Raw genomic sequence first — 94,930 nt, 5'->3', positions numbered from 1 at the left:
TACAAAACGAAGCCGCTCGTCCATGATGCCAGTCTCTCGCCAAACCATCGCCGGGTCCTCCGGCGAGGGAGAAAACTGTCACCTATGCAATCGGTCCATTCTGTTACCTATCTATCCGGTTCGGACACCAGGCATTTCTCCCCGTATAGTGACGGGGAGAAAGGGCTGGCCGCAGCGCCGGCCCCTACTCGCCGACCACGCCGGCAATGTTCTGGTCGTAGTCGACCAGCGAGCCGGTCATCACACCGGCCTGCGGGCTGAGCATATAGGTGATCAGCCGGGCAAGCTGCGCCGGCTTGACCAGCTGGCCCATCGGCTGCGTGGCCTCGGCCTTTTCCAGCCAGTCGTCCGGGGCGTCGTGCCACTTCTTCTGCACGATCGCCTCGCCCTCGGTGTCCATCCAGCCCGGCAGCACCGCGTTGCAGCGGATGCGGTTCCTCCGATAGGAGCTGGCGACATTCTTGGTCAGCGTCATCAGCGCGCCCTTGCTGGTCGAATAGGGCGTCAGGAAGGACTGGCCGGCATGCGCCGACATCGACAGCACGTTGACGATCGAGCCCGGCGCCTTGCGGGCCAGAAGATGTGCGACCAGGCCCTGCATCAGGAAGAAGGGGCCGCGCACATTGGTGTCGAAGATCTGGTCGAAGACGTCCTCTGTCGTTTCGATCAGCGAGCCGCGGGCCGAGGTGGCGGCGGCGTTGACCAGCGCGTTCAGCGTGCCGAAATGCGCGATCGCCGTGTCGACGGCGCGCTTGCAGTCGGCGACCTTGGCGACGTCGGCGCTGATGAAGATGGCGTCGACGCCGCCCTTCTTCAGCGCCGCGACCGCCTTGTCGCCCTTCTCCTGCGAGCGGCCGACCAGCGCCAGCGCGCGGCAGCCCTCGTCGGCCAGCGCCTCGGCGACGGCGAAGCCGATGCCTTGCGCGCCGCCGGTGACGATGGCGCGCGTTTCCGAATTGCGACCGGCCAAACCGCTCATCGCTGTTCTCCTGTGTTCGAACTCAAAAAGCTCAGTCGACGCGAACAGTCTTGCCGGTCTTCGCCGATTTGAGCGCCGCGTCCGCAAGCTTCAGCGCCACAAGGCCGTCCGTTCCGCTTGGCGCCGCCTTCTTGCCTTTGGTTGCCGCGCCGATGAAGGCTGCGATCTCGTTGGCGTAGGCGTCGAGGTAGCGGGTCATGAAGAAGTCGTGCAGCGGCGGGCGCGTATAGCCCTTGTCGTTGGCGAGCTCGATCGACACCGGCCGCTGGTTCTCGGCGGCGACCATGCCCTTCGAGCCGTGCACCTCGATGCGCTGGTCGTAGCCATAGGTGGCGCGGCGCGAGTTGGAGATGACAGCCTGCTTGCCGGACGCGGTCTCGAGGATGACGCTGACCGAGTCGAAATCGCCGGCCTCGCCGATTTTTTTGTCCACAAGCACCGAAGCGTGTGCGCTCACCGCCACCGGCTCCTCGCCGAGCAGGAAGCGCGCCATGTCGAAATCGTGGATGGTCATGTCGCGGAAGATGCCGCCGGAGCGGGCGATGTAGTCGAGCGGCGGCGCGCCCGGATCGCGCGAGGTGATGGTGACCATCTCCACCGCGCCGATGGCGCCGTCGTCGATGGCCTTGCGCACGGCGGCGAAATGCGGGTCGAAGCGGCGGTTGAAGCCGACCATCAGCGTGGCGCCGGCCTTCTCGACCACGGCCAGGCACTTCTCGACGCGCTTGACGTCGAGATCGATCGGCTTCTCGCAGAAGATCGCCTTGCCGGCCTTGGCAAAGCGCTCGATGAGGTCGGCATGGGTGTCGGTCGGCGTGCAGATGATGACGGCGTCGATGTCCTTGGCCTTCTCGATGGCCTCGATGCTGCGCACTTCGGCACCATAGGCCGAGGCCAGGTCGCTCGCCGCCTTCTCGAAGGCGTCCGCCACGGCAACAAGTTTTGCATCGGGATTGGAGCCGACGGCGCGGGCGTGGACCTTGCCGATGCGGCCGGCGCCGAGAAGTGCGAAGCGGATAGTCATGAATTGTCCTTTGAGGGTGGTTCTAAAACATGTCCGCGCCTGTCTGGCGCGGACGATTGGTTGATCCCGTCGTGACGGCCGTCAGGCGGCCTGGAGCTCCGCCTGTCCGGTCTTGGCGCCGGTGATATAGGCGACAATGTCGTTGCCGTCAGTGTCCTGCTTGCGCAAATTGGCGACGATCTTGCCGCGCCGGAAGACGACGATACGGTCGACCAGATCGAACACCTGGCGCATGTTGTGGCTGATCAGGATCAGCGGCTCGCCATTTTCCTTCAGCGTGCGGATGATGTTTTCGACCTGTGCCGTCTCCTGCACGCCGAGCGCCGCCGTCGGCTCGTCCATGATGATCAGCTTGGAGGCGAAGGTCGCCGTGCGGGCGATCGCCACGCACTGGCGCTGGCCGCCCGACATGTGGCGAATGGTGCTGGAGAGGTTCGGGATCTTCACCGCGGTGCGGACCAGTGCGGCCTCGGTCGCCTTGCGCATGTACTTGCGATCCAGAATCGAGAACGGGCCGAGATTGAACAGCACCTTCTCGCGGCCGAGGAACAGGTTGGACGGCACGTCGAGATCGTCGGCAAGCGCGAGGTTCTGGAACACGGTTTCGATGCCCGCCTCGCGCGCCTCGATCGGCCCGGCGAAGCTCACCTCCTTGCCGTCGAACCAGACCTTGCCGTCGGTCCGCTGCTCGACGCCGGTGATCTGGCGCACGAAGGTCGACTTGCCGGCGCCGTTGTCGCCCATGATGGCGACATGCTCGCCCTTGCGCAGTTCGAAGTTGGCGCCTTCGAGAGCATGCACGCCGCCGTAGCGCTTGGTCAGGTTTTCGGTCTTGAGAACGATGTCCGACATGGTCAAGCTCCTATCGCGCGGCGACGCTGGCGCCATTGATCGAGAACCACCGCGCCGACGATGATCACGCCCTTGACCATCTCCTGGTAGTAGGCGTCGAGGCGCAGGAAGGTGAAGCCGGAGATGATGACGCCGAAGATCAGCGAGCCGATGACGGTGCCGATGATCGAGCCGCGGCCGCCCGACAGCGAGACACCCCCGATGACCGCCATGGCGATGGCGTCGAGCTCGTACATGACGCCCATGCCGGCCTGGGCGGTGAGGTTCTTGGAGCAGAGCACCACGGCGGCGAGCGAAGCGAGGATGCTGGCGATGACATAGACCAGCACCTTGTGGTTGGCGATCTTGATGCCCGACATGCGCGCGGCGTCCTCATTGGAGCCGATGGCGTAGCAGTGCTTGCCATACTTGGTGTAGGTCAGGATCAGCTGGAACAGGATCGCCAGCGAGATGAAGATGATGACCGGCATCAGGCCCTTGCCTATCGCCGCGAAGCTGTCGGTCGGAAACGAGATCGGCTGGCCCTTGGACCACCATTTGGCGATGCCGCGCGCGGTGACCATCATGCCGAGCGTGGCGATGAAGGGCGGGATGCGCGTGTAGGCGATCAGAAGGCCGTTGACCAGGCCGGCGATCAAGCCGCAGCCGATGGCGACCAGCACCGGCACGATGACCGGAAGGTCGGTCAAGCCATAGTCGATGAACATCGCCTTGGGGTTGGGATTGCCGTTGACGGTCGCCACCTGGGCGAAGCTCATGGCGATCATCGCGGTGGCGCCGACGACCGAGCCCGAGGACAGGTCGATGCCGCCGCAAATGATCACCTGCGTCACGCCGATGGCGATGATGCCGACGATCGACACCTGCAGGATGATGATCTGCAGGCGCTGCTCGTTGAAGATGGCATCGACATTGTCGCGGGTGTTGAACAGGAAGCTGTCACCGAGAAAGACCCGGCCGATCAGCTCGAAAGCGCCGACGAGGATGACGAGCGCCAGGAAAACGTTGAACTCGGCAGGCCATGCACGCTTCTTCGCATCGTAGGTCAGCCCGCCGACGCCATGGGATGTCTGTGCCACGTCTCTATCCTCCGTCGGCCGCATTCGCCCTCCCGCCCGCACGGGCGGGAGGAAACGAGGTGCGGCGCCGTTGCTCTGATCTGATGCGCCGCCCTATTTCTCTGTCGCAATTCCGGACGGAAAACCGTTTCACGCTTTTCCTGGAACTGCGCTAGTGAACGGCCTGCCTCAGTTCTTCTTCAGGAACTTGTCGATGTTGGCCGGCGTGACGAGCTGGAACGGCACATAGACCTTGTGCTCGACCTTCTCGCCCTTGGACAGCTTGAGCGCGGCATCGAGCGCGCCGGCGCCCTGGCCGGCGGCGTCCTGGAACACCGTCACGTCGAGATCGCCGGCCTGCATCGCGGCAAGCGCGTCCTGGGTGGCATCGACGCCGCCGACGACGACCGTCTTCATGTCGATGTTGGCCGCCTTCATCGCCTGGATGGCGCCGATGGCGCTTTCGTCGTTGTTGGCGATGACGCCGTCGAACGGCTTGCCGGTCGACAGCCAGTTGGTCATCAGGTTCTGCGCCTGGTCACGGTCCCAGTTCGAGGTCTGCTTGTCGATGATCTTGATGAAGCTGCACTCCGGCGTGGCGATCACTTCCTCGATGTCCTTGGTGCGCTGCACCGCGGCCTGGTTGGAAAGCTCGCCCATGATCACGTAGACGTTGGCCTCCTTCTTGCCGGCTTCGGTGAACAGGCGGCAGGCTTCCTTGGTTTCGAGCGTGCCGGAATCGGCTTCGTTCGAGGCGACGAAGGCCTGGTTTTCGGGCAGCGAGTCGACGTTGACCGGTTCGCGGTTGACGTAGACGAGCGGGATCTTGGCGGCGGCCGCCGCGTCGGACATCGCCTGCGTGGCCGAGGTGTCGACCGGGTTGACGATGATGGCGTCGACGCCCGAGGCGGCGAAGTTCTTGATCTGGTCGAGCTGCTTGGCGACGTCGTTCTGCGCGTCTTCGACCTGCAGCTCGACACCGTCCATGCCCTTGGCCTGCTCGATCATGCCGTTGCGCAGCACGGTGAGGAAGTTGTCGTCGAACTTGGCCATCGACACGCCAACCTTGGCGGCAAAGGCGGACGAACTCATCAGCGCCGCGAAAGCGACGCCCAAAAGCAGTTTCTTCATTGTATTTCTCCTCCACATGGTGTCCGGCTGCACCGATTTTTGCCCGGAATCCCCGATCTCCCGAGGAATCTCTCCCGCTTGCCATCTCGATTCCGGAGGGCGCCTCCCGCGTGATGGAACGCCAAGTCCTGTGTTTGAAACAGATGTTCCGGAACGAAAGAACCAAAATGCCTAGTTCATGAAATATTTATTCCATTTCTGGCGAAGGCGTCAAGGGCGAATCGAAAGCCGAGCGCCGGATTTTCGGTCCCGTCTGATAGATTCTATCATTTGCCGCGGCTGCCCGCGCCGGCGGGCGGATAGCCGGCCCCGGCTAGATGTTTTCCGGCAAATAGATGTCGAAGGGCAGGAAGGTCTGGCCCGGCGCGTTGGCGGCGCCGGCCTCGATGGCATGCGCCATCAGGTCGACAAGTTCGCGGCAGAGCGCGGCGAGCGGAGTGGAGATCACCATGGTCAATATGTTGTCGGCAAGCGCGGCGCGCGACACGGGCGTGATCTCATTGCAGACGACCGCCGGCATCTGCTTCGGCCGCGCTTCCCGCAGGCCCGAGACCGCGCCTTCCATGCCGCCGCCGGCGACATAGCAGCCGGCGAGATCGGGATGCCGCGCCAGGAGGTCGATCATCGCGTCGTGAGTGACCTGGTTTGCCTCGAGATTGACCAGCGTCTCCAGCACGGTGAACTCCGGCGCATGCTCGCGGAAGAAGGAGCGGAAGCCGATCTCGCGCAGTTCATGACCGTGGAAGCGGTGGCTGCCGACGAAAAGGGCGACCTTGCCGGGCTTCCTCGCCGCCTTGGCGATCATCCAGGCGGCGGTGCGGCCGACCTTGCGGTTGTCGAGCCCGACATAGCCCTCGCGGATGCCGGAGGCAAAATCGGAGAGCAGCGAAAAGACCGGCAGGCCCCTCGCCTTCAGCGCCTCGACGGCGGCGGTCAATGTCGGGTGATCGGGCCCGACCAGGGCGACGGCCCTCGATCTGGTCGCCAGCCTGCGCATCTCCGCGGCGATCTCGTCCGGCACCAGCGAACTGGTGAAGTCTACCGCCGCGGTGCCGCGAAAACGCTGCGACTGCGCGACCGCCAGTTCGAGCTCGCGGGCGAACTCGCCGTAGAAAAAGTCCTCGCGCCTGAGCAACAGGAAGCCGAGGCGATATTCCGGCAATTCCTGGCGCATGCGCTGCCGGATCAGCCCAGCCGCGTGGTAGCCGATATCGGTCGCCGCTTCGTAGACGCGGCGCGCGGTCTCCTCGCGAACCGGCAAGCGGTTGTTGAGCACGCGGTCGACGGTGGCGACGCTGACCCCGGAAATGCGCGCCAGATCGGTGATGGTCGGCCGTTTCGCCATGATGGTCCTCCGATAGCCTCCCTTCCTACACCAGCCTGATGGAAAATGATAGAAACTATCTTCATGATGTTGATCCTATCATTTGTTGCCGCTATTTTGAATTTCGACGCCTGCGATCCCAGGCTCGGCATTGGCCGGCAGGAGATCCGTGAGGCGTGGTGGAGGACCCCGGAATGGCGGAAGCATTGTCCGCGACGCCGTCGCGACGCGATTACAGCCTGGTGGGCCGCGACACGCAGCTGGCCGTCGACAACGGGCTGGCGGCGGCCGAGTGGTACCACACCGAAGTTCCCCGCAAGCAGATGAAGGAGCTGATGCAGCGTTCCGACGGACCGGCGCTGCGCGATACCATCATCTGGCTCGGCGCCCTGGTCGTCAGCGGCGCCGGCGGCGCCTGGTTCTGGGGCACGTGGTGGTGCGTGCCGTTCTTCTTCGTCTACGGCACGCTCTACGGCTCGTCGACCGACTCGCGCTGGCACGAATGCGGCCATGGCACCGCTTTCCGCACCCAGTGGATGAACGACGCGGTCTATCAGCTCGCCTGCTTCATGATCATGCGCAATCCGGTGACCTGGCGCTGGAGCCATACGCGCCACCACACCGACACCATCATCGTCGGCCGCGACCCGGAAATCGCCATCATGCGGCCGCCGGACCTCATCCGCGTCGTCCTCGCCTTCGTCGGCGTCCTCGACGGCTGGCATGCGATGAAGGACATGGTCCGTCATTCAGCCGGCATCATCAACGCCGAGGAAAGGACCTATGTTCCCGAGCAGGAGGTGCCAAGGGCGATCCTGATCGCGCGCATCTGGCTGGCGATCTACGCGGCGACGATCGCGCTGGCGCTCTACACGGGCTCGTTCCTGCCGCTGATGCTGGTCGGCCTGCCCCGTCTCTATGGCGCCTGGCACCATGTGCTGACCGGCATCCTGCAGCATGGCGGGCTGGCCGACAACGTCATCGACTACCGGCTGAACAGCCGCACCGTCTACATGAACCCGATCAGCCGGTTCATCTACTGGAACATGAACTACCATGTGGAGCACCACATGTTCCCGATGGTGCCCTATCACGCGCTGCCCAGGCTGCACGAGCTGATCAAGCACGACCTGCCGGCGCCGACGCCGTCGATCCTGGCCGGCTACCGCGAAGTGATCCCGGCCTTCCTGCGCCAGCTGCGCAACGAGGACTATTTCCTCAAGCGCGAGCTGCCGCCGACCGCCCGGCCCTATCGCGAGGAATTGCACAACGACAAGGCCGCCGCCGCGGCCGAGTGAGATCGCCCTAAAGCGCCAAGCCGCAGACAAGTGGGCGCCATGCAATGGCGGGCGCCAGGCAGAGTATCGGAGAGATCGATGAGCGACTGGATCGAGGCCTGCAAGGCCGATGACATCGACGAGGAAGACGTGAAGCGGTTCGACCATGGCGGCCGCACCTTCGCCATCTACCGCAGCCCCGACGACGAGTATTTCGCCACCGATGGGCTCTGCTCGCATGAGAAGGTGCACCTGGCCGACGGCCTGGTCATGGACGACATCATCGAATGCCCGAAGCACAATGGCCGCTTCAACTACAAGACCGGGGCGGCCAAGGGCGCGCCGGTCTGCGTCAACCTCAGGACCTATCCGGTCAAGGTCGACGCCGGCAAAGTCCTCATTCAGATCGGGTGAGGGAAATGCACGCGGGAATGGTGATCATCGGCGCCGGCGAATGCGGCGGACGGGCGGCGCTGACGCTGCGCGACCTGGGTTACGAGGGCCCGGTGACGCTGGTTGGCGACGAACCGCATCTGCCCTATGAGCGGCCGCCGCTGTCGAAAGAGGCGATGACCGGCCCGGCGCCGGCGATCAAATCGATCACCAGCGACGCGGTGCTGGCCGAACGCTCGATCCGGCATATCCATTCGGTCCGCGCCGTGGCGATCGACCGCGCAGAGCGTCTCGTGCGCCTGTCGGACGGTTCCTCGCTGCGCTACGACAAGCTTTTGCTGGCGACCGGCTCGCTGCCGCGCAAGCTGCCGATGCCGGGGCTGGGCGAACGCTGCGTCTATTTGAGGACCTTCAACGATGCGCTCGCCATTCGCGCGCATCTCAATCCGAAGAACCGCGTAGCCATCATCGGCGGCGGTTTCATCGGCCTCGAACTCGCCGCTTCGTCGCGCAAGCTCGGCGCCACCGTCACCGTCATCGAGGCGCAGCCGCGCATCCTGATGCGCGGCGTGCCGGCCGAGATCGCAGCGGTGATCCACAAGGCGCATGAGGCCGAAAGCGTGACCATCCTCGCCGGCCAGGGCATCGAAGCGGTCGCCGATGACGGCAAAGAGGTGCGCATCAGCCTTACCGGCGGACAGCAAATCGTCGCCGACCTGGCGGTGATCGGCATCGGCGCCGTGCCGGTGACCGGGCTTGCCGCGGAAGCCGGGCTGGCGGTCGACAATGGCATCGCTGTCGACGCCGAGCTGCGGACCGCCGACCCCGACATCTTCGCCGCCGGCGACTGCTGCTCGTTCCCGCTTGCCGCCTATGGCGGCCGCCGCGTGCGGCTGGAAGCCTGGCGCAACGCGCAGGAGCAGGGCGCGCTGGCGGCGAAAAACATGCTCGGCGCCGGCGAGGCGCATGCGGCGGTGCCGTGGTTCTGGTCGGATCAGTATGGACTAACGCTGCAGATCGCCGGGCTTTCCGACGAGGGCAGGAGCATGGTGCGGCGCGATCTCGACGACGGCGCGTTCATCCTGTTCCACCTGGCCGAGGACGGACGGCTGGTCGCCGCCAGCGGCATCGGTCCGGGCAATGCGGTGGCGCGCGACATCCGCCTGGCGGAGATGCTGATCGCCAAGCGCGCGGCGCCGGGATCCGAGGCGCTCGGCTCGCAAACGGTCAAGCTGAAATCGCTGCTGGCGGCGTGAGGCCTAGGGAAACTGCAAGCATCTCGCCGGCATGAGGGAGACCAAAAGGATGGCACGCAGCAGACCGACGGTCGCCGACCTGCAAGCGCTGAAGGGCAAGCGGCAGCTCTCCAAGCTGCGAGTATTCTCGCTGGACGAGGCGGAAGCCGCCGAACGCGCCGGCATCGACATGATCTCGGTCACCTATGAGCTGATCTTCGATCCGCGCTTTCGCGACGCCGCGCCGACCTGCTTTGCCATTCCTGGCGACGAGCAGGCGAAGATGGGCGCCACCACCGACGAGATCCTGCGCATGGCTGTGAAGCTGCGCGCCGCAAGCGCCGACGCCATGTACTGCTCGGCCAGCCTGCAGACGATCCGCCGCCTGCGCGACGAGCACATCCCGGTCTGCGGCCATGTCGGCCTGATCCCGGCGCATGCGACCTGGACCGGCGGCTTCAAGGCGGTCGGCAAGACCGCCGAAAGCGCCGCCTTCGTCTGGAAACAGGTCAAGGACCTCGAGGCGGCCGGCGCCTTCGCCGCCGAAATCGAGGTGGTGCCGGCCGAGGTCGCCAGCGCGATCTCGCGGCGCACGCCGCTGATCATGATCTCGATGGGCGCCGGCGCCGGCTGCGATGCGCAATACCTGTTCTCGGAAGACGTGCTCGGCACCAATCGCGGCCGCTATCCGCGCCACGCCAAGCGTTACCGCGACCTCGCGGCGGAGTTCGACCGCATCCAGAACGAGCGCATCGCCGCGTTTAGCGAATATGCCGACGACATCCGGTCGGGCGCCTATCCGGAACCGCGCCACATGGTCGAGGCGGACGCCGGGGAATTGCGCAAATTCGAGGCGTTTCTCGACGCGGAAGGCTAAAGGGCGCTAGAACAGCGCCTTCAGCTCGTCCAGCTTGTCGTTGACCAGCCAGCCGTAATAGTTTTCTTCGGGCAGCTTTTCCGGCTCGCCCGCAGCGCGGCGCTTGTCGTTCTCGGCCTTCAAGGCAGAGGCGCGCTGCTCGGGATTGCCGACATTGTAGAGCGTTGCGGTGAGCCCGGGATTGTCGGAGATGTCGAAGCCGGCAATGTTCTTATAAGCATCGATCGACGTCCTGATCGTCGCCGCGACATAGGCCAGCGTCAGGTCCGGATCCATGATGGTCTTGTAGACCGTGTTCGGATCGCCGACGTCGAGCTTCGGCAGTCCGGAAACCTTGTGCACGAGATCGCTCATCTGCAGCGCGGTCAGCGGATTGAGCTGGCCGAGGCCGAAGGTCTGGCCGGCATAGTAGGGCTGGAAGAAGGTGGCGCCGAACCGGTCGTTGGGGAAGCTTGTGCCGCCAACGCTTTTGCCGCGGAAAGAATGGTTCCAGACCTGCTCGCGGCACTCCCACAGATCGTAGCTGTCGGTCATGCCGGCGCATTTCTTGAATTCGGGGCGCTGGACGAAATCGCTGATGTCCTCGCCGTCATAGGCGAAGGAGAGCTTGCTCGACAGGTAGGAGATCGCCTTGACGTAATAGGTCTGCAGCCGGTCGTAGGCGTCGACATTGTAGGTATGCTCGCCGACGATGGCGCCGACGATGTGCATCGGGTCGATGCCGTAGGCGGCGGCCTCCTTGCTGATCTTGGCGCGCAGATCGGCGTCGCTCTTCAGCAGCGCGTAGACCTTGCGGTACTTGGCCTGGAAGGTGGTGTTGGTGGCTTGTGTGCGCCGGCTGGAGGCGCCCGGTATGTCGGGCTGGACCGCGTTGCGGTTTCCCGGCGGCACCAGGGTCCGCGCGTCGGCAATAGAAACAGCCGCCGCCATAGCCAGGCCGAGAAGGAGAAGAAGCCGTTTTTTCATACGCCGCCGCCCGTCAAGGCGCACGGCCGGAGCGATCCGGCAACGCGCCTTAAGTGTTGTCTTCCATGCGCCTCCCAAACCGCTCGCCAGTCTGGGGCACGCCCGAGTCGCCGGGCAAACTAGGTAAAGCAGGAGGGAGAGTCGAGAGAAGCCCGCCTGCCGCCGGGGCGAAAGCCGGCCGGTTGCTTCCATTTGGCCACACCCCGCCCGCCGCACCGGGCAAGCCTTACCGGCCCGCCCGAAGCCGGAACCCTGCCCAGCATCGGGTTCCTTGCTGATGCATATCGTTGTCCCAAAACCGCTGCGCACTTTTGGGCGACATGCATTTACAGGATGAATCTGGACAAATCCGTGTTCCTCGAGAGGTCGCCGACATGCTTTTGCACATAGGCGGCGTCGATGGTGACGGTTGTGCCGTTGCGGTCCGGCGCGTCGTAGGAGATCTCGTCGAGCACCCGCTCCATCACCGTCTGCAGGCGGCGTGCGCCGATATTCTCGACGCTGGCGTTGAGATCGACGGCAATGCCGGCCAGCGAATCGATGGCATCGTCGGTGAAGGTCAGCTCGACCCCTTCCGTCTTCATCAGCGCGACATACTGCTTGATCAGGCTCGCCTCGGTCTCGGTGAGGATGCGGACGAAGTCCTCCTTCTCCAGCGCGCGCAGCTCGACGCGGATCGGCAGGCGGCCCTGCAGTTCCGGCAAAAGGTCGGACGGCTTCGACACATGGAAGGCGCCGGAGGCGATGAACAGGATATGGTCGGTCTTTACCGGGCCGTACTTCGTCGCGACCGTCGTGCCTTCGACCAGCGGCAGCAGGTCGCGCTGCACGCCTTCGCGCGACGGGCCGCCCGAAATGTCTGACCTGGCGGCGATCTTGTCGATCTCGTCGAGGAAGACGATGCCGTCATTTTCCGTCGCGTCGAGCGCCCGGCGGATCACCTCGTCCTGGTCGAGCAGCTTGTCGGACTCGTCGTTGACCAGCAGCGCGTAGGAATCGCGCACCGTGGTCTTGCGGCTCTTGGTCTTGCGGCCGCCCATCGCCTTCGACAGCATATCGTTGATGTTGAGCACGCCGATATTGCCGCCCGGCATGCCGGGTATCTCGAAGCCGGGCATGCCGCCGGTGCCGGTGTCGGCGACTTCGATCTCGATCTCCTTGTCGTCGAGCTCGCCCTCGCGCAGCTTCTTGCGGAAACTATCGCGCGTGGCCGGGCTCGCCGTCTTGCCGACCAGGGCCTCCAGCACGCGTTCCTCGGCATTGATCTGGGCGCGCGCCGCGACGTCCTCGCGCATCTTCTCGCGCGCCAGGCCGATGGCGACCTCGACCAGGTCGCGCACGATCTGCTCGACGTCGCGGCCGACATAGCCGACCTCGGTGAACTTGGTCGCCTCGACCTTGACGAAGGGCGCGCCGGCGAGGCGAGCCAGGCGGCGCGAGATCTCGGTCTTGCCGACGCCGGTCGGGCCGATCATCAGGATGTTCTTCGGCATCACCTCCTCGCGCATCTGGCCTTGCAACTGCTGGCGGCGCCAGCGGTTGCGCAGCGCAATGGCCACGGCGCGCTTGGCGTCCTTCTGGCCGATGATGAAGCGGTCGAGTTCCGAAACGATTTCGCGGGGGGAGAATGTGCTCATGTCACTAAATTCCACTTTGCCACTGCTTGATGGACTCGAACGGATGCAGCAGCATGATCACGTTGAGCGTCAGATTGTCCCGGATGATGTAGCCCGTGCCGAGCTCGAAGATGAGGGCGAGGGCGACGACCACCCATATAGGAAGCTTTCGCGCCATCACAAATCCCAGAACCATGGCCAGCGTGTCGGACACCGAATTGATGATCGAGTCGCCGTAATAATCGAGCGAGATCGTGCCGGCGCGGTAGCGCTCGATGATGAAAGGGCTGTTCTCGAGCAGTTCCCAGCCGCCTTCGATGAGGACGGCGAAGGCGAGCCTGAGCCCGATCGGCGAGCGCGGAAAGAGAAAGCGCGCCAGCGCGTAGAACAGGAAGCCATGGATGATGTGCGAGGGCGTGTACCAGTCGGAAATGTGCTGCGAGTTTTCCGAGCTCAGCACCACGCCGTGCCAGAGTTTCACGTAGCCGCAGGTGCAGATCGGAGGATGGCCCATGCCGTAAAGCGCGCCGGCCTGGAAGATGAGCAAAGCCAGCACGAGCAGCAGCCCCATGCGCCAGCTGTCCTCATAGGCCGAATAGCTGTTGTCGTCGCCCGTCGCGTTCATTTGGTCAGCCCCCCTCTTCCGTGCCGGCCGCATCGACGGCCATCAGCACGACGTCCCCATATTGCGATTGTCTGCGGCCGATGGCCCTGAAGCCGGCCTTCTCATAGGCGCGAATGGCGCGGCCATTGTCCGGATGCGGATCGATGATGACGCGCGGCGCCCCTTCCTCGAAAAGCTGCTCGACGAACTGCCGCACGATGGCCGAGCCGTGGCCGACGCCGACCAGCTCGGCCCGACCGATCGACAGGTCGATGCCCAGCGTGCCGAACGGCTGGTCGGCATAGGGATGATCGTCCTCCAGATGCGGATCGTAGCTCTGCAGATAGGCGATCGGGCTGCCGTCGAGCTCGACGATCAGCGGCTCGACCGAAACCGAGTCGATGTGCTCGCGGATCTCGGCGATCTCTTTTTGCGGATCGTCCCACCATTCGGCGACATGCGGCTCGGCCAGCCAGCCGGCGATCATCGGCAGGTCTTTTTCGGTCACCGGCCGAAAATCGTAGCTGTGCTCTTGATTGGCCATGATCTTATCCGAAAACCGGGTCCCACTTTTCGGGATCATGGTCGATTGCCTCAGGCGGCATCGAGCGTTTCGACGACAAAATTGCTGTTGGTGTAGACGCAGATGTCGGCCGCGATCTGCATCGCCTTGCGGGCGATCTCCTCGGCGTCCTTGTCGGTGTCCATCAGCGCGCGGGCGGCGGCCAGCGCGTAGTTGCCGCCGGAGCCGATGGCCATGACGCCATGTTCGGGCTCGAGCACGTCGCCGGTGCCGGTCAACGCCAGCGAGACCGATTTGTCGGCAACCAGCATCATGGCTTCCAGCCGGCGCAGGTAGCGGTCGGTGCGCCAGTCCTTGGCGAGTTCGACGCAGGCCCGCGTCAACTGATCGGGATATTGCTCGAGCTTGGCTTCGAGCCGCTCCAGAAGGGTGAAGGCATCGGCGGTGGCGCCGGCGAAACCGGCGATGACATTGCCACCCTTGCCGATGCGGCGCACCTTCTTGGCATTGCCCTTCATGATGGTCTGGCCGAGGCTGACCTGGCCGTCGCCGGCGATCACGACCTTGCTGCCCTTGCGCACGGTGACGATGGTCGTGGCGTGCATGGTCAGTTCATTCGACATTTTCTGCTCCGATTCGCGCGATCCCAATGAGGCGATTGGCGCGGTACGAGGGACTTTGATCGGCCATATGTATGCATGGGGTGGGCGATTGCAAACGACATGCCGGCCAGCCCGATACCCTATGGGAATGGCAACTGGCAATCGCCGGATCATGCTGCTAGAAGGCTCTCGATTTCAAGCATATGGGCGTTTGCGGCCTGTGCGCTCCCGCACGCCATGAACCTCCCGGACAAGGATAGATCATGCCGACGCGTTCCGCCGAAGCCAGCCGCAAGACCAAGGAAACCGACATCTCGGTGTCGGTCCATGTCGACGGCACCGGCAAGTCCGACATTGCGACGGGCGTCGGCTTCTTCGACCATATGCTCGACCAGTTGTCGCGTCATTCGCTGATCGACATGACGGTGAAGGCAAAGGGCGACCTCCACATAGACGACCACCACACGGTCGAGGACACCGGCATCGCGCTCGGCCAGGCGCTGGCCAAGGCGCTCGGCGAGCGGCGCGGCATCATGCGCTATGCCTCGATCGACCTCGCCATGGACGAGACGCTGACCAGAGCGGCAATCGACGTCTCCGGCCGGCCGTTCCTGGTCTGGAACGTCTCCTTCTCGTCGCCCAAGATCGGCACGTTCGACACCGAGCTGGTGCGCGAGTTCTTCCAGGCGCTGGCGCAGAACGCCGGCATCACGCTGCATGTGACCAATCATTACGGCGCCAACAACCACCACATCGCCGAGACCTGCTTCAAGGCGGTGGCGCGGGCGCTGCGTTCCGCGCTCGAGCGCGATCCGCGCCAGCCGGACGCGGTTCCGTCCACCAAGGGATCTTTGAAGGGATAGGCGATGGCCATCTATGTCGTGATGGAGCCGCCGGGCCGCGGTGAACGATCCGATGGAACGGTCTTTGTCCGCGACGGTTTCGCCTGGCTGGGCTTCCTCGTGCCGCCGCTGTGGCTCGCCTGGAACCGGCTGTGGATCGAGGCGGCGCTGACCTTCGTCGTCATGGCCATCCTGTCGATGCTTGGCGAGAAGCTTGGACTTGCCTGGGCGGGCTCGGCCCTGTCGCTGCTGGTCTCGCTCTATGTCGGGCTGGAAGGGCAAGGGCTGCGCATCGCGGCGCTACGCCGCCGCGGCTGGCACGAATGGGGCGTCGTCGAGGCCGACAGGCTGGACGGCGCCGAGACGCGTCATGCGCTGGAGACCGACGTGCCGCCAGGCGAGCAGCCGCCCGTGCCGCGCATCGTGCCCGACGCCAATCTGGCACGGCCGGCGCAGACCGGTATGGCTCTGGGGCTCACCCACACGCCGGGAAGGCCCTGACATGCGGGTTGCGATCATCGATTACGGGTCGGGCAATCTGCGCTCGGCCACCAAGGCCTTCGAGCGCGCCGCGCGCGAGGCGGGCATTGCCGCGACAATCGAGCTCACCGCCGATGCCGAGCGGGTCCGCACCGCCGACCGCATCGTGCTGCCCGGCGTCGGCGCTTATGCCGACTGCGCGGCCGGCCTCAAGGCCGTCAGCGGCATGTGGGACGCGGTGGAAGAGGTGGCGATCGTCAAGGGCCGGCCGTTCCTCGGCATCTGCGTCGGCATGCAGCTGATGTCGGAACGCGGGCTGGAAAAGACCGTCACCAAGGGCTTCGGCTGGATCGCCGGCGACATCAAGGAGATCACGCCCGCCGATGCGGCGCTGAAGATCCCGCAGATCGGCTGGAACACGATCGAGCTCACGCGCAAGCATCCGGTATTCTCGGGCATCGAGACCGGGCCGAAGGGACTGCACGCCTATTTCGTCCATTCCTATCATCTGGAGGCCACGAAGCCGGACGAGGTGCTGGCGGTCGCCGACTATGGCGGGCCGGTGACGGCGGCTGTCGCGCGCGACAACCTGGTCGGCACGCAGTTCCATCCCGAAAAGAGCCAGGCCCTCGGCCTCGCCCTGATCACCAATTTCCTGCGCTGGAGGCCTTGATGAGCAAGAAGGGCTACTGGATCGCGCTGATCGACGTCCGCGATCCCGAGATCTACAAGCAATATATCGAGGCCAACGCTGTGGCATTCGCCAAATACGGTGCGAAATTCCCCGTGCGGGCCGGACGCTACACCAACCCGGAAGGGCCGACGGGCAATCGCCATGTCGTGGTCGAGTTCGAGTCCTACGAAACGGCGATCGCCTGCTACGAATCGCCGGAATACCAAGCGGCCTCGAAATATAGGCTTACCGCCTCGACCGGCCACTTTGTCATCGTCGAGGGCGCCTGACCGTGATCCTGTTTCCCGCGATCGATCTCAAGGACGGCAAATGCGTGCGCCTGAAGCACGGCGACATGGCCACGGCCACCATCTACAACGATGACCCGGCGGCCCAGGCCAAGGCCTTCGAGGAACAGGGCTTCGAGTGGCTGCACGTGGTCGACCTCAACGGCGCCTTCAAGGGCCAGAGCGTCAACAGCGCGGCTGTCGGCGCCATCCTCAAGGCAACCGCGAACCCGGTGCAGCTCGGCGGCGGCATCCGCACGCTGGAGCAGATCGAGGACTGGCTCGACCGTGGCCTGGCACGCGTCATCCTCGGCACCGTGGCGGTGCGCGACCCCGACCTCGTCAAGCAGGCCTGCAAGACCTTTCCGGGCAAGATCGCCGTCGGTATCGACGCCAAGGGCGGCAAGGTCGCGGTCGAGGGCTGGGCCGAAGCGTCCAGCCTCGGCGTCGTCGAGCTGGCGCAGAAATTCGAAGGCGCCGGCGTCGCCGCCATCATCTACACCGATATCGACCGCGACGGCGTGCTGACCGGGATCAACTGGGATTCGACGATCGACCTCGCCGAGGCGGTGTCGATTCCGGTGATCGCCTCGGGCGGCCTGGCCTCGATCGCCGACATCGTGCGCATGACCATGCCTGACGCGCAGAGGCTCGAAGGCGCCATTTCCGGCCGCGCGCTCTATGACGGGCGCATCGACCCGGCCGAGGCGCTGGCGATCCTGCGCGGCGAGGGCATGGAGGCAAGGCCGTGAAGGTCTCGATCATCCTGGCGTCCTACGACAGCGGCCACTATCACGGCGGCTGCGGCCAGGGTCCGGACGCGCTGATGGCCGGCGGCCTGGCCGACGCGCTCAAGCTTGCCGGCCACGACATCGACGTCCACGACATCGGCAGGGTGAGCGACGACGAGCAGGCGCGCGAGATCGCGACCGGCTTCGCCGTCTGCAACGCCGTCTCGGGCGAGGTGCGCATCGCCCTCGACAATGGACGGTTTCCCGTCGTGCTCGCCGGTAACTGCCTGAGCAGCGCAGGCGCCGTGGCCGGCCAAGGCTCCGACGCCATCATCTGGGCCGACCAGCATGGCGACATCAACACGCCGGACACTTCCACCTCGGGATTTCTCGACGGCATGGCGCTGGCGACGGTACTGGGCCTCTGCTGGCGGCCGATGACGGCGCAGATCCCCGGCTTCAAGCCGATCGATCCCGCCCGTGCGGTGCTCGTCAATGCGCGCGACCTCGACCCGGCGGAAAAAGACCGTCTGGAAAAGCTCCCCGTGATCCGGGCGGAATGTCCGGGCTGGGCCGGGGCGGCCGAAAAGCTGAAGGCCGCCGGCGCAAGCCGTGTCCACATGCATATCGACCTCGACGTGCACGATCCCGAAGAGCTGCAGGCGAACCGCTTCGCGACGCCCGGCGGTCCCGCTCCGGAGCAGGTGCGCCGCGCCATGTGCGGCATGGCCGGCCTGCTGCCCGTCGCCGGCCTCACCATCTCCGCCTATGATCCGGCCTTCGATGCCAAGGGCGAGGTGCCGCCGCTGGTCGGTGAACTGCTGGTCGACCTGCTGGCGACATTGGAGAAGAGCTGATGCTGAAGGCACGCGTCATTCCTTGCCTCGACGTCAAGAACGGCCGCGTCGTCAAGGGCGTCAACTTCGTCGACCTCATCGATGCCGGCGATCCGGTCGAGGCGGCCAAGGCCTATGACGCGGCCGGCGCCGACGAGCTCTGCTTCCTCGACATCACCGCCTCGTCGGACAACCGCGAGACCATCTTCGACGTCGTCGCCCGCACCGCCGAGCAATGCTTCATGCCGCTCACCGTCGGCGGCGGCGTGCGCCAGGTGGCCGACATAAGAAGGCTGCTTCTGGCCGGCGCCGACAAGGTGTCGATCAACACGGCAGCGGTGAAGAATCCCGATTTCGTCGCGGAAGCGGCCGACAAGTTCGGCAACCAGTGCATCGTGGTGGCCATCGACGCCAAGAAGGTCTCGGGCGCCGGCGAGGCCGACCGCTGGGAGATCTTCACCCATGGCGGGCGCGAGAAGACCGGCATCGACGCCGTCGAATTCGCCGGGCGGATGGTCGATCGCGGCGCCGGCGAGATCTTGCTTACCTCGATGGACCGCGACGGCACCAAGGCCGGCTACGACATCGCGCTGACGCGCGCGATCGCGGACGCGGTGCGCGCGCCGGTCATCGCCTCCGGCGGCGTCGGCACGCTCGACCATCTGGTGGAAGGCATCCGCGACGGCCATGCCGGTGCGGTGCTTGCCGCCTCGATCTTCCATTTCGGCACCTACACCATCGCCGAGGCCAAGGCGCATATGGCCGCTGCCGGGCTGCCGATGCGGCTGGACTCGCCGGTTCAACGGGCTTAAACGGCGAAAATGACTGAGTTTTCGCTGTCCGATCTGGAAAAGACCATCCGGGAACGCGCCCGCTCCGGCGATCCGGACTCGTGGACGGCAAAGCTGTTCGCCAAGGGCATCGACAAGGCGGCGCAGAAGCTCGGCGAGGAAGCCGTCGAGACGGTGATCGCCGCCGTGCGCGGCGACAGGCAGGGCCTCGTTTCGGAAAGTGCCGATCTTATGTATCATTGGCTGGTCGTCCTCGGCATCGCCGGCGTGCCGCTGGACGAGGTGCTGAAGGAGCTCGAGGGCCGCACCGGCCGCTCGGGGGTTGCCGAAAAAGCGTCGCGGCCCAAGGGCTGACCGTAGAGACGGATTGAGCATGATGTCGCCCGAGAACCGCTTCACACTTTTCGACATCATGCTCTAGGAGGGCAGGAAACTCGATGGATCAGCTTGCTCCTACCGAGAAATACTCCCCCTATCGTTTCTTCTCGGCCGAGCAATGGTCACAGTTCCGCGCCGACACGCCGCTGACGCTGACCGAGGACGAGATCGACCGCTTGCGGTCGTTGAACGACCCGGTCGACCTCGAGGAGGTCAAGCGCATCTATCTGTCGCTGTCGCGGCTGCTCTCGGCGCATGTCGAGGCAAGCCAGCTCCTGTTCCGGCAGCGCCAGGCCTTCTTCAACGCCCAGGACGTGGTCAAGACGCCGTTCATCATCGGCATCGCCGGCTCGGTCGCGGTCGGCAAATCGACCACGGCGCGCGTGCTCAAGGAGCTTCTGGCGCGCTGGCCGTCGAGCCCAAAGGTCGATCTGATCACCACCGACGGCTTTCTGCTGCCAAACGAGATCCTGCGCCGCGACGATCTGATGGAGCGCAAGGGCTTTCCCGACAGCTATGATGTCGGCGCGCTGCTCAGGTTCCTGTCCGGCATCAAGTCGGCGCAACGCAATGTCCGCGCGCCGGTCTATTCGCACCTGACCTACGATGTCATCCCCGGCGAGTTCGTCACCATCGATCGGCCGGACATTTTGATCTTCGAGGGCATCAACGTGCTGCAGCCGGGCAAATTGCCGAGGGACGGCAAGATCGTGCCCTTCCTGTCGGATTTCTTCGACTTCGCCATCTACATCGATGCCGACGAGAAGCTGATCCACCAGTGGTACATCCAGCGCTTCATGCGGCTGCGCGAAACCGCCTTCCGCAACCCGGACTCCTTCTTCCACCGCTATTCGCAGCTTTCGGAAGACGCCGCACGCGCCATCGCCGAGGGGCTGTGGACCAACATCAACCTGAAGAACCTGCGCGAGAACATCCTGCCGACGCGGGCGCGGGCCGACCTCATCCTGCGCAAGGGCGCCAATCACCTGGTCGAGGAGGTGGCGCTGAGGAAGCTTTGAAGCGCCGAGGCATTCCTTAAAGTCATCTTAACCGAGCTTTCCTATTGTCGGGCCCGATCCGCGGGCTGGGCAAGCAATGAACGCGCCATTCCTCCACATCGATCGACCGGCGTCGAGCGGCATCGCGCACCCGCGAACCGGGACGGCGACGGTCGCGCTGATCGTGCCGGTGCACAATGAGGAAAGCGCGATCGCGCCGTTTCTGGCGGCCGTGCGCGAACACACCGACCCGCTGAAGCAGGCCGGCGTCGCCTTCGACTTCATCTTCGTCAATGACGGCAGCAGCGACGCGACGCTCGATCGGCTGATCGAGGCGCAGCAAGCCGATCCGCGCATCCGGGTGATCGACCTGTCGCGCAATTTCGGCAAGGAAGCCGCCTTGACCGCCGGGCTCGATTGCTGCGATGCGGATGCCGCGATCCCGATGGATGCCGATCTCCAGGATCCGCCGCATGTCATTCCGCTGCTTGTCGAGAAATGGCGCGAGGGGTTCGAAGTCGTGCTCGCCAAGCGGACCAGCCGCGCCAACGACAGTTTCCTCAAGCAGCGCTCCGCGTCGATGTTCTACCGCGTTCACAACTGGATCGCGCAGCAGAAGATCCCGCAGGATGTCGGCGATTTCCGGCTCATCGACCGCCAGGTGATCGAGGCGCTGCGTTCGCTTCCCGAGCGGCGCAGGTTCATGAAAGGGCTGTTCGCCTGGGTGGGCTTCCGCTCCGCCACCGTCGAATACAGCCGCGACCAGCGCAGCGCCGGACAATCGAAGTTCTCTGGCTGGCGGCTGTGGAACTTCGCGCTGGAAGGCATCACCAGCTTCTCGAGCGCGCCGCTGGAGGTCTGGACCTATGTCGGCGCGACGATCTCGGCCTTCGCGTTCCTCTACGGCCTCCTGATCATCGCCAAGACGCTGGTTTTCGGCATCGACGTGCCCGGCTATGCTTCGCTGCTGGTCAGCGTGCTGTTCCTCGGCGGCATCCAGCTGCTCGGCATCGGCATCATCGGCCAGTATCTCGGCCGCGTCTATGCCGAGATCAAACAGCGCCCGATCTACATCGTGCGCCGCAAATACGACGGGACGCCCTGATGGAGCTCGATGCCTATCGGCGGATGGCGGCCACCGAGGACGAGCATTGGTGGTTCTGCGGGCGGCGCGCCATCGCCGAGGCGGTCATCCGCGGCCTCGGCCTGCCGCGCGAGGCCGACATCCTCGAGATCGGCGCCGGTACGGGCGGCAACATCAGGATGCTGGAGCAGTTCGGCACCGTCACGGCGGTGGAGATGAACGAGCTGGCGCGCCGGATCGCCCGCGAGAAGACGGGCCGCGACTTCCTTGCCGGCCATCTTCCCGATGGCATGCCCGCGACGCCGGCGAGCTTCGACCTCGTCTGCCTGTTCGACGTGCTGGAACATGTCGCGGAAGACGAAGCCTCGCTGGAGACGATAAGGCGAATGCTGAAGCCGGGCGGCAAGGTCGTGCTCACGGTTCCGGCGCACCAATGGCTGTGGAGCAAGCATGATGTCGGGCTGCACCACATGCGGCGCTATTCGCGCAATCTGTTGAAGACGCGCATCGAACAGGCCGGTTATCGCATCGAGAAGCTGAGCTACACCAATGCGGCGCTGTTTCCGGTGGCGGCGCTCGCCCGCCTTGCCGACCGCCTGCGGCGCTCGAACACCGCTTCCGGGCAGGCGATGCCGCCAAAGCCGATCAACAGCGCGATGAAGGCGCTGTTTTCGGCCGAAAGCCGGATCCTGCCGAACGCCGGGCTGCCGTTCGGCGTCTCGCTGCTTGCCGTGTTCGGCACGGACGCGGTCTTCGACAGGGCGCGACTGGACAGCCGGCTGGCGGCCTGACTCCGACCATGCTGAACATTCTGCGCTCCCACCGGATTTCGCGCTTCGCAGTGATCGGCGGCGCTTCGACGCTGGTCTATGCCGTTTGCGCCCTGGCGCTGTCGCGCGGCGGCACTGGAGCCGCGATGCTCCCGGCAACGGCGGCGTCCGTGGTCGCCTATGCCATTGCGGGCCTATTCTCCTATGCCGGGCACAAGTACTTCACCTTCATGTCGGCTGGCGCGCACGCCTTCGAACTGCCGCGCTTTGCTCTGCTCAACGCGATGGGCCTGGCGACAGCCATCGCCTTGCCGGTCGTCCTCACCGAGCGGCTGGGCATGCCCGCGGCCATCCCGATCGTGCTGACCTGCATCGTCGTGCCGCTGGTGAACTACATCGTGCTCAGGCGTTGGGTGTTCCGCGATGTCTAGAGCCGAGCCCTACGACAAGCCTTTGGCCGGATTTGCTCCCACGTCGCGACCCGTCTGGCGGATCGCGACGCCGCTTTTCCTGACATTCTTGGCTGCCGCCTATGCGGCGTGGCTGGCGATCGCCGTGGTGCCGACCAATGTCGATGTGTCGTGGCTGCTGGTGGTCTGCGAGCGGCTGTTGAACGGCGAACGGCTGAACACCGATATGCTAGAGACCAATCCGCCCTTCTCGATCTGGCTGTATATGCCGTTCGTGCTGCTGGAGAGGCTGACCGGCATAGCGGCCGAGTTCTGGCTGGCGCTCGGGATTGTCTGTCTCGGTCTGGCCAGCCTGGTGGTTTGCGCCCGGATCCTGACGCGCGCCGACCCGATCTACCGGCAGGCCGGCGCCTTCTGGGTGCTGGCGGCGGCGGCATTCATGGTTCTGTGTTTCCTGCCGGATCAGTTCGGCCAGCGCGAGCAGTTCGCGCTGATCGGCATCCTGCCCTGGCTGGCATTGCAGTGCGCGCGCCAGCGGCAGCCGGACTTCGTTGCCGGGTCGCTTGCCGAACGCATCGTGGCCGGCCTCGGCGCCGGCGTCATGGTGATGGTCAAGCCACCCCACTTCGCCCTGGCCTTCGTCGTGCCGTCGCTGTGCCTCGCCTGGCAACGGCGTTCGCCAAGGCCGATCCTCGTTACAGAAAACCTTATCGGGGCCGCGATGGCCGTTTTCTACGTGGCCAGCATCGCGATCTTCGACCGCGGCTACCTGACGGAAGTCCTGCCGCTCGTCAGGGAAGTCTACCTGCCGCTTCGCGCGCCGCTGCTCGACAATCTGGAGAACTGGCCGAAGATCGTGCTGCTGCTGTCGGCCGCGATCGTTGTCGGGACGGGAGGGTTGAGGCATGTGCATTGGGATACAAGGATCGCGCTGGCAAGCGCGCTCGGCCTGGTCCCCGCCTTCCTGCTGATGGGCAAGGGATGGCCGAACCACGCCCTGCCGATGGTCGCGATCACGGCAATCGCGTTCGGCCTGCAGCTTCTGCGGTTCGGCGATTTCCCCAAGGCAGGGATGGTTCGCAAAGCCGCGCTGATGTTCGGTTGCGTGCTGCTGCTGCAAGCGACGACCAGGGCGCAGTATGACGCGCTGACCAGGGACAGCGGACCGATCGAGCGATCCGTCGCGGCGATCCGCGGCAGCTTCGACCATCCGACGATCGTATCGATTGCCTCCCAGATGCAGGCCGCCTTCCCCCTGACCCGGTTGGTCGGCGGCAGGTTCGTGTCGCGCAACCCCGGCGCCTGGATGGTCTCCAGCGCCCAGAAACTGGTGGACAGGACCGATGACCCCGAACAGAAGCTGAGACTGGAGACAATCCGCGATCGGGCGATCGGCGACTTTGCCGCCGAGATAGCGGCAAAGCAGCCCGACATCGTGCTGGCAGGCCCGGCAGGCAATCCGTCCTGGGATGCGCTCATGCACGGCGACAAGCGGATCGCTTCTGCCTTGCGCAATTACCGTGTGCTGCATGCGGAGCCGGCAATCACCGTCTACCGGCGCATCCAAAGATGAAGGATACGGCGCTCAGAACGCCGCGATGGCCGCCTCGGGGCGATTGACGGTCGCTGTCTGCATGGCCGCCACCGGCCGGGAATCGGCCGGGATCAGCTTGCGAGCCACGACATAGACGATGAGGGTGACGATGGCGCTGACATAGCCGTCGATCGCATAATGCCAGGCGAGGTAAACCGAGCTGGCCGCGACGAAGGCGACATAGACGAACGCCAGCGCACCCAGATAGCGGTTGAACTCGCGCAGGAACAGCGCGTTCAGCATCGCCAACCCGACATGCACGCTCGGGAACGCCGAAATGCCCGAGCCAAAGCCGGTCTGCCTGGCCTCGTGCAGCGTCCACAGATACTGCTGATAGGAAACGGCGGAGTTGCGCGACGCGGCGCCATGGGCCAGGAACGCAAGCTGTTCGCCAAACCGGGCCACGTCTCCCGTGACCGAGCCATAGAACGCCGGGCCCGCCGACAGGAACAGCGCCGCCAGCACGTTGCCGACGACGATCCAGACGGCCATGAAGCAGGCCAGGTAGCGCGTGCGAACCGATGCCACCATGGGCGACGTCGCGACAAAGAACAGGGCGCCGAAATTGAGCAGGAACCAGAACACGTTGTAGTTCCACTCGATTGCCGCGCGGACCGAATCGTTTTCGGCCACGGCGTAAAGCCAGCGCCACGGATCGGTGCCAAAATGCAGGAAGGCGTCGATGTTGGCTTGCGCCACGTCGAACGGAAAACCGTCCTGCCAGACCGGCATGCCGTTCTTCACCGAGGTGAACGTGCCTTGGAAGATCATCAGCGCCATAAGCAGGCTCAGCCCGGAGAACGCGTAGGCCAACCGCGTCGTGGAAAAGATCCGTTTCGCGGCAAGACGGCGCCGGGGGCCGAAGCGGCGGACGATCAGGATGAGGTCGATAAGGATAGCAAAAGCCGGCAATATCAGACAGTTAAGCAGAGTCCATCTGCCGTAGTAAATCGAATAGGCGGTGCGGTCGTCAGCGCCTATCGCATGCAGGAAGACCAGTCCCGCCAACGTATAGATGACGATGCTCAGATAAAGGCCCGAATCCCTGCGAACGAGCTGAATTGCCCCGCAGACGATCGTCCACAGGTGACGGATAACCAAACCGCTCTCATTCATTGCCCGACCCCACATCGCAGCGCCTTGGCGTATTTATGAAAAAAGTCTGTAGATTCGGTTAGCGGGCGTGCATCGTCACCCGCCGCAACGTCAGATTGATACGGCCGCCATTCTTCAGCAGCGCCGAGGTCGACGGGTAGATGCGGTCGACGCCGTGGAAGCAAAGGCGGCCCTCGCCGCCGAGCACGACGACGTCGCCGCTTTTCAGCCGGAAGGATTTTGTGCCGCCTTCGCGCGTGGTCTGGCCGACCCTGAACAGGCAATCGTCGCCGAGCGACACGGAGACGACGGGCGCGGCGAAATCTTCCTCGTCGCGGTCCTGGTGCAGGCCCATCCTGGCGTCGCTCGAATAGAAATTGACGAGACAGGCCTGCGGCGGATGCGGATAGGCCGCAACCTCCTGCCATACTTTCAGCAAGGCCTCCGGGATCGGCGGCCAGGGCAGTCCTGAGACCGGATGCGTCGGCTGATAGCGGTAGCCACGCTCCTTGTCGGTGACCCAGCCGAGCGGGCCGCAATTGGTCATGCGCACGCTCATTTCCTTGCCGGTGCGCGGCATGGCCGGCACGAACAAGGGCGCAGCCTGCACCACCGCCCTGATCTCTTCGACCAGCGCTTCCTGCGCTGGGCGCGGCAGGTAGCCGGGCATGTGGCGGACACCCTTGGGCAAAACGAGCATGGGATTTCCGTTCGATCCGGTTAACGCGCCCGAGCATGCCACCGATGGGGAAAGTCGGCGACCCGAAAGCGGCCAGCGCGGTCTTCGCCGGCCCGTCTCAGTCGTTCTCGACCCGGCCGCGCAGCTTCTTCACCGTGGAGCGCCCGGCCTTGGTCTTGAGGCGGCGCTCGACGGCGCCTTTCGACGGCCTGGTCTTCTTGCGCGGCGGCGGCGGCGGCTCGGCCGCCTTGGCGACCAGCGCGGTCAGCCTCGCCCGCGCATCGGCCCGGTTCTGCTCCTGGGTGCGGAAGCGTCCGGCCTCGATGACGACGACGCCATCCTTGGTGGCGCGCTGGCCGGCAAGCTTGATGGTGCGCTCGCGCACCCGCTCCGGCAGGCCCTCGGCGTTGGCGGCATCGAAGCGCAGTTGCACGGCGGTGGCCACCTTGTTGACGTTCTGGCCGCCGGGACCCGAGGAACGGATGAAATCCTCGTGCAGATCGCCGGGATGGATCACCACATTGTCGGCAATGATGATTTTGTCGTCTGAAGCCATGCCGCAGTCATGACGCGGCGGCGTGAAAAAGAAAAGACCCGGCGGAAAGCCGGGTCTTGGACAGAAAGACTATAGCCGCAACGACTATTCGGCCGCTTCCTGCAGGCGCGGCGCGGCACCCATGATGGTCGCGTCGACATGCGGCTCGAACTTCTCGAAATTGGCGGCGAACATGCCGACCAGCCTCGCCGCCTGGCGGTCGTAGGCCGGCTTGTCGGCCCAGGTCGAGCGCGGATCGAGGATGGCGCGCTCGACGCCGGCGACCGCCACCGGCACCGCGAAGCCGAAATTGGCGTCGGTGCGGAAATCGGCCGTCTTCAGCGAGCCGTCGAGCGCGGCGGAGAGCAGCGCCCGCGTCACCTTGATCGGCATGCGGCGACCGGTGCCGTAAGCGCCGCCGGTCCAACCAGTATTGACCAGCCAGCAATCGGCGCCATGGCCGGCGATCAGCTCGCGCAGCAGATTGCCGTATTCCGACGGGTGGCGCGGCATGAACGGCGCGCCGAAACAGGTCGAGAAGGTCGCTTCCGGCTCGGTGACGCCCTTTTCGGTGCCGGCGACCTTGGCCGTATAGCCGGAGAGGAAATGGTACATCGCCTGCGCCGGGGTCAGTTTCGCGATCGGCGGCATCACGCCGAAGGCGTCGGCGGTCAGCATGATGATGTTTTTGGGATGACTGGCGCGGCCGGTCTTCGAGGCATTGGGGATGTAGTCGAGCGGATAGGCGCAGCGCGTGTTTTCGGTCAGGCTGCCGTTGTCGAAATCCGGCACGCGGTCGGCGCCGAGCACGACATTTTCCAGCACGGTGCCGAAGCGCTGCGTGGTGGCGAAGATCTCCGGCTCTGCCTCGGCCGAGAGCCTGATCGTCTTGGCGTAGCAGCCGCCCTCGAAGTTGAAGATGCCGTGCGGGCCCCAGCCGTGCTCGTCATCGCCGATCAGCGTGCGCGACGGATCGGCCGACAGCGTCGTCTTGCCGGTTCCGGAGAGGCCGAAGAACACCGCCGCGTCGCCCGCCGGGCCTTCATTGGCCGAGCAGTGCATCGGCATCACGCCCTTGGCCGGCAGCAGATAGTTGAGGGCGGTGAACACCGACTTCTTCATCTCGCCGGCATAGGAGGTGCCGCCGATCAGCACGATCATGCGCGTCAGATCGACGGCGATCACCGTTTCGGTGCGGGTGCCGTGGCGGGCCGGGTCGGCGCGGAACGAGGGCAGGTCGATGATCGTCATCCCCGGCACGAAATGCGCGAGCTCCGACGCCTCGGGGCGGATCAGGAGATTGCGGATGAACAGCGAATGCCAGGCGAATTCGGTGACGACCCGGGTCGGCAGCTTCAGATCCGAATCGGCGCCGCCGACCAGATCCTGAACATAGAGGTCCTTGTTCGCCGCATGGGCGTGGAAATCTGCCAGCAGCGCATCGAACTGCGCCGGCGAGATCGCCTTGTTGTTGTCCCACCAGACATGCGGTTCGGTGGCGCCGTCGCGCACGACGAATTTGTCCTTGGGCGAGCGTCCCGTATGCTGGCCGGTCTCGGCGACGAGGGCGCCATGGGCGGTGAGCCTGGCCTCGCCGCGGCGGATCGCTTCCTCGTACAGCGCGGCGGCGCCGAAGTTATAGCGTACCGTGCCCGTGGTCTTCAGATCGAGGGGGCATGCGGGATTGCGTTTGCCGGCTTCCGACATCAAGGGTTCCTTCTACGTTTGCCGCATCTGGCTTTGCTTTGCCGCGTCTGGCCGGCGGATGACCGGCGCCCCGATGCCGGGGCTGAGAGGGTCAGAACCAGAAAACCCGAATGATATCAAATCTTTAATCGATTTAAAAAATTTGAAAGTTGTTTAAATCGTTTATATGTGCAAAAAATCACAGTGGTTGCCCAAAGGATTGGCAAACCTTGTTCGTCCAATCCGCGTAGGGGTGCGAATGCGGCCGCCGGCACGCTGTGCGTGACACTGCGCGGAGCCTATGCCACATTTTGTACCTAATTTGTCCTGCAAAAGCCCCTTCTCGACGAAAGAAGGGACAGCTCATGAGGGAGCCGCTTGAAATGGCAACAATCGCGCTTGTCGACGACGACCGCAATATCCTGACGTCGGTGTCGATCGCCCTCGAATCCGAGGGCTATCGCGTCGAAACCTACACGGATGGTGCGTCGGCGCTGGAAGGCCTGGCGGCGCGGCCGCCGAATCTCGCCATCCTCGACATCAAGATGCCGCGCATGGACGGCATGGAACTCTTGCGCCGGATGCGTCAGAAATCCGACCTGCCGGTGATCTTCCTGACCTCCAAGGACGACGAGATCGACGAGCTCTTCGGCCTCAAGATGGGCGCCGACGACTTCATCCGCAAACCGTTCTCGCAGCGCCTGCTGGTCGAGCGGGTGCGCGCGGTGCTGCGCCGCACCAGCGCCCGCGAGGCCGCCGCCAAGCAGCCCAGCCAGCAGGCCCGCTCGCTGGAGCGCGGCCAGCTGGTGATGGACCAGGAGCGGCATACCTGCACCTGGAAGGGCGAGCCGGTGACGCTGACGGTCACCGAATTCCTCATCCTGCATTCGCTGGCGCAGCGTCCCGGGGTGGTAAAAAGCCGTGATGCGCTGATGGATTCGGCCTATGATGAACAGGTCTATGTCGACGATCGCACCATCGACAGCCACATCAAGCGGCTGCGCAAGAAGTTCAAGGCCGTCGACGACGACTTCGAAATGATCGAAACCCTTTACGGAGTCGGATACCGGTTCCGCGAAGCGTAAGTTGATGCATGCCGCTCGACGGTGTACGGCGGTTTGGGTCAACGACATGCGTAGGAACAGGCCGGGAGCTGCTATTCGATGGCAGTGGACGTAGAGCGGAACAGAAGGGCGGGCGCCGTCAGGCGGCCGTCCAGGATGCTGCCCGCATTCCTGTCGAAGATCACCGTGCCGATGCGCCGTTTCCTCGGCCATCACATCTTCTCCAGCCTGACCCGCCGCATCCTGTTCCTCAACCTTGCCGGCCTGGCGGTGCTGGTTACCGGCATCCTCTATCTCAACACCTTCCGCGACGGGCTGATCGATGCCCGCGTCGAAAGCCTGATGACGCAGGGCGAGATCATCGCCGGCGCGATCGCGGCGTCGGCGACGGTGGAGACCGATTCGATCAGCATCGATCCGGAAAAGCTGCTTGAGCTGCAGGCGGGCGAGAGCCTGGGCCCCGGTTCCGACCAGCTCGACAATCTCGACTTCCCGATCAACCCTGAGCGGGTCGCGCCGGTGCTGCGGCGGCTGATCTCGCCGACGCGCACGCGCGCCCGCATCTACGACCGCGACGCCAACCTGCTGCTCGATTCGCGCCATCTCTATTCGCGCGGCCAGATTCTGCGCTACGACCTGCCACCGGTCGACGACGAGCAGCCGGGCATCGTCGAGCGCGTCGAAAAGTTCGTCTTCGACTTCTTCCGCAACAAGGACCTGCCGGTCTATCACGAGCAGCCCGGCGGCAACGGCGCGGCGTTTCCGGAAGTGGTCAAGGCGCTGACCGGCAGCCCCTCGACCATCGTGCGCATCAGCGAGCAGGGCGAGCAGATCGTCTCCGTCGCCGTGCCGATCCAGCGCTTCCGTGCCGTGCTCGGCGTGCTGATGCTGTCGACCGAAGGCGGCGACATCGACAAGATCGTCTCCGCCGAGCGCAAGGCGATCCTGCGCGTCTTCGGCATTGCGGCACTTGTCACCGCCATCCTGTCGATGCTCCTCGCCTCGACCATCGCCAACCCGTTGCGCCGGCTTTCCGCCGCCGCGGTCAGGGTGCGGCGCGGCGTCAAGAACCGCGAGGAAATCCCCGACTTCTCCGACCGCCAGGACGAGATCGGCAATTTGTCGATCGCCGTCCGCGACATGACCAACGCGCTCTATGCCCGCATCGAGGCGATCGAGAGCTTCGCCGCCGACGTCTCGCACGAACTGAAGAACCCGCTGACGTCACTGCGCAGCGCCGTTGAGACGCTGCCCCTGGCGAAGAACGAGAATTCGCGCGGGCGGCTGATGGAGATCATCCAGCACGACGTGCGGCGGCTCGACCGGCTGATCACCGACATTTCCGACGCATCGCGCCTCGACGCCGAGCTGGCGCGCGAGGATGCGGGAACGGTCGACCTCAAGACCTTCATCACCGACCTCGTCGCCGTCTCGCGCGAGACGACGCGCAACAAGAAGGCGGTCGAGATCGAGCTCAAGGTGGCCAAGCTGCCGCAAGGCGTCAAAGGCTATGTCGTCGCCGGCCACGACCTGCGGATCGGCCAGGTGATCACCAATCTGATCGAGAATGCCCGCTCCTTCGTCCCCGAGGAGCATGGCCATATCACCATCTCGCTGGCGCGGGCCGGCAAGCTCAACATCGTCACCGTCGACGACAACGGGCCGGGCATCCGGGCCGACAACATCGACCGCATCTTCGAGCGTTTCTACACCGACCGTCCGGCCGGCGAGGCCTTCGGCCAGAATTCCGGCCTTGGCCTGTCGATCAGCCGGCAGATCGTCGAGGCGCATGGCGGCACGCTGACGGCCGAAAACATCCCCGGCACCAAGCCCGGCGAGATCAAGGGCGCGCGCTTCGTGGTGACGCTGCCGGCCGAAGGTTGACTTCCGACGCCATCATGTCCGATCCCGCCGCGAAGCCCGAAAACATCCACGGAACCGCTATCCTGATCGGCGAGCGCGGCGTCCTCATCACCGGAGCGTCCGGCGCCGGCAAGACGACGCTGGCGCTGACGCTGATCGACCATTGCCGCGCGCGCGGCCTGTTTTCACGGCTGGTCGGCGACGACAGGCTGCTGGCCATGGCGCATGGCGGGCGGCTGGTGTGCCGCGTGCCGGCGACCATCGCCGGCCTCGCCGAGGTGCCCGGCTTCATTCCGCGGCCGCTGCCATTCGAGCCGGGCGCGGTGATCGACCTCAATGTGCGGCTGGTGCCACAGGCGGAAATGGCGCGTTTCCAGGAGGAAATCCGCGAACCGGTCGCCGGCTGCCCGGTGCCGCGCGTCGACCTTGCCGAGCGCAATGCGGCCACCGCCCTGCCGGCCGTGATGGCGCGGCTCTCCATCGCGCCTTTTCTGTGATCCGCTTCGGCTTTTTTGCTGCAATGCGTCAAAATGGCCCGGGCCGGCGCAATTTTGGGCTTGTCAACGCGCCGCGCGTCGACAAGATAGCGCTCCCGCCGCCTGGAATGGCTGGCGAGCATAAAATACGCCTGTGAAGCGGCGATGACGGGAGCCACCAAAGAATGATCGGACTCGTGCTCGTGACGCACGGTCAGCTGGCCACGGAGTTCCGACATGCCGTGGAACATGTCGTCGGGCCGCAGGACAATTTCGAAACCGTGGCGATCGGCGCCGAAGACGATATGGAGCAGCGCCGCCGCGACATCGTCGACGCCGTGGCGCGCGTCGACACCGGCGCCGGCGTCATCGTCTTGACCGACATGTTCGGCGGCACGCCCTCGAACCTTGCCATCTCGGTGATGGAATCCGGCCGCATCGAGGTCATCGCCGGCATGAACCTGCCGATGCTGATCAAGCTTTCCTCGATCCGCAAGGGCGACAACATGGCCGCCGCGCTCGACGAGGCGCAGGCCGCGGGGCGCAAATACATCAACGTCGCCAGCCAGCTCCTGAGCAGCAAATGAACGCGCTGTCGCCGGAACAGGACCAGCTCGTGCGGGATTTTCCGATCATCAACCAGCGCGGCCTGCATGCGCGCGCCTCGGCGAAGTTCGTCCAGGTCGCCAGCAGCTTCGATGCCGCCATCCATGTCGAGAAGGACGGCGTCACGGTCGGCGGAACCTCGATCATGGGCCTGATGATGCTGGCGGCAAGCCCGGGCTATTCGATCCGCGTCACCGCCAGCGGCCCGCAAGCGCTGCAGGCCATCGACGCGCTGGAGCAGCTGGTCGCCGGGCGCTTCGGCGAGGAATGCTGACGACGAGCTTTTTGTCTTCATGCATGTCGTTACCCCAAAACCGCTGCACACTTTTGGGCGACATGCATCGGCGCAAAGACATGCACGAATAAAGATTTCTTTATATCCCATTGTCGTTTGGATGCCGATCTGCTAGTCAGGCCGGCAATCCGCGCCCTTCCACGCGCCGTCAGGCGCCGGCGCGTGTCACAGACAAATCACACCGGAGCACTGCCATGACGGGTAGCAAGGACTATGTGGTCGCCGACATTTCGCTTGCCGGCTGGGGCCGCAAGGAGATCGAGATCGCCGAAACCGAAATGCCGGGCCTGATGGCCTGCCGCGAGGAGTTCGGCGACAAGAAGCCGCTCAAGGGCGCGCGCATCACCGGCTCGCTGCACATGACGATCCAGACGGCGGTTCTGATCGAGACGCTGAAGGCGCTGGGCGCCGACATCCGCTGGGCCTCGTGCAACATCTTCTCGACCCAGGACCATGCCGCGGCGGCGATCGCCGAAGCCGGCATTCCGGTGTTCGCCATCAAGGGCGAGACGCTCGAGGACTATTGGGAATACACCGACAAGATCTTCCAGTGGGCCGATGGCGGCACCTCCAACATGATCCTCGACGATGGCGGCGACGCCACCATGTACATCCTGATCGGCGCCCGCGCCGAGGCCGGCGAGGATGTGCTGTCCAACCCGGGCAGCGAGGAGGAAGAGATCCTGTTCGCGCAGATCAAGAAGCGCCTGAAGGCCTCGCCCGGCTTCTTCACCAAGCAGAAGGAAGCGATCCGCGGCGTCACCGAGGAGACGACCACCGGCGTCAACCGCCTCTACCAGCTGCAGAAGAAGGGCCTGCTGCCGTTCCCGGCGATCAACGTCAACGATTCCGTCACCAAGTCGAAGTTCGACAACAAATACGGCTGCAAGGAATCGCTGGTCGACGGCATCCGCCGCGGCACCGACACGATGATGGCCGGCAAGGTCGCGGTCGTCTGCGGCTATGGCGATGTCGGCAAGGGCTCGTCGGCCTCGCTGAAGGGCGCCGGCGCCCGCGTCAAGGTCACCGAGGTCGATCCGATTTGCGCGCTGCAGGCGGCGATGGACGGTTTCGAGGTGGTCACGCTCGAGGACGCGGCGCCGACCGCGGACATCGTCATCACCACCACCGGCAACAAGGATGTCGTCACCCTCGACCACATGCGGTCGATGAAGGACATGGTGATCGTCGGCAACATCGGCCACTTCGACAACGAGATACAGGTGGCGTCGCTGCGCAACCTGAAATGGACCAATGTCAAGCCGCAGGTCGACATGATCACCTTCCCGGACGGCAAGCGCATGATCCTGTTGTCCGAAGGCCGGCTGCTCAATCTCGGCAACGCCACGGGCCATCCGAGCTTCGTCATGTCGGCGTCCTTCACCAACCAGGTGCTGGCGCAGATCGAGCTCTACTCGAAGCACGGCCAGTACCAGAACCAGGTCTATGTGCTGCCGAAACATCTCGACGAGAAGGTCGCGCGCCTGCATCTCGGCAAGCTCGGCGCCCGGCTGACCGAACTGTCAGGCGAGCAGGCCGCCTATATCGGCGTGACGCCGCAAGGTCCGTTCAAGCCGGAACACTACCGCTATTAACCAAAACGAAAATTACCACTAGATATTGAAGCCGGGCGATTGACTTTCGCCCGGCTTTATTTTTGCGCCGAATGATTCTTCACGCCGATTCCAGCAGGCGTTATTGTTGTGATTCGCGGTCCGGGGGACGAGGGCCGGGATACGCAATCTGGGCGGTCTTGCATTCAGGCGGCGAAGAGGACCAAGACATGCCGGGGGAAAACCCGCCTCGTGCGGGACAGGCCGTTTCCGGCGGCCAAAGCGATTCGGTGAGATCGGGCTCCGCCGTCAGGGGCGGGCGTTTGCTGCGGCGTGCCGGTGTCCGCATGGCGGCGCTGCTTGCCGGCTCGGCGCTTTGCAGCCCGTTACTTGGCCTTGCGGCGCATGCCGAAGGCGGCGTCGCGCAATCGGCCGGACTATCGGTCAGCACGGTCGAGGTCATGCAGCTCGCCATGTTCGCCGGGGTCATGGGGGCCGCCCTTGTCTCGGCCATCTTCCTGATCCGCGAAAGAGCCCGCACGTCGGCGCAGAACGCCGAGCTCAGGACCCGCATCGCCGACGTCAACGCGGCGCTGCAGCGCTCCGAGGCGCTGCTCAATCTGCGCGACCAGCGCGTCGTGGTGTGGGCTTCCGAGAACAAGAAGCCGGAACTCATCGGCACATTGCCGCTGGAGAGCGGCGCGCCCGAGGACCGCGCCGCCTTCCTCGCCTTCGGCCGCTGGCTGATGCCGCGTTCGGCCGCCGCGCTCGAGCATGCCGTGGCGGCGTTGCGGGAAAAGGCAAGGACCTTCGATCTCGTCATCGAGACGCAGGCCGGGGTGCCGCTCGAGGTGCAGGGCCGCAAGAGCGCGGCGCATGTGCTGGTGCGCTTCGTCTCGCTATCGGAAACGCTGCGCGGCCAGGCAAGGCTGAAGATCGAGAACCAGCGACTCAGCGCCGACTACGACACCATGCTTGGCCTGCTCGACGCGCTGAAGATGCCGACATGGCTGCGCGCCGCCGACGGGCGGCTGAAATGGGTCAACCGCGCCTATGCCGAAGCGGTCGAGGCGCCAAATGCCGAAGCCGCGGTGCGCGAGGCCAAGGAGTTCCTCGGCGGCCAGGCGCGCGAACAGATCGCCGAGCAGCACAAGGCGCGGCCGGTGTTCGAGCAAACGCTGTCGACGGTGATCGAAGGCGATCGCCGCATGTTCTCGGTGACCGATTTCGCCGGTGCCGACGGCTCGGCCGGGCTTGCCTGCGACACCAGCGCCACCGAGACCATCCGCGGCGAATATGAGCGGACGGTGCGCAGCCACGCGGACACGCTCGACCAGCTCAACACAGCGGTCGCCATCTTCGACGCCAACGAGAAGCTGCGTTTCTTCAACCAGGCGTTCCAGAAACTGTGGAACCTTGACAGCGGCTTCCTGCACAGCGCACCGGACAATGCCCTGCTGCTCGACCGGCTGCGCAGCGAGGGCAAGATCGCCGAACAGCCGGAGTGGCGGCGCTGGAAGGAAGGCCTGCTCGGCGCCTATCGCGCGGTCGAATCGCAAGAGCACTGGTGGCACCTGCCGGACGGCAAGACCATTCGCGTGGTGGCCAATCCGCAGCCCAAGGGCGGCGTGACCTGGGTGTTCGAGAACCTGACCGAGAAGATGGATCTCGAAAGCCGCTACCAGACGGCGGTGCGCGTCCAGGGCGAAACGCTGGACAATCTCGCCGAAGGTGTCGCGGTGTTCGGTCCGGACGGTCGGCTGCGGCTGTCGAACCCGGCATTCGTGGCGCTGTGGGGGCTGGACCAGGACGTGGTCAAGCCCAATGTCCATGTCTCGGCGATCCGCGACCTCTGCGACCGGCGGGCCAAGGACAGCCCGTGGGGCGGCTTCGTCGCCGCCATCACCGGTTTCGACGACGAACGCCGCGACCGCCATGGCCAGAGCGAACTCGTCAACGGCACGGTGCTCAGCTACGCCGTCATCCATCTGCCCAACGGGCAAGTGATGATGACCTTCGTCGACGTCACCGACAGCGTCAATGTAGAGCGGGCGCTGAAGGACAAGAACGAGGCGCTGGAGCGGTCCGACCAGCTGAAGAACGAGTTCGTGCAGCACGTTTCCTACGAACTGCGCTCGCCGCTGACCAACATCATCGGCTTCACCGAGCTGCTGTCGTTGCCCGCGACAGGGCCGCTGACGCCGAAGCAGCGCGAATATGTCGAGCATGTCGGCTCGTCCTCCTCGGTGCTGCTCACCATCGTCAACGACATATTGGATCTCGCCACCGTCGATGCCGGCATCATGCAGCTCGACATCTCCGAGGTCAGCGTCGACCGGACGATCGCCGCCGCCGCCGAGCTGGTCGCCGACCGGCTGGAGGAGCACTCGATCACGCTCAAGGTCGACGCCGCGGCGGCGCCGAAGAGCTTCCATGGCGACGAGACCCGCATCCGCCAGATCCTCTACAATCTCCTGAGCAACGCCGCGAACTACGCGCCGGAAGCAAGCACGGTCACCCTCGCCTGCCGCCAGCTCGCCGAGGGCGTGGAATTCTCCGTCCATGACGACGGGCCCGGCATGCCGCCGGATGTGCTGGATTCGGTGTTCCGCCGCTTCGAGCCGCGGACCAATGGCGGGCGCCGGCGCGGCGCCGGCCTCGGCCTGTCGATCGTCAAGAGCTTTGTCGAATTGCATGGCGGCAGCGTCCGCATCGAGACCGGCAAGGAACAGGGCACCACCGTCATCTGCACCTTCCCCGCCGCGCCTTCGGGCATTCGCGCCGCGGCCGAGTAGCGGGCCTCATGGCAGGGCTGGAGCGTTTTCTCGCCGACGAAGCCGCCACGGCAAGGCTGGGTGAAGACCTGGCGATGGCGCTGCGCCCGGGCGACGTGCTGGCGCTCAAGGGCGATCTCGGCGCCGGCAAGTCGACGCTGGCGCGGGCGCTGATCCGGGCGCTGGCCGACGATGCCGGCCTCGACGTGCCGAGCCCGACCTTCACGCTGGTGCAGAGCTACGAGACGCGCCTTCCCGTGCATCATTTCGATCTCTACCGCCTGTCTTCGGCGAGCGAGCTCGACGAACTCGGCTTCGACGACGCGCTGGCGCAAGGGGGGGCGGCCCTGGTCGAATGGCCGGAACGCGCCGAAGCCGCTTTGCCCGATGGCACGGTCTGGATCGAGCTCGTCCACCAGGGCGACGGCCGCCTGGCGAAGCTGTCGGGACAGGGCGCTGCCATCGATCGCGCGGCGCGCTCGCTGGCGATGCGCGATTTCCTGGCCACGGCCGGCTGGGGCGAAGCCGCCAGGCGCTTCTTCGTCGGCGACGCTTCCGCCCGCTCCTATGAGATCGTTTCGCTCGCCGGCATCGCGCCGCGCGTGCTGATGAACTCGCCGCGGCTGGTGCTCGGCCCGCCGGTGCGCGACGGCAAGCCCTATGCGGTCATCGCCCACACCGCGCAGTCCGTCACCGCCTTCGTCGCCATCGACAAGGCGCTGCACGCCGCCGGGGTCAGCGTGCCGGAGATCCATGCCGAGGACCTGGAGCAAGGCTTCCTGCTGCTCGAGCATCTCGGCGCGGAAGGGTTCCTGGGCCAGAACGGCGAGCCGATCGCCGAGCGCTATGCCGCGGCGGCCGAGCTGCTGGCGATGATGCACGGCAAGGCCTGGCCCGACAGGATGGCGGCCGCGCCCGGCATCTTCCACGACGTGCCGCCCTTCGATCGCGAGGCGATGCTGATCGAAGCCGATCTCCTGGTCGACTGGTATGTGCCGATGCTGACCGGCAAGCCGGCGGGCAATGCCTTGCTGGCCGGCTACCACAACGAATGGAACAAGGTGCTCGACCGGCTCGAGGGCAGCCAATACACGCTGATGCTGCGCGATTTCCATTCGCCCAACATCATCTGGCGCGGCGACCGCACCGGTCATGACCGGCTCGGCGTCGTCGATGTCCAGGACGCGCTGATCGGTCCCGCCGCCTATGACGTCGCCTCGCTCGCCATGGACGCCCGCGTCACCATCTCGCCTGCGATCGAGAAGCGGACGCTCGATGCCTACATCGCGGCGCGCCACGCCGCCGGCGCCTTCGACGAGGCGGCGTTCCGGGAGGCCTACGCGATCATGGCGGCGCAGCGCAATTCAAAGATCCTCGGCATTTTCGTGCGGCTCGAGAAGCGCGACGGCAAGCCCTTCTACCTCAAGCACCTGCCGCGCATCCGCGACTATCTCAGAAGAGCGCTGGCGCACCCGGCACTCTCCGGGCTACACGACTTCTACGCCGCCCATGGCCTGCTGGAAGAACGACCGCTGTGACCGCAACCCCCAGGACCGCAATGGTGCTCGCCGCCGGGCTTGGAAAGCGCATGCGGCCGATCACCGACACGATGCCGAAGCCGCTGGTGGAAATCGCCGGCAAGACGCTGCTCGACTGGGGGCTGGACAGCCTGGCGAGCGCCGGTGTCGATAGGGCGATCGTCAACGTTCATTATCTTCCGGACCAGATCATCGCCCATGTCGCCGGCCGCAAGGCGCCGAGGATCGTCATCTCCGACGAGCGCGAGATGCTGCTGGACTCGGCGGGCGGCATCGTCAGGGCGCTGCCCGCGCTGGGACAAGAGCCCTTCTACATCATCAACGCCGACACGTTCTGGATCGACAGCGGCCAGCCCAGCCTGCAGCGCCTTTCCCTTGCATGGGACGCTGCCAGAATGGATATTCTGCTGATGCTCACCGATCTCGATTCCGCCACCGGACATTGCGTCGGCACCGATTTCCTGGTGGCGCCGGACGGCGCCCTGCAGCGCTCGAAAGGCGATCCGGCCGGCCTGATCTATGCCGGGGCTGCGATTGTCCATCCGCGCATCTTCAAGGACGCGCCGACGGGCCCGCATTCGCTCAACGTCTATTTCGACACGGCGATCGGCGCCGGACGGCTGTTCGGAATGGCGATGCAGGGCCGCTGGATCACCGTCGGCACGCCCGACGCCATTCCGCTCGCCGAGGCGGCAGTCGCCGGCGCCCTCGCGAAAGCGATATGAGCGGCTCGCGCCGCGTTTTCTCGATCCCGCCCGGAGCGCCGTTTCTGCCGACGCTGGCTGAAGCCTTGCTGGCCGGCCGGCTTGTCCCCGGCTTCCGCTTCGAGGGCGACCCGCTGGCGCTCGCCGACGTCACGCTCTATGTGCCGACACGGCGCGCGGCGCGGGCATTGCGCGGCGCCTTCGTCGACATGCTGGGAGGTCGCTCGGCCATTCTGCCGACGGTGCGGCCACTCGGCGAGTTCGACGAGGACGAGGCCGCCTTCGACACCGAGGCACCGCCAGCAATCGATCTGGCGCCGCCGATCGCGGCGCAGGAACGCTTGCTGTTGCTGGCGCCGCTGGTGCGGGCGTGGAAGGAGAGCCTGCCGGCGCATGTCGCTGCGCGCTTCAATGAGGAATTCGTGGTGCCGACCTCGGCGGCCGACGCCATCTGGCTGGCGCGCGACCTTGCCCGGCTGATGGACGAAATCGAGACCGAAGGTACGGATTGGGCGAAGCTCGCCGGGCTGGTCAGCGGCAACCTTGCCGGCTGGTGGCAGGTGACGCTCGATTTCCTCGGCATCGTCACCGACCACTGGCCAAGGCTGCTGGAGGAGCGCAGCCTCTCCAATCCGGCCGCGCACCGCAGCGCGCTGATCCGGCTGGAGGCGGCGCGGCTGAAGCGCAATCCGCCGGCCGGACCGGTGGTCGCCGCAGGCTCGACCGGCTCCATTCCGGCGACTGCCGAACTGCTCGCGGCGATCGCCGGCCTGCCTAACGGCGCGGTCGTGCTGCCCGGCCTCGACAAAGGGCTGGATGAGGCATCCTTCGCCGCGATTTCAGCACCCGGCGCGCGGCCGGCCACGCTCGGCCATCCGCAATACGGGCTGGCGAAGCTGATCGGCGGCATCGGCGTGCTGCGCACCGATGTCGAGGAGATCGTCGCCGCCGACCGGGCGCTTTCGCTGCGCGCGGCGCTTGTCGGCGAAGCACTGCGACCGGCCGAAACCACCGAATTGTGGACCGCGACCCGCCCCGGTTTCGCAGGCGAGGCCATGGGCGAGGCCCTGGCCGGTGTGACGCTGGTGGAAGCCGCAAGCGAGCGCGACGAGGCAGTGGCGATCGCGATCGCGCTGAAGCGCGCCGTCGAGCAGCCGGCCCGTCGCGCAGCACTTGTCACCGGCGACCGCGCGCTGGCGCGGCGCGTCTCTGTCGAGCTCGAGCGCTTCGGCGTCGTCGCCGACGATTCCGGCGGCACGCCGCTCGCCAACACGCCGGCGGCGAGCCTGCTGAGGCTGGCGCTGCAGGCCGCATTCCGGCCTGGCGATCCGGTCGGCCTGTTGTCGCTGCTGAAGCACCCGCTGCTTGGCCTCGGCCTCGACCGTGGGCGCGTGCGCCATGCGGCGGAGATCGTCGAACTGGTGGCATTGCGCGGCGGCACCGGGCGGCCGGACGCGGCCTCGCTGGCGTTGCTTTTCGAGGCCCGCCTTTCGGGTCTCGGCCACAGCCGCCCGCCCTTCTGGCTCTCGCGGCTGTCGGCGCGCGGCCTCGACGAGGCGCGGGACATGCTTGCCCGCCTGGCCGAGGCGCTTGCGCCGCTCACCGCCTTTCGCGGCGAACAGGATGCCGACCTCGCCGCCTTGACTCATGCAAGCGTTGTTGCGCTGGAGAACCTTGGCCGGGCAGCCGATGGCGGCCTGGCGCAACTCTATGCCGGCGACGCCGGCGAGAAGCTCGCCGAACTCATGCGCGGCCTTGTCGCCGCTTCGGTGCCGTTCGCCTTCGCGGCAGCCGAATGGCCGGACGTGATGGACGCGCTGATCGCGCCCGAAATGGTCAAGCCGGCGCAAGGCACCGACCGCAACATCGCCATCTGGGGCGCGCTGGAGGCGCGGCTGCAAAGCGTCGACACGCTCGTCATTGGCGGGCTCAACGAAGGCGTGTGGCCGCGCAAGCCGGAGAGCGACCGCTTCATGTCGCGGCTGATGAAGACCGGCATCGACCTCGAGCCGCCGGAACGGCGCATCGGCCTTGCCGCGCACGACTTCCAGATGGCGATGGGCGCGAAAGAGGTGGTGCTGACGCGCTCGGCCCGCTCCGGCGACGCGCCGGCGGTGCCGTCGCGCTGGCTGCAGCGCATGCTGACCTTCATCGGCAAGGAGCATGCGGCAGCGCCCTTGCGGCGCGGCGAGGCGCTGCTCGCCTGGGCGCGCGCGCTCGATGCCGGCGAGCGGCAGGATTTCGCGCCACGGCCGCAGCCGAGGCCGCCGCTCGGCGTGCGGCCGCAGCATTTCTCGGTCACCGAGATCGAGACGCTGCGCCGCGACCCCTATGCCGTCTATGCCAGGCGGATCCTCGGCCTGATGCCGCTCGATCCCGTCATCCGCGATCCCGGAGCGGCCGAGCGCGGCACGCTGTTCCACGCCATCCTGCATCTGTTCTCAGCCAGGATCGCCGATCCGCGCCAGCCGGACGCGCTGGCAGGTCTTCTCGAAGCCGGCCGGGCCTGCTTTGCGGAAGCCGCACTGCCACCTGACATTGAGGCGGTGTGGTGGCCGCGCTTCGAAAAGCTCGCCGCCAACATCATCGAATGGGAGCATGGCCGCGCCGACGCCGTCGCCCAGCGCTATGCCGAGGAACGAGCCGAGAAGACTGTGGTCGGCCGCACCGGGGTGACGCTGTCCGGCTATGCCGATCGCATCGACCTGCTGGCCGGCGGCATGGCCGACATACTCGACTACAAGACCGGGTCCTCGCCATCGAAGGCGCAGGCGCACACGCTGCTTTCGCCACAGCTGGCGCTGGAAGGCGCGCTGCTCAGGCGCGGCGCCTTCAAGGCGCTCGGCACAGCTGAGCCCTCGCAGCTCGCCTTCGTGCGGCTGAAGCCCAATGGCGACGTGTTCGAGGAATCGATCCTCGAATACAACCGCAAGCCCAGGACCGCCAATGAGCTCGCCGAGGAGGCCTGGGCACGGCTGGAGAAGCTGCTCTTCCACTTTGCCGACCCGACGACCGGCTATCTGTCGCGCGCGCTGCCGTTCCGCGAGGGCGAGGCCGATGGCGACTACGACCATCTCGCGCGCGTGCTCGAATGGTCGGCCGGCGGCGATAGCGAGGACGAGGCGGGGGAGGCATGAAGAAGGCCTACCCGATCCCCAGCGACACCGCTGCCAGCCAGGCGCGCGCTTCCGACCCGCTGAATTCGGCCTGGGTGTCGGCCAATGCCGGCTCGGGCAAGACGCATGTGCTGGCGCAGCGCGTCATTCGGCTGCTGCTCAACGGCACCGATCCGTCGAAAATCCTCTGCCTGACCTATACGCGCGCCGCCGCCGCCAACATGTCGAACCGGGTGTTTTCGACGCTGTCGGAATGGACCTCGCTCGGTGACGCCGAGCTCGCCGCGCGGATCGCGACGCTGGATGGCCGCCGCGCCGACGCCGACACGATGCGCCGCGCGCGGCGGCTGTTCGCCGAAGCACTGGAGACGCCGGGCGGGCTGAAGATCCAGACGATCCACGCCTTCTGCGAATCGGTGCTGCACCAGTTCCCGCTGGAGGCCAACATTCCCGCGCATTTCGAGATGCTCGATCCGCAGATGGAAGCGTCGCTGTTCGCCGATGCCCGCCGCGACATGATCTCCGGTGCCAGCGCCGGCGCCGAAGGACTGGCCGAGGCCTTCGCCACGGTGCTGGAGCGCGGCGGCGAGGCCGGCCTCGACGCGCTGCTGGCCGAGATCGTGGCGAAGCGCGATGGGCTGCGCGCCTTCCTGTCGGAGCTGGGCGAGGACTTCCGGCCGCTGTTCGCCGAATTCCGCTTCAGGCCAGGCCTGACGGCCGAGGACATCGCCGCCTCGCTCTGGCCATTGCCCGGCTTCCTGCCAGACTATTTCGCCGGCTTCGCGCGCACCGCGGAAACGGCCGATGCGCGCATCGTGCTGAACAACATCCTGCCCTATGCCAGGCTGGCATTCGCCGAAGCCGACCCGATCCGCAGGCTGCAGCTGCTCGGCAAGGCCTTCCTCAAAGCCGATGGCGACGCTTACGAGCCGGCAAAGACCTTCAAGAGGGCGCTGCTCGACCGGCTGCCCGACCTGCCGGAGCGCTATCTGGCGGCGGCCAAGGCGATCCTCGAGGTTTCGGACCGGCTGGCGCTGTTTCGGATGCTCGAAGGCACGGCGGCGGCGTTGACCGTCGCCCGCTGGCTGATCGCCCGCTATGAGCAGCTGAAGCGCGGCCGCGGCTTCCTCGACTTCAACGATCTGATCACCCGCACCGTCGCCCTTTTGTCGCGGCCCGATGCCGGCCCCTGGGTGCAGTTCAAACTCGACCAGGGCATCGACCACATCCTGCTCGACGAGGCGCAGGACACCAGCCCCGATCAGTGGGAGGTGGTGAAGAAGCTGACAGAGGAATTCTTCGCCGGCCTCGGCCAGCGCGAGACGGTGCGGCGCACGATGTTCGCCGTCGGCGACGAAAAGCAGTCCATCTATTCCTTCCAGGGCGCCGCACCCGATTCCTTTGCCGAGAGCAGGGTTTTGTTTGCCGGTCGCGTGCGCGACGCCGAAGCCTCTTTCGCCGATCTCAAGCTGACCTGGTCGTTCCGCTCCAGCGACGATGTGCTGGCCGCCGTCGACCGTGTCTTTGCCGACCCGGGCGTCAGGCGGGGCATCAGCCACGACCCCGATCCGCTCAGCCACAAGGCGATCCGCACCGACGCGCCGGGCTATGTCGAGGTGTGGCCGTCGATCGGCGCCGACGCGGTCGAGGAACCGGACGACTGGACCTTGCCGGTCAACCACGCCAGCGCGCCGGCGGTGCGGGTGGCCGAGCATGTGGCTGCAACGATCCAAGCCTGGCTCCGGGACGGCGAGGTCCTCGAGGGCAAGGGCCGCAGGCTGACGGCCGGCGACATCCTTGTCCTGGTGCGCAAGCGCGACCGCTTCGTGCATGCTTTGTCGCGCAGCCTGAAGAACCGGCAGATCCCCGTCGCCGGTGCCGACCGGCTGAGCCTGCCCGGCCACATCGCGGTGAAGGACCTGATCGCGCTCGGCCATTTCCTCATCCAGCCCGAGGATGACCTTTCTCTCGCCGCCGTGCTGCGCAGCCCGATTTTCGACGTGTCCGAGGAGCGGCTCTTTTCGCTGGCCAACGGACGGCCGACGGGTCTTTCGCTATTCGCTTCGCTCCGCAAGCAGGGTGGCGAGGATGCCGTGCTGGCCGGCATTGTCGCGCGGCTGGACGCCTGGACGGACGAGGCTGCCTTCAAGCCGGTGTTCGAATTTTACGCCGCGGCCCTTGCGCGCGACGGCCTCCGCAAGAAGATGATCGCGCGCCTCGGGCCGGAAGCCGGCGACATAATCGACGAATTCCTGAGCTTCTGCCTTGCTGAGGAGCGCACAGGCCTGCCGGGGCTGGAGGCTTTCCTGGCAACGCTGGAAAGCAGCGGGCCAGAGATCAAGCGCGAGATGGACCAGACCCGCGACGAGGTGCGCGTCATGACCGTGCACGCAGCCAAGGGCCTGGAGGCGCCTGTCGTCTTCCTGGTCGATGGCGGTTCGGCGCCGTTCAGCGACCAGCATCTGCCGCGCCTGATGCCGTTCGAGGGTTCGGGCGAGAATCTTGGGGGCAAGGGCTATCTCTGGCGCTCGGCGAGCGACGTTGCCAATAGCTTTTCGAAAGCCGCGGCCGCGCATGCAAGGGAGCTTGCCGACGACGAATACCGCCGTCTGCTCTATGTCGGCATGACGCGGGCCGAGGACCGGCTGGTCGTCTGCGGCTATCACGGCAAGCGCGCGCCGAGCACCGGCACCTGGCATACGATCGTCAGCCGGGCGCTGATCGGCGCGCCGGAAAGCGGGGAGCGCCGGCACCCGGCGACGGACGAGGTCGCAGTGCACCGCTTCCATATGACCAAGCTGCCGCCGGTGGCGTTGGCGGCGGCCGGATCGGCAAGCCCGGTGCAGCATGTCGCGCCGCTGCCGGAAAACCTGTTCCGCCCGTTGCCGCCCTATGAGGAGCTGCCGCGGCCTCTGTCGCCCTCCGGCGCCTCGGCGCTGATCGACGAAGCCAAGCAGACGGTGACCGACACGCGCTCGCCGGTACTGGATGCCGAGGCAGAGCCCGGTTTCGCCGTCCTGCGCGGGCTGGCGCTGCACAAATTGCTGCAAATGCTGCCTTCGATCGCTGAAGGCGAGCGTCAGGACGCCGCGGAACGCTATCTGGCGCGCGCCGGCGCCGGCTGGCCAGAAGCAGAGCGCGGCAAAGCGGTGGTCGCGGTGATGGCGATCCTCGCCGATCCCCGCTTCACCGCATTGTTCGCGCCCGCATCGCGCGCCGAAGTCGCTGTCATGGGCAGCCTCGAGCTGAGGGGAAAGCTGCGCTCGATCTCCGGCAAGATCGACCGGCTGGCGATCTCCGGGCACAGCGTGTCGATCGTCGACTACAAGACCAACCGGCCGGCGCCGGCGACGCTGGAGGAGGTGCCGCCTGCCTATGTGCTGCAGCTGGCGCTCTATCGGGCACTGCTTCAGCCGCTCTATCCCGGCCGCGCGGTCCGGGCCGTGCTTTTGTTCACAGAGGCGCCAAGGCTGATCGAGCTGCCGGCGCGTGCTCTTGACGATGCCCTTGCCCGACTCACGGGAGCGTGACACAAGAACTGCTTGAATTAGGCCGCTGCCACCACCACATTTGGTGTAACCCGAGTTCTCGAAAGGATTTCCGCATGACCACCGTCAAGGTCGACAAGAGCAATTTCCAGGCCGATGTGCTCAACGCCAAGGAGCCGGTCGTGGTGGATTTCTGGGCCGAATGGTGCGGCCCCTGCAAGATGATCGCCCCGGCGCTGGAAGACATCGCCAAGGAGCTTGGCTCGAAGGTGAAGATCGCCAAGCTCAACATCGACGAGAATCCGGAGCTTGCCGCCCAGTTCGGCGTGCGCTCGATCCCGACGCTGATGATCTTCAAGGGCGGCGAAGTCGCCGACATGAAGGTCGGCGCGGCGCCGAAGACCGCGCTGTCGCACTGGATCAACGGCAGCCTCGCCTGAGCCAATCGAAAAGTTTCAAAGGACAAGCCCGGCCATCGCGCCGGGCTTTTTCTTTGGCGCCATGTCTCGGCGCCTTCTGGCCCTCGTGCGCTATGCCTGCATGTCGTCTGCTTGGGGCGGACAGGAGAACACCATGACCGGAACAGCCAAGGCCACCGTCTTCATCGACAACGAGCGCGTCATCGTCACCGAATACCGCTTCCAGCCCGGCGACAACACCGGCTGGCACCGCCATGGCCATGACTATGTCATCGTGCCGCTGATGGACGGCAAGGTGAAGCTGCTGACCAAGGACGGCGAATCCTTCGCCGAGATGAAGAAGGGGGCGCCCTATTTCCGCAAGGAGGGCGTCGAGCACGACGTCATCAGCGCCAATGACAGCGAATACGCCTTCATCGAGATCGAGCTGAAATAGTCCATAGACGGCGCGCGGAAGTCACCAGTCGGCGATGCGATCGCCGCCGGTAAATTGCGCGCTTTTGGCGGTGTATTCGAACAGCTCGATCTTCACGCCGTTCGGATCGCGGATCCAGGCCTGGAACGTGTCGTCGCAGGCGTGCTTCTTCGATGTGACCTCGACGCCCTTCGACCTGATATGGGCGATCGCCGCGTCGATGTTTTCCACTTCCAGGCAGAAATGGTTGATCTGGTTGCGATCGCTGTACCTGGCCTCGTCGTTCTGAAACACCTCGACATGGCTGCGGCCGCCGCAATCGAGGTAAAAGCCGAAAACCGTGCCGTCACGCAGGAAATTGAACCTTGTGTCCATGCCGAGCACGTCGCGGTAGAAGCTGCGCGTCGCTTCCAGGTCATGCGCGAAGATGCAGACATGGGCGAGTTGCTTGACCTTGATCACGACGGGCTCCTTGCGGTCAGAACAGGTCGCAACCCTGCCCTCAGGTCGGCGGCGTGCCGTTTTCGGCCAGCACCGCGCCGGCCAGGTAAAGCGAGCCGCCGATCAGGATGCGCGGCGGCGGACCGTCCCAGGTGTCGCGCAGCAGCATCAGCGCGCTGGCGACGGAGCTGACGGGTTCCGCCGACAGGCCGGCTTCGGCGGCGCGCAGCGCCAGCTCGTCATTCGGCACGCCGGCGTCGCTGAGGCTCACCGGCACCGTATAGACATGCCGGGCGAGCCCCTTGAAGGCACGGAAATAGCCGCTCTGGTCCTTGGTGTTGATCATGCCGGAGATCAGGAACAGCGGGCGCGGGTGCTTCTCTTCCTGCTCGGCGAGCGCCTCGGCGATGACGACGCCGGCGCCCGGATTGTGACCGCCGTCGAGCCAGATGTCGGCGCCCTTCGGCGCCAATTCGGCCAACTTGCCTTGCGCCAGCTTCTGCATGCGGCCGGGCCAGGCGACGCTGGCCATAGCCTTTTCGGCGGCGCGATGGCTGATGTCGAAGCCGGCGGCCTTGATCGCGGCGATCGCCGCGGCCGCATTGGCGAACTGGTGGCGCCCCGGCAGGCGCGGCGGCGGCAGGTCCATCAGCCCGTCCTCGTCCTGGTAGACCATGCGGCCGTTTTCCTCGAAAGCGAGGAAATCCTGGCCATAGACGAAGGTCGGGCAGTCGAGCCGCTCGGCGGTCTCGATCAGCACCTGCAGCGCCATCTCGCTTTCCTGCGCGCCGATGACAACTGGGCAGCCGGGCTTGATGATGCCGGCCTTTTCTGCGGCGATCAGTTCGACGCGGTCGCCGAGATAGGCCTCATGGTCCATCGACACCGGCATGATCACCGACACCGCCGGCCGGGCGATGACATTGGTGGCGTCGAAGCGGCCGCCAAGGCCGACCTCGATGATGGCCGCTTCGGCCGGATGCTCCGCGAACAAGAGGAAGGTGACGGCGGTGAGGATCTCGAAGACGGTGATCTTCTGGCCTTGATTGGCCGCCGCGACGCGGGCGATGGCATCGGCGAAGACCTGATCGTCGACCAGCTTGCCGCCGCCCTCGGCGGCGAGGCGGTAGCGCTCGTGCCAGTTCACCAGATGCGGCGAGGTGTGCACATGGACGAGGTGACCGGCCGCTTCGAGCAGCGCGCGCGAGAAGGCGGCGCAGGAGCCCTTGCCGTTGGTGCCGGCAATGTGGATCGCCGGCGGGATCAGCTCCTGCGGATTGCCGAGACGTTCTAGCAGCCGCGTGATGCGGTCGAGCGAAAGGTCGAAGCCCTTCGGGTGAAGCGCCATCAGGCTTTCGATTTCGCGGTCGGCGGCAAGCGTTGTCATGGACGAATCCTAGCGCATGACCCCGAAACCGGAAATCGGTTTCGGAAAGGATCATGCGCAATCAAAAAGCTACAGCACCGGACGGTGCGCGCAATCGCACCTCGCAGCGTTCAGTGTCGCGTCAGGCCTGCGGCCGCGCTTCCTGGTGGGCGAGCGCCGGCGGCAGGATCTCGGGCTCGAGCGGCTTTTCTTCCTGCGGCAGCTTGAGCAGCATCTTCAGAAGCCGCGCGATGGTCTGGCGCATCTCCAGCCTCGAAACCACCATGTCGACCATGCCGTGCTCCATCAGATATTCGGAGCGCTGGAAGCCGTCGGGCAGCTTTTCGCGGATGGTCTGCTCGATGACGCGCGGCCCGGCAAAGCCGATCAGCGCGCCGGGCTCGGCGATGTGGACGTCGCCAAGCATGGCATAGGAGGCGGTGACGCCCCCAGTGGTCGGATTGGTCAGCACGACGATATAGGGCAGGCCGGCTTCCTTCAGCCGGTCGACGCCGACCGTGGTGCGCGGCAACTGCATCAGCGAGAGTATGCCTTCCTGCATGCGGGCGCCGCCGGAGGCAGCGAACAGGATCAGCGGCCGCTTGCGCTGCAGGGCGACCTCGAACGCATGGACGATGGCGTCGCCGGCGGCCATGCCGAGCGAGCCGCCCATGAAGGCGAAATCCTGCACCGTGACCACCACAGGCAGTCCGTCGATGCTGCCCAGCGCATTGACGATCGCATCCTCGAGGCCGGTCTTGGCCTTGGCGTCCTTAAGCCGGTCGGTGTAGCGCTTCTCGTCGCGGAACTTTAGCGGGTCCTGCACGACCTTGGGATTTTCGAGCGTCTCGTATTTGCCGTCGTCGAAGAAATATTTCAGCCGCTCCTTGGCCGAGATCTTCATGTGATGGCCGGACGACGGGATGACGAACTGGTTGGATTCGAGGTCCTTGTGGAACACCATCTCGCCGGTCTCGGGATCCTTGATCCAGAGATTCTCGGGCATGTCGGTGCGCCGGCCGAGCATCGAATTGATCTTCGGGCGGACGTAATTGGTGATCCAGTTCATCGCTTCGGCTCCCGTCCTGACGAGGAATTATGCGTGCCGCCCAAAAGTGTTACCCGGTTTTGGGACAACGGCATGCACAAAACCAGATCTAGGCAAACTATTCGGCGGCAGCAAGGCGGGCGGAGCGGACGCCCTGGGCAAGGCCGCTGACCAAAGTAGCCACCGCCTCGGCCGGATCGGCGGTCTTTTCGCCCTTCGGCCCCAGCACATTGGCGACAGCGTTGACGATCGCGGTGCCGACGACGACGCCGTCGGCCGAGGCGCCGATGGTGCGCGCCTGCTCGGCGGTCTTGACGCCGAAGCCGACGCAGACCGGCAGCGCGGTGTGGCCCTTGATGCGCTTGACGGCCGCCGCCACCTTGGCGGTGTCGGCCAATGCCGAGCCGGTGATGCCGGTCATCGAGACGTAGTAGACGAAGCCGGAGGTGTTCTCCAAAACCTTGGGCAGGCGCCTGTCGTCGGTGGTCGGCGTCGCCAGGCGGATGAAGTTGATGCCGGCCTTCAGCGCCGGAATGCAGAGCTCCTCGTCCATTTCCGGCGGCAGGTCGACGACGATCAGCCCGTCGATGCCGCTGGCCTTGGCATCGGCAAGGAAACGCTCGACGCCGTAGATGTAGATCGGGTTGTAGTAGCCCATCAGCACGATCGGCGTCTCGTTGTCGGCGGTGCGGAATTCCGACGCCATCTTCAGCGTCTTGACCAGCGTCTGGCCGCCTTTCAGCGCCCTGAGGCCCGCCGCCTGGATGGCCGGGCCGTCGGCCATCGGATCGGAAAACGGCATGCCGAGCTCGATGACGTCGCTGCCTGCGCCAGGCAGCGCCTTCATGATGGCTAAAGAGGTGTCGTAATCGGGATCGCCGCCCATGAAATAGGTGACGAACACCGGGCGGCCCTCGGCTTTCAGCTTGGCCATGCGGCGGTCGATGCGGGTCGTCATGATCAGATCTCCATGCCCAGCATGTTGGCCACCGTGTGCACGTCCTTGTCGCCGCGGCCGGACAGGTTGACGATGACGATCTGGTCCTTGTCCATGGCCGGCACGATCTTGACCGCATGCGCGATGGCATGGGCCGATTCCAGCGCCGGGATGATGCCTTCGACGCGCGTCGTCAGCTGGAAGGCCTCCAGCGCCTCGTCGTCGAGGATCGGCACATATTCGACGCGGCCAGAGTCGCGCAGCCAGGAATGCTCGGGGCCGACGCCGGGATAGTCGAGGCCGGCCGAGATCGAGTGGCCGTCGAGGATCTGGCCGTCGGCATTCTGCAGCAGATAGGTGCGGTTGCCGTGCAGCACGCCCGGCGCGCCGGCATTCATCGACGCGCAATGCTCGACGCCATCGAGGCCGCGGCCGCCGGCTTCGATGCCGATGATGCGGACGTCCTTGTCGTCGAGGAAGGGATGGAACAGGCCGATGGCGTTGGAGCCGCCGCCAACGGCGGCGATGATGGTGTCGGGCAGGCGGCCTTCCTGTTCGAGGATCTGCGCGCGGGCTTCGGCGCCGATCACCGACTGGAAGTCGCGCACCAGCTCCGGATAGGGATGCGGGCCGGCGGCGGTGCCGATCAGGTAGTAGGTGTCTTCGACATTGGTCACCCAATCACGAAGCGCTTCGTTCATGGCGTCCTTCAGCGTGCCGTGGCCGGCGGTGACCGGCCGCACCTCGGCGCCGAGCAGCTTCATGCGAAAGACGTTGGGGCTTTGCCGGGCGACGTCGGTGGCGCCCATGTAGACGACGCAGGGATAGCCGAAGCGGGCCGCGACAGTGGCCGAAGCGACGCCATGCTGGCCGGCGCCGGTCTCGGCGATGATGCGCTTCTTGCCCATGCGCTTGGCGAGCAGGATCTGGCCCAGGCAGTTGTTGATCTTGTGCGAGCCGGTGTGGTTCAAATCCTCGCGCTTGAAATAGACCTTGGCGCCGCCGAGATGCCTCGTCAGGCCTTCGGCGAAATAGAGCTTTGAGGGCCGCCCGGCGTAGTGGGTCGACAGGTTCTGCAGCTCGGCCTTGAACTCCGGATCGTTCTTGGCCTCGTTCCAGTGCCGTTCGAGGTCGAGGATCAGCGGCATCAGCGTCTCGGCGACGAAGCGGCCGCCGAAAATGCCGAACATGCCCTGCTCGTCGGGCCCGGTGCGGAAGGAATTGGGCATAGCCGGCTTGTTCATCGCCGATCTCCTGGTTCAAGAATTGCTCAGGCGGCGCGGTCGTCGCGCGCGGCCCTGACGGCCCGGAAAAACTGCTCGATCAGCGCCGGATCCTTGACGCCCGGGGCGCTTTCCACGCCCGACGAAATGTCGATGCCGGGCGGATTGGCTGATCTCAGGGCGTCGCCGATGTTGACGGCGTTGAGCCCACCGGAAAGCATGTAATCGACGCCGGCGTCAAGGCCGGCAAGGATATGCCAGTCGAAGGCGACGCCATTGCCGCCCGGCAACTCGGAACCTTTCGGCGGCTTGGCATCGAAGAGGAAGCGGTCGGCGATGCCGACGAACGGCTTTATCCGCTCCAGATCGGCCGTCTCACTGATCGACAGTGCCTTCATCACCGGCAGGCCATAGCGCGCTTTCACCTCGGCCACCCGCCCGGGCGTTTCGGAACCGTGCAACTGCAACATGTCAGGCTGCATCCTGGCGACGATCTCATCCAGGAAGGTGTCGCTGGCATCGACTGTGACGGCAACCGCCAACGCCTTGCCGCGCGCCGCCTCGCGCAACCGGCCGGCGTCGGCGGGCTCGATATAGCGCGGGCTCTTGGCGAAAAAGATGAAGCCGACATGGCTGGCGCCGCCGGCCAGCGCCGCGGCCATTGCCGCGTCGGTCTTCAACCCGCAGATCTTGATGTCGAGCGCCATGGCGCGGGGATTGGCACGAAAAGCCGCAAGAGTCGAGAAAAAGCATGCTGTTGCCGCCACGGCGGAAAGCACTACCTTTCAAACAGGGGACATTGGCGGGAGCAGACAATCATGACCGACCGAACCGTTGCCGAACTCAGGCAAAAGATCGCGCAGGCGCGCGACGTGATCGCGCATCTGATGGACAAGGCCGCCTTCAATGGGGCCGAGGCGCACCGGGCGCTGGACTATTTCGGCGGTGACGCTTTCGACCGCAATTTCCTGCCGTGGCCGCAACATGGCGCCGAGGGGTTGCGACCGGAGGAACTGAACGCGGCGAATGATGACTGAGCGGCCGGCCCAAGGCCGCCGGACGCATCAATCGAACACGATCGCCTGCAGGGCGCCGCCGTTGCGCTTCAGCCAGTCCTTGCAGCGGTCGGTGTCGGGGCAGAGCTTTTCGCACAGTTTCCAGAATTTCGGGCCGTGGTTCATCTCCTTCAGATGCGCCACCTCATGCGCGACGAGGTAGTTTATCACCGGCGCCGGCGCCATCATGATGCGCCAGGAGAAGGACAGATTGCCTTCCGAGGTGCACGAGCCCCAGCGGCTGGAGGTGTCCTTGAAGCGGATCGCCTTGGCGCGCTTGCCGAGCGCTTCGGTGTGTTTGGCCACCAGCTTCTCGATCTCGCGCTTGGCCTCGCGCTTCAGATAGTCGGCGATGCGGCGCGGCAAATGCACGCGCTCGCCATGCACGATCAGCAGCGGGCCACGCTCGTCGCGCGAGATGGTGACGGTGCCGCGTTTGGACGGATCATGGACGATGCGATGCGCCACGCCGCGCACCGGAATCTTGATGCCCGGCCGCACCTGCGGCCGTGTCGGCACCTTGGCCAGCCGCTGCTCCAGCCAATCCTGGTGACGGTCGAGGAATTTCTCCACCTCGCCGCGGCGCAGGCCCGGCGGCACGGTGATACGCAGGCCCTGGCCGCCGGAATCGATGCGCAGCGTCAGCCGCCGCGCCCTGTGGCTTTCGACGATCTTGAGCGGCAGGGTGCGGCCGGCGACGCTGTGCTCACGCTCGACGACTGGCGCCGGCTTGGGTTTGGTCAGGCTGCGGAAAAAGCCGATGGTCATGGCCGGACGATACGCGATTCGAGGAAAACGACCAGTGGAGTGAACTTAAAAAGAGAACAAAAACGAAACGGCGCCGCTTGCGCGACGCCGTTTGTCATAGCGAGGCCGGTCGCGCAACCTCAGTCGTCAAGCAGGTTCGAGCCCTTGCGCTTGGGGGTCGACGGGCTTGCCGGCTTGGTCGTCCCGGTCGTCGTCGGCGCGGTCGACTTGTTGCGGTTGGCCATGAAACGATCGAACTCGTCCTGGTCCTTGGCGCGGCGCAGCTCGCGGGCATAGTCGTCGAACTCGGTCAGCATCTCGTCCAGCTTGCGGCGTTCCTCGGCCAGGCGGTCGAGCTCCTTTTCGCGCCAGTCGTCGAAAGCGACGTTGCCGGTGCGGGCCGAGCCGTGGCCCCAGCGCGCGGCCTTGTCGGAACCGCGGCGGCAGCCGGCGAAGATGCCGTCGGTGGCGCGGTTCACGTCACGCTTGAAGCCGTCGAGCCGATCGCCCCAGATGATGTAGGCGAGCATGGCGAAGCCGAGCGGCCAGAACACCATGAAGCCGATCACCATCAGCGCGATGGTCGCCGGCGTCCAGGCCGGACGGATCAATGCAGTTGTGTTCATTTTCTCCCAGTCCTTCCGTTGGGCACAGCCAATCCTGGCTGCGTGGAATCGAGATGGGATGGGCAAAACGGCGATTCAAGACGACCGCATCCAAAACCGGACAAAGGGCTGAAATGATTGTCTCATTTTGAGTTCTTCGAGGAAAAGCACGACCATTCCGGCAACCAGGCCCCAGAATGCCGCGCCGACGCCGAACAGCGTCAGCCCCGAGGCGGTGACGGCGAAGGTGACGATGGCGGCCATGCGGTGGCCTTCGTCCTTGAGCGCTATCGACAGCGCGTTGGTCAGCGGCGCCATCAGCGCAAGACCCGCCACCAGCACGATGAGGGCCTGCGGCAGTACGGCGAAGATCGCCACCAGCGAGGCGCCGAACATGGCGAAGACGAGGTAGGCGAGCGTATAGAACGGGCCTGTCTTCCAGCGCTCGGCGGGATCGGGATGGACATCCGGCCCGGTGCAGATCGCCGCTGAAATCGCCGCCAGATTGGTGGTCGGCCCGCCGAACGGCGCCGACAGCAGCGAGAAGAAGCCGGTGACACCGATCAACGGACCGGGCTCGGGGTGGTAGCCGGCGGCCTTCAGCACCGCGAGGCCGGACAGGTTCTGCGAGGCCATGGTGACAAGGTAGAGCGGCAGCGCGAGCCCGATGACGGCGCCGGCCGTGAACTGCGGCGCAATCAACGTCAGCGTCGACAGTTCCGGCGCCGGCAGGCCGCCGACGCGGCCGGTGAGGAAGGCGGCCAGGCCACCGCCGATCAGCACCGCCAGCACAGACAGCGCCGGATTGAACAGGCGGATGACGAAGAAGGCCGCGATCAGCGGCAGGATCAGCCAGGGATCGGAAGGGATGGTCTTGAAGGCATTGGTGGCGAAGCCGACGAGGATGCCGGCCAGCATGCCGGAAGCGACGGAGGGCGGAATCCGGGCGATGAATTGGGTCAGCGGCTTGAACAGGCCGGTGGCGATCAAAAGCACCGCGGTGACGATGAAGGCGCCGACCGCCTCGTTCACCGAAAAGCCGCTCGATGCCGCGAGCAGCGCCAAGCCGGGCGTCGACCAGGCGGTGATGACAGGCATTTTCGTGCGCCAGGACAGCCACAGGCACTCGACCGCCATCGCCAGGCAGATCGCCGTCACCCCGCTCGCCGTCTCGACCTGCGTCGCGCCGACCGCCTTGGCGGCGGCGATGACGACGGCGAGCGTGCCGCCGAAGCCGACGATCGCGGCGACGAAGGCGGATATCGGAATGGAGATGCGCATGCTCACATGCCCCGCTGCACCATATCGCCCACCGCCCGCAGCAGCAGGTCGAGATCCTGCGGCCGCGACAGGCGGTGGTCGCCGTCGGGAATGAGCGAAAGCGTCACGTCGTCGGCCGGCAGCAAGGCGGCAAGCTTGAGCGCGTGGCTGGACGGCACATCCGCATCGGCGAGGCCCTGCAGGATGTGGACCGGGCAGTGGGTGTCGATCGGCCCGCCCATGACCAGGTTCTTGCGACCGTCATCGATGAGGGCGCGCGTATAAATATAAGGCTCAGCCGAATAGTCCGACGGTTCGGCGAAGAAGCCCCTTTCTGACAGATCGCGCTTCTGCGCCTCGGTCAGCGCCGGCTCGACCAGTTCGGCGGTGAAATCCGGCGCCGGCGCCAGGAGCACCAGGCCGGTGACGCTGGCGTCGCCCGCCTTGCGCAGTTCCTGCACCATGCGCAGCGCGATCCAGGCGCCCATCGAGGACCCGACCAGGATCTGTTTGCCTTGGGTGAAACGGCGAAAGACGGCGAGGCTCTCGGCCAGCCATTTCGAGATGGTGCCGTCGGCGAAGGCGCCGCCGGACTCGCCATGGCCGGAATAGTCGTGGCGCAGGAAGGCTCTGGGCTCCTTTGCCGCCCATCCGGCCAGCGTCTCGGCCTTGGTGCCCAGCATGTCGGACTTGTAGCCGCCGAGCCAGACGACGCCGGGCGCGGCGCCTTGCGACGGCCTGACGGCCGCGCCTTGCGACTGCCTGACGGCGATGCTGGTTCCCCCGACATCCAGAAACATGGGAGCGGTTGCGGTCATGGCTGGCGTCTGGTCCTGTTCCTTGTGCCGGTCTTTTGGCACGGCGGAGCGTTCGACGAAAAGTGCTCTGCAACTTTCTTTGCTTGGTGCAGACGCGGGATCAGGTGATTTCTTGCGAAGGCTGTGCTATTGACTTGCGCCGCGCGCTCACCACATTGGCGCGTCCCGACCATCCGAACCCTACGAACCCCGAACGAAACGGCCAAGGAGACCACGACCATTCGCAGACCTTTCAAAGCAGCGGCGCCCACCAAGGATGGGCCGCGCTCCAACCGCGACATCCGGGTGCCCCGGGTCCAGCTCATCGACGCAGAAGGCCACAATCGTGGCGATGTTTCCATCAACGACGCATTGCTGCTGGCCGAAGAGGCCGGGCTCGATCTCGTCGAGATCTCGCCCAACGCGCAGCCGCCCGTCGTCAAGATCCTCGATCTCGGCAAGCTGAAATACGCCAACCAGAAGAAGGCGGCCGAAGCGCGCAAGAACCAGAAGGTCATCGAGATCAAGGAGATCAAGATGCGCCCGAACATCGACAGCCATGACTACGAGACCAAGATGAAGGCGGTGCGCCGCTTCTTCGAGGACGGCGACAAGGTCAAGCTGACGCTGCGCTTCCGTGGCCGCGAAATGGCGCATATGGAACTCGGCATGCAGCTCCTGAACAAGGTTCGCGAGGAAGTGGCGCCGATCGCCAAGGTCGAAGCCGAACCGAAGCTCGAAGGCCGCCAGATGATGATGGTGCTGGCGCCCCGCTGACAGGCGGGCGCCGACCAACCCAGGCGTTGGCGTCGATCACGGCTTCGAGAAGCCGAATTGACCACTTTCCATGGCAGCGTGCTCTAAAATCCGCCTGAATTGCGGAGCACGGCGTCCCGATGATCGGCGGGGCGCCTGTTTTCAATCCGATCGCCGGCAAACCTCGACGATCGGATTGCATCATGGTCGATGACGTCAAATACCCTGACACCAACCCCGTGAAATACGGGCTGGGCAACTACCAGCAGATTCGCAGGATGGTGCTGGCGGTGCTGATCGTGGTGCTGTTCGCCGCGCTGCTGTTCGGCCAGTCGACCTTTCCGCCCGACACGTGGGTGCATGAGTCGATCGAGATGTTCGGTGTGCTGCTGATCTTCCTCGGCATCGTCGGCCGGCTGTGGGCGACGCTCTACATCGGCGGGCGCAAATCCTCCGAAGTGGTCACCGGCGGCCCCTATTCGATCACCCGCAACCCGCTCTATGTGTTCTCGACGGTCGCCGCCGCCGGTGTCGGGGCGCAAATCGGCTCGTTCACCGGCATCATCCTGTTCGCGGCCCTGTGCGCCGGGGCGTTCCACATCGTCATCCTGCGCGAGGAGAAATTCCTCAAGGAGGCGCTCGGCGCCCCTTACCGAGCCTATCTGGCGAAAGTGCCGCGCTTCTTCCCCGACCTCTCGCTCTACGACGAAGGCGACACCGGCAGCTTCAAGCCGCGCCTGCTTCTGAACACGCTGCTCGACGGGCTGGTGTTCCTGGTCGCGCTGCCGGCCTTCGAGCTTATCGACGGCGCGCAGCTGTCGGGCGTGCTGCCCGTGCTCTTCAGGCTCCCCTGATCGCGGACAGAGCGTCGCATGGCTTGAGGTGTTGCGCGCCGGCCGTGTTTGATCTATAGGACCGCCGTTCCGCGTATCGGCCTGAAATCGTCTTTCGGAAAGATACGCAGGAACAAAAACGAAAACCGCCCGGCAGGGCATGCCGTGGCGGTTTCATTTGCTTTTCGGGCTTTGGTCGGCCCGAAGCGAACAAGAAGCGCGATGGTGCGCCCACAATACGGAGTAGCAAAATGCCCAAGATGAAGACCAAATCGGCCGCCAAGAAGCGGTTCAAGATTACTGCCACCGGCAAGGTGCTGTCGGCTGCCGCCGGCAAGCGCCACGGCATGATCAAGCGTTCCAACAAGTTCATTCGCGATGCCCGCGGCACGATGGTTCTGGCTGAACCGGACGGCAAGAAGGTCATCAAGAATTTTCTGCCGAACGGCCTCTGAGCATTCGGCCTGGACACGCAACTGGTTTGACGCAATTCCGAACGGAAAACCGCTAAACACTTTTCCTGGAATTGCTTTTAAGGAGATCATGACATGGCACGCGTAAAGAGAGGCGTCACCGCTCACGCCAAGCACAAGAAGGTCCTGAAAGCCGCCAAGGGTTTCTACGGCCGCCGCAAGAACACCATCCGCATCGCCAAGCAGGCGGTGGAGAAGTCGCTGCAGTACGCCTATCGCGACCGCAAGAACCGCAAGCGCTCGTTCCGCGCGCTGTGGATCCAGCGCATCAACGCCGCGACCCACGAGCACGGCCTGACCTATGGCCGCTTCATCGACGGCCTCAACAAGGCCGGTATCGAGATCGATCGCAAGGTCCTGTCCGACATGGCCATCCACGAGCCGCAGGCTTTCGCCGCGCTGGTGGCCAAGGCCAAGGTCGCGCTCGAATACCTGAAGAACACCACGCCGAACGCTTTTGAAAGCGCTGTCGCCTAAGCCAGCGCTTCCCAAGCATTCGCAATTCTGATTTGGGGAACCCGCGCTGGCACGGCTGGCGCGGGTTTTTCTTATGCCTGATGCAACCAAAATGGTGACGCACCGGACACTGGTGGTTGCCCGATCGAGAGAGTTTCACCGTGAACGCCAGTGCTGGAAATCTTGAAGTCCTGGAAGGCTCGCTGCTTGCCGACATAGCGGCAGCCGCTGACGAGGCTGCGATCGAGGCGGTGCGCGTCGCGGCGCTGGGCAAGAAGGGCTCGGTCTCCGAAATGCTGAAGACGCTCGGCGCGATGAGCGCCGAGGAGCGCCAGGTGAAGGGCCCGGCGATCAACGGGCTGAAGAACCGCGTCACCGAGGCGCTGACCGCGCGCAAGGCGGAACTGAAGGACGTGGCGATCGCCGCCCGGCTCGCCGCCGAGACGGTCGACGTGACGCTGCCGGTGCGCCAGTCGCCGGCTGAGCGCGGCCGCATCCACCCGATCAGCCAGGTCATCGACGAGATCGCGGCGATCTTCGGCGATCTCGGCTTCGCCATCGCCGAGGGCCCCGATGTCGAGACCGACTATTACAATTTCACCGCGCTGAACTTCCCGGAAGGCCACCCGGCGCGCGAGATGCATGACACCTTCTTCTTCCAGCCGGACGAGAAGGGCGAGCGCAAGCTTTTGCGCACCCACACCTCGCCGGTGCAGATCCGCACCATGGAGCGGCAGAAGCCGCCGATCCGCATCGTCATCCCCGGCAAGACCTACCGGCAGGATTCGGATGCCACGCACTCGCCGATGTTCCATCAGGTCGAGGGGCTGGTGATCGACAGATCAGCCAACGTCGCCAACATGAAGTGGGTGCTGGAGGAGTTCTGCAAGGCCTTCTTCGAGGTGCCGAGCGTCAAGATGCGCTTCCGCCCCTCCTTCTTCCCGTTCACCGAGCCGAGCCTCGAGGTCGACATCCAGTGCGACCGCTCGCGGCCGGGCGAGGTGCGCTTCGGCGAGGGCTCGGACTGGATGGAGATCCTCGGCTGCGGCATGGTGCACCCCAATGTGCTGCGCCATGGCGGGCTCGATCCCGACGAGTACCAGGGCTTTGCCTGGGGCATGGGCATCGACCGCATCGCCATGCTGAAATACGGCATGCCGGACCTGCGCGCCTTCTTCGATGCCGACGTGCGCTGGCTGTCGCATTACGGCTTCAGGCCGCTCGACCTGCCGACGCTGTTCGGAGGCCTCTCGGCATGACGGCGCCGCACACCGGCGGCTGCCGCTGTGGCGCGGTGCGGTTCGAGGCGTCAGTCGAGCCGCACCACATCAGCTACTGCCATTGCGGCGATTGCCGGCGGGCGAGCGGCGCGCCGGTGTCGGCGTTCGTCGGCTTCATGACCGACCAGATCGCGCTCGACGGCAAGGCACTGAAGCGGTTCGAGAACGGCCCAGTAACGCGCACCTTCTGCGGCGTCTGCGGCTCGCCGATCGCCTATACGGATGAGCGGCTCGCCGGCCACATCTATTTCACCCTCGGTTCGATGGACATGCCGGCCTATTTCAAGCCGACGCACCATGCCCATGTGCGCGAGCAGCTCCCCTTCCTGCATATGCCCGACGACCTGCCGCGCCATCTCAGGACCAGCGTGACCAGGCCCGATGGGCAAAGACCAGACGGAACACAGTCATGAAATTCACCCTCTCCTGGCTCAAGGACCACCTCGAGACCGACGCCTCGCTCACCGAGATCGTCGAGCGGCTGACCGCAATCGGCCTCGAGGTCGAGCATGTCGACGACAAGGCGGGGCTAAGACCCTTCGTCATCGCCAAGGTGCTGTCGGCGGTGCAGCATCCCGACGCCGACCGGCTGCGCGTGCTGACGGTCGACACCGGCGACGGCAGACCGCCGGTACAGGTCGTTTGCGGCGCGCCGAACGCCCGCGCCGGCCTGATCGGCGCCTTCGCCGCGCCCGGCACCTACGTTCCCGGCATCGACGTGACGCTCGCGGTGGGCAAAATCCGCGGCGTCGAGAGCCACGGCATGATGTGCTCGGAGCGCGAGTTGGAAATCTCCGACGAGCACAACGGCATCATCGACCTGCCGCAGGACGCGCCTGTCGGCACCAGCTTTGCCGCCTACGCCCATCTCGACGATCCGGTGATCGAGATCAATCTGACGCCGAACCGGCCGGACGCGACCAGCGTCTACGGCATCGCGCGCGATCTTGCCGCGAGCGGGCTCGGGCGCCTCGTCGGCGGCGGGATCATGCCGCATGCCGGCGATGGCCTCTGCCCGGTCAAGGTAACGATCGAGGCGCCGGAACTCTGCCCCGGCTTCGCGCTCACGCTGATCAGGGGCGTGAAGAACGGCCCGTCGCCGAAATGGCTGCAGCAGCGGCTGCTCGCCATCGGGCTTAGGCCGATCAGCGCCTTGGTCGACATCACCAACTACGTCACCTTCGACCGCGGCCGGCCGCTGCATGTGTTCGACGCCAAGAAAGTGACCGGCAACCTCACCGTGCGCCGGGCAAAGGATGGCGAAAAGGTGCTGGCGCTCGACGGCCGCGAATACACGCTGACGCCGGAAATGTGCGTCATCGCCGACGAGGACGGCGTCGAATCGATCGCCGGCATCATGGGCGGCGAGCATTCCGGCTGCGACGAGAACACCACCGACGTGCTGGTGGAATCCGCGCTCTGGGACCCGATCACCACGGCCCGCACCGGCCGCGCGCTCGGCATCATCACCGATGCGCGCTACCGCTTCGAGCGCGGCGTCGACCCTGAATTCATGGTGCCCGGCATCGAGCTGGCGACCAAGCTGGTGCTCGATTTCTGCGGCGGCACGCCGACCGAGATCGAGGTGGCGGGCTATGCCGGCCACAAGCGGAAAACCGTCTCCTTCCCACTGTCGGAAGTGAAGCGGCTGACCGGCATCGAGGTGCCGCAGGCGGAAAGCCTCGACATCCTGACCCGCCTCGGCTTCGAGCCTCAGGGCTCGGGCGATGTCGTCAAGGTGAAGGTGCCGTCGTGGCGGCCGGATGTCGACGGCAAGGCCGACCTGGTCGAGGAGGTGATGCGCATCCACGGCGTCGACAATATCGCGCCGCAGCCGCTGACCTCGCATGACGCGGTCAACGGCAAGATCCTGACGGTGCTGCAGATCCGCACCCGCGCGGCCAAGCGCGCGCTTGCCGTGCGCGGCATGATGGAGGCCGTCACCTGGTCGTTCATTCCGGCCAAGCACGCCGAACTGTTCGGCGGCGGCCAGACGGCGCTGAAGCTCGCCAACCCGATCGCCGCAGACATGTCGGACATGCGGCCCTCGCTGCTGCCCGGCCTGATCTCTGCCGCCCAGCGCAATGCCGACAGGGGCATCGGCGATGTGGCGCTGTTCGAGGTCTCCGGCACCTATGAGGGCGACCTGCCCGACCAGCAGCGGCGCGTCGCCGCCGGCGTGCGGCGCGGCACGGCCAAGCTCGACGGCTCCGGCCGCCACTGGGCCGGCAATGCCGGGCCGGTCGGCGTGTTCGACGCCAAGGCCGATGCGATCGCGGCGCTCGAAGCCTGCGGCGCGCCGGTCGACCGGCTGCAGATCGAGCCCGGCGGCCCCGCCTGGTACCATCCCGGCCGTTCCGGCACGATCAAGCTCGGCCCGAAGACGGTGCTCGGCACGTTCGGCGAATTCCATCCGAAGACGCTTGAGGCGCTCGACGTGTCCGGACCGATCTGCGGCTTCGAGGTTTTTGTCGACGCCGTGCCGGAGCCGAAGGCCAAGCCGACCCGCACCAAGCCGAAACTGGAGCTGTCGCCCTTCCAGGCGGTGAAGCGCGACTTCGCCTTTGTCGTCGACAGGACGGTCGAGGCCGGCACGCTGGTGCGCGCAGCCCTTGCCGCCGACAAGAAACTGGTCACAGGCGTCTCGGTGTTCGACGTCTTCGAGGGCGCCTCGCTGGGCGCGGCCAAGAAGTCGATCGCCATCGAGGTGTCGATCCAGCCGGTCGAGAAGACGCTGACCGACGAGGATTTCGAGGCGCTGGCCAAGCGTATCGTCGAGAACGTCAACAAGCAGACGGGCGGCGTGCTGCGCGCTTAAGCAAGAGGTTGCCGGAAGGTTGCGAATCGTCCTCCAAAGGGCGATGGACCATCTCCGTCATTCCGGCCTTCCTTTTGAAGAACAGCGCCTGGCGTTCCTCGGCATCATCGCGACCGACCCACTCATTGGCGAAACACTGGCGCGGGTGCGTGATCTCGCGCTGCCGGACTGGCTGGTGGTCTCCGGCGCGCTCTACAACAGCGTCTGGAACCACCTGACCGGCAAGCCGCCAGGCTACGGCATCAAGGATGTCGACCTGTTCTATTTCGACGATGCCGACCTTTCCTACGAGGCCGAGGACGCGGTCATCCGCCGGGCGGCCAGACATTTCGACGGGCTGACGCTGCCGGTCGAGGTGCGCAACCAGGCGCGGGTGCATTTGTGGTATCCGGAGAAGTTCGGGCAGGAATGCCCGCGCTACACGAGTTCCAGTGAATCCGTCAGCTATTTCGCCTCGAAGACGCATGCTGTGGGGGTGCGGTGCGATGCCGACGGGGAGCTTGATCTGGTGGCGCCGTTCGGGCTCGATGATGTTTTTTCGTTTCGCATCATGCCGAACCGGGTGATGGACAATCAACGGACGCATGAGGTGAAGGGGAGAAGGGCACAGGAGTGCTGGCCGGAGATCAGCGTGGTGCCATGGTAGGGACGTAGAGATAAGATAAGTCGGCGCGAAGCCCCCCTCTCTGGCCTGCCGGCCATCTCCCCCTCAAGGGGGGAGATCAGATGTCATCGCGGCCTTCGCCAATCACCAATGCTACAGAAAAATGCGCCGGCGCCGAAGCAGCCAATCTCCCCCCTTGAGGGGGAGATGTCCGGCAGGACAGAGAGGGGGGCCTCGCGCCGATCTTTCAATAAAGGGGGTGCAAAAGCACCTTTTGCTCACCCATTCACCAGCGCCATCAGCTCCTCGCTATAGCGCTTGCCGACCACCTTATCCGGCGACAGCGCGTAGCCAATCGCGGCGACCTCCGCAGCACTCAGCTCAATCCCTGCCGCTGCCGTGTTCTGTTCCAGATGGCGGATTTTCCGCGCGCCGGGGATCGGCACGATGAAATCGCCCTGGTGCAGCACCCAGGCGAGCGCCAGCTGCGCCGATGTCACGCCCTTCTCCGCCGCCATCTTTTCCAGCGTGGCAACAACCTTGGCGTTGGCCGCCATGGCCTCGGCCTGGAAGCGCGGCTGGCCGAGGCGCCAGTCGCCGGCGTCGAGGACGTCCGGCCTGGCGATGGTGCCGGTGAGCAGGCCGCGGCCGAGCGGGCTGTAGGGGACAAAGCCGATGCCGAGCTCGCGGCAGACGGCGAGGACCTCGTCCTCGGGATCGCGGGTCCATAGCGAATATTCGCTCTGCACGGCCGATATCGGGTGCACCGCATGCGCCCGGCGGATGGTCGCCGCACTCGCCTCGGAAAGGCCGAGCGCGCGCACCTTGCCCTCGCGCACCAGCTCGGCCATGGCGCCGACCGTATCCTCGATCGGCACGTTGGGGTCGACACGGTGCTGGTAGTAGAGGTCGATGACATCAGTGCCCAGCCGCTTCAGCGAGGCCTCGGCCACCGCCTTGACGTGCTCGGGGCGGCTGTCGACGCCGGCCATGCGGTCGGTGCCCGTCCCCTCTTCCAGGATCTTGAAGCCGAATTTGGTGGCGATCGTCACCTTGTCGCGCACCGGCTTCAGCGCCTTGCCGAGCAGGATCTCGTTCTCGTAGGGGCCATAGACTTCGGCGGTGTCGAAGAAGGTGACGCCGATCTCGGCGGCGCGGCGCAGCGTGGCGATCGCTTCGGCTTCCGGCTGGCCGCCATAGACAAAGCTCATGCCCATGCAGCCGAGGCCGACGGGGAAGACTTCGAGTTCAGTTCCAAGTTTGCGGGTTTGCATCACGCATCTCCTTGTTGTGATGCGGAACAAGTAGCCACTTGCCTTTCGTTCGATAACCGTGTCGCTTTTGCACGGCTTGTTCTATAAAATAGATCAATGAACCGAGCGAACCTCTCTCAACTGGCCGTGCTTGCCACCGTCGCCCAATGCGCCAGTTTTCGCGGTGCGGCCCGCGAGCTCGGCATCGCGCCGTCCGCGGTGAGCCACGCGGTGGCGAGCCTTGAGGCGCGGCTCGGCGTGCGGCTGCTGGCGCGTAGCACGCGCAGCGTGGCGCCGACCGTGGAAGGGGCGCAGCTGCTCGAACGGCTGCGGCCGGCGCTTTCCGAAATAGACCACGCGCTGGAGACGGCGGTGGAGGCGCGCGACCGGCCGGCCGGCAATCTGCGGCTGACCGTGCCGCGCACGGCAGCGCACCTGACGCTGACGCCACGGCTCGGCGCCTTTGCCGCCGCCTATCCCGACATCGTGCTGGAGATCGTCATCGAGGACCGCTTCACCGATGTGGTCGAGGGCGGCTTCGATGCCGGTGTGCGGCTCGGCGAAAGCCTGCAGCGCGACATGATCGCGGTGCGCATCGGGCCCGACCTTCGCGGCGCCGTCGTCGCCGCGCCGTCCTATTTTGCCACGATGCCCAGACCGCGCCACCCGCGCGAGCTCGCCGACCATCGTTGCATCAGCTTCCGCTTTTCCAGCGGCATCCTCTATCGCTGGGAATTCGAGAAGGACGGCGAGGAGATCGAGATCGCTGCGCAAGGGCCGCTGATCCTCGACGAGGACCATCTGATCGCGCAAGCGGCGGTAGACGGCGCCGGGCTCGCCTTCGTCTTCGAGCCCTATGTCAGGGCGCCGCTCGCCGACGGCAGGCTGATCCGCGTGCTGGAAGACTGGTGCCCGACCTTCGACGGCTTCTTCGTCTATTATCCCAGCCGCCGGCAGATGCGGCCGGCGCTGCGGGCTTTCGTGGATTTCTTCAGGGTGGGCGGGTAGGCGCGCTGCAGGCTCGCGGCGAAACCATCGCTCCAAGGTTGGTCGCCAACCCTATTGGCCGGCGGCGCCGCCCCTCATCTGCCTGCCGGCACCTTCTCCCCGTAGGAACGGGGAGAAGGGGCTGACTGCAACGCCGGCGCCCTTCTTGCGACTTCTGAGATTGGCGAAACCATCGGCGCAGGCTTCTTTCTCCCCGTCACTATACGGGGAGAAATGCCCGGCAGGGCAATGAGGGGCGGCGCCGGCGCCCGGAATTGTGTGGAGAGTGGGGCATAGGGTAGCCTGGAAGAAAGCTGACCTCAGCGGCGTTTTTCGGCCATGGAATCGTCAATCACAAACACCTCAACCCGCTATGGCTGGGCGATGATCGTCCTCCACTGGCTGATCGGGATCATCTTCATCGGCCAGTTCGTGCTCGGCTTCGTGATGATGCGGATCGAAAGCCAGCGCACCGCCTTCGAGCTGATCCAGTTGCACAAGTCCCTCGGCTTCCTGCTGCTCGGCCTGATCATCCTGCGCATCGCCTGGCGGCTCGGCAACATCGTGCCGGCGTTGCCCTCCTCGGTCGGAGGCCTGGAGCGACAAGCCGCGCCGCTCGCGCATTTCGCGCTCTATCTCTTCCAGATCAGCCTGCCGCTCTCCGGTTGGGCGCTGGTGTCGGTGTCGACGCTGGAGATCCCGAGCATGCCATTCAATCTGTTCGTGATGCCCAACCTGCCACTGGCCGTATCCGACGCGGCAGAGAGTTTTTGGACGGCAGCGCACTGGTATCTCGCCTATGCCGGCATCGCGCTCGTCGTCCTGCATGTCCTGGCCGCGTTGCGCCATCATTTCTGGCTGCGCGACCGCGTGCTTGCGCGCATGATCACGCCTTCGTCAGGCAGGGAATAGAAGACCGCCGTCGTTCGTTGGTGAGGCGAGAAGACAGCAATGCGCTGCCTCAGAAAAAGGACCTTCCCCATGCATGCGCGCATCCTTGGATTGGCGGCCCTTGCCGCTTGCCTTGCCGTGCCCGCCATCGCGGCGGTGGCGCTCAGCGACGCCGCCGGCAGCTACACGATCAGCCCGGCCGCATCGAACATCCGCTTCACCATCGGCAAGGCGGGCGGCGGCGGCTTCGACGGCGCCTTCGCCCGCTTCAAGGGCAGCATCCGCATCGACAACGGCAATGTCGAACGCTCGCAGGTCAACCTCACCATCTTTCCCGAGAGCGTCGGCACCGGCCAGAACCGCATCGATGCCTTCCTGCGCTCCGACGCGGTGTTCGACAGCGCCAACAGCCCGGAAATCCAGTTCCGCTCGACCAATGTGACCCGTACCGGCGACACGACGGCCTTGGTCACCGGCCGGCTGACGGCGCGCGGCAAGACGTTTCCGGAAAAATTCACCGCCGAGCTCAGCAGCCTCAAGGCCGGCACGATCAAATTCCACGTCACCGGCAAGGTGTTGAGGTCGCGCTACGGCATGGATGTCGGCACGCCGATCTATTCCAACGTCGTCAACTTCGACATGACGCTGACGGGCAAGAGGGGCTGAGGCGCATTTCCTCGCCCCGGCAACGCTGGCCACGCTATGCACACATCTTCTGTGATTGGCGTGACTGATCAGGCCGTAGCTTGATGGCCACGTGGTTCCCCCAATCCGTCGCTGCTTCGCAGCGCCACCTTTCCCCCTCCGGAGGGAAAGGAAGGGAGCGTTGCTGGAGGAGCGTTGATGGCAAAAAGCTAGGCGCCTTCCTCTACCCCGTCGATCGGGGGAGAGGTGGCTCGGCGAAGCCGAGACGGAGTGGGGGTCGACCAGCGCTACATTGGACAATGCATGCGCCAAGCCACGGAGCGTCTGCGATTGGCTTTTCCCCTGAATTGGGGCACACCTCCATGATGCAATTCGACATGGAGAAGCGTGATGTTCCGATGGGGTGTTCTGTCGACGGCCAAGATCGGCCGCGAGCAGCTGTTGCCGGCGATTGTCGAGGCGGAGAATGGCGTCCTGTCGGCGATCGCCAGCCGCGATCTGGCGAAAGCCCGGGCGCTCGCCGACCGCTTCGGCGCGCCGCATGCTTTCGGCTCCTATGAGGAACTGCTCGCGTCGAAGGACATCGACGGCGTCTACATCCCGCTGCCCACCTCGCAGCATGTCGAGTGGACGGCCAAGGCGATTGAGGCCGGCAAGCATGTGCTGGTCGAGAAGCCGCTGGCGCTCGACGCCAAGGACATCGCGCCGCTGATCAAGCTGCGCGACGAGAAGAAGGTGCTGGTCTGCGAAGCCTTCATGGTCATCTACCACCCGCAATGGATCAAGGTGCGCGACCTGATCGCCAGCGGCGCCATCGGCCGGCTGCGCCACGTGCAGGGCGCGTTCTCCTATTACAATGTCGACCCCAAGAACATGCGCAACCAGCTCGACCTCGGCGGCGGCGCATTGCCCGACATCGGCGTCTACCCGACAGTGTCGACGCGCTTTTCGACCGGCAAGGAACCGCAGCGCGTGCAGGCGACGATCGAGCGCGACAAGACCTTCGGCACCGACATCTATTCCTCGATCCGCGCCGATTTCGGCGACTTCGAACTGTCCTTCTACCTGTCGACGCAGATGGCGGCGCGGCAGGTGATGGTGTTCCACGGCGAGAAGGGTTTCATCGAGGTGTTCTCGCCGTTCAATGCCGGGCTCTACGACCACCATCGGGTCGAGCTGCACAACCAGAACCACACCGAGGCGCAGGTGTTCCGCTTCCCCGGCACGCAGCAGTACCGGCTGGAGGTCGAGACCTTCGCCAGGGCGGCGCAGGGCGGCAAGGAGCGCGTCTTCACGCTGGAGGAATCGGTGCTCAACCAGAAGGTCATCGATGCCATCTTCCGCGCCGGCGGCAAGGACGGCTGGGAACCGGTCTGAGTCTTTGTCTTGACGCAATTCCGGACGGAAAACCGCTTCACACTTTTCCTGGAATTGCTCTATCGGCCTTGGGGGGAGCAAAAATGGCTGACGATGCGGACGTCATCATTGTCGGCGCGGGGCTGGCCGGCCTCGTCGCCGCGGCCGAGCTGGCCGAGGCCGGCAGGAAGATCATCATCGTCGACCAGGAACCGGAGCAGTCGCTGGGCGGCCAGGCCTTCTGGTCGTTCGGCGGGCTGTTCCTGGTCGATTCGCCGGAGCAGCGGCGCATGCGCATCCGCGATTCGCACGATCTCGCGCTGGAAGACTGGATGGGCACCGCGGCCTTCGACCGCCCGGAAGATTTCTGGCCGCGCAAATGGGCCGAGGCCTATGTCGGCTTTGCCGCCGGCGAAAAGCGTTCCTGGCTGATCGAACGCGGGCTGAAATTCTTTCCCGTCGTCGGCTGGGCGGAACGCGGCGGCGGCAACGCCATCGGCCACGGCAATTCGGTGCCGCGCTTCCACGTCACCTGGGGCACCGGCCCCGGCGTGCTCGAACCTTTTGTCCTGCGTGTGCGGGAGGCGGCGAAACGCGGGCTTGTCCAGTTCAAATTCCGCCATCGTGTCAACGAGCTGACGCGAACGGGCACGACCGTCGATGGCGTGCGCGGCGACATCCTCGAGCCAAGCAGCGTCGAGCGCGGCCGCAAGAGCGCGCGCGACATCGCCGGCGACTTCGAACTTCACGCGCAAGCGGTGATCGTCGCCTCCGGCGGCATCGGCGCCAATCACGAGCTGGTGCGCAAGAACTGGCCCGAGCGCCTGGGCAAGGCGCCCACGCGGATGATCACCGGCGTGCCCGACCATGTCGATGGCCGTATGCTGGCCATCACCGAAGCGGCCGGCGGCAGGGTCATCAACCGCGACCGCATGTGGCACTATGTCGAGGGCATCAGGAACTGGGCGCCGATCTGGACCGACCACGCGATCCGCATCCTGCCCGGCCCGTCGTCGCTGTGGCTCGACGCGCGCGGCAAGCGCCTGCCGGTGCCGCTCTATCCGGGCTTCGACACGCTCGGCACGCTCAGCCACATCATGAGCACCGGCTTCGACTATTCCTGGTTCATCCTGACCAGGAAGATCATCCAGAAGGAGTTCGCGCTGTCGGGCTCCGAGCAGAACCCGGACCTGACCGGCAAGAGCTGGCGCCAGGTGCTGGGCCGCGCCACGTCGGGCATTCCCGGCCCGGTGAAAGCCTTCATGGAGAAGGGCGAGGACTTCATCGTCGAGGCCGACCTTTCGAAGCTGGTCAAGCGCATGAACGCACTGGCCGGCGGCGAGCCGCTATTGGAGGCGGCCCAGGTCGAGCGCGAGATCCGCGCCCGCGACCGGCAGCTCGACAATCCATTCTCGAAAGACATGCAGGTGACGGCGCTGCGCGGCGCGCGCGCCTATCTCGGCGACAAGCTGATCCGCACCGCAAAGCCGCACAAATTGCTCGATCCGGCGAACGGCCCGCTGATCGCGGTGCGCCTCAACATCCTCACCCGCAAGACGCTCGGCGGCCTGCAGACCGATCTCGACAGCCGCGTTCTCGATGCCGGGGGCCAACCGGTGCCGGGTCTCTACGCGGTCGGCGAAGCTGCCGGCTTCGGCGGCGGCGGCGTGCACGGCTACGCGGCGCTGGAAGGCACGTTTCTCGGCGGCTGCATCTTCTCCGGGCGCAGTGCAGGACGGGCGGCGGGCGGCGCAGTGGTCTGAAGGATCGACGGCGTTCCCGCAAGCTCGTGCCGTCGGGGGCGCCTCGTTTGCCGCATCAATCTCTTGTGTAGGTACCCCCGCGCACTAACAGATGCTAACATTCTTCGTTCCTCGGGAACGTCGCAATGTCCAAGATTTGCTTGTTGTGCGCGTGCCTTCTTTTTCTGGCTGGCTTGTCGGCACCTGCGTCCTCTGAGGCCGAAATCAGTCAGCGCGGTCACAGATATGCACTTGTCATCGGCAACTCCGCCTACCGCTATGCGCCATCGCTCCTCAACGGGGTGAATGACGCGAATGCGATCGCTCGAATTTTGGAAGAGACGGGGTTTAAGGTCACGCTTGGCCTGGATGCCGACGCCTCAACGTTCAGGGAACTCATCGGGAAATTCAGGCGAAACTTGCAGCCGGGTGATGTCTCGCTTTTTTACTACGCCGGACACGGGCTCCAAGCGAACGGAGAAAACTACCTATTGCCTGTTGATGCCGCCCTTCACCGTCCGGCCGACTTGGCTCTGGAGGCTGAGCGCTTGCAAGACATTATCGCAGCCATGACGGCCGAGGAAAATACCGCCATCGTCCTTCTCGATGCCTGTCGAGACAATCCTTTCGTCAAGCAACTAAGTGGACAGAGTCAGAGTCGCGGCTTTGCGATAGAAAAGGGGCTGGGAGCCCTGGATGCCGGCAGGGGGGTCTTCATCGGCTTTGCAACACAGCCCGGCAATGTCGCTCTCGATGGAGCCGTCAATCATAGCCCGTTTGCAGACTCTCTTGTGAAGCGCATAAAGACTCCCTCGATCGACATTGAAATTCTCATGCGTCGCGTCCGCTTGGACGTCATGAACGCGACGGCTGGAAGGCAGGTTCCCTGGAGCAATTCGTCCTTGGTGGAGCCGGGGTTCTCATTCAACCCAGATCCCACATCCAATAATCAGTCTCCGTCAGAGCTTCCTCAGCCAGACATCAATACGGCGAAAGACCTCGAGTTTTGGAAATCGATCAAGGATACATCCGATGTCTCCATGTATCGTGCCTATCTGGCGGCATTTCCGAATGGTGCGTTCATCGAAATAGCGAAGAGCCGAATTGCCAAGTTCCAAGCACCTTCGCCGCCACGCAAGAAAATCCTAACAAGGAAAGTCAGTCGCAAGCCGCAAGCCTCGCTGCCGATCAACGAGCCTTCCGCCAATCGTTCGGCGGAAACGACCGCACCTGCCAAGCAGGAATCCGTTGGACGATGCAGGGATGGCAACAAAGAGAGATGTCGCGAGAGATGCCGTGAAGGCGTAAGGCGTGCCTGCCGCAAGCTGCAACAGCTTGGGGGTTAGACGACCCGCGGATTATCGCCTTGCGTAGCAAATTCGGGTGCGGCGGGCGTGTTCGCTTGATCCCACAATCCGACATTGCAACCTGAGGGCATGCGTCCAGATTACCGGCTTGCCAGCACCATAGGGTTGCCCTCGCTGTCGCGGAACTCGGCGACGGTGCGGCCAGGCTGCCATGGAGCTTCCTGAGGCTCGGTGATGATTTCGACGCCGCGCGCCTTCAACGCGGCGATTGTCGTTTCGACATCGCCATCGACCAGCACCAGCACGGGGTCGACCCCCGGCGCCTCGTCGGCGCGTCTGACAAAATGCAGGTTGGTGACGGCGTCGGGAAACGCCAGCTCGATCCAGCGCCAGCCGCCCTCGCCCATCGGCTGGTCGGCTATCACCTGGCAGGCAAGGTGATCGGTATAGAACGCCTTGGCGCGGTCCTGGTCGAACACCGGAAGTTCGGCAAACTGGATATGCATGATGTCTCTCCTCATCGCGGAGGCCGCCGCGCGGCCTCGACGGATGAAAGACGACGCAGACGCGCAGAAAGATTCGGGCCACCTTGAGAATCTTTTCGATGCTGCGGAACGTCTTTTGTGGGCAAACCCAGAAAAGGAGATGACAATGGGCTACAATCTCATCCGCTACGGCGTGAAGGATGAAAGCATCGCCGAAAACCGTACCCTGGTTGCAAGGTGTTCGAGGCGCTCGACGAAACGAAGCCGCTATCCGTGCGCTACCTCGTTCTGGAGCTGGAGAATGGCGAGTTCGTGCATCTTGTCGGGTATGACAAGGACAGCGCCGCCCTGACCGGGCTCGACGCCTTCAAGGCTTTCAGCGCCGACCACGCCGAGCGGCGCTCCGGCGCTCTCGCCAGATCGGCGGCAAAAATCGTCGGCAACTATCGTATGCTGGACAATGCCAGTGAGGCCATGCCGGCCTGACCTCAGTGCCGGCACGGCCCTCCTGGCGTCGCCGTGCCGCAGCCTGCTCGGGAATGAACGCAATGATGTCATCGAAATTCGACCGGGCGGCGCTGGACGCGATGCTGGCCGGCCTGCGTCCGAAGTTGCACCGCTACGCAGGCCGCATGGCCGGCTCCGTCATCGACGGCGAGGACATCGTGCAGGAGACGGTGCTGAAGGCGCTGCAGGCGATCGACGGCAACGCCGCAGTCGACCGTCCGGAGCAATGGCTGTTTCGCATCGCCCACAATGCGGCACAGGACTATCTGCGCCACCGCCAGCGGGAGCGTTCCCGCCTAAGCGAGGCCGATATGACCGGAGTGGAAGACCTCTCCGCCAGCGCGGAGGCGAGGCTTGCAGCTGCCACCAGCCTGCGCACTTTCATGCAGCTCACGCTGCCGCAGCGCGGCGCCGTTATCCTGGTCGACGTGCTCGGCCTCAGCCTTTCCGAAACCTGCGAAGCGACGGGCGCGACGCTGGCCGCAACCAAGGCGGCGCTGCATCGCGGGCGGGCCGAGTTGAGGGGGTTGGCAGCAGCGCCGGAAGAAGCCGTCATGCCGGCGCTCGATGCCGACGACGAGCGGCGGCTGCGCCACTACGTCGACCTGTTCAACGCGCGCGACTTCGACGCCGTCAGGGCGCTGATCGCCGAGGATATCCAGCTCGAAGTCGTCAACCGCACGCGTCTCAGAGGCAAGAAGCAAGCCTCGACCTATTTCGGCAACTACGATCGCGTCAGCGATTGGTTGCTCTCGCTCGGCTTCGTCGAGGACCGACCGGCGATCCTGATCCGCGATCCGCGGACTCCGGCCCGCGCGGTGCGCGGCTTCATGCTGATCGAATGGCGCGGCGAAGAGGTCGCGGGTATCCGCGATTTCCGCTACGCGCCCTATTGCCTGGCGGATGCGGATATCCGTCCGGTCGACTGAACGGTAGCAAGGCGCCATCACTGCCCGAACAGGTCGGCGGGCATGCCGGATCGGGCCACTCGGCCGTACCGGCAAGGCAACGCAGGCGGGGCGGCCCCTAGGCCGTCCCGTCGAACTTGCTGGCTCCGACGCGGCGGCATCCACCTCGCGCCAGCATGCTGTCGGTCACTGATCGACGACGAGACGTAGAGCTCGCGATGCCGGCTGCAGCTGGACCTGCCTGCCCCAGTCGAAGGCGATGAAATCCTGTTCGATGCCGTCCGCGAAGATGACGCCGCCCTCGTTCATGCGCGATGTGATGAGGAGCGGGCTTTCGGTGATCTTTCCGGCGCGCAAATTCGTGGCGGTAGCGACGCTCGGAAACGGCTCGCGCACCCAGAAGCCCACCGCGTGCTCTTCGCGGCCGAGCGACAGGTCGAGATGCGTCGCTTCCATGATCGAGCGCGCCCAGCCCGTCGCGCCGGTGCCGGAGGCGACGATGAGGCCGCTGGAGGAATGGTTTTCCGCCTCGCCCTCTGCCTCGATCCGGTAACGGGCCGACTGGTGGCTGCGGTGGCCGACGAAGATCTCGTTGAGCGCGAGAAGCGTTTCGCCGCCATCGAGCTCGGCCTGAACCATGGTTCGCGCTTCGATGCCGACATTGCCGGCTATGCTGGCGGCGAGCAGCTTGCCCAGCCGGCCGACGCCGATGCGGACCAGCACACCGTCATAGAGATCCGGCGCCGGATTGACGCCGAGCACCGGCTGGCCGTCGAGGTACTTGGCGACATTGGCGACCAGCCCATCCTGTCCCACCGGCACGACAACGTCGTCGGCCGCGAACAGGAAACGGTCGAGGTCAGCGCGCTTGACCAGGGTCTGGCGCCAATCCGCCGGCACCAAGGCCCGTGCCGCGCCCAGCACGGCATGGAACTTGTCGTGCCGGACCTCGACATCCTCGAGCCGCTGGCCGCGCGTCTGCAGGAAGAAGCGTGCCTGGTCGCGCGTCGCGTGGCGCGCGACCAGAAGCTCGTAGTCGGTCTCGCGCGTCACGAAGACCGCGCGGGGTCGGTTCGCCGCCATGCTTCGCCCCCCCTCAGCGGGCCTCGATCACCGCCGGGCTCTTGCGGAATTCGCCGAGCACGGTGGCGAGCAGGTCCGGCGTCACGTTGACGTGCTCGATCTTCTCCAGCTTGCAGGCGAGCTGCTGGGCGGCGAGGCCGAGCAGGATCGCGGGCGGCAGGTCGCGGTAGATGGCGATGCGCTGCCGTTCGGCCTCGGCCCTGGCGCCCTCGACGGTGCGGATGCGCTCCGCCTCGGCGGCCGCCTCGACCTGCTGCGCCTCCGCCGCGCCGGTGGCGCGGTTGCGGGCGTTTTCGGCCTCCTCGGCAATCAACAGCTTCTCGCGCCGCGCCAGTTCGGTCCTGGTCGCCATTTCATTTTCGGCGATGGCGCGCTCCTTTTCGACGGCGAGCGCCCGACGCTCGAAGGTCGCTTCGTCGGCCTTCTGCTGCAGCGCCTCGAAGGTCGGTGTCTGCAAGGCCCGCTCGAGCTCGCTCGTCGGGGTGAGGTTGGTGAGCCGCACGGTGACCGCGGCGACGCCAATGTCGATCAGCGCCGGGTCGGCGGCGACAACCGCCTGCAGCCGTTCGCGCAACGGGGCGGGGCCGGCGTCGAGAAGCGCGCGGACCGGCGCCTGTCCGAGATATTGCTGCACCGCCTGGTTGGCGATGCCGGCGATGCGCGCCTGTATCTTCTCGATCGGCTCGCCCTGCGGCTTGCCGGTCCTGAGATTGATGCTGAAATCGACGCGCTCCGCCAGCCGCCCGGGATCGACGACATGCCAGCCGACCGTGCCCTGCACGGCCACGGTCTGGAAATCCTGGCTGCGGCCCTTGACGAACAGCGTCATCTCGCGGTCGTCCATCGGCACTTCGGCAATGCTGGCGGTTTCCGGCGCGAACCAGAACACCAGGCCGCGGCCGCTCTGCTTCACGCGACCATCGCGATAGCGGATGACGTGGCTGCTTGCCTCGCTGCGGAGCTGGGCGATGAAGCCGAAGTTGCGGATGGTGGCCATGGTAGTCTCTCCCTCAATCGGTTACGGACGCTGGAAACGGTAAAGTTCTGCCGGTCGGTAGGCGGTGCCCGCCTCATAGGCGCCGGTCGCCGCCAACCAGCCCTTGTCGAGCAGCCGCCGGCGAAAGGCCGGCTTGTTGAGCGATGTGCCGAGAATCGCCTCGTGCACATCCTGGAGCTGCCGCAGCGTGAACAGTTCCGGCAGCAGCGCGAAAGCGACGTCGGAATAATCGAGCTTGCCGCGCAGCCTGAGCATCGCCATCGCCAGGATGTCGGCGTGGTCGAAGGCGAGCGTGAGCTTTTCGTTCTCCGGCGACAGCACGTTGACCGGACCGCCGGCCTCGCCGGCCCAGGGCACATGGATCGCGGCGGGCAGCAAAGTTGGCATCGCCCGCGCGGCCGCGTCGAAGGCCGTCTCGGTCAGCAGAACGAGATAGGCAACGCTGACGATGCGCATGCGCGGATCGCGATCGACCGCGCCGAAGGTGTAGAGCTGTTCGAGGCGAGCACCCTCGATTGCGGCCTTCTCGCGCAGCACCCGCGCGGCAGCGGCATCGAGGGACTCGTCGATGCCGACAAAGCCGCCCGGCAACGCCCAGCGGCCTGCGTGCGGATGCTGGTCGCGCCTGAGCAGCAGGACCGTGGGGCGCCCGTCGCGCAGCCCCAGCAGGACGAGGTCGACCGCCACCGACGGCCGCTGGAATGCGCTGGGGTCGTAGTCCTTGAGGAAATCGGTCTCGCTCATTGACGTGTCTGTGTCTATTGCGCAAGTTACATATATCTATCTTGAATATATGTCAACTGACACGCAGGAGTTCGAGAGACGGTCAAGAAGGTGAGCGTAGATCGTCCGTGCACCTGTCCTGCGCGCTGATCGCCGTCAACTCGATGTCAGGGTGCTGTTGGAACGCCACGCGGATCCGCGCGTTTGCAGGTCAAGCTGTGCGGTCAAAACGGAGCTCGCGCAATGGCCTCCATCCGGTACATCGTGACGGACGTCGATAGGTCGGTCGAATTCTATCGCGACAGACTCGAGTTCTCTGTGAACATGCACAATCCCGGCAAGTTTGCAGCGCTCGCTCGTGATGATCTGACGCTCTACTTGAGCGCCCCCGGAGCGGGTAGTGGAGGAACAGCCGGCGGCACTCCGGAGCCTGGCGGCTGGAACCGGTTCATGATCATCACGAAGGACCTGGATGGGCTCATCAGCCGGTTGAATGCCGATGGGGCCGAATTCAGAGGCGAAATCAGCGAAGCGGGAGCCGGTCGAGCCAGGCTTCTGAAAGACCCATCGGGCAACCTGATTGAACTGTTTGAGTTCAAGTAATTGAAGCTCCTGACGCCCGCCGCAACCTGGGGCAACCCCAAGGGCCATCGAGCTGTTGAGGAGGTGTCGGATTGCGGGTAGGTGACGATCTGCTCGTTGCCCAGGCGGAAGGACGGAGTTCAACTCATCGATGGTGAAATGGCGCGCCCGAAGAGATTCGAACTCCTGACCCCCAGATTCGTAGTCTGGTGCTCTATCCAGCTGAGCTACGGGCGCGCAACAGGCCATGCTTTGCATAGCCCCGCGATCCGATCGTGACGACCGGCCGCGACGAGACGTGTTCCCTAACGACTGAATTTCCGAAAAGCAAGCCGATCCGGCAAAAGTTTTGTCGCAGGTGCTTTTTGTCCGGACTAGGCCGGTCGGCGCAAATTTCCGCGCGCCTGGTCGAGGCGGACCGGCTGGTCGGGGATGGTGACGGCGAAGGTGGTGCGCCCGCCGATCGATTCGACCAGCTCGACCGTGCCGCCATGGGCGCGGATCAGCTCGTAGGCGATGGCCAGCCCCAGCCCGGTGCCGCCGCTGCGCGCCGAGCCGCGGAAAGCGGCGAACAGGTTCTCGCGCGCTTTCGGCGGCAGGCCAGGTCCGGTGTCGGTGACGACGATGCGGCTGACGCTGCCCAGGCGCTCGGCCGAGACCGCCAGCCGGCGCACGACCGCGCTTTCGGTGTCGGCCGCCATCGCCTGCACCGAGTTGCGGCAGAGATTGGTGAGCACGCGAAACAGCTGGTCGGAATCGGCGTCGACCTCGAAGGCGTGCTCGACACCGTTGACGAAATCGATGCCCTCCTCGATGTCGAGCAGGCCGTGCACGTCCTCGACCAGTTGGCGCAGCCGCACGCGGCGGCGCGACGGCGGCGGCTCCTGCGTGCGGCCATAGGCGAGCACGCCTTCCGAATAGGACACGGCGCGGTCGAGCGCGCGCAGCAGCTTCGGCGCGAAGGACTGCACGGTCGGGTCCTTGACCAGCCGCAGGCGGTCGGACATCAGCTGCGCGGAGGCCAGGATGTTGCGCATGTCGTGGTTGATCTTCGACACGGCCAGCCCGAGATCGGCGAGGTGCTTCTGCTCGGAAAGCATCTTCTGCAGCCGTTCCTGCATCTGCGACAGCTCGCGTTCGGCGACGCCGATCTCGTCGGCGCGGGCGGCGGGACGGATGATGCGGCCGGGGTCGTCGGGCGCCTCGGAGAAGGACAGCATCGAGCGCGTCATGGTGCGGATCGGGCCGATCATGATCAGGTCGATCGCGGCATAGACCAGCATGGCGGTGAACAGCGAGATCAGCAGCGAGACGAAGGCGACGTTGCGCGAATAGACCAGCATGGCGCTGCGCAAGGCATAATCGGGCATGATCAGCTCGAATTCCTTGTCGCTCTCGCCGACCGGGCCGAACACGCGCAGCATGCGCTTGCCGCCGAAAAACAGCGTGTCGAGCGCCCCGGTCATGCCGTCGATCATGCCGACCTTGGAAATGTCGATGTGCTCGTCGACCTGCGGCGGCATCTCGGACACCACCAAAAGCCGCGAGACGCCGCCGTCGCGCACGGCGATCGCCTTGGCGCCGATCGCCATCAAAACGTCGTTCTGGGCCGTGCGCGAGAGCGAGTTGGGCTCGCCCTGCACCAGCACGATCGAGACCGCGGCCGCCGTGCCCAACCGCTCCTTCAGCCAGCTCACCCGGTAGCTGGCGATCCAAGGCAGGAAAATCAGGATTTCGGCCAAGAGCACGAAGACGATGGTGAGCAGAAGAAGCTTGGTCGACAGGCCGCGCGACAGGGGCACCGTGCGGGCGGCGGTGCTCGCCGCGCCGGCCCTGTCGTCCGTGGCTTGGGCTTCAGTCATGCTTCAGGTCTTCACAAACACTTGATAGCGAAGATTAGGCGATTACGGCTTTTTTGCCAATTTCGTCCTTGCCGGATAAAAAACATCCACCGCGCGATCGCGACAAAGGGCGCAGCGGCGCCGGATTGACTTCCAAAACCCTTCTTTCTATAAGCCCGCTCACGCTCGGGCCATTCGTCCCGGCGCGGTTTCGATCGCGCCTAAACCGGCCCGGCAAAGCTCCTGTTACAGAGTGACAGAATCAAGAAGGGCCGCACCCCGCGGTATTAAAACAAATGAAGCGTACCTACCAACCGTCCAAACTCGTCCGCAAGCGCCGGCACGGTTTCCGTGCTCGCATGGCCACCAAGGGTGGTCGCGGCGTCGTCGCAGCCCGCCGCAACCGCGGCCGCAAGCGGCTCAGCGCCTGAACGGAAGACGAGATCGTTGCCCGCAACCGGCAAGCCAGTGGGAGCACATCCCAAGCGGCTTCTGAAGCGCGCGGATTTCCTGGCTGTCCGCGGCGGCGAGAAGCGCCGCGGGCGGCTTTTCCTCGTCGAGGTTCTCGACCGTGGCGACGGATTGTCGCCGCGCGTCGGCTACACCGTCACCAAGAAGGTCGGCAATGCGGTCGTGCGCAACCGCGTCCGGCGCCGGCTGAGAGAAGCCGTGCGCACGCACGCGGCCGATGACATGGCGCCCGGCAATGACTATGTCATCGTCGGGCGTGAAGACGTGATCGCCATTCCGTTCGGCCAGTTGAAGGCCGAGCTTTCCCGCCGACTGCGCGGAACACGATAGGCCAAGGGCTTCGATGGAAAACAACCGCAATTTCTTCATCACCATCGCGCTGTCGGTGCTGATCCTGACGCTGTGGCAGGTGTTCTACATGAACCCGCGCGTCGAGCAGCAGCGCGAGGCGGCCCGCATCGAGGAACAGCGGCAGGCCGAGCAGAAGAAGGCGGCCGAAGCGGCCAATCCGGGTGCTGCCGTCACGCCGGCCCCCGCGCCCGGCGCCATTCCGAGCGCTCCTGGCGGCGAGGCCGTGACGGCGGCCGGCCGCGCGCAGGCGCTGGCCGCGACCAGCCGCGTCAAGATCGACACGCCGAGCCTGGAAGGTTCGATAAACCTCACCGGCGCGCGCCTCGACGACCTCAAGCTCAAGCACTACACCGAGACCGTCGACAAGAACTCGCCCGAGATCGAGCTGCTCAACCCGTCGGCGCTGCCCAACGGCTATTTCGCCGAGATCGGCTTTGTCGGCAACGACAAGACCGGCGCGGTGCCGGGCGCCGACACGGTGTGGACGGTCGACGGCAACGCCACGCTGACGCCGTCGACGCCGGTGACGCTGACCTATACGAACGACAAGGGCCTGACCTTCAAGCGCACCGTCTCAGTCGACAACGACTATATGTTCACGGTCTCCGACACTGTGCAGAACTCAGGTACGGCGCCCGTCTCGCTGTTCAATTACGGCCGCGTCACCCGCTTCGACAAGCCCGCCGTCGCCAGCACCTATGTGCTGCATGAGGGTCTGATCGGCTATACCGGCACGGAAGGCCTGCAGGAGCACAAATACGCCTCGATCGAGAAAGACAAGCAGGCCCAGCCCGGCAAGTCGACCGACGGCTGGCTCGGCATCACCGACAAATACTGGGCGGTGACGCTGGTGCCGACCGAGAAGCAGCCGTTCCAGCCGCGCTACGCCTATTTCGAGGACGGCCGCCACCGCTACCAGTCAGACTTCCTGACCGACGCGATCAATGTCGATGCCGGCCAGTCGGCGACGGTCGAGACCGAGGTGTTCGCCGGCGCCAAGGAAGTCGCCAAGATCAACGCCTACGCCGAGGACCGCCACATCAAGCGGTTCGACCTCTTGATCGACTGGGGCTGGTTCCACTTCATCACCAAGCCGATGTTCTGGCTGATCGACACGCTCTACAAATTCTTCGGCAATTTCGGCCTGGCCATCCTCGCCACCACCGTCATCGTCAAGGCCATCTTCTTCCCGCTCGCCAACAAGTCCTACGCGTCGATGGCAAACATGAAGAAGGTGCAGCCGAAAATGCTCGAAATCCGCGAGAAATACGCGGACGACAAGATGAAGCAGCAGCAGGCGATGATGGAGCTCTACAAGACCGAGAAGATCAATCCGCTGGCCGGCTGCTGGCCGGTGGCGCTGCAGATCCCGGTGTTCTTCTCGCTCTATAAGGTGCTCTACATCACCATCGAGATGCGCCACGCGCCGTTCTTCGGCTGGATCCAGGACCTTGCCGCGCCCGATCCGACCTCGATCTTCAACCTGTTCGGCCTGATCCCGATGACGCTGCCGCATATGCTGATGATCGGCGTCTGGCCGCTGCTGATGGGCGTCACCATGTTCCTGCAGATGCGCATGAACCCGACGCCGCCGGATCCGACGCAGGCCGCGATCTTCACCTGGATGCCGATCATCTTCACCTTCATGATGGCGGGCTTCCCCGCCGGCCTGGTCATCTACTGGGCCTGGAACAATCTGCTGTCGATCCTGCAGCAGGGCGTGATCATGAAGCGCCAAGGCGCCAAGATCGAATTGTGGGACAATCTGGCGGCGCTGTTCCGCAAGAAACCCTCGCCGGCGGAATAGCCGGCAGCCCGATCAATTGTCTTCGAAAAACCCGGCTCGTCCGGGTTTTTTGTTGGCGCCCGGAAACTACGGCTCGGCGTGGTCCGTAGCTTTCTCAGTCCTCCCCAAGAAGCCGCGACGGCTTCCGGCGCAGCGACGCCGGTGTTTGGGAGGTCGTCCGGCAGGCCGGGGTCACCGCGCTGCTTCGCGGGACCCCGGCTTCAACAGCGCGGGTAGACCCGGTCGCCGCCCGTCCCTAAGCTCCGTATGCTGCAAGTGTGGACGGAGCCAGCCGATGACCGGACCCAACCCCAACATCAAGCACCCGATCCCGATGCATCCGCGCGTCGGCTTCCTGAAAGGACTGGTCAGCGCGCCCAACATCGAGGTCGGCGACTTCACCTACTATGATGATCCGGACGGACCGGACAAATTCGCCGAGCGCTGCGTGCTGCACCATTATCCGTTCATCGGCGACAAGCTGATCATCGGCAAGTTCTGCGCCATCGCCGAGGGCGCGCGCTTCATCATGAACGGCGCCAACCACGCAATGTCGGGCTTCTCGACCTATCCGTTCAACATCTTCGGCCATGGCTGGGAGGAAGGCTTCGACCCGAAGACATGGGCGAAGGAGATCCGCGGCGACACGGTGGTCGGCAACGATGTGTGGATCGGCATGGATGCGGTGATCATGCCCGGGGTGACAATCGGCCATGGCGCCATCGTCGCGGCGAAATCGGTTGTCACGCACGACGTGCCGGCCTATGCGATCGTTGCCGGCAACGCGGCCAAGGTGGTGAAGATGCGCTTCGACGACAAGACGATCCGGCGGTTGCTGATGGCAGGCTGGTGGAACTGGCCGGTGGACAAGATCGGCCGCAACCTCGACGCCATCAGGGGCGCCGACATTGCCCGCCTGGAGGCAGCCGTCTGATGGACAAGACCGTGATCGGCACCGACCTGTTCACCCGCGGCTGGGTCTTCATCCGCGGCGTGCCGGCGATGAAGTTCCTGCCGCCGGAGGGTCCGCCGGAGATCGCCTTCGCCGGCCGTTCGAATGTCGGCAAGTCGTCGCTGATCAACGCGCTGGTCGGCCAGAAGGGGCTGGCGCGGACCTCGAACACGCCGGGGCGCACGCAGGAACTCAACTATTTCGTGCCCGACGGTTTTTCCGGCGAAGGCGCCGACCTGCCGCCGATGGCGCTGGTCGACATGCCCGGCTACGGCTATGCCAGCGCGCCGAAGGAAAAGGTCGACGACTGGACGAAGCTGGTCTTCGACTACCTCAAGGGCCGCGTCACGCTGAAGCGCGTCTATGTGCTGATCGACGCCCGCCACGGCATCAAGGCCAAGGACGATGAGGTGCTGTCGCTGCTCGACAAGGCGGCAGTCTCCTACCAGATCGTGCTGACCAAGACCGACAAGATCAAGGCAGCCGGCGTGCCGCGGCTGATCGAGGAGACGCTGGCCAAGATCAAGAAGCGGCCGGCCGCCTTCCCGTTCGTCCTGGCGACGTCGTCGGAAAAGAGCGACGGGCTGGAGGAACTGCGCGCCGCGATCGTGCTGGCCGCCAACGGCGGCTGACGCACCCGCCGCGAAGGCACGTCCGGTCAAGCAAGACCGGCGTATCGCCCGGCCCCATCCCCGATCCTCGTCAATCCGTTTCGTCGCGCTCCGGCGCGTGGTCCCGCCGGCCGGCCAGGATTTCACGCTTGCCGACGTGGTTGGGCGTGCCGACCAGGCCCTCCTTCTCCATGCGTTCGACCAGCGATGCGGCGCGATTGTAGCCGATGCCGAGGCGGCGCTGGATGTAGGAGGTCGAGCATTTCTTGTCGCGCTTGACCACTTTGATGGCTTCCTCGTAGAGGGCGTCGCCGTCCTCTTCGGCCATCGCGCCCTTGTCGAAGACGGGACCCGCGTCGGCCGCCTCTTCTTCCGCCTCCTCGTCGGCGGTGACCGTTTCGAGATATTCCGGACGCCCCTGCGCCTTCAGATGCGCCACGACATGCTCGACCTCCAGGTCGGAGACGAAGGGTCCGTGCACGCGGACGATGCGACCGCCGCCGGCCATGTGCAGCATGTCGCCCTGGCCCAGCAACTGCTCGGCGCCCTGCTCGCCCAGGATGGTGCGGCTGTCGATCTTCGACGTCACCTGGAAGGAGATGCGGGTGGGGAAATTGGCCTTGATGGTGCCGGTGATGACGTCGACCGAGGGGCGCTGCGTGGCCATGATCAAGTGGATGCCGGCGGCGCGCGCCATCTGCGCCAGCCGCTGGATGGCGCCCTCGATCTCCTTGCCGGCCACCATCATCAGATCGGCCATCTCGTCGACGATGATGACGATGTAGGGCATCGGCGCCAGGTCGATTTCCCGTTCCTCGAACAGCGGCTCGCCGGTGCCCTTCTCGAAGCCGACCTGCGCCTGCATGACAACGACCTCGCCGTTGTCGCGGGCGGTGGCGGCGCGCTGGTTGTAGCCGTCGATGTTGCGCACGCCGAGGCGCGCCATCTTGCGGTAGCGGTCCTCCATCTCGCGCACTGCCCATTTCAGCGCCGTGACGGCCTTCTTGGAATCGGTGACGACGGGCGTGAGCAGATGCGGGATGCCGTCATAGACGGACAGTTCCAGCATTTTTGGGTCGACCATGATGAGGCGGCATTCCTCCGGCTTCATCCGGTAGAGCAGCGACAGGATCATGGTGTTGATGGCGACCGATTTGCCGGAGCCGGTGGTGCCAGCGACCAGCAGATGGGGCATCTTGGCCAGGTCGGCGATGACCGGCTCGCCGCCGATCGTCTTGCCGAGGCCCAGCGCCAGCTTGCAGGACGTGTTGCGGAAGCCGGCCGATGCGATCAGCTCGCGGAAATAGACCGTCTCGCGCGTCTCGTTGGGCAGTTCGATGCCGATGACGTTGCGGCCGGGCACGACGGCGACGCGCGCCGAGATCGCCGACATGGAGCGGGCGATGTCGTCGGCCAGGCCGATGACGCGGCTGGATTTCACGCCAGGCGCCGGCTCGAACTCGTAGAGCGTGACGACCGGACCAGGCCGGACATGGATGATCTCGCCCTTGACGCCGAAATCCTCCAACACGCTTTCGAGCAGGTCGGCGTTCTGTTCCATCCGCTCCTGCGACATGTAGAAGCCCTGGCCCTCCGGCGGCATTTGCAGCAGGTCCTCGGACGGCAGCTCGTAGCCGGACGGGGCGGCCGACGGCACCACCTTGCCGGCGACGGGCAGAGACGGCGCGCGCTTCGCGGTCCGGGCGCTTTTTGGAACGGAAATTGGCGCGGCAGGCTCCGCCGCGGGCGCGCGAGGTTCAATCTCCACCGAAGCAGGCCGTGCGGCAGGCGTGCCGGCCTGTGCAGGGCTTGCGGCCGGCCCGTTCGAACGCCATTCGATGATGCGGTAGGACGAAATTGCCTCGACCGGGGCGGCGGATCCGGACCGGATCGGTCGCGCCGGAGGATGCACCGGCGCGGAGGTGGGAGGTGGCGACGATTCGTTCAGGCGAGCCCGTGCCAGGCGCTCGGCGAGCAAGGGCATGCTGAATTCGAAAAACGCATCATCGGAAAGATAGGACCAGCGGAATTTCGGCGGCTGCGCCTTTTGCGCCGGAGCAGCGACCGCCCGCGGCGGAGCGGCGATGGCCTGTGGCGGCTTGACGATGGCCTGCGGCGGCTTGATCGAAGCAGTAGAGGGCGCAGCAAGGATTTCCCGGGCCGGCGCGACCGGCCGGGGGGCCGACGGCGCGGGGCGGACGGAATCGCCGCGGGAAGGCGCCGCCTTGGCCGGTGGTTCATCATCCGGCTGCGCCGTGGGCCGCTTGTCGGACTCCGGCGTGCGGGTGAAACGCACATTGGGCGCGAGGAAGAAATATTGCTGCCAGGTCGGGCGGCCGAACTCGCCGCCTTCAGTCGAATCAACCGAGGCGGCAGCGTCCGAATCGCCTTCATCGGCGGCTCGCAGCGTGACGACCTGCCCGGTTTGCCGTTGCGGCGGCGCGGCCGCGCCATGGTGCCGGGCATCTTCCGGATGACTGCCATCGCTGTCGCCGTAGGGGGAAGCGCCGGAAGGATTGGCACGGGTAAAACGCATGGATGTCACACTCGAGATTCGTCGAACAAACGTGTCCCGAGACATAGGAACCGATGGTTAACAAGCTCTTCCGGAGAGCTCCGATCGACAGTCGATTTAGGCTGGAGCACGGACGTGCCCGGCGGACACCGAGGCCGGTTACGACGCTGTCTGCGTCGCGTCGTCAAGGCACGCCGCGAACCTTCGCAACCGCTCCGCGCGCTTCAGGTTTTCACACCGACTGTGCCGCCTGCTCCTCGGCCGCGAGCTTCTCGGTCCCGTAGGCCTTCAGGAACATGCCGACGCCCGACCTGACGACATGGTCGATCTCCTCCTGGCTGGGGGCCTTGGTGCGGTAGGAGAATATGCACTGCCGGAAAATACCGGCCAGGCAGAGTTCGGTGAACTGATAGGCGGCAAGATCGACATCGTCGATCTTGAGCAGGCCGCGCTCGATGGCGGCATTGAGGAAGGCCATGACCTTGTCATGGCCGCGTTTCGGGCCGCGCTCGTAAAACCGGGCGCCCATGTCGGGTATCCTGTCCGCCGCGCCGATCACCGTGCGCTGCGCCTGGATGACCTTGGCCGAGGTGATCTTGAGCGACAGCACCTTGCCGAACTTGACCAGTGTCTCGCGCAGATCGCCGGCGCGATCGAGCATCTCGTACATGTTCTTGAAGATGGTGCCGCGCTCTTCCTCGATCAGCGCCTCGAACAACTCTTCCTTGTTGGCGAAGTAGACATAGATGGTGCCCTTGGAGACACCGGCCTCGCGGGTGATGTCGTTCATCGACGCGGCCTCGAAGCCCTTGTCGATGAAGACACGGCGCGCGCCCTCGATGATCTGGCTGCGCTTGACCGGATCCTGCCCGGCCGCCGGGCGGCCGCGACGCAGGCTGTCCAGCACGTCGCACTGGTCGTTGCCGGGGTCCGACACTGTTTCGCCCATAAAAGTCACACCTCGCAAAATAATTCGAACCAACCGGTTCGATTGCCTCTTGATATGGGCCTGTTTTAGCGCTAAGTCAATCTCCAGATCGAACCGAACGGTTCAGTATAACAGAATTTCCTCATATAAACCTGCTGAGAGATATCATGTCCTCGAACGCGCCCGCCACCGCCGAAGTCCGCACGTTTCCCAACGCCAAGGTCCAACCATCGACCGAAGCGCCGGAAGCGCTTCCGCAGCCCGCCACCGTGACCCCTGCCGCGGCGCCCGCCAAAAAGAAGCGTTCGGTGCGCTCGCTGCTTCTGCCCATCATCGGGCTTGGGCTGCTCGGCGCCGCCGGCTGGTACGGCTACGACTACTGGACCGACGGCCGCTTCATGATCTCAACCGACGACGCCTATGTCCAGGCCGACATGTCGTTCGTGTCGCCGAAGATTTCCGGCTATGTCGACAAGGTCCTGGTGAGCGAGAACCAGCAGGTCAAGGCCGGCGACCCGCTGCTGACCATCGACGACGGCGACTACAAGATAGCCGTTGCCCAGGCCGAGGCGCAGATCGCCACGTTGGCGAAGACGCTCGACCGCATCGACGCGCAGACCAAGGCCGCCCAAGCGTCGCTGCAGCAGGCGCAGGCGTCGAAGGTGGCCGACCAGGCCGCGGCCGACAATGCGGCGCGCGCCCAGGACCGCGCGGCGCAGTTGCTCAAGACCCATGTCGGCACGCAGGCGCAGCTCGACGACGCGCAAACCGCGCTCGACCAGGCCAAGGCGGCGCTCGTCGGCGCCGACGCGCAGATCGCCGCCGCGCAGGCCAATATCGGTGTGCTCGAAGCGCAGCGCGCGGAGTCCGCAAGCACGCTGGCCTCGCTGCAGCTCGGCCGCGACAAGGCGGCGCGCGATCTATCCTTCACCGTCCTCAAGGCGCCCTATGACGGCGTCGTCGGCAACCGCTCGGTCGAGCAGGGCGACCTCGTCAGCCCCGGCCAGAAGCTCGCCGTCGTCGTGCCGATGGACAAGCTCTACATCGTCGGCAACTTCAAGGAGACGCAGCTCGGCCATCTGGTGGCCGGCGAGAAGGTCCGCATCACGGTCGATGCGATCGACGGCCAGAGCTTCGAAGGCACGGTGTCGTCGCTGGCGCCGGCTTCGGGTGCGGTGTTCTCGCTGCTGCCGCCGGAAAACGCCACCGGCAACTTCACCAAGGTGGTGCAGCGCGTTCCGGTCCGCATCGACGTGCCGGCCGACGTCCTGAAGACCGGCAAGCTGCGCGCCGGCCTGAGCGTCATCGTCGCCGCAGACAGCCGCACCGCGCCGGCCGCGACTGCCAACTAGGCACTTTTGGGGGGGCGGCCCGGCGGCTTGTCGAGCGCCGGGCCGCCCAGCCAACCCAAGTATTTGTTTTGACGCAATTCCGGACGGAAAGCCCCGCGCGCCTTTCCCGGAATTGCCGCAGGGAGGCCATGACATGGCAACCGCAACCGTCACCGCAGGATCGATACCGGCACGGCCGGCGGCACCCGCCCTGCCGGCCGACCATATGCCGGTTCGCCGCGTCATCGCCTTCCTGGCGATGGTGTTCGGTATGTTCATGGCGATCCTGGACATCCAGATCGTCTCGGCCTCGCTGGCCGAGATCCAGGCGGGCTTGAGCGCCAGCTCGGACGAGATCCCGTGGGTGCAGACCGCCTATCTGATCGCCGAGGTGGTGATGATCCCGCTGTCCGGCTTCCTCAGCCGGATGCTGTCGACAGGTCCTGTTCACAATCGCTGCCGCCGGCTTCACTGCGGCCAGCGCGCTGGCCGCGACCGCAACCAACATCGACCAGATGATCGTCTACCGCGCCATCCAGGGCTTCATCGGCGGCGGCATGATCCCCAGCGTCTTCGCTGCCGCCTTCACCATCTTCCCGCCGTCGCGCCGCGCCGTCGTCTCGCCGATGATCGGCCTGGTGGCGACGCTGGCGCCGACGATCGGCCCGACGGTGGGCGGCTATATCAGCCACGCCATGTCCTGGCACTGGCTGTTCCTGATCAATGTCGTGCCCGGCATTTTGGTGGCGACGGCGGCCTGGACGCTCATCGATTTCGACAAGCCCAACCTCAAGCTGTTCTCGAAGTTCGACTGGTGGGGCCTCGCCGGCATGGCCGCCTTCCTCGGCTGCATGGAATATGTGCTGGAGGAAGGCCCGAACAACGACTGGCTGCAGGACCAGGCGGTGTTCCTCTGCGCCGCCGTCATGAGCATCGGCGCAGTGCTGTTCTTCTGGCGCGCCTTCACCGCCGAGGAGCCGATCGTCGACCTGCGCGCCTTCACCAACGTCAACTTCGCCTTCGGCTCGCTGTTCTCCTTCGTCGTCGGCATCGGCCTCTACGGGCTCACCTATCTCTATCCGGTGTTCCTCGGCCGTATCCGCGGCTACGATTCGATGATGATCGGCGAAGCGCTGTTCGTCAGCGGCCTGGCGATGTTCTTCACAGCGCCCGTTGCCGGCATCCTGTCGAACAAGATCGATCTCAGGCTGATGATGATGATCGGCTTCTTCGGCTTCGCCACCGGCACCTGGTGGATGACGCATCTGACCGCCGACTGGGATTTCTACGAGCTGCTCATCCCGCAGATCCTGCGCGGCTGCTCGATGATGCTGTGCATGGTGCCGATCAACAACATCGCGCTCGGCACGCTGCCGCCGGAGCGGCTGAAGAATGCGTCTGGCCTGTTCAACCTGACCCGCAACCTCGGCGGCGCCGTCGGCCTTGCCGTCATCAACACGGTGCTGATCGACCGCAACGCCTTCCACTACGCCAGGCTCGCCGAGCATGTTCAGTGGGGCAGCGCCGAAGCGCAGCAGAAGCTGCAGAACATGACCATGAACTTCGAGCAGACCGCCGGTCTCGACGCCACCAAGGCGGCGATCTCCAAGCTGTCCGGCATGGTCCAGCAGCAGGCATCGCTGCTGTCCTTCATGGACGTGTTCTACATGCTGACGGTGCTGTTCGCCACGCTCGGCCTGTTCGTCCTGTTCATCCGCAAGCCGGCCGACCAGGCCGGCGGCGGTGGCGGAGGCCATTGAGGCGCGCCGGAACCCCCGCCTGGCGCCCCTCGTGCATGACCCCGGAAATCGGCGACGATTCCGGGGTCATGCTTTAACTCCACCCGTTTGGCGGCGAGGCGTCGGTGGCGATCGCGCCTTGGATGAGAGCCATCCGAACTGGTTTCGGCTGAAGTGGTTTCAGCTAAAGTTCCGGCATGAACATCCTGATTCTCGGCGCGACCGGCTTCATCGGGTCCGCCGTCACAAGAAGACTTGCGGAGGAAGGCCACCAGGTCACGGGGCTTGGACGCGAGCCGGCGCGCGCGGCGCTGAAGATGCCGCAGGCGCGCTGGCTGAAGGCCGATCTCGCCGGCATGACGCGGAGCGTGGACTGGCAGACCGCGCTGGATGGCCAGCAGGCCGTGGTCAATTGCGCCGGCGCCCTGCAGGACGGGCTCGCCGATGACCTGACGGCCACCCAGGAAAAAGCGATGCTCGCTCTCTATGAGGCCGCGCGCGACCGGGAATTGCTGATCGTCCAGATCTCGGCGGACACAGGGGGAACCGGCCGCGACCTGCCCTTTCTCGACACCAAGAGGCGGGCCGACGGGGCGCTCGCGGCAAGCGGCGTGCGCCATGTCATCCTGCGGCCGGCGCTGGTGCTCGGCCGCAATGCGCATGGCGGCTCCGCCTTGTTGAGGGCGCTGGCGGCCTTCCCGTTGGCGATCCCTCTGGCTTACGCCGACAGCCCGGTCACGGCGGTCGCGCTCGACGATGTCGCCGGCGCGGTCAGCGCCGCGATCGGCGGCGCGCTGCCCTCCGGCTCGGACCTCTCGCTCGGCGGCGATGAAGGCCTGACGCTGAAGGACCTAGTCCTTTTGCATCGCAACTGGCTCGGCCTGCCCCCGGCCCCTGTGATTGCCGTTCCGCCGATGGCCGCACGGCCGGTGACGTGGCTGGCCGATCTCGCCGGCCGGCTCGGCTGGCGCTCGCCGCTCCGCTCGACGGCACTTGCGGTGATGGCGGGCGGTGTCGAGGTGCGGCGGCAGCCAGGCACAGACCGGCGCCTTTCGTCGGCGGCCGAGACGCTCGCCGCCGCCCCTTCGGGCGTGCAGGATCTATGGTTCGCCCGGCTCTATCTCTTGAAAGCGCCGATCATCGTCACGCTGGCGCTGTTCTGGCTCATTTCCGGCCTCGCGCCGTTCCTGGCATTCGACGCGGCGCGCAGCCATTTCGCAAACTTCCTGCCTGGCCGCGCCGCGAACGCGATGGTGGTGGTGACATGTCTTGCCGATGTCGCGCTGGGGCTTGCGGTGCTTTTCCGGCCCTGGGCGCGGTGCGCTCTGATCGGCATGCTGGTGCTGACGCTCGCCTACCTGCTTGCCGCTACATTCGCGGAGCCGGCGCTCTGGCTCGATCCGCTCGGCCCGCTGGTCAAAGTGGTGCCATCGATCCTGCTGGCGCTCACGGCCCTTGCCATTCTGGACGAACGCTGATGGCGCTGGAAGACGTGCTGCGACTTGTCCATGTGCTCGGCGCGACGGTGCTGTTCGGAACCGGCATCGGCATCGCCTTCTTCATGGCGATGGCCGTCAGGACCCGCGACCCCCGCATCGTCGCCCATGTCGCCGGCATCGTGGTGGTCGCCGATACCATCTTCACGGCGACTGCCGTGGTGCTGCAGCCGCTGACCGGGTACGGGCTGGCGCGCGTCGTCGGATGGCCGCTCGACGAAGGCTGGATCCTGCTGTCACTGGCGCTCTATGTGATCATCGGCCTGTTCTGGGTGCCGGTGGTCTGGATCCAGATCCGCTTGCGCGACATGGCCAAGCACGCAGCGGCGGAAGCGACCGCCCTGCCGCCAGGCTTCGACCGGCTCTACCGCGTCTGGTTCGCGTTCGGCTTTCCGGCCTTCTTCGCCGTCGTCGCCATCTTCTGGCTGATGCTGACCAAGCCCAGCATCATGCTTCTCGGCCTGAACTAAGCGCGTCTCAGGCGGCGGCCGGCTTGAAGCTCAGCGCCACGCCGTTGATGCAATGGCGCAGGCCCGTCGGCGCCGGACCATCGTCGAAGACATGGCCGAGATGGCCGCCGCAGCGGCGGCAATGGACCTCGGTGCGGGTCATGCCGAGCGAGCGGTCCGCGGTCGTGCCGATGGCCTTGGGAATTTCCTGCCAGAAGCTCGGCCAACCGGTGCCGGAATCGAATTTGGTCTCCGAGGGATAGACCGGCAGGTCGCAGCCGGCGCAGGCGAAGATGCCCTTGCGGTGCTCGTTGAGCAGCGGGCTGGTGCCCGGATATTCGGTGCCTTCCTTGCGCAGCACATTATACGCCGCGTCGGACAGGATGGCGCGCCATTCGGCGTCGGTCTTGGTCACTTCGAAGGTCTCGGCGGCGCGGGCGTCTGGCGCGCCACCAATGCGCAGCAAGGCAGCCGTGCCGGCCAGCACCGCGGCGGCCGCGGCGCCGCTCAGGAGAAGATCGCGACGGTTCATGGGACAATTCCTCCAATGCCGGTTTGCCAGATTTTCGCGCCAAGCGAAAATCAAAAGCGGTTGACGCCTCCCAACGAAAACTCCGCGCCGGCTCCACTTCACGTGGACGGCGCGGAGCAAGCTGTCAGTCGCACGGCCTACAGGAGAGGAGCCGCGCAACCGGGGAAGGCCTTTGCCATGTCTTCGCTGGCAGCGGCGTCTTTGTTACATCTTCGGCAGCAGCACCTTGTCGATGACGTGAATGACGCCGTTAGACTGCCGGAGGTCGGCGATGGTGACATTGGCGACATTGCCGTTCTCGTCGGTCACGGTGACCTTGCCCTTGTCGGCCTTGAGCGTCAGTTCGCAGCCGCCGGCGGTCTTGACCTTGTGCGCGCCGCCATCGGCCTTGGCCATCTTGGCGACGTCGGCGGCCATCGCCTTGGCGGCGATGACGTGGCAGGTCAGGATCTTGGTGAGCTTGTCCTTGTTCTCGGGCTTGAGCAGCGTCTCGACCGTGCCGGCGGGCAGCGCGGCGAAGGCCTCGTTGGTCGGCGCGAAGACGGTGAACGGGCCGGCGCCCTGCAGCGTGTCGACCAGGCCGGCGGCCTTGACGGCAGCGACCAGCGTGGTGTGGTCCTTCGAATTGACGGCATTCTCGATGATGTTCTTCTTGGCATACATCGGCGCGCCGCCGACCATCGGATTGGCGGCATAGGCGGCGGCACCGAGCGTGGAAAGACCAATAGTACCGGCGAGCAAAAGGGTGGCGAATTTACGCATGATTTCTGTCTCCTCTGGATATCGTTGCCCGTTTTTGGGAACACCAGGAGATACGGGGCAGGTTTGCGCGAGTTTCGTCCGGCTCTCAAAAATTTTTATCTGGCCTTGTGCGCGACGAAATTATGCTGACGAGCGCGCGGCCGGAAAGAAACTTTCCTAGCTCCAACCTGACGCAGGATAGATTTCGATTATTCTTTCAGGCAGAGCGCCCGGCCCTCGAAGAGACTAGATGCCCCTCAGGTCGCCCGCGGCGACAACCGGCCCGGTCGGCTGGCCGGTCGGCGAGCCCCCGACAGGCTCGACGCTGACCGCGAGCACGGCGCCTTGCGCGAGCTTCTGCTCGACGGCCGGCGTGACCGCCATATGCGTGGTCTGGCCGGCGGGGATGACGCCCATCGAGACCGGCGCGTTCTTACCCTCGATCATCCACAACTCGAAATCCTTGCCGGCGGCGCGCTCGCCGGAGACAAGAGAGAGGCCGACATCGCGCCGCGCCGCGTCGTAGACGACGAGATATTTGACGTCGCTGCCGTCGGCGGCCAGCGAGGCGACCAGCCGCGCCTGCGGCTCGACCACCGGCGGATTGACGTAGGGCAAGGCAATGGCGATCGCCAGCGCAGCCACCGCCGCGGCGGCGAGGCCGCGCCAAAAGGCGAGGCTCGACCAGAGACCGGGGCGCGATTCTTGCGCGAACAGCCGGCGATCGATCGCCTCCTTGACCCTGATCGGAGGCTCGGTCTCCGGAAAGGCTGCGGCCATCGGCGAAAGGTGAACCTCCCAGCGGTCGACAAGACGCGCGAAAGCGGCGTCTGCCTCGATGCGGCGGGACGCGATCTGGCGTTCGTCCGCGGCCAGGACGCCAAGAACGTATTCGGCGGCGAACAGGTCGTCGCCTCCACGTTCCGGTCCGTTTTCCTCTGCCAGCGTCATCTTTCCAGGCATTCCCTGAGTTTCAACAGGCTGCGCCGCAGCCAGGTCCGCATCGTGTTCAGCGGCACGCCATGGCGCTCCGCCAGCTCGGCATAGCTTTCGCCGTTCAGATAGGCGCCCCGGACGGCCGCCGCCCGGTCTTTCTCCAACTCATCGAGGCAATGGTAGATGCGCACGGATTCACCGCCCGCCACGGCCATGGCCTCCGGTCCCGGCGCCGGATCGGCCACGTCGAGCGCGGCATCGATATAGGCGGCTGGCTCTCGCCGCGCCCGGATGCGATCGATCGCATGATTGCGCGCAATGGCCACCAGCCAGGAAATCGGGCTTAGATCGGAGACCGCGAAACGATCCGCCTTCGTCCAGATCTTGACGAAGACCTCCTGAAGCGCTTCTTCCGCATCTCCCCTGTCCTTCAATACACGAAGGCAGACGCCGAAAAGTTTCGCGCTGGTCTGCCGGTAGAGCAGATCAAACGCTGCCCGGTCCTTCATTGAAGTCCGGACGATCAGCTGGCTGATATCCTGCGGCGCCATGGCGGCAAATTAGAGGATTGCCATACATTTGCAACGGCGCAGGCAATACTGTCCCGCTCAAAGCTTGCGATGATCTTTGCCGACGATGGGTTAGCGCGCCGTTGCCAAGCAAATCGGCTGCCGCTAGCCTCCGGGCCGGCGGAGGACAGCGGCGATGTCGGTCGAGCGGGTGCTGTGGGAAGAGGATGCGACCGGCCTGGCCGGCCTTGTCCAGAAGGGTGAGCTCTCGCCGCAGGAGCTTGTCGACGCGGCAATCGCGCGCGCCGAGGCGACGCGCCCCGACATCAATGCCATCGCCGAGCCGCTTTATGATGCGGCGCGGGCACGCGCCAGGACGGTCGACCGCACGCTGCCGCTCGCCGGCGTGCCCTTCGCGCTGAAGGACCTCGGCATCGGCCTGAAGGGCGTGCCGATCCATGGCGGCAGCCGCATCCCGGCTTTCACGGCCGACTACAATTCGGTGATGGTCGAGCGCCATCTCGCCGCCGGCCTGATCCCGATCGCCACAAGCACCTCGCCCGAGCATGGGCTGCGGCTGATGACGGAATCGGCGGCTTTCGGCATCACCCGCAATCCGTGGAATACCGGCCACACAACCGGCGGCTCGTCGGGGGGCGCGGCGGCACTGGTGGCTGCCGGCGTGGTGCCGGCGGCACATGCCTCCGATGGCGGCGGCTCGATCCGGGTGCCTTCGGCCTGCAGCGGGCTGGTGGGCCTGAAGACCTCGCGCGGCCGCGTGCCGCTGACGCCGCTCACCAGCGAAAGCTGGTTCGGCATGATCGTCGACCACGCGGTCGCCCGATCGGTCCGGGATTCGGCGCTGCTGCTCGACCTGACGCATGGGCCGGATCCGCTGTCGCCCTATGGCGCGCCGGCGCCGAAAGGCAGCTTCGC

94 protein-coding genes, 1 tRNA gene and 1 pseudogene (1 of these 96 cut by a window edge) are annotated in these 94,930 nt (G+C 65.4%); 58 read left to right on the top strand and 38 right to left on the bottom strand.

Annotated features, from left to right (window positions below):
- Positions 1–184: 184 nt before the first annotated feature.
- The 6 genes from EN786_RS26220 to EN786_RS26195 form a co-directional block, all read right to left on the bottom strand.
- Entirely contained in the window at positions 185–979 is a 795-nt protein-coding gene (locus tag EN786_RS26220; protein WP_127283248.1) for an SDR family oxidoreductase, read from the bottom strand.
- A 31-nt stretch (positions 980–1,010) separates the two neighbouring features.
- On the bottom strand, positions 1,011–2,003 hold the full coding sequence (iolG, locus tag EN786_RS26215; RefSeq protein WP_127312063.1) for an inositol 2-dehydrogenase: 993 nt from the start codon (positions 2,001–2,003) through the stop codon (positions 1,011–1,013).
- 81 nt (positions 2,004–2,084) lie between these two features.
- Positions 2,085–2,855 (bottom strand): ATP-binding cassette domain-containing protein, encoded by a 771-nt coding sequence (locus EN786_RS26210; protein WP_127283246.1) that lies wholly within the window; start codon positions 2,853–2,855, stop codon positions 2,085–2,087.
- Between the two features lie 2 nt (positions 2,856–2,857).
- Entirely contained in the window at positions 2,858–3,934 is a 1,077-nt protein-coding gene (locus EN786_RS26205; protein ID WP_127283245.1) for an ABC transporter permease, read from the bottom strand.
- Between the two features lie 168 nt (positions 3,935–4,102).
- Positions 4,103–5,044, bottom strand: coding sequence for a sugar ABC transporter substrate-binding protein (locus tag EN786_RS26200; protein WP_127283244.1), 942 nt, complete (start codon positions 5,042–5,044; stop codon positions 4,103–4,105).
- Between the two features lie 313 nt (positions 5,045–5,357).
- Positions 5,358–6,389, bottom strand: a complete 1,032-nt coding sequence (locus EN786_RS26195) for a LacI family DNA-binding transcriptional regulator (RefSeq protein WP_127283243.1) — start codon at positions 6,387–6,389, stop codon at positions 5,358–5,360.
- A 173-nt stretch (positions 6,390–6,562) separates the two neighbouring features.
- On the opposite strand from EN786_RS26195, the gene EN786_RS26190 reads away from it, so the two are divergent.
- The 4 genes from EN786_RS26190 (at position 6,563) to EN786_RS26175 (ending at position 10,150) form a co-directional block, all read left to right on the top strand.
- The gene (locus tag EN786_RS26190; RefSeq protein WP_189340329.1) at positions 6,563–7,666 is read left to right on the top strand and encodes a fatty acid desaturase family protein; all 1,104 of its coding nucleotides are present in this window, start codon (positions 6,563–6,565) and stop codon (positions 7,664–7,666) included.
- A 78-nt stretch (positions 7,667–7,744) separates the two neighbouring features.
- Positions 7,745–8,059, top strand: coding sequence for a MocE family 2Fe-2S type ferredoxin (locus EN786_RS26185; RefSeq protein ID WP_127283242.1), 315 nt, complete (start codon positions 7,745–7,747; stop codon positions 8,057–8,059).
- Positions 8,060–8,064: 5 nt separating this feature from the next.
- Positions 8,065–9,294 (top strand): FAD-dependent oxidoreductase, encoded by a 1,230-nt coding sequence (locus tag EN786_RS26180; protein ID WP_127309472.1) that lies wholly within the window; start codon positions 8,065–8,067, stop codon positions 9,292–9,294.
- Positions 9,295–9,343: 49 nt separating this feature from the next.
- Entirely contained in the window at positions 9,344–10,150 is an 807-nt protein-coding gene (locus EN786_RS26175) for a 3-methyl-2-oxobutanoate hydroxymethyltransferase (RefSeq protein ID WP_127283240.1), read from the top strand.
- Positions 10,151–10,156: 6 nt separating this feature from the next.
- Here the strand turns inward: EN786_RS26175 and EN786_RS26170 are convergent, their stop codons facing one another.
- The 5 genes from EN786_RS26170 to hslV form a co-directional block, all read right to left on the bottom strand.
- Positions 10,157–11,116 (bottom strand): DUF1402 family protein, encoded by a 960-nt coding sequence (locus EN786_RS26170; protein WP_127283239.1) that lies wholly within the window; start codon positions 11,114–11,116, stop codon positions 10,157–10,159.
- A gap of 326 nt (positions 11,117–11,442) precedes the next feature.
- On the bottom strand, positions 11,443–12,753 hold the full coding sequence (hslU, locus tag EN786_RS26165) for an ATP-dependent protease ATPase subunit HslU (protein ID WP_127283238.1): 1,311 nt from the start codon (positions 12,751–12,753) through the stop codon (positions 11,443–11,445).
- Between the two features lie 4 nt (positions 12,754–12,757).
- The gene (locus tag EN786_RS26160; protein WP_127283237.1) at positions 12,758–13,357 is read right to left on the bottom strand and encodes a DUF2585 domain-containing protein; all 600 of its coding nucleotides are present in this window, start codon (positions 13,355–13,357) and stop codon (positions 12,758–12,760) included.
- 4 nt (positions 13,358–13,361) lie between these two features.
- Positions 13,362–13,880 carry a GNAT family N-acetyltransferase gene (locus EN786_RS26155; RefSeq protein ID WP_127283236.1) on the bottom strand — a complete coding sequence of 173 codons (519 nt, stop codon included), beginning with the start codon at positions 13,878–13,880 and terminating at the stop codon, positions 13,362–13,364.
- Positions 13,881–13,930: 50 nt separating this feature from the next.
- Positions 13,931–14,482, bottom strand: a complete 552-nt coding sequence (hslV, locus tag EN786_RS26150) for an ATP-dependent protease subunit HslV (RefSeq protein WP_127309474.1) — start codon at positions 14,480–14,482, stop codon at positions 13,931–13,933.
- A 242-nt stretch (positions 14,483–14,724) separates the two neighbouring features.
- Here hslV and hisB point away from each other — a divergent pair, with 242 nt between their 5' ends.
- The 13 genes from hisB (at position 14,725) to EN786_RS26085 (ending at position 24,314) form a co-directional block, all read left to right on the top strand.
- A complete protein-coding gene (gene hisB, locus EN786_RS26145) occupies positions 14,725–15,324 on the top strand; it encodes an imidazoleglycerol-phosphate dehydratase HisB (protein WP_127283691.1) in 600 nt (199 codons plus the stop codon).
- 3 nt (positions 15,325–15,327) lie between these two features.
- Positions 15,328–15,804 carry a DUF2628 domain-containing protein gene (locus EN786_RS26140; RefSeq protein WP_127283692.1) on the top strand — a complete coding sequence of 159 codons (477 nt, stop codon included), beginning with the start codon at positions 15,328–15,330 and terminating at the stop codon, positions 15,802–15,804.
- 1 nt (position 15,805) lies between these two features.
- Positions 15,806–16,456 carry an imidazole glycerol phosphate synthase subunit HisH gene (gene hisH, locus EN786_RS26135; protein WP_127283693.1) on the top strand — a complete coding sequence of 217 codons (651 nt, stop codon included), beginning with the start codon at positions 15,806–15,808 and terminating at the stop codon, positions 16,454–16,456.
- Positions 16,456–16,746, top strand: a complete 291-nt coding sequence (locus EN786_RS26130; protein ID WP_127283694.1) for a DUF1330 domain-containing protein — start codon at positions 16,456–16,458, stop codon at positions 16,744–16,746. The genes hisH and EN786_RS26130 overlap by 1 nt, the downstream gene beginning before the upstream one ends.
- Positions 16,747–16,748: 2 nt before the next feature.
- Entirely contained in the window at positions 16,749–17,495 is a 747-nt protein-coding gene (gene hisA, locus EN786_RS26125) for a 1-(5-phosphoribosyl)-5-[(5-phosphoribosylamino)methylideneamino]imidazole-4-carboxamide isomerase (protein WP_127283695.1), read from the top strand.
- Positions 17,492–18,331, top strand: a complete 840-nt coding sequence (locus tag EN786_RS26120) for an arginase family protein (RefSeq protein WP_127283696.1) — start codon at positions 17,492–17,494, stop codon at positions 18,329–18,331. The genes hisA and EN786_RS26120 overlap by 4 nt, the downstream gene beginning before the upstream one ends.
- The gene (hisF, locus tag EN786_RS26115; RefSeq protein ID WP_189340334.1) at positions 18,328–19,122 is read left to right on the top strand and encodes an imidazole glycerol phosphate synthase subunit HisF; all 795 of its coding nucleotides are present in this window, start codon (positions 18,328–18,330) and stop codon (positions 19,120–19,122) included. The genes EN786_RS26120 and hisF overlap by 4 nt, the downstream gene beginning before the upstream one ends.
- Positions 19,123–19,131: 9 nt before the next feature.
- Entirely contained in the window at positions 19,132–19,455 is a 324-nt protein-coding gene (locus tag EN786_RS26110; protein ID WP_127283698.1) for a phosphoribosyl-ATP diphosphatase, read from the top strand.
- Positions 19,456–19,538: 83 nt separating this feature from the next.
- Positions 19,539–20,498: a type I pantothenate kinase gene (coaA, locus tag EN786_RS26105; protein ID WP_127283699.1), complete on the top strand. Its 960-nt coding sequence runs from the start codon at positions 19,539–19,541 to the stop codon at positions 20,496–20,498.
- Positions 20,499–20,574: 76 nt separating this feature from the next.
- On the top strand, positions 20,575–21,582 hold the full coding sequence (locus EN786_RS26100; protein ID WP_245478183.1) for a glycosyltransferase family 2 protein: 1,008 nt from the start codon (positions 20,575–20,577) through the stop codon (positions 21,580–21,582).
- Positions 21,582–22,352, top strand: a complete 771-nt coding sequence (locus tag EN786_RS26095) for a class I SAM-dependent methyltransferase (RefSeq protein ID WP_127283700.1) — start codon at positions 21,582–21,584, stop codon at positions 22,350–22,352. The genes EN786_RS26100 and EN786_RS26095 overlap by 1 nt, the downstream gene beginning before the upstream one ends.
- Before the next feature lie 8 nt (positions 22,353–22,360).
- Positions 22,361–22,762, top strand: a complete 402-nt coding sequence (locus EN786_RS26090; RefSeq protein ID WP_127283701.1) for a GtrA family protein — start codon at positions 22,361–22,363, stop codon at positions 22,760–22,762.
- Positions 22,755–24,314, top strand: coding sequence for a hypothetical protein (locus EN786_RS26085; RefSeq protein ID WP_127283702.1), 1,560 nt, complete (start codon positions 22,755–22,757; stop codon positions 24,312–24,314). The genes EN786_RS26090 and EN786_RS26085 overlap by 8 nt, the downstream gene beginning before the upstream one ends.
- A 12-nt stretch (positions 24,315–24,326) precedes the next feature.
- Here EN786_RS26085 and EN786_RS26080 read toward each other — a convergent pair whose 3' ends face one another.
- From EN786_RS26080 to EN786_RS26065, 4 genes are all read right to left on the bottom strand, one after another.
- Positions 24,327–25,451 (bottom strand): phosphatase PAP2 family protein, encoded by a 1,125-nt coding sequence (locus EN786_RS26080; protein ID WP_189340331.1) that lies wholly within the window; start codon positions 25,449–25,451, stop codon positions 24,327–24,329.
- A gap of 58 nt (positions 25,452–25,509) precedes the next feature.
- Complete coding sequence (locus tag EN786_RS26075) at positions 25,510–26,130, bottom strand: alpha-ketoglutarate-dependent dioxygenase AlkB (protein ID WP_127283704.1); 621 nt, start codon at positions 26,128–26,130, stop codon at positions 25,510–25,512.
- A gap of 97 nt (positions 26,131–26,227) precedes the next feature.
- Entirely contained in the window at positions 26,228–26,665 is a 438-nt protein-coding gene (gene arfB, locus EN786_RS26070) for an alternative ribosome rescue aminoacyl-tRNA hydrolase ArfB (RefSeq protein WP_128273101.1), read from the bottom strand.
- Between the two features lie 84 nt (positions 26,666–26,749).
- Positions 26,750–28,351: a phosphoenolpyruvate carboxykinase gene (locus EN786_RS26065; protein WP_127283706.1), complete on the bottom strand. Its 1,602-nt coding sequence runs from the start codon at positions 28,349–28,351 to the stop codon at positions 26,750–26,752.
- A gap of 362 nt (positions 28,352–28,713) precedes the next feature.
- On the opposite strand from EN786_RS26065, the gene EN786_RS26060 reads away from it, so the two are divergent.
- From EN786_RS26060 to EN786_RS25995, 13 genes are all read left to right on the top strand, one after another.
- Complete coding sequence (locus tag EN786_RS26060) at positions 28,714–29,415, top strand: response regulator transcription factor (protein ID WP_126057113.1); 702 nt, start codon at positions 28,714–28,716, stop codon at positions 29,413–29,415.
- A gap of 78 nt (positions 29,416–29,493) precedes the next feature.
- Positions 29,494–31,278 carry a sensor histidine kinase gene (locus EN786_RS26055; protein ID WP_135908999.1) on the top strand — a complete coding sequence of 595 codons (1,785 nt, stop codon included), beginning with the start codon at positions 29,494–29,496 and terminating at the stop codon, positions 31,276–31,278.
- 14 nt (positions 31,279–31,292) lie between these two features.
- Positions 31,293–31,754, top strand: a complete 462-nt coding sequence (locus EN786_RS26050; RefSeq protein WP_127283708.1) for an HPr kinase/phosphorylase — start codon at positions 31,293–31,295, stop codon at positions 31,752–31,754.
- A gap of 164 nt (positions 31,755–31,918) precedes the next feature.
- A complete protein-coding gene (locus EN786_RS26040; RefSeq protein WP_127283710.1) occupies positions 31,919–32,320 on the top strand; it encodes a PTS sugar transporter subunit IIA in 402 nt (133 codons plus the stop codon).
- Complete coding sequence (locus EN786_RS26035) at positions 32,317–32,613, top strand: HPr family phosphocarrier protein (RefSeq protein ID WP_127283711.1); 297 nt, start codon at positions 32,317–32,319, stop codon at positions 32,611–32,613. The genes EN786_RS26040 and EN786_RS26035 overlap by 4 nt, the downstream gene beginning before the upstream one ends.
- Positions 32,614–32,828: 215 nt before the next feature.
- The gene (gene ahcY / locus EN786_RS26030) at positions 32,829–34,229 is read left to right on the top strand and encodes an adenosylhomocysteinase (RefSeq protein ID WP_127310907.1); all 1,401 of its coding nucleotides are present in this window, start codon (positions 32,829–32,831) and stop codon (positions 34,227–34,229) included.
- A gap of 188 nt (positions 34,230–34,417) precedes the next feature.
- Positions 34,418–36,982: a PAS domain-containing sensor histidine kinase gene (locus tag EN786_RS26025; RefSeq protein WP_127310906.1), complete on the top strand. Its 2,565-nt coding sequence runs from the start codon at positions 34,418–34,420 to the stop codon at positions 36,980–36,982.
- Positions 36,983–36,990: 8 nt separating this feature from the next.
- Positions 36,991–38,499, top strand: a complete 1,509-nt coding sequence (gene tsaE, locus EN786_RS26020) for a tRNA (adenosine(37)-N6)-threonylcarbamoyltransferase complex ATPase subunit type 1 TsaE (RefSeq protein ID WP_127310905.1) — start codon at positions 36,991–36,993, stop codon at positions 38,497–38,499.
- Complete coding sequence (locus tag EN786_RS26015) at positions 38,496–39,224, top strand: nucleotidyltransferase family protein (protein WP_127310904.1); 729 nt, start codon at positions 38,496–38,498, stop codon at positions 39,222–39,224. Before tsaE ends, EN786_RS26015 begins: the two co-directional genes overlap by 4 nt.
- Positions 39,221–42,340, top strand: coding sequence for a double-strand break repair protein AddB (gene addB, locus EN786_RS26010; RefSeq protein WP_135908997.1), 3,120 nt, complete (start codon positions 39,221–39,223; stop codon positions 42,338–42,340). Before EN786_RS26015 ends, addB begins: the two co-directional genes overlap by 4 nt.
- The gene (gene addA / locus EN786_RS26005; protein ID WP_135908995.1) at positions 42,337–45,849 is read left to right on the top strand and encodes a double-strand break repair helicase AddA; all 3,513 of its coding nucleotides are present in this window, start codon (positions 42,337–42,339) and stop codon (positions 45,847–45,849) included. Before addB ends, addA begins: the two co-directional genes overlap by 4 nt.
- 74 nt (positions 45,850–45,923) lie before the next feature.
- Positions 45,924–46,247, top strand: coding sequence for a thioredoxin (trxA, locus tag EN786_RS26000; protein WP_126057124.1), 324 nt, complete (start codon positions 45,924–45,926; stop codon positions 46,245–46,247).
- Between the two features lie 133 nt (positions 46,248–46,380).
- Positions 46,381–46,662 carry a cupin domain-containing protein gene (locus EN786_RS25995; RefSeq protein ID WP_127283612.1) on the top strand — a complete coding sequence of 94 codons (282 nt, stop codon included), beginning with the start codon at positions 46,381–46,383 and terminating at the stop codon, positions 46,660–46,662.
- A gap of 21 nt (positions 46,663–46,683) precedes the next feature.
- Here the strand turns inward: EN786_RS25995 and EN786_RS25990 are convergent, their stop codons facing one another.
- From EN786_RS25990 to EN786_RS25965, 6 genes are all read right to left on the bottom strand, one after another.
- Positions 46,684–47,103: a VOC family protein gene (locus EN786_RS25990; RefSeq protein WP_127312156.1), complete on the bottom strand. Its 420-nt coding sequence runs from the start codon at positions 47,101–47,103 to the stop codon at positions 46,684–46,686.
- 40 nt (positions 47,104–47,143) lie between these two features.
- Positions 47,144–48,469: a folylpolyglutamate synthase/dihydrofolate synthase family protein gene (locus EN786_RS25985; RefSeq protein WP_135908993.1), complete on the bottom strand. Its 1,326-nt coding sequence runs from the start codon at positions 48,467–48,469 to the stop codon at positions 47,144–47,146.
- Between the two features lie 121 nt (positions 48,470–48,590).
- Positions 48,591–49,517, bottom strand: coding sequence for an acetyl-CoA carboxylase, carboxyltransferase subunit beta (accD, locus tag EN786_RS25980; RefSeq protein ID WP_127283609.1), 927 nt, complete (start codon positions 49,515–49,517; stop codon positions 48,591–48,593).
- A 97-nt stretch (positions 49,518–49,614) separates the two neighbouring features.
- A complete protein-coding gene (gene trpA, locus EN786_RS25975; RefSeq protein WP_127311388.1) occupies positions 49,615–50,454 on the bottom strand; it encodes a tryptophan synthase subunit alpha in 840 nt (279 codons plus the stop codon).
- Positions 50,455–50,456: 2 nt separating this feature from the next.
- Positions 50,457–51,677, bottom strand: a complete 1,221-nt coding sequence (gene trpB / locus EN786_RS25970) for a tryptophan synthase subunit beta (protein WP_127311389.1) — start codon at positions 51,675–51,677, stop codon at positions 50,457–50,459.
- A gap of 26 nt (positions 51,678–51,703) precedes the next feature.
- Positions 51,704–52,363: a phosphoribosylanthranilate isomerase gene (locus tag EN786_RS25965; protein WP_127311390.1), complete on the bottom strand. Its 660-nt coding sequence runs from the start codon at positions 52,361–52,363 to the stop codon at positions 51,704–51,706.
- Positions 52,364–52,474: 111 nt separating this feature from the next.
- Between EN786_RS25965 and EN786_RS25960 the strand changes: the two genes are divergently transcribed.
- Positions 52,475–52,693, top strand: a complete 219-nt coding sequence (locus EN786_RS25960; protein ID WP_127283604.1) for a hypothetical protein — start codon at positions 52,475–52,477, stop codon at positions 52,691–52,693.
- A 27-nt stretch (positions 52,694–52,720) separates the two neighbouring features.
- On the opposite strand, the gene EN786_RS25955 is transcribed toward EN786_RS25960, so the two are convergent.
- The 4 genes from EN786_RS25955 to EN786_RS25940 form a co-directional block, all read right to left on the bottom strand.
- Entirely contained in the window at positions 52,721–53,479 is a 759-nt protein-coding gene (locus EN786_RS25955) for a M48 family metallopeptidase (RefSeq protein ID WP_127283603.1), read from the bottom strand.
- A 119-nt stretch (positions 53,480–53,598) separates the two neighbouring features.
- Entirely contained in the window at positions 53,599–54,084 is a 486-nt protein-coding gene (locus tag EN786_RS25950) for a DUF2852 domain-containing protein (RefSeq protein WP_127311391.1), read from the bottom strand.
- Between the two features lie 75 nt (positions 54,085–54,159).
- Positions 54,160–55,344 (bottom strand): benzoate/H(+) symporter BenE family transporter, encoded by a 1,185-nt coding sequence (locus EN786_RS25945; RefSeq protein WP_135908991.1) that lies wholly within the window; start codon positions 55,342–55,344, stop codon positions 54,160–54,162.
- Positions 55,345–55,346: 2 nt separating this feature from the next.
- A complete protein-coding gene (locus tag EN786_RS25940) occupies positions 55,347–56,141 on the bottom strand; it encodes an alpha/beta hydrolase (protein ID WP_127311563.1) in 795 nt (264 codons plus the stop codon).
- Between the two features lie 219 nt (positions 56,142–56,360).
- On the opposite strand from EN786_RS25940, the gene infC reads away from it, so the two are divergent.
- From infC to EN786_RS25900, 8 genes are all read left to right on the top strand, one after another.
- On the top strand, positions 56,361–56,897 hold the full coding sequence (gene infC / locus EN786_RS25935) for a translation initiation factor IF-3 (RefSeq protein ID WP_059187883.1): 537 nt from the start codon (positions 56,361–56,363) through the stop codon (positions 56,895–56,897).
- A gap of 182 nt (positions 56,898–57,079) precedes the next feature.
- The gene (locus EN786_RS25930; protein WP_127311562.1) at positions 57,080–57,730 is read left to right on the top strand and encodes an isoprenylcysteine carboxylmethyltransferase family protein; all 651 of its coding nucleotides are present in this window, start codon (positions 57,080–57,082) and stop codon (positions 57,728–57,730) included.
- Between the two features lie 230 nt (positions 57,731–57,960).
- Positions 57,961–58,164, top strand: a complete 204-nt coding sequence (gene rpmI / locus EN786_RS25925; protein ID WP_027166935.1) for a 50S ribosomal protein L35 — start codon at positions 57,961–57,963, stop codon at positions 58,162–58,164.
- Between the two features lie 93 nt (positions 58,165–58,257).
- Complete coding sequence (gene rplT / locus EN786_RS25920; RefSeq protein WP_042637600.1) at positions 58,258–58,659, top strand: 50S ribosomal protein L20; 402 nt, start codon at positions 58,258–58,260, stop codon at positions 58,657–58,659.
- A gap of 140 nt (positions 58,660–58,799) precedes the next feature.
- Positions 58,800–59,897 (top strand): phenylalanine--tRNA ligase subunit alpha, encoded by a 1,098-nt coding sequence (pheS, locus tag EN786_RS25915; RefSeq protein ID WP_127311561.1) that lies wholly within the window; start codon positions 58,800–58,802, stop codon positions 59,895–59,897.
- Positions 59,894–60,331 (top strand): GFA family protein, encoded by a 438-nt coding sequence (locus EN786_RS25910; RefSeq protein WP_127311560.1) that lies wholly within the window; start codon positions 59,894–59,896, stop codon positions 60,329–60,331. The genes pheS and EN786_RS25910 overlap by 4 nt, the downstream gene beginning before the upstream one ends.
- Positions 60,328–62,736, top strand: a complete 2,409-nt coding sequence (pheT, locus tag EN786_RS25905) for a phenylalanine--tRNA ligase subunit beta (RefSeq protein ID WP_135908989.1) — start codon at positions 60,328–60,330, stop codon at positions 62,734–62,736. Before EN786_RS25910 ends, pheT begins: the two co-directional genes overlap by 4 nt.
- Before the next feature lie 43 nt (positions 62,737–62,779).
- Positions 62,780–63,382 carry a nucleotidyltransferase family protein gene (locus tag EN786_RS25900; protein ID WP_135908987.1) on the top strand — a complete coding sequence of 201 codons (603 nt, stop codon included), beginning with the start codon at positions 62,780–62,782 and terminating at the stop codon, positions 63,380–63,382.
- 236 nt (positions 63,383–63,618) lie between these two features.
- Here the strand turns inward: EN786_RS25900 and EN786_RS25890 are convergent, their stop codons facing one another.
- Positions 63,619–64,614, bottom strand: a complete 996-nt coding sequence (locus EN786_RS25890; protein WP_127286542.1) for an aldo/keto reductase — start codon at positions 64,612–64,614, stop codon at positions 63,619–63,621.
- 96 nt (positions 64,615–64,710) lie between these two features.
- Here EN786_RS25890 and EN786_RS25885 point away from each other — a divergent pair, with 96 nt between their 5' ends.
- The 6 genes from EN786_RS25885 (at position 64,711) to EN786_RS25855 (ending at position 71,560) form a co-directional block, all read left to right on the top strand.
- Positions 64,711–65,601: a LysR family transcriptional regulator gene (locus tag EN786_RS25885; RefSeq protein WP_127286543.1), complete on the top strand. Its 891-nt coding sequence runs from the start codon at positions 64,711–64,713 to the stop codon at positions 65,599–65,601.
- Positions 65,602–65,919: 318 nt separating this feature from the next.
- Positions 65,920–66,492 (top strand): cytochrome b, encoded by a 573-nt coding sequence (locus EN786_RS25875; RefSeq protein WP_127311085.1) that lies wholly within the window; start codon positions 65,920–65,922, stop codon positions 66,490–66,492.
- Positions 66,493–66,561: 69 nt separating this feature from the next.
- On the top strand, positions 66,562–67,137 hold the full coding sequence (locus EN786_RS25870) for a YceI family protein (RefSeq protein WP_127286017.1): 576 nt from the start codon (positions 66,562–66,564) through the stop codon (positions 67,135–67,137).
- A gap of 369 nt (positions 67,138–67,506) precedes the next feature.
- A complete protein-coding gene (locus tag EN786_RS25865) occupies positions 67,507–68,493 on the top strand; it encodes a Gfo/Idh/MocA family oxidoreductase (protein ID WP_127286016.1) in 987 nt (328 codons plus the stop codon).
- Positions 68,494–68,576: 83 nt separating this feature from the next.
- A complete protein-coding gene (locus tag EN786_RS25860; protein ID WP_135908985.1) occupies positions 68,577–70,235 on the top strand; it encodes an FAD-binding dehydrogenase in 1,659 nt (552 codons plus the stop codon).
- Positions 70,236–70,360: 125 nt separating this feature from the next.
- Positions 70,361–71,560: a caspase domain-containing protein gene (locus EN786_RS25855; RefSeq protein WP_127311081.1), complete on the top strand. Its 1,200-nt coding sequence runs from the start codon at positions 70,361–70,363 to the stop codon at positions 71,558–71,560.
- A 101-nt stretch (positions 71,561–71,661) separates the two neighbouring features.
- Here EN786_RS25855 and EN786_RS25850 read toward each other — a convergent pair whose 3' ends face one another.
- On the bottom strand, positions 71,662–72,027 hold the full coding sequence (locus EN786_RS25850) for a VOC family protein (RefSeq protein ID WP_127311080.1): 366 nt from the start codon (positions 72,025–72,027) through the stop codon (positions 71,662–71,664).
- 252 nt (positions 72,028–72,279) lie between these two features.
- Here EN786_RS25850 and EN786_RS25845 point away from each other — a divergent pair, with 252 nt between their 5' ends.
- The gene (locus EN786_RS25845; RefSeq protein ID WP_246688755.1) at positions 72,280–72,492 is read left to right on the top strand and encodes a hypothetical protein; all 213 of its coding nucleotides are present in this window, start codon (positions 72,280–72,282) and stop codon (positions 72,490–72,492) included.
- Positions 72,493–72,554: 62 nt separating this feature from the next.
- Positions 72,555–73,442, top strand: coding sequence for an RNA polymerase sigma factor (locus EN786_RS25840; protein WP_127311078.1), 888 nt, complete (start codon positions 72,555–72,557; stop codon positions 73,440–73,442).
- 165 nt (positions 73,443–73,607) lie between these two features.
- On the opposite strand, the gene EN786_RS25835 is transcribed toward EN786_RS25840, so the two are convergent.
- Genes EN786_RS25835 through EN786_RS25825 form a run of 3 tightly spaced genes read right to left on the bottom strand, consistent with a single transcriptional unit; the run spans position 73,608 to position 76,245 of the window.
- A complete protein-coding gene (locus EN786_RS25835) occupies positions 73,608–74,504 on the bottom strand; it encodes an NAD(+)/NADH kinase (RefSeq protein WP_127311077.1) in 897 nt (298 codons plus the stop codon).
- A gap of 13 nt (positions 74,505–74,517) precedes the next feature.
- Positions 74,518–75,501, bottom strand: a complete 984-nt coding sequence (locus EN786_RS25830) for an SPFH domain-containing protein (protein ID WP_127311076.1) — start codon at positions 75,499–75,501, stop codon at positions 74,518–74,520.
- Positions 75,502–75,522: 21 nt separating this feature from the next.
- Complete coding sequence (locus EN786_RS25825; protein WP_127311075.1) at positions 75,523–76,245, bottom strand: NUDIX domain-containing protein; 723 nt, start codon at positions 76,243–76,245, stop codon at positions 75,523–75,525.
- A gap of 222 nt (positions 76,246–76,467) precedes the next feature.
- Between EN786_RS25825 and EN786_RS25820 the strand changes: the two genes are divergently transcribed.
- A complete protein-coding gene (locus tag EN786_RS25820) occupies positions 76,468–76,827 on the top strand; it encodes a VOC family protein (protein WP_127286821.1) in 360 nt (119 codons plus the stop codon).
- Between the two features lie 139 nt (positions 76,828–76,966).
- Here the strand turns inward: EN786_RS25820 and EN786_RS25815 are convergent.
- Positions 76,967–77,043, bottom strand: a tRNA-Arg gene (locus tag EN786_RS25815).
- A 137-nt stretch (positions 77,044–77,180) separates the two neighbouring features.
- On the bottom strand, positions 77,181–78,668 hold the full coding sequence (locus EN786_RS25810) for a HAMP domain-containing sensor histidine kinase (RefSeq protein ID WP_135908983.1): 1,488 nt from the start codon (positions 78,666–78,668) through the stop codon (positions 77,181–77,183).
- Between the two features lie 275 nt (positions 78,669–78,943).
- Here EN786_RS25810 and rpmH point away from each other — a divergent pair, with 275 nt between their 5' ends.
- From rpmH to yihA, 5 genes are all read left to right on the top strand, one after another.
- A complete protein-coding gene (gene rpmH, locus EN786_RS25800; protein WP_008833937.1) occupies positions 78,944–79,078 on the top strand; it encodes a 50S ribosomal protein L34 in 135 nt (44 codons plus the stop codon).
- Positions 79,079–79,094: 16 nt separating this feature from the next.
- Positions 79,095–79,448, top strand: a complete 354-nt coding sequence (gene rnpA, locus EN786_RS25795) for a ribonuclease P protein component (protein WP_127286823.1) — start codon at positions 79,095–79,097, stop codon at positions 79,446–79,448.
- A gap of 13 nt (positions 79,449–79,461) precedes the next feature.
- The gene (yidC, locus tag EN786_RS25790; protein ID WP_127391942.1) at positions 79,462–81,276 is read left to right on the top strand and encodes a membrane protein insertase YidC; all 1,815 of its coding nucleotides are present in this window, start codon (positions 79,462–79,464) and stop codon (positions 81,274–81,276) included.
- Positions 81,277–81,550: 274 nt separating this feature from the next.
- Complete coding sequence (locus EN786_RS25785) at positions 81,551–82,189, top strand: CatB-related O-acetyltransferase (protein WP_127311061.1); 639 nt, start codon at positions 81,551–81,553, stop codon at positions 82,187–82,189.
- A complete protein-coding gene (gene yihA, locus EN786_RS25780; protein WP_127287148.1) occupies positions 82,189–82,839 on the top strand; it encodes a ribosome biogenesis GTP-binding protein YihA/YsxC in 651 nt (216 codons plus the stop codon). The genes EN786_RS25785 and yihA overlap by 1 nt, the downstream gene beginning before the upstream one ends.
- A gap of 70 nt (positions 82,840–82,909) precedes the next feature.
- Here the strand turns inward: yihA and EN786_RS25775 are convergent, their stop codons facing one another.
- On the bottom strand, positions 82,910–85,354 hold the full coding sequence (locus tag EN786_RS25775; protein ID WP_127311062.1) for a DNA translocase FtsK: 2,445 nt from the start codon (positions 85,352–85,354) through the stop codon (positions 82,910–82,912).
- 211 nt (positions 85,355–85,565) lie between these two features.
- The gene (locus EN786_RS25770) at positions 85,566–86,282 is read right to left on the bottom strand and encodes a TetR/AcrR family transcriptional regulator (protein WP_127311063.1); all 717 of its coding nucleotides are present in this window, start codon (positions 86,280–86,282) and stop codon (positions 85,566–85,568) included.
- A 146-nt stretch (positions 86,283–86,428) separates the two neighbouring features.
- On the opposite strand from EN786_RS25770, the gene EN786_RS25765 reads away from it, so the two are divergent.
- From EN786_RS25765 to EN786_RS25750, 4 genes and pseudogenes are all read left to right on the top strand, one after another.
- Entirely contained in the window at positions 86,429–87,613 is a 1,185-nt protein-coding gene (locus EN786_RS25765; protein ID WP_127287347.1) for an HlyD family secretion protein, read from the top strand.
- 133 nt (positions 87,614–87,746) lie between these two features.
- Positions 87,747–89,352, top strand: a pseudogene (locus EN786_RS25760) (DHA2 family efflux MFS transporter permease subunit).
- A gap of 176 nt (positions 89,353–89,528) precedes the next feature.
- On the top strand, positions 89,529–90,809 hold the full coding sequence (locus EN786_RS25755) for an SDR family oxidoreductase (RefSeq protein WP_127312015.1): 1,281 nt from the start codon (positions 89,529–89,531) through the stop codon (positions 90,807–90,809).
- Entirely contained in the window at positions 90,809–91,297 is a 489-nt protein-coding gene (locus EN786_RS25750; RefSeq protein ID WP_127312014.1) for a DUF2269 domain-containing protein, read from the top strand. Before EN786_RS25755 ends, EN786_RS25750 begins: the two co-directional genes overlap by 1 nt.
- Before the next feature lie 7 nt (positions 91,298–91,304).
- Here the strand turns inward: EN786_RS25750 and msrB are convergent, their stop codons facing one another.
- The 4 genes from msrB to EN786_RS25730 form a co-directional block, all read right to left on the bottom strand.
- The gene (gene msrB, locus EN786_RS25745; RefSeq protein WP_127312013.1) at positions 91,305–91,808 is read right to left on the bottom strand and encodes a peptide-methionine (R)-S-oxide reductase MsrB; all 504 of its coding nucleotides are present in this window, start codon (positions 91,806–91,808) and stop codon (positions 91,305–91,307) included.
- Between the two features lie 204 nt (positions 91,809–92,012).
- Positions 92,013–92,570 (bottom strand): fasciclin domain-containing protein, encoded by a 558-nt coding sequence (locus tag EN786_RS25740; protein WP_135908981.1) that lies wholly within the window; start codon positions 92,568–92,570, stop codon positions 92,013–92,015.
- 225 nt (positions 92,571–92,795) lie between these two features.
- Entirely contained in the window at positions 92,796–93,500 is a 705-nt protein-coding gene (locus EN786_RS25735) for an anti-sigma factor (RefSeq protein ID WP_127284061.1), read from the bottom strand.
- Positions 93,497–94,036, bottom strand: a complete 540-nt coding sequence (locus EN786_RS25730; RefSeq protein WP_127284062.1) for a sigma-70 family RNA polymerase sigma factor — start codon at positions 94,034–94,036, stop codon at positions 93,497–93,499. Before EN786_RS25730 ends, EN786_RS25735 begins: the two co-directional genes overlap by 4 nt.
- A gap of 154 nt (positions 94,037–94,190) precedes the next feature.
- Here EN786_RS25730 and EN786_RS25725 point away from each other — a divergent pair, with 154 nt between their 5' ends.
- Positions 94,191–94,930: the 5' end (the start) of an amidase gene (locus tag EN786_RS25725; protein ID WP_127310943.1), read on the top strand. The gene runs 766 nt beyond the window's last position; the window shows 740 of its 1,506 coding nt (coding positions 1–740); it begins with the start codon at positions 94,191–94,193; its stop codon lies beyond the right edge, outside the window.

It is taken from the genome of Mesorhizobium sp. M4B.F.Ca.ET.143.01.1.1 (assembly GCF_004792275.1).
GTDB classification, from domain to species: domain Bacteria; phylum Pseudomonadota; class Alphaproteobacteria; order Rhizobiales; family Rhizobiaceae; genus Mesorhizobium; species Mesorhizobium abyssinicae.
The sequence above is the reverse complement of the archived record's forward strand: the minus strand, read 5'-3'. Positions and strand labels throughout refer to the sequence as shown.

What these genes read in the sequence shown, in the direction of transcription:
- EN786_RS26220 (WP_127283248.1), bottom strand. Translation starts at nt 979, where the DNA reads ATGAGCGGTTTGGCCGGTCGCAATTCGGAAACGCGCGCCATCGTCACC.
- iolG (WP_127312063.1), bottom strand. Translation starts at nt 2,003, where the DNA reads ATGACTATCCGCTTCGCACTTCTCGGCGCCGGCCGCATCGGCAAGGTC.
- EN786_RS26210 (WP_127283246.1), bottom strand. Translation starts at nt 2,855, where the DNA reads ATGTCGGACATCGTTCTCAAGACCGAAAACCTGACCAAGCGCTACGGC.
- EN786_RS26200 (WP_127283244.1), bottom strand. Translation starts at nt 5,044, where the DNA reads ATGAAGAAACTGCTTTTGGGCGTCGCTTTCGCGGCGCTGATGAGTTCG.
- EN786_RS26195 (WP_127283243.1), bottom strand. Translation starts at nt 6,389, where the DNA reads ATGGCGAAACGGCCGACCATCACCGATCTGGCGCGCATTTCCGGGGTC.
- EN786_RS26190 (WP_189340329.1), top strand. Translation starts at nt 6,563, where the DNA reads ATGGCGGAAGCATTGTCCGCGACGCCGTCGCGACGCGATTACAGCCTG.
- EN786_RS26185 (WP_127283242.1), top strand. Translation starts at nt 7,745, where the DNA reads ATGAGCGACTGGATCGAGGCCTGCAAGGCCGATGACATCGACGAGGAA.
- EN786_RS26180 (WP_127309472.1), top strand. Translation starts at nt 8,065, where the DNA reads ATGCACGCGGGAATGGTGATCATCGGCGCCGGCGAATGCGGCGGACGG.
- EN786_RS26175 (WP_127283240.1), top strand. Translation starts at nt 9,344, where the DNA reads ATGGCACGCAGCAGACCGACGGTCGCCGACCTGCAAGCGCTGAAGGGC.
- EN786_RS26170 (WP_127283239.1), bottom strand. Translation starts at nt 11,116, where the DNA reads ATGAAAAAACGGCTTCTTCTCCTTCTCGGCCTGGCTATGGCGGCGGCT.
- hslU (WP_127283238.1), bottom strand. Translation starts at nt 12,753, where the DNA reads ATGAGCACATTCTCCCCCCGCGAAATCGTTTCGGAACTCGACCGCTTC.
- EN786_RS26160 (WP_127283237.1), bottom strand. Translation starts at nt 13,357, where the DNA reads ATGAACGCGACGGGCGACGACAACAGCTATTCGGCCTATGAGGACAGC.
- EN786_RS26155 (WP_127283236.1), bottom strand. Translation starts at nt 13,880, where the DNA reads ATGGCCAATCAAGAGCACAGCTACGATTTTCGGCCGGTGACCGAAAAA.
- hslV (WP_127309474.1), bottom strand. Translation starts at nt 14,482, where the DNA reads ATGTCGAATGAACTGACCATGCACGCCACGACCATCGTCACCGTGCGC.
- hisB (WP_127283691.1), top strand. Translation starts at nt 14,725, where the DNA reads ATGCCGACGCGTTCCGCCGAAGCCAGCCGCAAGACCAAGGAAACCGAC.
- EN786_RS26140 (WP_127283692.1), top strand. Translation starts at nt 15,328, where the DNA reads ATGGCCATCTATGTCGTGATGGAGCCGCCGGGCCGCGGTGAACGATCC.
- hisH (WP_127283693.1), top strand. Translation starts at nt 15,806, where the DNA reads ATGCGGGTTGCGATCATCGATTACGGGTCGGGCAATCTGCGCTCGGCC.
- EN786_RS26130 (WP_127283694.1), top strand. Translation starts at nt 16,456, where the DNA reads ATGAGCAAGAAGGGCTACTGGATCGCGCTGATCGACGTCCGCGATCCC.
- EN786_RS26110 (WP_127283698.1), top strand. Translation starts at nt 19,132, where the DNA reads ATGACTGAGTTTTCGCTGTCCGATCTGGAAAAGACCATCCGGGAACGC.
- coaA (WP_127283699.1), top strand. Translation starts at nt 19,539, where the DNA reads ATGGATCAGCTTGCTCCTACCGAGAAATACTCCCCCTATCGTTTCTTC.
- EN786_RS26100 (WP_245478183.1), top strand. Translation starts at nt 20,575, where the DNA reads ATGAACGCGCCATTCCTCCACATCGATCGACCGGCGTCGAGCGGCATC.
- EN786_RS26095 (WP_127283700.1), top strand. Translation starts at nt 21,582, where the DNA reads ATGGAGCTCGATGCCTATCGGCGGATGGCGGCCACCGAGGACGAGCAT.
- EN786_RS26090 (WP_127283701.1), top strand. Translation starts at nt 22,361, where the DNA reads ATGCTGAACATTCTGCGCTCCCACCGGATTTCGCGCTTCGCAGTGATC.
- EN786_RS26085 (WP_127283702.1), top strand. Translation starts at nt 22,755, where the DNA reads ATGTCTAGAGCCGAGCCCTACGACAAGCCTTTGGCCGGATTTGCTCCC.
- EN786_RS26080 (WP_189340331.1), bottom strand. Translation starts at nt 25,451, where the DNA reads ATGAATGAGAGCGGTTTGGTTATCCGTCACCTGTGGACGATCGTCTGC.
- EN786_RS26075 (WP_127283704.1), bottom strand. Translation starts at nt 26,130, where the DNA reads ATGCTCGTTTTGCCCAAGGGTGTCCGCCACATGCCCGGCTACCTGCCG.
- arfB (WP_128273101.1), bottom strand. Translation starts at nt 26,665, where the DNA reads ATGGCTTCAGACGACAAAATCATCATTGCCGACAATGTGGTGATCCAT.
- EN786_RS26065 (WP_127283706.1), bottom strand. Translation starts at nt 28,351, where the DNA reads ATGTCGGAAGCCGGCAAACGCAATCCCGCATGCCCCCTCGATCTGAAG.
- EN786_RS26060 (WP_126057113.1), top strand. Translation starts at nt 28,714, where the DNA reads ATGGCAACAATCGCGCTTGTCGACGACGACCGCAATATCCTGACGTCG.
- EN786_RS26055 (WP_135908999.1), top strand. Translation starts at nt 29,494, where the DNA reads ATGGCAGTGGACGTAGAGCGGAACAGAAGGGCGGGCGCCGTCAGGCGG.
- EN786_RS26050 (WP_127283708.1), top strand. Translation starts at nt 31,293, where the DNA reads ATGTCCGATCCCGCCGCGAAGCCCGAAAACATCCACGGAACCGCTATC.
- EN786_RS26040 (WP_127283710.1), top strand. Translation starts at nt 31,919, where the DNA reads ATGATCGGACTCGTGCTCGTGACGCACGGTCAGCTGGCCACGGAGTTC.
- EN786_RS26035 (WP_127283711.1), top strand. Translation starts at nt 32,317, where the DNA reads ATGAACGCGCTGTCGCCGGAACAGGACCAGCTCGTGCGGGATTTTCCG.
- ahcY (WP_127310907.1), top strand. Translation starts at nt 32,829, where the DNA reads ATGACGGGTAGCAAGGACTATGTGGTCGCCGACATTTCGCTTGCCGGC.
- EN786_RS26025 (WP_127310906.1), top strand. Translation starts at nt 34,418, where the DNA reads ATGCCGGGGGAAAACCCGCCTCGTGCGGGACAGGCCGTTTCCGGCGGC.
- tsaE (WP_127310905.1), top strand. Translation starts at nt 36,991, where the DNA reads ATGGCAGGGCTGGAGCGTTTTCTCGCCGACGAAGCCGCCACGGCAAGG.
- addB (WP_135908997.1), top strand. Translation starts at nt 39,221, where the DNA reads ATGAGCGGCTCGCGCCGCGTTTTCTCGATCCCGCCCGGAGCGCCGTTT.
- addA (WP_135908995.1), top strand. Translation starts at nt 42,337, where the DNA reads ATGAAGAAGGCCTACCCGATCCCCAGCGACACCGCTGCCAGCCAGGCG.
- trxA (WP_126057124.1), top strand. Translation starts at nt 45,924, where the DNA reads ATGACCACCGTCAAGGTCGACAAGAGCAATTTCCAGGCCGATGTGCTC.
- EN786_RS25995 (WP_127283612.1), top strand. Translation starts at nt 46,381, where the DNA reads ATGACCGGAACAGCCAAGGCCACCGTCTTCATCGACAACGAGCGCGTC.
- EN786_RS25985 (WP_135908993.1), bottom strand. Translation starts at nt 48,469, where the DNA reads ATGACAACGCTTGCCGCCGACCGCGAAATCGAAAGCCTGATGGCGCTT.
- accD (WP_127283609.1), bottom strand. Translation starts at nt 49,517, where the DNA reads ATGAACTGGATCACCAATTACGTCCGCCCGAAGATCAATTCGATGCTC.
- trpA (WP_127311388.1), bottom strand. Translation starts at nt 50,454, where the DNA reads ATGACGACCCGCATCGACCGCCGCATGGCCAAGCTGAAAGCCGAGGGC.
- trpB (WP_127311389.1), bottom strand. Translation starts at nt 51,677, where the DNA reads ATGAACAAGCCGGCTATGCCCAATTCCTTCCGCACCGGGCCCGACGAG.
- EN786_RS25965 (WP_127311390.1), bottom strand. Translation starts at nt 52,363, where the DNA reads ATGGCGCTCGACATCAAGATCTGCGGGTTGAAGACCGACGCGGCAATG.
- EN786_RS25960 (WP_127283604.1), top strand. Translation starts at nt 52,475, where the DNA reads ATGACCGACCGAACCGTTGCCGAACTCAGGCAAAAGATCGCGCAGGCG.
- EN786_RS25955 (WP_127283603.1), bottom strand. Translation starts at nt 53,479, where the DNA reads ATGACCATCGGCTTTTTCCGCAGCCTGACCAAACCCAAGCCGGCGCCA.
- EN786_RS25950 (WP_127311391.1), bottom strand. Translation starts at nt 54,084, where the DNA reads ATGAACACAACTGCATTGATCCGTCCGGCCTGGACGCCGGCGACCATC.
- EN786_RS25945 (WP_135908991.1), bottom strand. Translation starts at nt 55,344, where the DNA reads ATGCGCATCTCCATTCCGATATCCGCCTTCGTCGCCGCGATCGTCGGC.
- EN786_RS25940 (WP_127311563.1), bottom strand. Translation starts at nt 56,141, where the DNA reads ATGACCGCAACCGCTCCCATGTTTCTGGATGTCGGGGGAACCAGCATC.
- EN786_RS25930 (WP_127311562.1), top strand. Translation starts at nt 57,080, where the DNA reads ATGGTCGATGACGTCAAATACCCTGACACCAACCCCGTGAAATACGGG.
- rpmI (WP_027166935.1), top strand. Translation starts at nt 57,961, where the DNA reads ATGCCCAAGATGAAGACCAAATCGGCCGCCAAGAAGCGGTTCAAGATT.
- rplT (WP_042637600.1), top strand. Translation starts at nt 58,258, where the DNA reads ATGGCACGCGTAAAGAGAGGCGTCACCGCTCACGCCAAGCACAAGAAG.
- EN786_RS25910 (WP_127311560.1), top strand. Translation starts at nt 59,894, where the DNA reads ATGACGGCGCCGCACACCGGCGGCTGCCGCTGTGGCGCGGTGCGGTTC.
- pheT (WP_135908989.1), top strand. Translation starts at nt 60,328, where the DNA reads ATGAAATTCACCCTCTCCTGGCTCAAGGACCACCTCGAGACCGACGCC.
- EN786_RS25900 (WP_135908987.1), top strand. Translation starts at nt 62,780, where the DNA reads ATGGACCATCTCCGTCATTCCGGCCTTCCTTTTGAAGAACAGCGCCTG.
- EN786_RS25890 (WP_127286542.1), bottom strand. Translation starts at nt 64,614, where the DNA reads ATGCAAACCCGCAAACTTGGAACTGAACTCGAAGTCTTCCCCGTCGGC.
- EN786_RS25885 (WP_127286543.1), top strand. Translation starts at nt 64,711, where the DNA reads ATGAACCGAGCGAACCTCTCTCAACTGGCCGTGCTTGCCACCGTCGCC.
- EN786_RS25875 (WP_127311085.1), top strand. Translation starts at nt 65,920, where the DNA reads ATGGAATCGTCAATCACAAACACCTCAACCCGCTATGGCTGGGCGATG.
- EN786_RS25870 (WP_127286017.1), top strand. Translation starts at nt 66,562, where the DNA reads ATGCATGCGCGCATCCTTGGATTGGCGGCCCTTGCCGCTTGCCTTGCC.
- EN786_RS25865 (WP_127286016.1), top strand. Translation starts at nt 67,507, where the DNA reads ATGTTCCGATGGGGTGTTCTGTCGACGGCCAAGATCGGCCGCGAGCAG.
- EN786_RS25860 (WP_135908985.1), top strand. Translation starts at nt 68,577, where the DNA reads ATGGCTGACGATGCGGACGTCATCATTGTCGGCGCGGGGCTGGCCGGC.
- EN786_RS25855 (WP_127311081.1), top strand. Translation starts at nt 70,361, where the DNA reads ATGTCCAAGATTTGCTTGTTGTGCGCGTGCCTTCTTTTTCTGGCTGGC.
- EN786_RS25850 (WP_127311080.1), bottom strand. Translation starts at nt 72,027, where the DNA reads ATGCATATCCAGTTTGCCGAACTTCCGGTGTTCGACCAGGACCGCGCC.
- EN786_RS25840 (WP_127311078.1), top strand. Translation starts at nt 72,555, where the DNA reads ATGATGTCATCGAAATTCGACCGGGCGGCGCTGGACGCGATGCTGGCC.
- EN786_RS25835 (WP_127311077.1), bottom strand. Translation starts at nt 74,504, where the DNA reads ATGGCGGCGAACCGACCCCGCGCGGTCTTCGTGACGCGCGAGACCGAC.
- EN786_RS25830 (WP_127311076.1), bottom strand. Translation starts at nt 75,501, where the DNA reads ATGGCCACCATCCGCAACTTCGGCTTCATCGCCCAGCTCCGCAGCGAG.
- EN786_RS25825 (WP_127311075.1), bottom strand. Translation starts at nt 76,245, where the DNA reads ATGAGCGAGACCGATTTCCTCAAGGACTACGACCCCAGCGCATTCCAG.
- EN786_RS25820 (WP_127286821.1), top strand. Translation starts at nt 76,468, where the DNA reads ATGGCCTCCATCCGGTACATCGTGACGGACGTCGATAGGTCGGTCGAA.
- EN786_RS25810 (WP_135908983.1), bottom strand. Translation starts at nt 78,668, where the DNA reads ATGACTGAAGCCCAAGCCACGGACGACAGGGCCGGCGCGGCGAGCACC.
- rpmH (WP_008833937.1), top strand. Translation starts at nt 78,944, where the DNA reads ATGAAGCGTACCTACCAACCGTCCAAACTCGTCCGCAAGCGCCGGCAC.
- yidC (WP_127391942.1), top strand. Translation starts at nt 79,462, where the DNA reads ATGGAAAACAACCGCAATTTCTTCATCACCATCGCGCTGTCGGTGCTG.
- EN786_RS25785 (WP_127311061.1), top strand. Translation starts at nt 81,551, where the DNA reads ATGACCGGACCCAACCCCAACATCAAGCACCCGATCCCGATGCATCCG.
- yihA (WP_127287148.1), top strand. Translation starts at nt 82,189, where the DNA reads ATGGACAAGACCGTGATCGGCACCGACCTGTTCACCCGCGGCTGGGTC.
- EN786_RS25775 (WP_127311062.1), bottom strand. Translation starts at nt 85,354, where the DNA reads ATGCGTTTTACCCGTGCCAATCCTTCCGGCGCTTCCCCCTACGGCGAC.
- EN786_RS25770 (WP_127311063.1), bottom strand. Translation starts at nt 86,282, where the DNA reads ATGGGCGAAACAGTGTCGGACCCCGGCAACGACCAGTGCGACGTGCTG.
- EN786_RS25765 (WP_127287347.1), top strand. Translation starts at nt 86,429, where the DNA reads ATGTCCTCGAACGCGCCCGCCACCGCCGAAGTCCGCACGTTTCCCAAC.
- EN786_RS25755 (WP_127312015.1), top strand. Translation starts at nt 89,529, where the DNA reads ATGAACATCCTGATTCTCGGCGCGACCGGCTTCATCGGGTCCGCCGTC.
- EN786_RS25750 (WP_127312014.1), top strand. Translation starts at nt 90,809, where the DNA reads ATGGCGCTGGAAGACGTGCTGCGACTTGTCCATGTGCTCGGCGCGACG.
- msrB (WP_127312013.1), bottom strand. Translation starts at nt 91,808, where the DNA reads ATGAACCGTCGCGATCTTCTCCTGAGCGGCGCCGCGGCCGCCGCGGTG.
- EN786_RS25740 (WP_135908981.1), bottom strand. Translation starts at nt 92,570, where the DNA reads ATGCGTAAATTCGCCACCCTTTTGCTCGCCGGTACTATTGGTCTTTCC.
- EN786_RS25735 (WP_127284061.1), bottom strand. Translation starts at nt 93,500, where the DNA reads ATGACGCTGGCAGAGGAAAACGGACCGGAACGTGGAGGCGACGACCTG.
- EN786_RS25730 (WP_127284062.1), bottom strand. Translation starts at nt 94,036, where the DNA reads ATGGCGCCGCAGGATATCAGCCAGCTGATCGTCCGGACTTCAATGAAG.